This is a genomic window from Qipengyuania algicida, from assembly GCF_009828025.1.
GTDB classification, from domain to species: Bacteria; Pseudomonadota; Alphaproteobacteria; order Sphingomonadales; family Sphingomonadaceae; genus Qipengyuania; species Qipengyuania algicida.
This window is the reverse complement of sequence record NZ_WTYA01000005.1, coordinates 1-115,343: the sequence shown is the minus strand read 5'-3', so window position 1 is coordinate 115,343 and position 115,343 is coordinate 1. Positions and strand designations below refer to the sequence as shown.

Annotated in this window: 104 protein-coding genes, 1 other RNA gene and 1 pseudogene (1 of these 106 running past the window's edge); 56 read left to right on the top strand and 50 right to left on the bottom strand. The window is 60.5% G+C overall.

Translation table 11 applies throughout. From position 1 onward, the window contains the following. The 8 genes from GRI58_RS07830 to GRI58_RS07795 form a co-directional block, all read left to right on the top strand. Positions 1-774 carry the 3' end of an LPS-assembly protein LptD gene (locus tag GRI58_RS07830; protein WP_419957033.1) on the top strand. It extends 1,512 nt beyond the left edge of the window, so the window shows 774 of its 2,286 coding nt (coding positions 1,513-2,286); its start codon lies beyond the left edge, outside the window; its stop codon occupies positions 772-774. Positions 775-910: 136 nt separating this feature from the next. Beyond that, a complete protein-coding gene (locus tag GRI58_RS07825) occupies positions 911-2,284 on the top strand; it encodes a peptidylprolyl isomerase (RefSeq protein WP_337190920.1) in 1,374 nt (457 codons plus the stop codon). A gap of 2 nt (positions 2,285-2,286) precedes the next feature. Beyond that, positions 2,287-3,297, top strand: coding sequence for a 4-hydroxythreonine-4-phosphate dehydrogenase PdxA (pdxA, locus tag GRI58_RS07820; protein ID WP_160753021.1), 1,011 nt, complete (start codon positions 2,287-2,289; stop codon positions 3,295-3,297). Further along, complete coding sequence (rsmA, locus tag GRI58_RS07815; protein ID WP_160753020.1) at positions 3,290-4,105, top strand: 16S rRNA (adenine(1518)-N(6)/adenine(1519)-N(6))-dimethyltransferase RsmA; 816 nt, start codon at positions 3,290-3,292, stop codon at positions 4,103-4,105. Before pdxA ends, rsmA begins: the two co-directional genes overlap by 8 nt. A 50-nt stretch (positions 4,106-4,155) precedes the next feature. Further along, positions 4,156-5,355 (top strand): hydrolase, encoded by a 1,200-nt coding sequence (locus tag GRI58_RS07810; RefSeq protein ID WP_160753019.1) that lies wholly within the window; start codon positions 4,156-4,158, stop codon positions 5,353-5,355. Then, a complete protein-coding gene (locus GRI58_RS07805) occupies positions 5,352-6,368 on the top strand; it encodes an arginine N-succinyltransferase (protein WP_160753018.1) in 1,017 nt (338 codons plus the stop codon). The genes GRI58_RS07810 and GRI58_RS07805 overlap by 4 nt, the downstream gene beginning before the upstream one ends. After that, the gene (locus GRI58_RS07800) at positions 6,365-7,615 is read left to right on the top strand and encodes an N-succinylarginine dihydrolase (RefSeq protein ID WP_160753017.1); all 1,251 of its coding nucleotides are present in this window, start codon (positions 6,365-6,367) and stop codon (positions 7,613-7,615) included. The genes GRI58_RS07805 and GRI58_RS07800 overlap by 4 nt, the downstream gene beginning before the upstream one ends. Before the next feature lie 152 nt (positions 7,616-7,767). Continuing rightward, on the top strand, positions 7,768-8,034 hold the full coding sequence (locus GRI58_RS07795) for a hypothetical protein (protein ID WP_160753016.1): 267 nt from the start codon (positions 7,768-7,770) through the stop codon (positions 8,032-8,034). 12 nt (positions 8,035-8,046) lie between these two features. Here GRI58_RS07795 and GRI58_RS07790 read toward each other — a convergent pair whose 3' ends face one another. The 3 genes from GRI58_RS07790 to mscL form a co-directional block, all read right to left on the bottom strand. Then, positions 8,047-8,463 (bottom strand): hypothetical protein, encoded by a 417-nt coding sequence (locus tag GRI58_RS07790; protein WP_160753015.1) that lies wholly within the window; start codon positions 8,461-8,463, stop codon positions 8,047-8,049. A 195-nt stretch (positions 8,464-8,658) separates the two neighbouring features. Next, positions 8,659-9,005: a transfer-messenger RNA gene (ssrA, locus tag GRI58_RS07785) on the bottom strand. A 131-nt stretch (positions 9,006-9,136) separates the two neighbouring features. Continuing rightward, positions 9,137-9,577, bottom strand: coding sequence for a large conductance mechanosensitive channel protein MscL (mscL, locus tag GRI58_RS07780; protein ID WP_160753157.1), 441 nt, complete (start codon positions 9,575-9,577; stop codon positions 9,137-9,139). 142 nt (positions 9,578-9,719) lie between these two features. Here mscL and GRI58_RS07775 point away from each other — a divergent pair, with 142 nt between their 5' ends. From GRI58_RS07775 to GRI58_RS07750, 6 genes are read left to right on the top strand one after another with little or no spacing between them, the layout of a single operon-like run. Continuing rightward, positions 9,720-10,409, top strand: a complete 690-nt coding sequence (locus tag GRI58_RS07775) for a LemA family protein (RefSeq protein ID WP_202386873.1) — start codon at positions 9,720-9,722, stop codon at positions 10,407-10,409. Positions 10,410-10,418: 9 nt separating this feature from the next. Beyond that, positions 10,419-10,955, top strand: coding sequence for a TPM domain-containing protein (locus GRI58_RS07770; RefSeq protein ID WP_160753014.1), 537 nt, complete (start codon positions 10,419-10,421; stop codon positions 10,953-10,955). A gap of 47 nt (positions 10,956-11,002) precedes the next feature. Continuing rightward, the gene (locus tag GRI58_RS07765) at positions 11,003-11,788 is read left to right on the top strand and encodes a TPM domain-containing protein (RefSeq protein ID WP_337190919.1); all 786 of its coding nucleotides are present in this window, start codon (positions 11,003-11,005) and stop codon (positions 11,786-11,788) included. Beyond that, the gene (locus GRI58_RS07760) at positions 11,788-12,462 is read left to right on the top strand and encodes a TPM domain-containing protein (RefSeq protein ID WP_160753013.1); all 675 of its coding nucleotides are present in this window, start codon (positions 11,788-11,790) and stop codon (positions 12,460-12,462) included. The genes GRI58_RS07765 and GRI58_RS07760 overlap by 1 nt, the downstream gene beginning before the upstream one ends. Before the next feature lie 25 nt (positions 12,463-12,487). Next, the gene (locus GRI58_RS07755) at positions 12,488-13,030 is read left to right on the top strand and encodes an NUDIX hydrolase (RefSeq protein ID WP_160753012.1); all 543 of its coding nucleotides are present in this window, start codon (positions 12,488-12,490) and stop codon (positions 13,028-13,030) included. A 2-nt stretch (positions 13,031-13,032) separates the two neighbouring features. Next, entirely contained in the window at positions 13,033-13,815 is a 783-nt protein-coding gene (locus GRI58_RS07750; RefSeq protein ID WP_160753011.1) for an SDR family oxidoreductase, read from the top strand. Between the two features lie 62 nt (positions 13,816-13,877). On the opposite strand, the gene GRI58_RS07745 is transcribed toward GRI58_RS07750, so the two are convergent. Genes GRI58_RS07745 through GRI58_RS15425 form a run of 3 tightly spaced genes read right to left on the bottom strand, consistent with a single transcriptional unit; the run spans position 13,878 to position 14,351 of the window. Continuing rightward, positions 13,878-14,087, bottom strand: a complete 210-nt coding sequence (locus tag GRI58_RS07745; protein ID WP_160753010.1) for a PspC domain-containing protein — start codon at positions 14,085-14,087, stop codon at positions 13,878-13,880. After that, a complete protein-coding gene (locus GRI58_RS15430; protein ID WP_202386872.1) occupies positions 14,084-14,197 on the bottom strand; it encodes a recombination protein F in 114 nt (37 codons plus the stop codon). The genes GRI58_RS07745 and GRI58_RS15430 overlap by 4 nt, the downstream gene beginning before the upstream one ends. Before the next feature lie 40 nt (positions 14,198-14,237). Further along, positions 14,238-14,351, bottom strand: a complete 114-nt coding sequence (locus tag GRI58_RS15425; RefSeq protein ID WP_202386871.1) for a recombination protein F — start codon at positions 14,349-14,351, stop codon at positions 14,238-14,240. Between the two features lie 225 nt (positions 14,352-14,576). Between GRI58_RS15425 and recF the strand changes: the two genes are divergently transcribed. Next, the gene (gene recF, locus GRI58_RS07740; RefSeq protein ID WP_160753009.1) at positions 14,577-15,653 is read left to right on the top strand and encodes a DNA replication/repair protein RecF; all 1,077 of its coding nucleotides are present in this window, start codon (positions 14,577-14,579) and stop codon (positions 15,651-15,653) included. Positions 15,654-15,657: 4 nt separating this feature from the next. Here the strand turns inward: recF and GRI58_RS07735 are convergent, their stop codons facing one another. Then, positions 15,658-16,374: an arylesterase gene (locus GRI58_RS07735; protein WP_237452177.1), complete on the bottom strand. Its 717-nt coding sequence runs from the start codon at positions 16,372-16,374 to the stop codon at positions 15,658-15,660. 47 nt (positions 16,375-16,421) lie between these two features. On the opposite strand from GRI58_RS07735, the gene GRI58_RS07730 reads away from it, so the two are divergent. Continuing rightward, entirely contained in the window at positions 16,422-17,111 is a 690-nt protein-coding gene (locus GRI58_RS07730) for an ATP-binding cassette domain-containing protein (protein ID WP_160753008.1), read from the top strand. Beyond that, positions 17,104-19,629: an FtsX-like permease family protein gene (locus GRI58_RS07725; RefSeq protein WP_160753007.1), complete on the top strand. Its 2,526-nt coding sequence runs from the start codon at positions 17,104-17,106 to the stop codon at positions 19,627-19,629. The genes GRI58_RS07730 and GRI58_RS07725 overlap by 8 nt, the downstream gene beginning before the upstream one ends. Before the next feature lie 166 nt (positions 19,630-19,795). Here GRI58_RS07725 and GRI58_RS07720 read toward each other — a convergent pair whose 3' ends face one another. Continuing rightward, positions 19,796-22,534, bottom strand: a complete 2,739-nt coding sequence (locus GRI58_RS07720) for a TonB-dependent receptor (RefSeq protein ID WP_160753006.1) — start codon at positions 22,532-22,534, stop codon at positions 19,796-19,798. 258 nt (positions 22,535-22,792) lie between these two features. Between GRI58_RS07720 and typA the strand changes: the two genes are divergently transcribed. Then, positions 22,793-24,625 (top strand): translational GTPase TypA, encoded by a 1,833-nt coding sequence (typA, locus tag GRI58_RS07715; protein WP_160753005.1) that lies wholly within the window; start codon positions 22,793-22,795, stop codon positions 24,623-24,625. A gap of 7 nt (positions 24,626-24,632) precedes the next feature. Here typA and GRI58_RS07710 read toward each other — a convergent pair whose 3' ends face one another. The 3 genes from GRI58_RS07710 to otsB are packed head-to-tail and all read right to left on the bottom strand — an operon-like array spanning position 24,633 to position 28,551. Then, a complete protein-coding gene (locus GRI58_RS07710) occupies positions 24,633-26,021 on the bottom strand; it encodes an alpha,alpha-trehalose-phosphate synthase (UDP-forming) (RefSeq protein WP_160753004.1) in 1,389 nt (462 codons plus the stop codon). After that, entirely contained in the window at positions 26,018-27,811 is a 1,794-nt protein-coding gene (locus GRI58_RS07705) for a glycoside hydrolase family 15 protein (RefSeq protein ID WP_160753153.1), read from the bottom strand. The genes GRI58_RS07710 and GRI58_RS07705 overlap by 4 nt, the downstream gene beginning before the upstream one ends. A 2-nt stretch (positions 27,812-27,813) precedes the next feature. Continuing rightward, positions 27,814-28,551 (bottom strand): trehalose-phosphatase, encoded by a 738-nt coding sequence (otsB, locus tag GRI58_RS07700; protein WP_160753003.1) that lies wholly within the window; start codon positions 28,549-28,551, stop codon positions 27,814-27,816. A gap of 187 nt (positions 28,552-28,738) precedes the next feature. On the opposite strand from otsB, the gene putP reads away from it, so the two are divergent. After that, positions 28,739-30,217: a sodium/proline symporter PutP gene (putP, locus tag GRI58_RS07695; RefSeq protein WP_160753002.1), complete on the top strand. Its 1,479-nt coding sequence runs from the start codon at positions 28,739-28,741 to the stop codon at positions 30,215-30,217. On the opposite strand, the gene GRI58_RS07690 is transcribed toward putP, so the two are convergent. Together GRI58_RS07690 and GRI58_RS07685 are read right to left on the bottom strand one after the other, a co-directional pair. After that, the gene (locus tag GRI58_RS07690; protein ID WP_160753001.1) at positions 30,193-30,885 is read right to left on the bottom strand and encodes an SdpI family protein; all 693 of its coding nucleotides are present in this window, start codon (positions 30,883-30,885) and stop codon (positions 30,193-30,195) included. The genes putP and GRI58_RS07690 overlap by 25 nt on opposite strands. Continuing rightward, the gene (locus tag GRI58_RS07685) at positions 30,882-31,166 is read right to left on the bottom strand and encodes a metalloregulator ArsR/SmtB family transcription factor (protein ID WP_160753000.1); all 285 of its coding nucleotides are present in this window, start codon (positions 31,164-31,166) and stop codon (positions 30,882-30,884) included. Before GRI58_RS07685 ends, GRI58_RS07690 begins: the two co-directional genes overlap by 4 nt. A 74-nt stretch (positions 31,167-31,240) precedes the next feature. Here GRI58_RS07685 and GRI58_RS07680 point away from each other — a divergent pair, with 74 nt between their 5' ends. Continuing rightward, positions 31,241-31,909, top strand: coding sequence for an extensin family protein (locus tag GRI58_RS07680; RefSeq protein ID WP_160752999.1), 669 nt, complete (start codon positions 31,241-31,243; stop codon positions 31,907-31,909). A 24-nt stretch (positions 31,910-31,933) separates the two neighbouring features. Here GRI58_RS07680 and GRI58_RS07675 read toward each other — a convergent pair whose 3' ends face one another. The 8 genes from GRI58_RS07675 to GRI58_RS07640 form a co-directional block, all read right to left on the bottom strand. Continuing rightward, on the bottom strand, positions 31,934-32,656 hold the full coding sequence (locus GRI58_RS07675) for a response regulator transcription factor (RefSeq protein ID WP_160752998.1): 723 nt from the start codon (positions 32,654-32,656) through the stop codon (positions 31,934-31,936). Between the two features lie 193 nt (positions 32,657-32,849). Further along, positions 32,850-33,593, bottom strand: coding sequence for a proteasome-type protease (locus GRI58_RS07670; RefSeq protein WP_160752997.1), 744 nt, complete (start codon positions 33,591-33,593; stop codon positions 32,850-32,852). A gap of 9 nt (positions 33,594-33,602) precedes the next feature. Further along, positions 33,603-34,418: a transglutaminase family protein gene (locus tag GRI58_RS07665; RefSeq protein ID WP_160752996.1), complete on the bottom strand. Its 816-nt coding sequence runs from the start codon at positions 34,416-34,418 to the stop codon at positions 33,603-33,605. Then, entirely contained in the window at positions 34,418-35,362 is a 945-nt protein-coding gene (locus GRI58_RS07660; RefSeq protein WP_160752995.1) for an alpha-E domain-containing protein, read from the bottom strand. The genes GRI58_RS07665 and GRI58_RS07660 overlap by 1 nt, the downstream gene beginning before the upstream one ends. A gap of 16 nt (positions 35,363-35,378) precedes the next feature. Next, positions 35,379-36,806, bottom strand: coding sequence for a circularly permuted type 2 ATP-grasp protein (locus GRI58_RS07655; protein ID WP_160752994.1), 1,428 nt, complete (start codon positions 36,804-36,806; stop codon positions 35,379-35,381). A gap of 56 nt (positions 36,807-36,862) precedes the next feature. Continuing rightward, complete coding sequence (locus GRI58_RS07650; RefSeq protein WP_237452176.1) at positions 36,863-37,633, bottom strand: esterase/lipase family protein; 771 nt, start codon at positions 37,631-37,633, stop codon at positions 36,863-36,865. A 124-nt stretch (positions 37,634-37,757) separates the two neighbouring features. Beyond that, positions 37,758-38,180 carry a hypothetical protein gene (locus GRI58_RS07645; protein WP_160752993.1) on the bottom strand — a complete coding sequence of 141 codons (423 nt, stop codon included), beginning with the start codon at positions 38,178-38,180 and terminating at the stop codon, positions 37,758-37,760. Between the two features lie 128 nt (positions 38,181-38,308). Beyond that, positions 38,309-38,848: a DUF3617 domain-containing protein gene (locus tag GRI58_RS07640; RefSeq protein WP_160752992.1), complete on the bottom strand. Its 540-nt coding sequence runs from the start codon at positions 38,846-38,848 to the stop codon at positions 38,309-38,311. A gap of 97 nt (positions 38,849-38,945) precedes the next feature. Between GRI58_RS07640 and uvrB the strand changes: the two genes are divergently transcribed. From uvrB to GRI58_RS07620, 4 genes are all read left to right on the top strand, one after another. Continuing rightward, a complete protein-coding gene (gene uvrB / locus GRI58_RS07635; RefSeq protein WP_160752991.1) occupies positions 38,946-41,141 on the top strand; it encodes an excinuclease ABC subunit UvrB in 2,196 nt (731 codons plus the stop codon). Between the two features lie 128 nt (positions 41,142-41,269). Beyond that, the gene (locus GRI58_RS07630; protein WP_160752990.1) at positions 41,270-42,064 is read left to right on the top strand and encodes a class I SAM-dependent methyltransferase; all 795 of its coding nucleotides are present in this window, start codon (positions 41,270-41,272) and stop codon (positions 42,062-42,064) included. 112 nt (positions 42,065-42,176) lie between these two features. After that, a complete protein-coding gene (locus GRI58_RS07625; protein ID WP_419957037.1) occupies positions 42,177-43,667 on the top strand; it encodes a S10 family peptidase in 1,491 nt (496 codons plus the stop codon). 100 nt (positions 43,668-43,767) lie between these two features. Continuing rightward, on the top strand, positions 43,768-44,310 hold the full coding sequence (locus GRI58_RS07620; protein WP_160752988.1) for a hypothetical protein: 543 nt from the start codon (positions 43,768-43,770) through the stop codon (positions 44,308-44,310). Here GRI58_RS07620 and GRI58_RS07615 read toward each other — a convergent pair. Continuing rightward, positions 44,231-46,336 carry a protein-disulfide reductase DsbD family protein gene (locus GRI58_RS07615; RefSeq protein WP_337190917.1) on the bottom strand — a complete coding sequence of 702 codons (2,106 nt, stop codon included), beginning with the start codon at positions 46,334-46,336 and terminating at the stop codon, positions 44,231-44,233. The two genes, GRI58_RS07620 and GRI58_RS07615, sit on opposite strands and share 80 nt — an antisense overlap. A 46-nt stretch (positions 46,337-46,382) precedes the next feature. On the opposite strand from GRI58_RS07615, the gene GRI58_RS07610 reads away from it, so the two are divergent. After that, on the top strand, positions 46,383-47,597 hold the full coding sequence (locus GRI58_RS07610; RefSeq protein WP_160752987.1) for an FAD-dependent monooxygenase: 1,215 nt from the start codon (positions 46,383-46,385) through the stop codon (positions 47,595-47,597). A 6-nt stretch (positions 47,598-47,603) separates the two neighbouring features. Here GRI58_RS07610 and GRI58_RS07605 read toward each other — a convergent pair whose 3' ends face one another. From GRI58_RS07605 to hemC, 3 genes are all read right to left on the bottom strand, one after another. After that, a complete protein-coding gene (locus tag GRI58_RS07605; RefSeq protein WP_160752986.1) occupies positions 47,604-48,554 on the bottom strand; it encodes a hypothetical protein in 951 nt (316 codons plus the stop codon). A gap of 64 nt (positions 48,555-48,618) precedes the next feature. Beyond that, positions 48,619-49,281, bottom strand: a complete 663-nt coding sequence (locus tag GRI58_RS07600; protein ID WP_160752985.1) for a uroporphyrinogen-III synthase — start codon at positions 49,279-49,281, stop codon at positions 48,619-48,621. A 17-nt stretch (positions 49,282-49,298) separates the two neighbouring features. Further along, on the bottom strand, positions 49,299-50,240 hold the full coding sequence (hemC, locus tag GRI58_RS07595; protein ID WP_160752984.1) for a hydroxymethylbilane synthase: 942 nt from the start codon (positions 50,238-50,240) through the stop codon (positions 49,299-49,301). Positions 50,241-50,285: 45 nt separating this feature from the next. On the opposite strand from hemC, the gene tsaD reads away from it, so the two are divergent. The 8 genes from tsaD to GRI58_RS07555 all read left to right on the top strand — a co-directional run bounded on the left by tsaD (position 50,286) and on the right by GRI58_RS07555 (position 57,840). Next, complete coding sequence (tsaD, locus tag GRI58_RS07590; RefSeq protein ID WP_160752983.1) at positions 50,286-51,314, top strand: tRNA (adenosine(37)-N6)-threonylcarbamoyltransferase complex transferase subunit TsaD; 1,029 nt, start codon at positions 50,286-50,288, stop codon at positions 51,312-51,314. Continuing rightward, the gene (locus tag GRI58_RS07585) at positions 51,311-52,297 is read left to right on the top strand and encodes an NAD(P)H-dependent glycerol-3-phosphate dehydrogenase (RefSeq protein ID WP_160752982.1); all 987 of its coding nucleotides are present in this window, start codon (positions 51,311-51,313) and stop codon (positions 52,295-52,297) included. The genes tsaD and GRI58_RS07585 overlap by 4 nt, the downstream gene beginning before the upstream one ends. Positions 52,298-52,385: 88 nt before the next feature. Then, positions 52,386-52,952 (top strand): helix-hairpin-helix domain-containing protein, encoded by a 567-nt coding sequence (locus GRI58_RS07580; protein ID WP_160752981.1) that lies wholly within the window; start codon positions 52,386-52,388, stop codon positions 52,950-52,952. A 74-nt stretch (positions 52,953-53,026) separates the two neighbouring features. Then, positions 53,027-53,386, top strand: a complete 360-nt coding sequence (locus tag GRI58_RS07575; protein ID WP_202386869.1) for a response regulator — start codon at positions 53,027-53,029, stop codon at positions 53,384-53,386. A gap of 130 nt (positions 53,387-53,516) precedes the next feature. Further along, on the top strand, positions 53,517-54,692 hold the full coding sequence (locus GRI58_RS07570) for an acyl-CoA dehydrogenase (protein ID WP_160753149.1): 1,176 nt from the start codon (positions 53,517-53,519) through the stop codon (positions 54,690-54,692). Between the two features lie 211 nt (positions 54,693-54,903). After that, positions 54,904-55,563 carry a maleylacetoacetate isomerase gene (maiA, locus tag GRI58_RS07565; RefSeq protein ID WP_160752980.1) on the top strand — a complete coding sequence of 220 codons (660 nt, stop codon included), beginning with the start codon at positions 54,904-54,906 and terminating at the stop codon, positions 55,561-55,563. Next, the gene (locus GRI58_RS07560) at positions 55,560-56,570 is read left to right on the top strand and encodes a fumarylacetoacetate hydrolase family protein (protein ID WP_160752979.1); all 1,011 of its coding nucleotides are present in this window, start codon (positions 55,560-55,562) and stop codon (positions 56,568-56,570) included. Before maiA ends, GRI58_RS07560 begins: the two co-directional genes overlap by 4 nt. A gap of 40 nt (positions 56,571-56,610) precedes the next feature. Continuing rightward, on the top strand, positions 56,611-57,840 hold the full coding sequence (locus GRI58_RS07555) for a hypothetical protein (RefSeq protein WP_160752978.1): 1,230 nt from the start codon (positions 56,611-56,613) through the stop codon (positions 57,838-57,840). 19 nt (positions 57,841-57,859) lie between these two features. Here the strand turns inward: GRI58_RS07555 and GRI58_RS07550 are convergent, their stop codons facing one another. Both GRI58_RS07550 and GRI58_RS07545 read right to left on the bottom strand, forming a co-directional pair. Beyond that, positions 57,860-59,023: an acyl-CoA dehydrogenase family protein gene (locus GRI58_RS07550; protein ID WP_160752977.1), complete on the bottom strand. Its 1,164-nt coding sequence runs from the start codon at positions 59,021-59,023 to the stop codon at positions 57,860-57,862. Between the two features lie 53 nt (positions 59,024-59,076). Next, positions 59,077-59,838 (bottom strand): crotonase/enoyl-CoA hydratase family protein, encoded by a 762-nt coding sequence (locus GRI58_RS07545; protein ID WP_160752976.1) that lies wholly within the window; start codon positions 59,836-59,838, stop codon positions 59,077-59,079. A 113-nt stretch (positions 59,839-59,951) separates the two neighbouring features. On the opposite strand from GRI58_RS07545, the gene GRI58_RS07540 reads away from it, so the two are divergent. After that, positions 59,952-61,220 (top strand): acetyl-CoA C-acetyltransferase, encoded by a 1,269-nt coding sequence (locus tag GRI58_RS07540; protein WP_160752975.1) that lies wholly within the window; start codon positions 59,952-59,954, stop codon positions 61,218-61,220. 97 nt (positions 61,221-61,317) lie between these two features. On the opposite strand, the gene GRI58_RS07535 is transcribed toward GRI58_RS07540, so the two are convergent. Further along, positions 61,318-63,282, bottom strand: coding sequence for an acyltransferase family protein (locus GRI58_RS07535; protein WP_272916333.1), 1,965 nt, complete (start codon positions 63,280-63,282; stop codon positions 61,318-61,320). Positions 63,283-63,456: 174 nt separating this feature from the next. After that, complete coding sequence (locus GRI58_RS07530; protein WP_160752973.1) at positions 63,457-64,650, bottom strand: acyl-CoA dehydrogenase family protein; 1,194 nt, start codon at positions 64,648-64,650, stop codon at positions 63,457-63,459. Positions 64,651-64,760: 110 nt separating this feature from the next. On the opposite strand from GRI58_RS07530, the gene GRI58_RS07525 reads away from it, so the two are divergent. From GRI58_RS07525 to GRI58_RS07500, 6 genes are all read left to right on the top strand, one after another. Further along, positions 64,761-66,185: an aldehyde dehydrogenase family protein gene (locus tag GRI58_RS07525; protein ID WP_160752972.1), complete on the top strand. Its 1,425-nt coding sequence runs from the start codon at positions 64,761-64,763 to the stop codon at positions 66,183-66,185. Between the two features lie 186 nt (positions 66,186-66,371). Continuing rightward, positions 66,372-67,745: an O-antigen ligase family protein gene (locus GRI58_RS15860; RefSeq protein ID WP_160752971.1), complete on the top strand. Its 1,374-nt coding sequence runs from the start codon at positions 66,372-66,374 to the stop codon at positions 67,743-67,745. A gap of 60 nt (positions 67,746-67,805) precedes the next feature. After that, entirely contained in the window at positions 67,806-69,221 is a 1,416-nt protein-coding gene (locus GRI58_RS07515) for an oligosaccharide flippase family protein (protein ID WP_337190916.1), read from the top strand. A 77-nt stretch (positions 69,222-69,298) separates the two neighbouring features. Next, the gene (locus tag GRI58_RS07510; RefSeq protein ID WP_160752969.1) at positions 69,299-69,673 is read left to right on the top strand and encodes a spike base protein, RCAP_Rcc01079 family; all 375 of its coding nucleotides are present in this window, start codon (positions 69,299-69,301) and stop codon (positions 69,671-69,673) included. 38 nt (positions 69,674-69,711) lie between these two features. Further along, on the top strand, positions 69,712-71,487 hold the full coding sequence (locus GRI58_RS07505; protein ID WP_160752968.1) for a sialate O-acetylesterase: 1,776 nt from the start codon (positions 69,712-69,714) through the stop codon (positions 71,485-71,487). Between the two features lie 52 nt (positions 71,488-71,539). Further along, the gene (locus GRI58_RS07500) at positions 71,540-72,799 is read left to right on the top strand and encodes a DUF1996 domain-containing protein (protein WP_160752967.1); all 1,260 of its coding nucleotides are present in this window, start codon (positions 71,540-71,542) and stop codon (positions 72,797-72,799) included. A gap of 5 nt (positions 72,800-72,804) precedes the next feature. On the opposite strand, the gene GRI58_RS07495 is transcribed toward GRI58_RS07500, so the two are convergent. Together GRI58_RS07495 and GRI58_RS07490 are read right to left on the bottom strand one after the other, a co-directional pair. Further along, positions 72,805-73,578: a WecB/TagA/CpsF family glycosyltransferase gene (locus tag GRI58_RS07495; protein WP_160752966.1), complete on the bottom strand. Its 774-nt coding sequence runs from the start codon at positions 73,576-73,578 to the stop codon at positions 72,805-72,807. Further along, entirely contained in the window at positions 73,575-75,107 is a 1,533-nt protein-coding gene (locus GRI58_RS07490) for a tetratricopeptide repeat protein (protein WP_160752965.1), read from the bottom strand. The genes GRI58_RS07495 and GRI58_RS07490 overlap by 4 nt, the downstream gene beginning before the upstream one ends. Positions 75,108-75,290: 183 nt before the next feature. On the opposite strand from GRI58_RS07490, the gene GRI58_RS07485 reads away from it, so the two are divergent. The 4 genes from GRI58_RS07485 to GRI58_RS07470 all read left to right on the top strand — a co-directional run bounded on the left by GRI58_RS07485 (position 75,291) and on the right by GRI58_RS07470 (position 79,449). Continuing rightward, positions 75,291-75,881 carry a polysaccharide biosynthesis/export family protein gene (locus tag GRI58_RS07485; protein ID WP_160752964.1) on the top strand — a complete coding sequence of 197 codons (591 nt, stop codon included), beginning with the start codon at positions 75,291-75,293 and terminating at the stop codon, positions 75,879-75,881. 79 nt (positions 75,882-75,960) lie between these two features. Continuing rightward, entirely contained in the window at positions 75,961-77,178 is a 1,218-nt protein-coding gene (locus tag GRI58_RS07480) for a hypothetical protein (RefSeq protein ID WP_160752963.1), read from the top strand. Next, a complete protein-coding gene (locus tag GRI58_RS07475) occupies positions 77,175-78,665 on the top strand; it encodes a GumC family protein (RefSeq protein WP_160752962.1) in 1,491 nt (496 codons plus the stop codon). The genes GRI58_RS07480 and GRI58_RS07475 overlap by 4 nt, the downstream gene beginning before the upstream one ends. Continuing rightward, positions 78,646-79,449 (top strand): CpsD/CapB family tyrosine-protein kinase, encoded by an 804-nt coding sequence (locus GRI58_RS07470; protein WP_160752961.1) that lies wholly within the window; start codon positions 78,646-78,648, stop codon positions 79,447-79,449. Before GRI58_RS07475 ends, GRI58_RS07470 begins: the two co-directional genes overlap by 20 nt. 9 nt (positions 79,450-79,458) lie before the next feature. Here GRI58_RS07470 and GRI58_RS07465 read toward each other — a convergent pair whose 3' ends face one another. Beyond that, positions 79,459-80,610: a cell wall hydrolase gene (locus tag GRI58_RS07465; protein WP_337190915.1), complete on the bottom strand. Its 1,152-nt coding sequence runs from the start codon at positions 80,608-80,610 to the stop codon at positions 79,459-79,461. A 298-nt stretch (positions 80,611-80,908) separates the two neighbouring features. Here GRI58_RS07465 and GRI58_RS07460 point away from each other — a divergent pair, with 298 nt between their 5' ends. Beyond that, positions 80,909-82,117: a glycosyltransferase family 2 protein gene (locus GRI58_RS07460; protein WP_337190914.1), complete on the top strand. Its 1,209-nt coding sequence runs from the start codon at positions 80,909-80,911 to the stop codon at positions 82,115-82,117. Further along, positions 82,114-83,114 (top strand): annotated as a pseudogene (locus tag GRI58_RS15925) (acyltransferase family protein). The gene GRI58_RS07460 and the pseudogene GRI58_RS15925 overlap by 4 nt, the downstream one beginning before the upstream one ends. Positions 83,115-83,143: 29 nt before the next feature. On the opposite strand, the gene GRI58_RS07445 reads toward GRI58_RS15925, so the two are convergent. From GRI58_RS07445 to GRI58_RS07420, 6 genes are all read right to left on the bottom strand, one after another. Next, complete coding sequence (locus GRI58_RS07445; RefSeq protein ID WP_160752957.1) at positions 83,144-83,728, bottom strand: hypothetical protein; 585 nt, start codon at positions 83,726-83,728, stop codon at positions 83,144-83,146. 304 nt (positions 83,729-84,032) lie between these two features. Further along, positions 84,033-84,950: an EpsD family peptidyl-prolyl cis-trans isomerase gene (locus GRI58_RS07440; protein ID WP_160752956.1), complete on the bottom strand. Its 918-nt coding sequence runs from the start codon at positions 84,948-84,950 to the stop codon at positions 84,033-84,035. Positions 84,951-85,014: 64 nt separating this feature from the next. Continuing rightward, positions 85,015-85,722, bottom strand: coding sequence for an exosortase-associated protein EpsI, V-type (gene epsI / locus GRI58_RS07435; RefSeq protein WP_160752955.1), 708 nt, complete (start codon positions 85,720-85,722; stop codon positions 85,015-85,017). Beyond that, positions 85,715-86,671, bottom strand: coding sequence for an exosortase V (gene xrtV / locus GRI58_RS07430; protein ID WP_160752954.1), 957 nt, complete (start codon positions 86,669-86,671; stop codon positions 85,715-85,717). The genes epsI and xrtV overlap by 8 nt, the downstream gene beginning before the upstream one ends. 140 nt (positions 86,672-86,811) lie before the next feature. Next, positions 86,812-87,765: a UDP-glucuronic acid decarboxylase family protein gene (locus GRI58_RS07425; protein WP_160752953.1), complete on the bottom strand. Its 954-nt coding sequence runs from the start codon at positions 87,763-87,765 to the stop codon at positions 86,812-86,814. A 114-nt stretch (positions 87,766-87,879) separates the two neighbouring features. Further along, the gene (locus tag GRI58_RS07420) at positions 87,880-88,017 is read right to left on the bottom strand and encodes a hypothetical protein (protein WP_160752952.1); all 138 of its coding nucleotides are present in this window, start codon (positions 88,015-88,017) and stop codon (positions 87,880-87,882) included. A gap of 512 nt (positions 88,018-88,529) precedes the next feature. Here GRI58_RS07420 and GRI58_RS07415 point away from each other — a divergent pair. Continuing rightward, positions 88,530-89,549, top strand: a complete 1,020-nt coding sequence (locus tag GRI58_RS07415; RefSeq protein WP_160752951.1) for a DUF1996 domain-containing protein — start codon at positions 88,530-88,532, stop codon at positions 89,547-89,549. Positions 89,550-89,728: 179 nt separating this feature from the next. After that, entirely contained in the window at positions 89,729-89,968 is a 240-nt protein-coding gene (locus tag GRI58_RS07410) for an XrtV sorting system accessory protein (protein ID WP_160752950.1), read from the top strand. 231 nt (positions 89,969-90,199) lie between these two features. On the opposite strand, the gene GRI58_RS07405 is transcribed toward GRI58_RS07410, so the two are convergent. From GRI58_RS07405 to GRI58_RS07385, 5 genes are all read right to left on the bottom strand, one after another. Next, positions 90,200-91,594 carry an exopolysaccharide biosynthesis polyprenyl glycosylphosphotransferase gene (locus tag GRI58_RS07405; protein WP_160752949.1) on the bottom strand — a complete coding sequence of 465 codons (1,395 nt, stop codon included), beginning with the start codon at positions 91,592-91,594 and terminating at the stop codon, positions 90,200-90,202. Positions 91,595-92,191: 597 nt separating this feature from the next. Continuing rightward, positions 92,192-94,123, bottom strand: coding sequence for a CocE/NonD family hydrolase (locus GRI58_RS07400; protein ID WP_160752948.1), 1,932 nt, complete (start codon positions 94,121-94,123; stop codon positions 92,192-92,194). Positions 94,124-94,188: 65 nt separating this feature from the next. After that, complete coding sequence (locus tag GRI58_RS07395; protein ID WP_160752947.1) at positions 94,189-95,211, bottom strand: LacI family DNA-binding transcriptional regulator; 1,023 nt, start codon at positions 95,209-95,211, stop codon at positions 94,189-94,191. 161 nt (positions 95,212-95,372) lie between these two features. Beyond that, positions 95,373-97,376, bottom strand: coding sequence for a M1 family metallopeptidase (locus tag GRI58_RS07390; protein WP_237452174.1), 2,004 nt, complete (start codon positions 97,374-97,376; stop codon positions 95,373-95,375). Positions 97,377-97,504: 128 nt separating this feature from the next. Further along, the gene (locus GRI58_RS07385) at positions 97,505-98,821 is read right to left on the bottom strand and encodes an MFS transporter (RefSeq protein ID WP_160753146.1); all 1,317 of its coding nucleotides are present in this window, start codon (positions 98,819-98,821) and stop codon (positions 97,505-97,507) included. A 252-nt stretch (positions 98,822-99,073) separates the two neighbouring features. On the opposite strand from GRI58_RS07385, the gene cyoA reads away from it, so the two are divergent. Genes cyoA through glpK form a run of 8 tightly spaced genes read left to right on the top strand, consistent with a single transcriptional unit; the run spans position 99,074 to position 107,361 of the window. Continuing rightward, positions 99,074-100,165, top strand: a complete 1,092-nt coding sequence (gene cyoA, locus GRI58_RS07380) for a ubiquinol oxidase subunit II (RefSeq protein WP_160753145.1) — start codon at positions 99,074-99,076, stop codon at positions 100,163-100,165. Between the two features lie 16 nt (positions 100,166-100,181). Next, on the top strand, positions 100,182-102,185 hold the full coding sequence (cyoB, locus tag GRI58_RS07375; RefSeq protein ID WP_160752946.1) for a cytochrome o ubiquinol oxidase subunit I: 2,004 nt from the start codon (positions 100,182-100,184) through the stop codon (positions 102,183-102,185). Between the two features lie 35 nt (positions 102,186-102,220). Next, positions 102,221-102,847: a cytochrome o ubiquinol oxidase subunit III gene (cyoC, locus tag GRI58_RS07370; RefSeq protein ID WP_160753144.1), complete on the top strand. Its 627-nt coding sequence runs from the start codon at positions 102,221-102,223 to the stop codon at positions 102,845-102,847. Then, positions 102,844-103,248, top strand: coding sequence for a cytochrome o ubiquinol oxidase subunit IV (gene cyoD, locus GRI58_RS07365; RefSeq protein WP_160752945.1), 405 nt, complete (start codon positions 102,844-102,846; stop codon positions 103,246-103,248). Before cyoC ends, cyoD begins: the two co-directional genes overlap by 4 nt. A 4-nt stretch (positions 103,249-103,252) precedes the next feature. After that, positions 103,253-103,972 (top strand): SURF1 family protein, encoded by a 720-nt coding sequence (locus GRI58_RS07360; protein ID WP_160752944.1) that lies wholly within the window; start codon positions 103,253-103,255, stop codon positions 103,970-103,972. Continuing rightward, a complete protein-coding gene (locus GRI58_RS07355; RefSeq protein ID WP_237452172.1) occupies positions 103,933-105,297 on the top strand; it encodes an ATP-binding protein in 1,365 nt (454 codons plus the stop codon). Before GRI58_RS07360 ends, GRI58_RS07355 begins: the two co-directional genes overlap by 40 nt. Next, on the top strand, positions 105,294-105,839 hold the full coding sequence (locus tag GRI58_RS07350; RefSeq protein WP_337190913.1) for a response regulator transcription factor: 546 nt from the start codon (positions 105,294-105,296) through the stop codon (positions 105,837-105,839). The genes GRI58_RS07355 and GRI58_RS07350 overlap by 4 nt, the downstream gene beginning before the upstream one ends. 22 nt (positions 105,840-105,861) lie before the next feature. Further along, positions 105,862-107,361 carry a glycerol kinase GlpK gene (gene glpK, locus GRI58_RS07345; protein ID WP_160752943.1) on the top strand — a complete coding sequence of 500 codons (1,500 nt, stop codon included), beginning with the start codon at positions 105,862-105,864 and terminating at the stop codon, positions 107,359-107,361. Between the two features lie 7 nt (positions 107,362-107,368). Here glpK and GRI58_RS07340 read toward each other — a convergent pair whose 3' ends face one another. The 7 genes from GRI58_RS07340 to GRI58_RS07310 all read right to left on the bottom strand — a co-directional run. Further along, positions 107,369-107,878 (bottom strand): gluconokinase, encoded by a 510-nt coding sequence (locus GRI58_RS07340; protein ID WP_202386867.1) that lies wholly within the window; start codon positions 107,876-107,878, stop codon positions 107,369-107,371. Further along, complete coding sequence (locus GRI58_RS07335; RefSeq protein ID WP_237452171.1) at positions 107,875-108,708, bottom strand: Cof-type HAD-IIB family hydrolase; 834 nt, start codon at positions 108,706-108,708, stop codon at positions 107,875-107,877. The genes GRI58_RS07340 and GRI58_RS07335 overlap by 4 nt, the downstream gene beginning before the upstream one ends. Then, positions 108,690-110,162 carry a glucose-6-phosphate dehydrogenase gene (gene zwf, locus GRI58_RS07330; RefSeq protein ID WP_160752942.1) on the bottom strand — a complete coding sequence of 491 codons (1,473 nt, stop codon included), beginning with the start codon at positions 110,160-110,162 and terminating at the stop codon, positions 108,690-108,692. Before zwf ends, GRI58_RS07335 begins: the two co-directional genes overlap by 19 nt. Continuing rightward, the gene (gene gnd / locus GRI58_RS07325) at positions 110,162-111,142 is read right to left on the bottom strand and encodes a phosphogluconate dehydrogenase (NAD(+)-dependent, decarboxylating) (protein ID WP_160752941.1); all 981 of its coding nucleotides are present in this window, start codon (positions 111,140-111,142) and stop codon (positions 110,162-110,164) included. Before gnd ends, zwf begins: the two co-directional genes overlap by 1 nt. Before the next feature lie 4 nt (positions 111,143-111,146). Then, positions 111,147-112,304 (bottom strand): transaldolase, encoded by a 1,158-nt coding sequence (gene tal / locus GRI58_RS07320; RefSeq protein WP_160752940.1) that lies wholly within the window; start codon positions 112,302-112,304, stop codon positions 111,147-111,149. Next, entirely contained in the window at positions 112,301-114,358 is a 2,058-nt protein-coding gene (gene tkt, locus GRI58_RS07315; RefSeq protein WP_237452170.1) for a transketolase, read from the bottom strand. The genes tal and tkt overlap by 4 nt, the downstream gene beginning before the upstream one ends. A 292-nt stretch (positions 114,359-114,650) precedes the next feature. Continuing rightward, on the bottom strand, positions 114,651-115,343 hold a 693-nt coding region (locus tag GRI58_RS07310), incomplete at its 5' end, for an IS701 family transposase (RefSeq protein WP_160752939.1).

Below are 115,343 nucleotides of genomic sequence, written 5' to 3'. Positions count from 1 at the left end.
GGCAAGGCCTTCGGCGGCGAGCAGGTGCTTACCCCGCGGGTGCAGCTGGTTGCCACCCCGCCGATCCGCAACCTGCAGGTTCCCAATGAAGATTCCCGGGCGATCGATCTTGAGGATACCAATCTGTTCGCGATCAACCGCTACCCCGGCTACGATCGGTTCGAGGACGGAGTGCGCCTTACCTATGGCGTCGACTGGCAATTGCGGCGACCGGGCTGGAAGATCCAAGCGACGCTCGGCCAATCCTATCGCTTCACTGGCAGCACCGACATTCTGGTCGATGGGACCGGCTTCTATAATAAGCTGTCCGATTATGTTGGCCGGGTCGAAGTCCGCTACAAGGATTTTATCAAGCTGACCCATCGCTTCCGGCTCGACAAGGACAATTTCGCCGTACGCGACAACGAGATCGATGCGACGATCGGCTCGTCAAAGACCTATCTCGAAGTCGGCTATCTACGGCTCAACCGCAATATCACCCAGATCGAGGATTTGCAGGATCGCGAGGAATTGCGCGCTGCCACGCGCGTCGCTTTCGCGAAATACTGGTCGGTGTTCGGATCGGGCGTCTTCAACCTCACCAATTCGCAGGAAGACCCGACCTTCACCAGCAACGGCTTCCAGCCGATCCGTACGCGCCTCGGGCTTGCCTATCGCGACGATTGCCTTGAACTCGGGCTCACCTGGCAACGCGATTACGTAACGGCGGGCGATGCGCAGCGGGGCAACAGCTTCCAGGTCTATTTCAGCCTGCGCAATCTCGGCGTGCGCTAGGATCGGGGCCAAACGAGCGCATGGCGTTGGCATCGGCGCACAAAGCGGCTATCGCGCCGGACCATTATCAGCTTTGGTTAAGCCGGAAACCTGCAAACGACCGGCAATTCTTCCAGTGAATACGGATTGGATCATAGTGAAGCTCAAGACGCTTACCGCCCTGTTTCCCGCAACCGCCGCCGCCGCACTGGTGTTGTCCGGCGTCGCCGTTCACGCACAGGATACGGCATCGGATACGCAGGAATCCGCCGATAATTCGCAGGACAACGGATCGCTCAACCTTCCGTCCGACATCAAGATGCTGGGCGAGAACAACCCCAACGTCCGCACGGCTACTGCGGTGGTGAATGGCCACGTCATCACCGGGACCGATGTCGATCAGCGGGTCGCGCTTGTCGTCGCCGCCAACAAGGGCAAGGTATCGTCCGACGAGATGCAACGCTTGCGGGCACAGGTGCTGCGCAATCTGATCGACGAGACGCTCGAGATTCAGGAAGCCAAGGCGCAGAAGATCGACGTCACTCCGGAAGAGGTCGAACAGAGCTACCAGCGGGTTGCTGCGCAGAACTTCGGCCAGAATCCGGGCAAGATGGACGCCTATCTGAAAAGCGTCGGATCGTCCCCCGCATCGCTCAAACGCCAGATCGAGGGCGAGATTGCGTGGCAGAAGCTGCTTCGCCGCAATATCCAGCCGTTCGTCAATGTCTCCAACGGCGAAGTCAATGACGTGCTGAAGCAGATGGAAGCCTCCAAGGGCACGGAAGAATATCGCCTCGGCGAAATCTATCTCTCCGCGACGCCGGAGACCTCCGCTTCCGTGGAGCAAAACGCCGAAAAGATCGTCGACCAGCTCAAGAAGGGTGGCAGCTTCGCCGCCTACGCCCGTCAGTTTTCCGAAGCTTCCACAGCTGCGGTCGGCGGCGATCTGGGCTGGGTCCGCCTCGCCACCTTGCCGACCGAGATGGCCACCGTTGCACGCGAAATGCAGCCGGGCCAGTTGGTCGGACCGTTCCAGATTCCGGGCGGCTGGGAAATCATGCTGCTGATCGACAAGCGCCAGGTGCTCACTGCCGATCCGCGCGATGCGGTCCTGTCGCTCAAGCAGATCTCGATCGCCTTCAAGCCCGGCATCAGCGAGGACGCGGCGCGCGCGCAGGTCCAGAAATTTGCCGAGGGCGTGAAGCAGATCAAGGGTTGCGGCGATGTCGATCGCGAGGCGCAGGCGCTGGGCGCCAGCGTGGTCGAGAACAACCAGGTCCGCGCCCGCGCTCTGCCTGCCCAGCTGCAGGATGCGGTGCTCAATCTCAAGGTCGGCCAGACCACTCCGCCTTTCGGCTCGGTGCAGGATGGCGTGCGCGTGCTGATGTTGTGCGGACGCGACGATCCGGAGCAGGTCGACAAGCCCGATTTCGAATCGGTCATGAACAAGCTTGAGGACGAGCGGATCAACAAGCGCGCGCAGCGCTATCTGCGAGACCTGCGCAGCGACGCCTATATCGAATACAACTGAGCATGGCTGCGGCGCCTCTCGCCGTTTCGCTCGGTGATCCTGCGGGAATCGGACCGGAGCTGATCGCGGAAGCGTGGTCGCAGCGCGGCTCGCTCGACCTGCCGCCTTTCGCCGTGATCGGCGGGGCGGGTGTACTGGTCGAAGCAGCGCGCTCACGTGGGATCGAGCTACCCGTCGCGGCAATTTCGGAGCCTGCCGAGACAGCGGCAATGTTCGATAAGGCGCTGCCCGTGCTGGGCACGGTCAATGGCGTTTACACTCCCGGCGAGAAAAGCTCCGCCGGTGCGCAACTGGCGCTGGCATCGCTCGAAGCAGCCTGCGCCCTGACCGTCGAAGGCAAAGCGGGTGCGGTGATCACGATGCCCGTGGCAAAGTCGCAGCTCGCTGCGGTGGGCTTTACCCATCCGGGCCAGACCGAATTCGTGGCCGCCGCTTGCGGGGTTGCTGCAGCAGATGCGGTGATGATGCTTGCCGGCCCTTCGTTGCGCGCAGTGCCGCTGACCGTGCATTGTTCGCTCGCCGACGTGCCGCACCTGCTCACCACCGATTTGATCGTCCGCAAGGGACGGGTCGTGGCCCGCGCACTGGAACGCGATTTCGGCATCCAAACCCCGCGATTGGCGCTGTGCGGGCTCAATCCCCACGCGGGCGAGGACGGACGCATGGGCGACGAGGAGCAGCGGATCATCGCGCCTGCCATCGCCCGGCTGGTGGAGGAAGGCATCGCCGCGACGGGCCCGCATCCTGCCGATGCGCTGTTCGCCCATCGCGCGCGCGAAACCTATGATGTGGCGCTTGCCATGTATCACGATCAGGCGCTGATTCCGCTGAAGGCACTCGATTTCGACGAAGGCGTCAACGTCACGCTCGGTCTGCCAATCGTACGCACCAGCCCCGACCACGGCACCGCCTTCCCCATCGCAGGCAAGGGGCTGGCCGATCCGGGCGCAACGATCTCCGCCATCCGCATGGCAGCCGCCTGCGCCGCACGCCGACAGGCTGCGCGTGGCTGAGCTGCCACCCTTGCGCGAGGTCATCGCGCGCCACGGGCTGTCGGCAAGCAAGGCGCTGGGGCAGAATTTCCTGTTCGATGCGCAATTGCTCGACCGGATCGCGGCAATACCCGGCGATTTGCAGGATCGCGCGGTGCTGGAAGTCGGCCCCGGCCCCGGTGGATTGACCCGCGCCCTGCTGCGCGCAGGCGCCCGCGTCACCGCGATCGAGATGGATCGGCGCTGCCTCCCCGCCCTCGCCGAACTGGGCGACGCCTTTCCCGGTCAATTACGCGTGATCGACGGTGACGCAATGGCGATCGACCACGAGGATTTGATGGGGGAGCCCTTCGCGGTAGTCGCCAACCTGCCCTATAATGTCGGCACGGCCTTGTTCACCCGCTGGCTATCGAGCGCGCAATGGCCCCCGGCATGGGCAAGCCTGACGCTGATGTTCCAGCTTGAGGTCGCCCAGCGGATCATCGCTGCGCCGGGCAGCGGAGCCTATGGCCGCCTTGCCGTGCTCGCGCAGTGGCGCAGCCGTGCAAAGCTGGCGATGAAGGTCCACCGTAGCGCCTTTACCCCGCCACCCAAGGTGATGAGCGCCATCGTCCATATCGAACCTGACACGATGCCCGAAGGTGTGGCGGTGGACACGCTCGAACGCGTGACGCAGGCCGCTTTCGGGCAGCGCCGCAAGATGCTGCGCCAGAGCCTGAAATCACTGCCCGGAGCACTCGGCGCGCTGGAATCGCTCGGGATCGACCCGCAGCGCCGCGCCGAAACGCTCTGCGTCGACGATTTCGTCGCCATCGCGCGCCGGCTATAACCGCTTGGCGGGGTGGACTTGCCCACCCCTGCCCGGCTAGGCGGTTGCGCATGAAACCGGTCGTCCCCCAACTCGAAACCATCGATGGCGATGCGATGCTCGCCCAGACCCTGCAATGGGCAGAAATCAACAGCGGCACCGGCAATCTGGCCGGTCTGACCGAGGTGGCAGGCAAGCTCGCAGACGCTTTTGCGGCCCTGCCCGGCACGGTCGAACTGGTCGAACCTGCACCAGTCACGGCCATCGCCCCCGACGGCAAGGAATTCGCCAAGGACCATGGCCGCCACATGGTGCTGAGCGTCCGCCCCGAGGCGGAGCGGCGCATCCTGCTGACCGGCCATATGGACACCGTGTTTCCCTCCGATCACCCTTTCCAAAGCGTCACGCGGGTTGACGAGGAGACCGTTAACGGACCCGGCACCGCCGATATGAAGGGCGGCCTGTGCGTCATCCTTCACGCACTGATGGCGTTCGAACGCGGCGCGAATGCCAGCCGCATCGGCTACGACGTGATGATCAATTCGGACGAGGAAACCGGCAGTCTGGCGAGCCGCGCCCTGATCGAGCGGCTGGCGCAGGGCAAATATGCCGCGCTGACCTATGAACCCAGCGCGCTGCCCGACGGCACACTCGCCCATGCACGCGGCGGCACCGGCAATTATTCGATCACCCTGCACGGACGCAGCGCCCACGCCGGTCGCAATCCGCAGGACGGGCGCAACGCCATCGTCGCGGCGAGCGATCTGGTGCTCAGGATTACCGCGCTGCAGGGCGATGACATCACCGTCAACCCGGCCAAGATCGAAGGCGGCGGCGCGAACAACGTCGTGCCCGACCTTGCTGTGTTGCGGTTCAATATCCGCCCCAAGACGACCGAGGCGATGAACCGCTTCGATGGCCAGCTCGACGCGATTCTCAACGCGCTTGCGAAGGAGCACGACATCACGGTCTATCGCCACGGCGGCGTGACGCGCCCGCCCAAGCCGGTCGATGCGCGCGCGCAGAAACTGTTCGATCTGGTCCGCGATTGCGGCGCGGAACTGGGCCAGACCATCGGCTGGCAGCCCACCGGCGGCGTCTGCGATGGCAACAATGTTGCGGCCTGCGGCGTGCCGGTGGTCGACACCATGGGTGTGCGCGGCGGCAAGATCCATTCGCCGGATGAATTCATGATCGTACCCAGCCTCGTCGAGCGCGCAGCCCTGTCGGCGCTGGTGCTCGAACGGCTGGCTTCAGGAGAGACCTTGTGACCTTTCGCCTGCGCGCTGCGCGCCTGACCGATGTCGAACCTCTGTATGAAATGGCCAAGCTGACTGGCGGCGGGTTCACCAATTTGCCCGCCGACCGCGACGCGATCGAGGCCAAGCTGGGTCGCTCCGAAGCGGCGTTCTCGCGCACCAGCGACGATCTGGGCGACGACCAGTTCGTCCTCGCGCTCGAAAATGCCGAGACCAGGGCCGTGCGCGGGACCTGCCAGCTGATGACCCAGGTCGGCCAGCGCTGGCCGTTTTATTCCTATAGGCTCAATACGCTGACGCAGTATTCGAAGGAGCTCGACCGCACGGTGCGCGCTGAGCTGCTGAGCTTGACCACCGATCTCGAAGGTTCGAGCGAAGTCGGCGGGCTGTTCCTCCATCCGAACGAACGCGCGGGTGGGCTTGGCCTACTGCTCGCACGCAGCCGCTACCTGTTCATCGCCATGCATCGCCCGCGCTTTGCCGACCGCATCCTCGCCGAATTGCGCGGGGTGATTGACGACCGCGGCGGCTCCCCCTTCTGGGACGGCGTCGCAGGCCGTTTCTTCGGTATGAGTTTCCAGGACGCCGATTATTTCAACGCCATCCACGGCAACCAGTTCATCGCCGATCTGATGCCCAAGCACCCGGTCTATGTGTCCATGCTGGACGAAGAAGCGCGCAAGGTCATCGGCTTGCCCCACCCCACCGGCCGCGCCGCGATGCGGATGCTGGAGAAGGAAGGCTTCAGCCACGAAGGCTATGTCGATATCTTCGACGGCGGCCCGACCATGACCGCACGCACCGATCAGGTGAAAAGCGTGGCGGAGGCGGTTCCTGCCAAGCTTGAGGATGGCGACCTCGACATTGGCGAACGCGCGATCCTTGCAACGGGTACGCTCGACAGCTTCCGCAGTTGCTATGGCCTGCGCGAAATGCGCGGCGATGACGGCGTGGCAATCGATTCTCGCGCAGCCGAACTGCTCGGCGTAAGCGAGGGCGACGAGGTGTGGAGCGTGGCACGGTGACGCTAGTTGAGATCAATTTCGACGGGATCGTCGGCCCCAGCCACAATTATGCTGGACTCAGCCTCGGAAATATCGCCAGCGCCAGTCACAAGGGCGATGCGAGTTTCCCCCGCGCCGCGGCTTTGCAAGGTATCGCCAAGATGCGCGGCAATATGGCGCGCGGGCTGGCACAGGGTTTCCTGCTTCCCCTGCCCCGCCCCAATGGCCAGCTGTTGCGCGATCTGGCGGTCGATGACAGCACCCCGCGCCAGCTCACCGCCGCAGCATGGTCCGCATCGAGCATGTGGACCGCCAATGCCGCTACAGTCAGCCCAGCCCCCGATACCGCCGATGGACGCTGCCACCTGACGCCAGCCAATCTCGTCACCATGCTCCATCGCGGGCAGGAGTGGCCCGATACGAAGCGCCAGCTCGACATCGCATTCGGCGATGCGCAGCATTTCGCGGTGCACGAGGCGGTGCCGCCCAGCTTTGGTGACGAGGGCGCAGCCAATCATATGCGGCTGTGCGAAGGGCATGGCGCGTGCGGCGCCGAAGTGTTCGTCTATGGCAAGCAGGGCGGGCGCTTTCCCGCGCGCCAGCACGAACAGGCCAGCCGCGCGGTGGCGCGCCTCCACGGGCTCGACTCGGACGCTTGCGTCTTCATCGAACAGAACCCGGAAGCGATTGCGGCAGGCGCGTTCCACAACGACGTCGTCGCCGTGGCCAACGAGCGCGTGTTGCTAACCCATGCGCGCGCCTTTGCCGATCAGCAGGGCGCTTACGAGGCGATCCGCGCAGCCTTCCCGGCGCTCGAAGTGGTTGAGGTGCCCGAAGAAGCTGTGAGCCTCGAAGAAGCGATCCGCACCTATCTGTTCAACGCCCAGCTCCTCACCTTGCCGGACGGCACGATGGCGCTGGTGGTCCCCGAGGAATGCCGCGAAAGCGCCAGCGTGTGGGGCTGGGTCGAACAGATGCTGGCGGGCAATGGCCCGATCCGTCAGGTGATCCCGGTCGATGTGCGCCAGTCGATGGCCAATGGCGGCGGCCCCGCCTGCCTACGCCTGCGGGTAGTGGCCGATCCTGCAACGGTCGATAATCGCTTCCTGCTCGACGCGGCCAAGGCCGACAGGATCGAGGCGGTGATTGCCGAAACCTGGCCCGAACGGATCGAACCGAGCGAAATCGGCGATGCCGGACTGGCGGATCGTGTCGTGGCTGCGCGTAAGGCGCTGTTGCAAGAACTCGGACTGGGCGAGTTGCTCTAGTCGCCCTGCACCGGCACAATCATGGTTAATGCGCTGGACACGATATGTCGGCGCACCTTACACTTCGCACCTCATTAACCACCACAATTCCCGGAATTGCGGCGCTGGCACGATGTTTGCTGCGAGTGGTGTTAACGAAAGGATCGCAAATTGTGCTGAAAAAGATCGGTCGTCTGTTCGTCATCAAGACGCGCTGGGAGGCCTATCTGATCATCTACGCCCTGGCACTCGGCGCCACCGAGCGGGGCCATGTCTATATGCAGCAATACCCCGGCTTCGGCGGAAAACTGCTGTTCCTAGCCGCGACTGGTTCGGTGTTTCTTGCGGGCGCGAAGATCCTTGACTGTTTGAAGTTGGAAAAGGTGGCACGCGAGGCGTCCACGGAACCAAAATCCGTGCCTTCGGCAGATGCCGCATAGTCACTCACAATCTCAACCGTGTGGACCGACCTTGGTCGCATCCGAGCCCGGCGGCGCGACGGGCAGCGCCGACAAGTCGATTTCCCGCGCTCCTTCATATGTCCTGTTCGATTTGATGCACGCGGTCAGAAGGCTGGGCTCACAAGGCGGGCCATTCATGTCGGGCGCGCGCGCAGCCCCCTTGTCCCTTGTCGCATCAGCGTAGGCATTCGAAGAATTCGGGTCGCGCAAGCGATAGGCGTCGTTACGCTCACGATTGGCGCACACCACAATTTCACCGGATATCTCTGCCGCTTCCTGCCTGCGTTGGCAATCATCATCGGGTGACGGCGGACCGACTGATTGCGCAGCATCGTCTTGCGCCAATGCCGCGACTGGCGTCACCCCGAAGGAAAAAAGCAGCACGAAAAAGAGGTTCTTGCTGCTCATTTCCGACACCCTTTTGACCCATGAGGGGCGACTAATAGCTGACAGCAAAAGGCAGCGGAAGACAATGGGTCAGGCGAAAAACAACTATCCGGGCATTTAACCGCGATGCTCGCGGTGCAAGTAAATGCGGTGTCAGCGCTCAATCTGGTGTGAGGAGGTGGGGCGGTTCTGTTGCTAGGCCCGCCCCGGGCCCCCGGTTTCCGATTCTGTTACCCGGTTCGGTCCGAACCGTGCTCTAGGCTTTGTAAGATCAGGCCGTTAGGCCGTCAGATTACGCAGCGAGAGCGAGTGCTTCATTGTCATTGGCACTTGTGGGTTTTGAGCCTTGAACGGGTTACTCAGCCCGAGCAAAAACTACGTCTTTCAACACACGTCGATCCTAGTTCGGCCCCGTCATAAGCCCCGGAAAATCCGGGTTTTGTGGTGGAGCCGCCGGGTACTGCCCCCGGGTCCGTTGTGCCTATTGCACGCAGCAGTTTATCGCCATAGCCAGCCGAAGCCAGCACCCCATATATAGCGATCCTTCGCATAATGAAAAGTGGATGGATGTGTTTGCGCCAGCACGCCAGCACGCCAGCGGGCATGCGATATGCTCGCTGATGCGACACCTAACGGTCGCATTGCTGCGGTCAGCCTGGTGAGCGCTTGTGCGCTCGTGACACCGCTTCCGGTCTTAGTCCGCGCGCTTTTTGAGCTCGTCGCGGATCTCTTTCAGCAGGTCGAGCTCGGTCGGGCCAGCAGGCTTTTCTTCGGGAGGCTTCTTCTCGAACTCGGCCATCACCTTGTGGGTGTAGCGTACCAACAGGAAGATGATGAAAGCCAGGATCAGGAAATTGATGATCGCGGTGAGAAACGAACCATAACCGATCATCGCCGCGCCCGCCTTCTTGAGCGCGGCGTAATCCTGCATCGATCCGGTGTAATTCGCGGGTGCGTGGAGCAGGATAAAGTACTTCGAGAAATCCGCTCCACCGAAAATGAAGCCGACGATCGGCATGATCACGTCCTCGGTAAGCGAGGTGACGATCTTGCCGAAAGCCGCGCCGATAATGACAGCAACCGCCAGATCCATCACATTGCCCTTGGCGATGAATGCCTTGAATTCCTGCAACATACTTACGCTCCCAACCAGCGGCCACCATTCTGCCGCCCCTACTGCCATGCTCATCCCCGCTGCTCAAGCACCGACTTCGCTTGCAAGCCCTGCCAGCCGTGCTATCTCTATAAGACAGTTAGACCCCCGAGGAGCCATTTCCATGACTCGCCTATCCGCTATTCGCACTGCCATGATCGCCTGCTTCGCCCTTGCGCTATCGGCCTGCGGAATCAATTCGGTCCCAGAGAAGCAGGAAGCCGCCAAGGCCGCCTGGGCCAACGTCCAGAGCGCCTATCAGCGGCGCGCCGATTTGGTGCCCAATCTGGTCGCCTCGGTGAAGGCGGCGGCGCAGTCGGAAACGACCATCCTGACCAATGTCACCAACGCCCGCGCCCGCGCGACCAGCATCAATGTTACCACTGACGACCTGTCCAACCCGGCGGAATTCAAGAAATTCCAGGACGCGCAGAACCAGCTGACGCAGGCGCTCGGCCAGCTGCGCACGGTGGTCGAAAACTATCCCCAGTTGCAGAGCCAGGCTCGGTTTGCCGATCTGATGACCGCGCTCGAAGGCAGCGAGAACCGCATCGACACCGCGCGCGTGCGCTACAACGAAGCCGTGCAGGATTATAACACCACGATACGCACCTTCCCCGATGCAATCGGCGCCAAGCTGATCCATGGAGCCAAGCCGATGGTCCCGTTCGAAGCGAGCGCGGGAGCACAGAACGCGCCCAACGTGAACTTCGGCGACATGGGCGCCCAGCCCGCCCCGGCTCCGGCAATGCCCGGCGCAAACGACAACGCCACCGCAACGCCGAGCGCGACGGCGACCTCGGCAACCAACTGAGGTAGCGCGATGCGCCTAGTCCTGCTTTGTCTCGCAGCCGCGTTATTGACCGGCTGCGGGGCGCGGGGAAGCGCTGGGAACCGGGATACGCCCATTGGTCCTGTTGTCGACAGCGCTGATATTCTCTCGCCAACACAGGGGGCAAAGCTGGATCAGGAATTGCGCGAATATTTCAAACGCACAGGCAATGCTCTCGTCGTGACAAGCGTAACGACGCTCAACGGACGTCCTATCGAGGACGTCTCGAAGGAGACCGCTCGGCGTTGGGGGATTGGCGATTCCAAGACACAAAGAGGACTTTTAATCATGGTCGCTCCAAATGAGCGCCAGGTACGAATTGATGTCGCCTGCGGGCTGGAGAGTGTAATCACCGATCAACGCGCCAAGCAGATCATTGATCGTGACATGTTGCCACTCTACCGGCAGGGGAAAATGGGAATTGGCACGATTGCGGGCGCGGAAGCATTGATGCGTGCGACCGACACCTATGCCGCCGATCTAGGCAAGCCGGCCCACTCCCCCGGCTGTCTCAAGAAAGCAGCGTGATGTCCGTGCAAAAGCTATTTGGAATAATTGCGCTATTGCTGGCGCTCGTGTCCACCTCCGCCCGCGCCGAATATCCGGCGCGGCCGGATGGGCCGGTGGCCGATTACGCGCATGTCCTGAAACCGGCGGATGCCGCCAGCCTCGACAGCGAGCTGCGCGCCTATAACGCCAAGACAGGCCGCGCGATCATCGTCGCCACTGTCCCTTCGCTCGATGGGCAGGCGATCGAGGACTATGGGCTCGCGCTCGCTGAAAAATGGGGCATCGGCGGCAAGAAAAGCCAGGACGGCGTCCTGCTGCTGGTCGCGCCGAGCGAGCGCAAGCTGACCATCCGCACCGCACGCGGGGTCGACACGCGGCTGACCGATATCATGTCGGGCCGGATCATCCGCGACGTCATCGTGCCCGAGTTCAAAAAGGGCGATATGTCACAGGGCATCGTCGATGGCGTCAACGCGATCATCCAGCAGCTCGACATGGATCCGGCGCAGGCCAAGGCCATCGAAGAGGCCGAGGCGGCGCGCAAGGCATCGCAGAAGTCGAACGAAGGCGGATTTCCCATCGGCGCGTTGTTCTGGCTCGCCTTCCTGTTCTTTTTCTTCGTCCTGCCGATGTTCGGGCGTGGCCGCAGGCGGCGGCGCTATCGCAGCCCTTGGGGCAATGCCGCGCGCGACATCATGCTGTGGGAAGTGGGCAAGGGCATTGCGCGCAGCTTTACCGATCATGACGATTGGGGTGGAGGCGGCGGCTTCGGCGGAGGTGGCGGCGGCTTCGGCGGCTTTGGCGGCGGCGGTGGTGGTTTCACCGGCGGCGGCGCGAGCGGAGGCTGGTGATGGCACGTTTGACCGAAGCACAACAGCGGCTCGTCACCGAAGCCGTCACCAGGGCAGAGGAGAACACCTCGGGCGAGATCGTGACGGTCCTCACCGACCGTTCCGATGGCTATACCGAGGTCGCGCTGCTGTGGGCCGCCGCGGTGGCGTTCACCGCCATGGCCATCGTCTCGACCTTCCCTGCCTTCTACACCGGCCTGTTCGACCGGATCTTCGGCAATTGGGCGCATGATTGGACGGCAGGCGAATTGATGACGCTCGTCACTGGGATCGGCCTCGCCAAGTTCTTCGGAATGTGGCTCATCCAGGCGTGGCAGCCGCTCAAGTTCTTCCTCATTCCTGGCCCGGTCAAATCGGCGCGCGCAAACGAAGCCGCAGTGCGGCTGTTCAAGGTCGGCGCGGATCGCCGCACGGTGGGGCGCACTGGCGTGCTGCTGTACCTCTCGCTGCGTGAACGCCGCGCGGAGATCGTCGCCGACGAAGCGATAGCAGCCAAGGTCCCGGCCGAAGTCTGGGGCAATGCGATGGCGGCCATGCTGGTAGAGATCAAGGCGGGCCGGATTGCCGAGGGAATGGCATCGGGCGTCACCGAAGTCGGCAAGATACTGGCCGAGCAATTCCCGCGCGCGGACGACGATGTAAACGAGCTGCCCGACCGCCTGATCGAACTCTGACCTACATTCCGAGGGTTTTTTCGAAATGTCCGTTCCCGACCATGACGCGCCGGAAGACATCGTCTGGCAGGGCAAGTTCGTCACCGCCAAGAAACGGGGCCGCTGGGAATATGTCAGCCGCGCGCGTGGCATTCGCGCCGCGGTCATCCTGCCCCTGATCGACGGTGACGTGATCCTTGTTGAGCAATATCGCGTGCCACTGGGCCGCAACTGCCTTGAACTGCCCGCCGGTTTGATCGGCGATATCGAGGGCGAAGAGGACGAGCATGATCTCGCCGCCGCAGGGCGCGAGCTGGAAGAGGAAACCGGCTATCGCGCGAGCAAGCTGGAGGACATGGGCAATTTCTTCTCCTCCCCCGGAATGGTCAGCGAAAGCTTCACGCTGGTGCGCGCCAGCGGTCTCGAACAAATCGGCCCGGGCGGCGGAACCGAGGGCGAGAATATCACCGTCCACCGCGTCCCCATCTGTGACCTCAGGCAATTCATTGCCGCCAAACGCGAGCAAGGTTGCGGAATCGACGTGCGGATGCTCTTGCTGCTGGGAACACAGATAATAGCGGGAGAGTGAATATGGCTGGACGTGTGGCAGGCAAGCTCGCGTTGGTAACAGGGGCCGCGCAGGGGCTCGGTGCGGCGCAATCGAAGATGCTGGCTCGCGAAGGCGCGCGGGTCCTCGTTACCGACATCAACGCCAGCGGTGCGGATGCAACCGCCGAGGCGATCAACGCCGAGCACGGCGCAGGCACCGCCTATTCAATGAAGCTCGATGTGACTCAGGAAGCCGAATGGGAAGCCGCCATCGACGCTGCGCGCGAGCATCTGGGCGGTCTCAGCGTACTGGTCAACAATGCCGGTGTCGGTGTGCGCGGCAATATCGAGACCTGCACGCTGGACGAATGGCGGCGCGGTTTCGCGATCAACGTCGATAGCGTGTTCCTCGGCTGCCAGAAGGCGTTGCCGTTGATGAAGGATCACCAGCCCGGCTCGATCGTGAACATCTCGTCCATCGCCGGCCTCATCGCCAGCGACACCATGCCGGGCTACAACGCCAGTAAGGCGGCGGTATGGATGCTGTCGAAGTCGGTTGCGCTCTATTGCGCCAAGATGGGCTGGAACATTCGCTGTAACTCGGTCCACCCGACCTTCATCGACACGCCGATCCTTGACGGGATGGTCGCCAGCACGGGCAAGGAAAAGAGCGTCATCATGGACAAGCTCGCCCGGCAAATTCCCTTGAAGCGCGTCGGCGAACCGGACGACATCGCCAATGGGGTGCTGTATCTGGCAAGCGATGAGAGCAAGTTCATGACCGGGGCGGAGCTGAAGCTCGACGGCGGTATCTCGGCCATGTGACCCCGTTTGCGGGTTCGTTATCGTTGAAAATATGACGAGGGGGCCTCGTCCGCGAGTCCCCCTCAGTCGGCGATCAGTCCGATCGCGAGATAGATCAGCGCGGCAGTGCCGAAGCTGACGAAGGCACCGACCACGAAGGCGATCCGTACCAGTGTTGTGTTGAGCCCGGTCCAGTCGGCGATGGCTGAGGCGACGCCCATCAGCTTGCCGTTGCGGCGGTCGAGATGGAAGCCGGGGCGCCCGCCGGATTTGATTTCGCGAATATCGTTCATGCGAAAATTCCATTGGGCGAAGCGGGAACGATGGTGGTGGCGAGGATCAGACCCGTCATCACGAGCGAGAAAGCGGCGGCGAGCAGCTTGTCGGTGGAAAATTCGAACATTGGTAGGTCTCCTTGGATTGGGTTGCGTGGTGGGCCGGGTTCAGGCGAACAGGCCAGCAGGGCTTGCGGGAACGATGGCAGTGGCCATGCACAGCGCCGAGATGGCGAAAGCGGCGACGGCGGCGAGAGCGTTGTGGGCATTGAAGATCGACATAAAAACTTCCTTCCTGATGTTGCCCCAGACCATTCCAGGGACATGACAAAAGATTGCAACAGGCGTGCCAAACTCGAAAAACCCTGCATTTCCGCCATTTCCGTCTGAACGGAGCGACACAGCGTCATTCACCTTTGCGCAATGTTGGGAATTTTTCCCAATTGTTAGAAATGAAGGTTTTCGGGTGACGGGAGGCACGCTTCCGGGCTAGGTCGCCGGCTGTCCATGGCGCTCGATCGCATCTCTCTGCAGGACCTTCGCAACCACGTTTCGACCACGCTCGAGGCGACGGCCCAGCTCAACCTGCTGGTTGGTGCGAACGGCGCCGGGAAGACGAACGTACTCGAGGCACTGTCCCTACTCGCCCCCGGTCGCGGCCTGCGCCGCGCGAGCCTGTCGGAAATCGCCCGCGCCGATGGCGGCGGCGGTTTCGCGGTCGGGGCTTCGCTGAAGGGCGCGGATGAAACGCGGCTCGGAACCTATACCCAGCCCGACCAGCCCGGTCGCCGCCGGGTGCGGATCAATGGCGCAGATGCCAGCGCGGCAACGCTTGGCGAATGGCTCGCCATCGGGTGGCTGACGCCCGCCATGGACGGGCTGTTCGTCGCGCCGGCATCTGAACGGCGGCGCTATATGGACCGGCTGGCGCTCGCGCTCGATCCGACACACGCCAGTCATGTATCGCACTATGAGCGAGCGCTACGCGAGCGCAATCGACTGTTATCCGACGATCGAACTCCCGAACCCCAATGGCTCGACGCGATCGAGGCCCAGCTCGCACGCCATGGCGCGGCGGTCGCGGAGGGGCGCACGCGTCTCGTTGACGCATTGATGGGCGAAATCGTCCGACATGAGGAGAATCCCTTTCCCCGCCCGGCCCTGAACTACCTGGCGGGCGGCCCGGTCGGCTTCGACCAGCTGAGCCAGTCACTCCACGATAGTCGCAAGAGCGACCGCGCCGCCGCGCGAACGCTCGTCGGCCCTCATCGCGACGATCTGGAAGTACTCTACGCCGCAAAGGGCGTGGAGGCCGCGCAAAGCTCCACCGGCGAGCAAAAGGCGCTGCTGATCGCAATGACGCTTGCCCACGCAGCGCTCGCAGCACGTGGTCGCCCCTCGCTGTTGCTGCTCGACGAGGTCGCCGCCCACCTCGATCCGTCGCGCCGAGCGGCGCTTTACACGCGACTGAAGGATAGCGGCGCGCAGGTCTGGCTGACAGGCACCGAAATCGCGCCATTCTCCGAGATCGCCGACGAAGCGGCAATGTGGACGGTGAGTGGCGGCGCGGTATCGCCGTGCTAAAATGCTATTTGTCAGGAGGCGGTGGCAAGGCCTGCTCGACCGCCTGCTCCGTCGCCTTCACCAGAATACCAATCCCCTCCACCGTCGGGTGGAGATGGTCGGACTGGAACAGCTCAGGCCGCTGGTAGATGCTCTCAAGCCAGAATGGCACCAGCTTCGCCTTGTAGCGCTTGGCAAGATCGGGATAGATCGCGTCGAAGCTCTTTTCGTATTCCGCGCCGTAGTTGGGCGGCGCACGCATCCCCATGATGAGAACCGCAATCCCGCGTTTCTTCAACACGTCGAGCATGGCTCCCAGATTGGCGCGGGTCTGTTCCGGGGAAATCCCGCGCAACATATCGTTCGCGCCCAGCTCCAGCAGCACCAGGTCGGGCTTTTGCGGCTGCGCGTCGAGCGTGAACGCCAGCCGTTCGAGCCCGGCGGCAGTGGTGTCACCCGAAACCCCGGCATTGGCGATCACCGCATTGATGCCCCTGGCCCTCAACGCCACCTGCATCTGGGCCGGATAGCTGCGCTGCGGCCCCACCCCCTTGCCGGCGAACAGGCTGTCACCAAAGGCCAGGATATGGCGCTGCGGCCCTGCTACCGGGGATGGCTCTGCCGCTGACTGGCTGTTTACCGCCTGAGCAGAAGTGGACGCATCGGGAGCGCGATCACCCCCACTGCCGCAGGCGGCGAGTGCAAAGAGCAGCGGCAATATCGACCAACGGCTGACGGACAACGGCGAGACTCCTTGTTGCGACACCCTGCTTATGCCATCGCTCAAGTGTGACAAGCCCTTCTCCGGTTATTTCAGCCAAATCGCTCACCCTGACGCTCGGCAGTGCCGCTGCGCCCGTCCCCATTCTCAAAGGCATCGACCTTACCGTGATGCCCGGCGAAACGCTGGCCCTGCTCGGCCCTTCGGGTTCGGGCAAGAGCTCGCTGATGGCCGTCCTGACCGGGCTGGAACGGGCGAGCGGTGGGACGCTGTCCATTGCGGGTGAGGATTTTACCGCGCTGAGCGAGGATGCGCTGGCACGCGCCCGGCGTGGGCGGATCGGGATCGTGTTGCAGGCGTTCCACCTGCTGCCGACGATGACCGCGCTGGAAAACGTCGCCACCCCGCTTGAGCTGGCAGGCGCCACCGATGCGCGTGATCGGGCTAAGGTGGAACTGGACGCGGTCGGACTCGGCCACCGGCTCGACCATTATCCGCAGCAGCTATCGGGCGGCGAACAACAGCGCGTTGCCATTGCCCGCGCCATCGCACCGCGCCCGCCACTGCTCTTCGCTGACGAGCCGACGGGCAATCTCGACGCGGCAACCGGCCATTCCATCGTCGACATGCTGTTCGCCCGCCGTGCGCAGACGCAGGCAACATTGGTCGTCATCACCCACGATCCGGAACTGGCCGCACGCTGTGGCCGCGTCATCACACTGGCGGACGGCATCATCGCGAGCGACACGCGTGACTGACGTCGCCGCGTTCGGCTGGCGCGGGGCATGGCGTATCGCGCGCCGCGATCTGTCTGCGCGTTTCAAGGGGCTGCGCCTGCTGCTGGTCTGCCTGCTGCTGGGAACTGCCGCGCTGACCGCAATCGGCACGCTGACCGCCGGTATTCAGGGAGAGCTGGCGAGCCGTGGGCAGGTGATCCTGGGCGGCGATCTGCAGGTTTCGGTGTGGCAGCGCCCGCTGTCGCGGACCGAGTTGGTCGCGCTCGCCAAAGACGGCCGCGTATCGCAGGGCACGCGGCTGCAGGCGATGGCGCGGCACGGCGATCTGGCGGTGCCGGTCCAGTTGAAGGCGGTCGATCATGCTTACCCCCTCTATGGCGCGCTGACGCTCAAGGACGGGCGATCGGTACGTAATCCGCCGCCGGGTGAGGCGTGGCTGTCGCAGGACGCCGCCGACCGGCTCGCGCTCACATCGGGGCAAACCTTCGCCATTGGATCGCAGACGCTAAGCGTGGGCGGCATCATCGCCAATGAGCCTGACAAATTAGGCGAAGGATTCCAGTTCGGCCCGACAATCATCGTCGACGCGCGATTTCCCCAGGCTGCCGGGCTGATCGCGCCGGGATCGATGTATCGCACCAAGGTACGCCTCGCGATCGAAGACGGGCAATCGCCTGAAGCCATCGGCAACGCTTTCCAGCGTGAATTTCCCAATCAGGGGTTTGAGGTCCGTACGCGCGACAAGGCCTCGCCCGGAGCGGACCGCTTTATTGCGCGAATGGGCGATTTCCTTACCCTGGTCGGGCTCGCAGCGCTGGTAATCGCGGGAATCGGGATCGGTGGAGGCGTCACCTCCTATCTCGATGCGCGCCGACAGAATATCGCCACGCTCAAGATCCTTGGCGCGACGAGCGGCGATATCGCGCGGATTTACGCATTGGAGATTGCGCTGGCCGCGGTTGCAGGGAGCGTGGCGGGGATCGCCATCGGCCTTGCGATCACGCCACTGCTCGCCAAGGCCATTGCCGGGTTGCTGCCGGTTGAGAACGGGCTGGTGTTTTCGCTGCCCGCCGTTCTGCTGGCCTTTGCCTATGGCGTGCTGGTCGCGCTGATCTTTGCGGCGCCGCCGCTGCTGCGCGCGCGCCACGTTCCGGCGATGGCGTTGATGCGCGCGCGGATCGCACCGCTGGCGCGCGACCGGCTCGCGCTGGTGGTGGTCGGCGGAGGGCTGCTTGCGCTGTGCGGACTGGCCCTGGCGACATCGCGCAACTGGCAGTTGACCGGCGGATTCTTGCTGGGCGTTGCGGGAATGCTCGGCCTGCTCGCACTGGTGGGCTGGACGGTGAAGCGGATTGCGGCAGCCCTTCCCCGCCCGCGCAGCCCGGTTGCGCGCACTGCGCTCGCCAATCTCCACCGTCCCGGCTCGGCCACCGGCGCGCTGATTACCGCACTCGGCTTTGGCCTTGCTGCTTTCGTCCTGCTGACCGCCGTCCAGAGCGCGATCGAGGGGACCATCGCCAAGCGTGTGCCGCAGCAGGCACCCGATTACTTCGTGCTCGATGTGCCGCGCGGGCAGGCGCAGGGATTCGCCGATCTGGTGCGCACCATCGATCCCAAGGCCGATCTGCGCACCGTGCCGATGTTGCGTGGGGCGGTGCTGGCGTTCGGACCTCCCGGCCAAATGACCCGCGTTGCCGACATGACCAGCATTCCCGAAGGTGCCTGGGCTCTGCGCGGTGAGCGCGGGCTGACCTTCTCCGACACGGTGCCGCCGGGCAATGCGGTGAGCGCGGGCGCGTGGTGGAAGCCCGGCTATACCGGCCCGCCAGAGGTTTCGGTGGACGAGGATTTCGCGCGTGCAGTCGGCCTCAAGCTGGGCGACGATGTGACATTCGGCGTGCTGGGCGTCCAGAAGACCGCTCGCGTCACCAGCTTTCGCAGGATCGACTGGCAAAGCCTGGGCTTCAATTTCGTCTTCGTCCTCAGCCCCGACGTGCTGATGGACGCGCCCTATAATCTTGCCGCGACGATTTCGCTGCACGACGATGCCGCGCGCGGGCCGTTGCTGCGGGCGCTGGTCAAGCGGTTCCCGTCATCTTCGGTGATCGAGGTCGGCGATGTGCTGGTGCAGGCGCGCAATCTGCTGGGCCAAGTCGGCCTCGCGACGCTGGTTGCCGCCGGGGTCACGGTGCTGGCGGGGATCGCCGTGCTGCTCGGCGCGATTGCCGCAGCGCGCGCGCAGCGCAGCTACGACACGGTGATCCTGCGCGTGCTGGGCGCGAACCGCTGGCAGGTGCTGGCGATGGCGCTGGCCGAATATGCCGCGCTGGTGCTGGTGCTGGGCGCGGTCGCACTGGCGTTGGGCAGCCTTGGCGCCTGGCTGGTGGTGGTCAAGCTGTTCGAGCTCGACTGGCTGCCCGACTGGGGCGTGGTGCTGACAACGCTGGGCGGCGGATTGCTGGCGGTTTTAGCGTTTGCGGTGCTGGGTTCGCTACCGCTGCTGAGGGTGCGCCCTGCGCAGGCGTTGCGGGCGCTTTAGGGCTGGTCATGGAGTGAAGTTGAGCCTCGCTCATTTCGTCATGGTGAATTTGTTTCACGGCGACGCTCGACACAAATGTCTTTGGTAAGCCGGCTCGCTTCCATTCTTTGTCCAACAAAAAAGGGGGCCCGCAGGCCCCCTTCCCTTGTCACGATGATCGTTCGGATCAGAACTTGAACCGCGCCGACACGCCGTAGGTGCGTGGCTGGTTGATATAGCCGCTGATCGACTGGCTCTGCGCCACCGAATCGAAGACGTCGGTAATGTTGCGGTCGTCGAGCAAGTTGCGGCCCCACACCGTCAGGTCCAGACCCATCCCCAAGGAATAGGTCAGCGAGGCATTGAGGTTGGTCACCTCCTGCACGAACGGGCGCGCAGCGGCATAGGCTGGTGCGTAATTGCGGCTGCCGTCCGGATTGGTGGTGATGAACGCAAGCAAACCCGGCTCCACCTGCGTAGGCGAGGAATAGTCGAAGTCGCCGCGCAGGATCAGGTGATCGCCATTGCTGCCGATCGGCTGGTTCCACTCCGCCCCGAACACCGCCGAAAGACGCGGAATGCCGAAGACTTCTGTGCCCGACAAATCGCCAAAGGGCGAGTTGGGGAAGCTGTCGTATTTCGGGTCGAGATAGGTCATCGCCAGGCTGAGCGTCAGCGGCTCAGCCGGCTTCACCATCCCGTCGAACTCGATACCGAAAGTCGATTCCTTGTCCGCGTTGGCGAACACGAAGCCGGTGCCGGTGAAGGTGTTGGTCTGGAAGTTCTTGATCGACTGCTTGAAGAAGGTGAGGTTGGCAGAGGCGAGACCCCAGTTGGCCTTGATCCCCAGCTCGTACACTTCCGAATTTTCCGGCGCGGCAAAGCGCGATCCGGGAACGAGGTTGTTGACCGCCAAACCACGGCTGACCAGTGCGGTGTAATCCTCCAGCGAGGGACGGCTGTCGCGCGACAAGTTCCAGCTCGAAGCCTTAAAGCCCGTAGCATAGGAGACATAGGCGTTGATCTGGCGGTTGAACTTGTACGCCAGTCGCGCCGACCAGGTCCAGTCGCCATCCCGCGTCTTGCCGTTCTCGACCGCGTTAGGAAAGTTCTGCAAAGGTGGCAGGAATTGCAGCGGCCTGAGCGCCAGCAGCGGGTTGACCGAAGGATCGCTGGCGTTGGCGGCGGCATAGGCCTGCGCCCCGGACTGGATCTGTGCGAAAGCAGCCGGATTGGCCGACGCAAATGCGGCAACCTGTGCCTGATTGGACGCATCGACGCCAAAGCCCGCAAGGGTCTGCGACAGCGCACCAGCGTAGATCGCAGTCTGCCCGATTGAGGTCAGATCGAGCCCGCTGAACACATCCGTGCTGACCGAATTGGACGCCACATCCTTGGCGTCCTTGGTGTAGTTGGCACCCAGCGTCAGCGTCAGCGGCTCGGCCAGCTTGATGTCGACATTGCCGAACACCGACCAGCTCTCGTCCTTCTGGGTGAACTTGTCGAAGAAGCCCTGCCCCGATGCAAAGAACTGCCCGGCGTAATTCGTGCCGGTCAGCGCGCTGATCTGGCCTTCGAGTTGCTGGATCGCCAGATCGTTGGGCGGGCTGGTCACCGGACCCCCGACCAAGATGTTCGCGTAATTGCGGAAATCGTCACCATAGACGATCTGGTCGGCGGTCTTCAGCTTCTCGTTGAAGTAGTATCCGCCAAGCAGGAAGTTGATCGGCCCGTCGAAATCGCTCGCAAGGCGCAGTTCCTGGGTGAAGGTCTTGATCGTCGACTGGCCGACATTGGCGCCCGTCGCCAGCCTGGCGCTGGTGAAATCGACGTCCTGATCGGCGTTAAGACGCGTTTCGCGATAGGCGGTGATCGAGGTCAGCTTGAAGTGGCCGAAATTGTAATCGCCCTGCCCCGAAACGCCCCAGTTCTCGATCTTGCTGGTCGGAACCACGTCCGAATAGACGATGTCGGCGAACGGCGTGCGGTAATCGTTGACCATCCCGCCAACTGCCCGGACCGCGGCGGTTGCCGCCGAAGGACGCAGGTTGACGACGCCGCAGCATTTCTCGTCCAGCTTGTCGTAATCGCCGATCACGCGGAAGCTGAAATCGGGGGTCGGTTCGAACAGCAACTGGCCGCGCGCGAACCAGCGGTTGCGGTTGTTCATGTCATCGCCGTTGTAGGCGTTGGTGAGGTACCCGTCGCGACGGTTGTAACCCGCCGAGATCGAGGCTGCGATCGTGTCGGTGATCGGCCCGGTGAGGTAGCCCTTGACGACGGCGGCGTTGTAGTTGCCGTAGCTCGCTTCCAGGCTGCCGTGCGGGGTGAAGGATGGCTTCTTGGTGATGATCGAAATCACGCCCGCGCTGGCGTTTTTCCCGAACAGGGTCGATTGGGGACCGCGCAACACTTCGACGCGCTCGACGTCTGGAAGGTCGCTGATCTGCGAGATTGCGCGGCTGCGATAGACGCCGTCCACGAAAACCGCGACCGAGGGTTCGAGGCCGAGGTTGTTGCCATTCGTGCCGAAGCCGCGGATCGAATAGGTGGTGGCGAACTGGCTCTGATTCTGGCTCACCTTCAGGCTGGGCACGACGCTCGACAGATCGGTGATGTCGCGGATCTGCGCGCGCTCGATGGTGTCGGCGGTGGTGACGCTGACCGCGACCGGCACATCCTGCAGCGTCTGTGCGCGCTTGGTGGCCGTGACGATGATTTCATTACCGCTGCCGAGCGGGGCATCTTCATCGCCCGGAGCGGTCGAAGCGGTCGATTCCGATGATTCGGCGGCAGTCTGATCAGGCGACTGTTGCGCCTGACTTTGTGCAGCGGCGTCCTGCGCATTGGCGGCGGCTGAAATCGAAACAGCGGCGACGCCTGCGAACAACAGATGGCGGACGTGCAAATTGGCGCGGAAGCGCATGTATGAATTCCTCTCTTATCAGGTGCGACCCGGGGTCGAAGCTCTTGCTAACTTCGCCCGCCCGCCGAGTAGCTTGTCGGCAATATTGGCTCAATGTTTCAGTTCGGATTCGCAATGGAAATCTTCCGACGGGCACGATTTTTGTGCCTCTTGAGCAACAGATGGCCCCTCGCGACGCTTGCCGAAAGAGCCATGCTCCGCTAGGGGCGCGCGCGAACGGCGCTGTTGCTGCCGCCCATTCCTACCCCGAAAGCTCCCATGTCACGCTCCTTGCGCAATATCGCGATTATCGCCCACGTCGACCATGGCAAGACCACGCTCGTCGATCAGCTCTTCCGCCAGTCCGGCACCTTCCGCGAGAACCAGCGGGTCGAGGAGCGCGCGATGGATTCGGGCGATCTCGAAAAGGAGCGCGGAATCACCATCCTCGCCAAGTGCACCAGCGTCGAATGGGAGCGTGGCGGAGAAACCACGCGCATCAATATCGTCGATACTCCGGGCCACGCGGACTTCGGTGCCGAGGTCGAGCGCATCCTGTCGATGGTGGATGGCGTGATCCTGCTTGTCGATGCGGCCGAAGGCCCGATGCCGCAGACCAAATTCGTCACCGGCAAGGCGCTCGCACTGGGCTTGCGCCCGATCGTGGTCGTCAACAAGATCGACCGTTCCGATGCGCGTCCGCAGGAAGTGCTGGACGAAGTGTTCGACCTGTTCGCCTCGCTCGATGCGAATGACGATCAACTCGACTTCCCCTCGCTATGGGCGTCGGGCCGCGATGGCTATGCCAGCCCCGACGAAACCGCACGTTCGGGCAATCTCAACCCGCTGTTCGAACTGATCGTCGACCATGTGCCCTCGCCCGGTCTCGATTCAGATGCGCCCTTCTCTTTCCTTGCGACCCTGCTCGACCGAGACAATTTCATGGGCCGCGTGCTCACCGGTCGCGTCCAGTCGGGCAAGATCAAGGTCAATGACCCGATCCGCGCGCTCGATGCGAAGGGCAATGTGGTCGAGGCAGGACGCGCCACCAAGCTGCTGAGCTTCCGTGGGCTGGAGCGCGTGCCGGTCGACAGTGCCGAGGCGGGCGATATCATCGTGCTGGCAGGGCTTGAAAAGGCGACCGTCTCCAACACCATCGCCGACCCGTCAGTATCCGAGCCAATCGCCGCCCAGCCCATCGACCCACCGACGCTGGCGATGCGCTTTGCGGTCAACGACAGCCCGCTTGCCGGGCGCGAGGGCGACAAGGTGACGAGCCGCATGATCCGCGACCGCTTGCTGCGCGAGGCAGAAACCAATGTCGCGATCCGCGTCACCGAAAGCGCCGACAAGGACAGCTATGAGGTTGCCGGACGCGGCGAATTGCAGCTCGGCGTGTTGATCGAAACGATGCGCCGCGAAGGTTTCGAACTCGGTATCAGCCGCCCGCGCGTGCTGTTCCGCGAAGAAGGCGGCAAGCGCATGGAGCCGTTCGAGACCGTCGTTATCGACGTCGACGACGAATTCTCCGGCACGGTGGTCGAGAAGATGCAGCGCCGCAAGGCCGAACTGACCGAAATGCGTCCTTCCGGTCAGGGCAAGACGCGCATCACCTTTTCCGCTCCCAGCCGCGGGCTGATCGGCTATCACGGCGAATTCCTCTCCGACACACGCGGTACGGGCATCATGAATCGCCTGTTCGAGAAATACGACGCCCATAAGGGCGCGATCGAGGGCCGTATCAACGGCGTGCTGATTTCCAACGCCAGCGGCGAGGCTGTCGGCTATGCGCTCAACAGCCTTGAGGACCGTGGTGTGCTGTTCGTCAGCCCGCAGGAAAAGGTTTATGAGGGGATGGTGATCGGCGAGAACGCCAAGCCCGACGATCTCGAGGTCAATCCGCTCAAGTCCAAGCAGCTCACCAACTTCCGCTCTTCGGGCAAGGACGATGCGATCCGCCTGACGCCCCCGCGGATCATGACGCTCGAGCAGGCAATCGCTTATATCGACGATGACGAGATGGTCGAGGTAACGCCGAAATCGATCCGTCTGCGCAAGGCGATCCTCGATCCGCATGAGCGCAAGAAGGCGCGCCGCAAGTCGGAGGACTAAACCCGCGTCAGGCGCGGACTAGCTTGTCGAGGTCACCGGTAAAGTTCTCGGTCCAGCGCTGGATGTTTTCGTCGCGTACGCAATTGCGCATCGACTTCCAGCGCGCCTTGCGTTCTGCGAGGGGCATGTCGAGCGCCTGGCGGATTTTCTCGGCAATATCGTCCGGGCTGTGCGGGTTGACGAGCAACGCCTCCGACAATTGCTGTGCCGCCCCGGCGAAGCGCGATAGGATCAGCACACCGGGATCTTCCGCGTCCTGGCAGGCGATATACTCTTTCGCCACGAGGTTCATGCCGTCGCGTAACGGTGTGACGAGGCCGATCTTGCAGGCGCGATAGGCACCAACCAATTGGCCCTGGGTATGCCCCTGATTGACGTAGCGGATCGGAACGAGATCGATCCGGCTGCGCGCACCGTTGATCTGGCCCGCCTTCTGTTCAAGCTCGGCCCGGATGCGTTTGTAGCTTTCGACATCCTCGCGGCTAGGCGGGGCAATCTGGATGTAGACCAGATCCTGTACGCGTTCTGGAAAGCGGTCGAAGAAACGCCCGATCCCGTCCAGCCTTTCCGGCAGCCCCTTTGAATAATCGAGTCTGTCGACACCGATCATCGCGGTGCGGTGGCGGGTGCTGGACAGCACGCGCTGCGCGGTCTGGCGTGCCTCTCCTGTCTCTCCGAGTTCCTTGAAGTGCTGGTAGTCGATCCCGATCGGATAGGCCCTTGCGATCGTCGTCAGCCCATCGAGCTCAATCCGCCCGCTTTCCTCGTCGACATCAGCGCCGAGCTCGTACTCGCAATAATGCAGGAAGCTGGTGAGCCATTCGTCGCATTGGAAACCGAGCAGGTCGTAAGCCAGCATCGTCTTTACCAGCCGCTCATGATACGGCAGCGACACCAGCAGCCGCGTCGCCGGCCAGGGCGTATGGAGGAAAAACCCCATGCGATTGGTGAAACCCTTGCGGCGGAGATCTTCGCCCAGCGGGATCAGGTGATAATCATGCGCCCATACCACGTCATCGGGTTCGAGCAGCGGGGCAAGCGAGCTGGCGAAGCGTTCGTTGACCCGCTCATATCCACGGCCGGTCTCCCGCTCAAAGCGGGCGAGATCGATGCGATAGTGAAACAGCGGCCAAAGCGTCGAATTGGCATAGCCGTTGTAATATTCGTCCAGATCATGCGGCGAAAGATCGATCGTCGCCATCGTGACACCGTCATAGGTGCCGATATGCGGTTCCGACGAAGGATTTTCGGAAGTCTCGCCTGACCAGCCGAACCATAATCCACCGCTTTTCTTGAGCGCCGCGTTGAGCGCTCCCGCCAGTCCGCCTTGTGCACCTGCCGCTCCGCGCGCCTTGGGGACGGCGACGCGGTTGGAGATGATGACGAGACGACTCAACGGATCGTATTCCAGCTCGTGGACAAAAGGCTTGCACAATTGATCACACCAACCAGCGAATAGGTCTGCGGGAAGTTCCCCCACAATTCGCCACTGTCGATGGCCAGGTCTTCCGACAAAAGGCCCGAATCGGTCGTGTGTTCGAGCATGTCTGCAAACAGCGATCGCGCTTCCTCGTCGCGCCCGTCGAGGTGCAATGCCTCGATCAGCCAGAAAGTGCAGATGTTGAACGCTGTTTCCGGCATTCCGAAATCGTCTTCGGTGGCGTAGCGCAGCATGTAATCGCCGCGCCTCAGTCCGGTTTCGATCGCCGCGAGAGTCGAGCGGAAGCGTGGATTGTCCGGTTCGACGAACCGCACCTCGGCAAGCTGCAGCAGGCTCGCATCGAGGTAATCGTGACCAAAGGCGGCCGTGTAGTGACCGCCCTTTCCGTCATCGACCCAAGCCTTGGTTTCGATGCTTTCGCGAATCTTTTCAGCGCGCGCACGCCAGAAATCATAACGGTCGGTCTTGCCGAGCTTTTGCGCGATAACGGAAAGGCGATGACAGGCCGCCCAGCTCATCATCACCGAATAGGTATGAACCGCGCTACGCGTTCGGAACTCCCACAATCCGGCATCGGGCTGGTCGTGCTTCTGCCATGCCATCTCGCCAACTTGTTCGAGACTGGCAAAATCCCGCTCGTCTGCCATGCGCAACAGCCGACGGTCGAAGAAGCCATGGGCCGACGGCAGCACGATCTGGCCGTAACAGTCGAACTGGTCCTGGGTGTATGCTGCATTCCCGACCCGAACCGGCCCCATTCCGCGATAACCCGCCAGATCTTCGGCGATCCGCTCATTCAGATGATGGTCGCCCATCACTGAATAGAGTGGCTGGATCAGACCGTCGGCGCAATTGTCGACGATGTTCCTCAGGTAAGTCAGATATTTCTCAAGCACGTCGAGCGCGCCGAGCCGGTTCAGCGCCTGCACGGTGTAATAGGCGTCACGAATCCAACAATAACGATAGTCCCAATTGCGCTCCGTCCCCGGCGCCTCGGGAATCGAGGTGGTCAGCGCGGCGACGATCGCGCCCGTCTCCTCGTGCTGGCACAGCTTCAGCGCGATCGCACAACGGATCACCTCATCCTGCCATTCCATCGGCGTTGCGAGGCCGCGCACCCACAGGCGCCAGTATTTGCGCGTCAGCGATTCCATCCGCCGCACCTCGTCGCGGACATTGCCGTGGAAAGGCTCGTCCGGACCGAAGAAGAAGTGCTGGTCGCTTTCGACGCGATAGGCGCGCTGTTCGAGGACATAGCCCACCGGCGCGTCGGTCGAGAGCCTGATCGACTGGTCGCCGATCAGATAGCGAATGTGATTGGTGCCATGCGTGGTCTTCGCCAGCTCGGCGCCATAATTGCGCATGGGGGCCAGTGTTGTCTTGAGACGCGGGGTGCCAGCCACCGGGCGCACGATCCGGGCATAGGCAACCGGACGATACATCCGCCCGTCGCGCTCAAACCGGGGGCAGAAATCGGAAATCTCTACCGCACTGCCATCCTTCGCCTCCAGCCGGGTAATCAGGATCGGGGTGTTGCGCTCGTAATGCTGGGTGGCCGAAACCTGGTCCTCCAGCTCGAACCGCCAAACGCCCTGATCCTGCTTGTCGCCGTTGAGCAAAGAGCAGAACACCGGATCGCCATCAACGCGGGGGACGCAGCCCCACACCAATCCTGCGGAGTTGTCGATGAGGCCGGAAACCTGGCAATTGCCGATCGGCCAGAGGTCGAGACTTGCTTGGGGGATGCTCACAATCCCAACCAATGGTGCACTGCGGCAGGATCGGCAAGGGCATAGTCGGCATTTTCCGTACGGCGTGGACCGACTGCTATGGCGAGACCACCGAATTCATGCGCTGCACCAAAGCCGTCCTCGTCAGTCACGTCATCTCCGAGGAATATAGGCCGCGCGCCGCAAAAGGGCATATGGGCCATGAAGGCACGTATGGCAGTGCCCTTGTCTGCACCCGGGCGCACCAGTTCGGCAACGAACTTGCCACGCTTCAGCACGAGGCCGTTCGCGCCGGCAAGTTGCGCCATGAAATGCGCGGCGTCTTCCTCCTCTCCGGGTTGCGCGCGCGAATGGAGCGCCGCACCATGCGCCTTGGATTCGTAGTGCAAACCGACTTTGTCGGCATAATCGTCGATCTGCGCGACGACATGGTCGGGCAACGCCTCCGTCGCCTTGCCCAACACACTGCCATCTGCCAAGCGTTGGTCGGCCCCGTGGGATCCGGCGCGGGCGATGGCCAATTTCCCGAGATGATGATCAAGATTGTCGAGCGCGCGTCCACTGACAAGCGCAAGCCGTCCGTCGAGCTGCCGACAAAGGTGTTCGAGCCGCCCCCCCAATCCTGCTGGCACTGCAATCTCTTCCGGCGAGGCGGCGAGATCGACGAGAGTTCCGTCAAAATCGAGAAAAAGCGCGACTGGCAACTCTTCGCGCAGACGCGCGAGAGGCGGAGGGGCGGATAGAACATCGACCATTGACGCGCGCCTTAAGGTCGCAGCGGGTGAGGTCAAGACGAGGTTCCCCGATCAATCACTGCCAACCGGTCGCGCCGTCGTGCAAAAGCTTCGTTTGACACATTCACCTGCTGCGGAACGACACGCGTCAAGGGCGATTCCGGACCGACGGTGGCCAAAGCCGGTAACATTTGTTACCTGCGCCGCCATGAAGACAGGAACACTGATCACACTCGCTATCTATTTCATTGGAATGCTCGGCATCGGGCTGTTTGCCTGGAAGAAGTCGACCGAGACCTCCGAGGGCTATCTTCTGGCCGGACGCGGGCTCAGCCCCATGGTGGCTTCGCTGTCGGCAGGTGCGTCCGACATGTCGGGCTGGCTGCTGCTCGGGTTGCCGGGCGCGCTCTATCTGGCCGGACTCAGCCAGGCATGGATCGGCATCGGCTTGTTCGTGGGTGCCTTCGTCAACTGGGTCGTCGTCGCTCCACGACTGCGCGAACAGAGCGAAAGATACAACAACTCGCTGACGATCCCTGAATTTCTGGCCAATCGTTTCCCCGAAAGCGCGGTGATGCTTCGGGTTGTGTCGGCGCTGGTGATCGTTGTGTTCTTCACTGTCTATACCGCGTCAGGCATGGTTGGCGGCGGCAAGCTGTTCGAAACTGCCTTTGCCGGTCTGCTGCCGAATGCCGCGATGAGCGACTATCAGATGGGCATCTGGATCACTGCTCTGGTGGTGCTCACCTACACGATGATCGGTGGCTTTCTGGCCGTCAGCCTGACCGATTTCGTACAGGGCGTCATCATGATGCTGGCGCTGATCGTTATGCCGCTGGTGGTGATGTTCGGTCCGGGTGGCAGCGGCGGGGATTCGCTCGGCCAGGTTCCGGTCCCGGGATTCCTCAGTCTGACGCACGGGCTCACCATTCTGGGCTTCATAAGCGCGATCACATGGGGCTTGGGCTATTTCGGGCAGCCGCACATTATCGTGCGTTTCATGGCCTTGCGCAGCACCAAGGACGTACCCGCCGCGCGCCGCATCGGGATGAGCTGGATGTTCGTTTGCCTGCTCGGATCGATCGGTGTGGGTATCGCAGGGCGCGCCTATGCCCAGCGTAACGGGCTGGTGCTCGACGATCCTGAAACGATCTTCATCATGCTCGCCGACCTGCTGTTCAATCCGCTAATCACCGGCTTCCTCTACGCCGCGTTGCTGGCGGCGATCATGTCGACCATCAGTTCACAGCTGCTGGTTTCCTCCTCTTCCCTGACCGAGGATTTCTACCGCCTGTTCCTGCGCCGCAACGCCAGCGAGCGCGAAGCCGTCAACGTCGGTCGAGTCAGCGTGGCGCTGGTGGCGCTGGCAGGCATCCTGATCGCGCGCAATCCCAGCAGCGGCGTGCTCGACCTGGTGTCGCACGCCTGGGCTGGCTTCGGTGCGGCATTCGGACCACTGATCCTGCTGGCGCTGACATGGAAGCGGATGACCGGTGCTGGCGCAGTTGCCGGTCTGGTCACCGGGGCAGTGGTCGTCGCCGGATGGATCGCGCTGGGCTGGGATCAGCACCTTCCGGGCATGAGCGCTGGCCTTTACGAGATCGTACCGGGCTTCATCACCGCCTGGATCGCGATTGTGGTGGTGAGCGGGATGACCCGCTCTCAGCCACGTGTCGCCTTGTCCTGAGGCGAAAGCTCTCCGCGCGCCTTTTTCTGGTGCCACAGCCACCAGCTGTAAACCGTCGGGATCAGCGCTGCGATCCCGACGGACACCAGCACGACGATTGCCGTATTCTGCGGCTGGATGGGTAGCAGGCTGGCGATAACGATCGCCAGGCCAGCAAGCATCATCAGCTTGCCGCCAAGCCGGTGCGTAGCAATCCACACGTCTGTATCGGTCAGCGTCCAGGGCGTACGAATACCGACGAAGAAGCCGGGGCGGCTCTTGGGGAGCGCATTGCCCAGAACGATGAACATCACCCCGATTGCCAGTATGATCGCGTTGACCGGCAGGGTGACGCCCCAGCCGGGCAGGCCGATAGCCAGCTGCACCACGATCATAACGCCGAGGACACCCAGCCAGGCAGTCCTGAACAGTGCGGATGATTGTTCGAGACGGTCCTGCAAAGGCTCGATGCGGGGAATGATCGAGAAAAACACGCCAAGCCCCGCAGCGATTGCGGGCGGCATCAGCAATGCCTTGAGGGCGGGCGCGAAATTGTCCGGCTGACCGGCGGCATTCCAGTGCGTCGGCAGCATGGTTCCCGGAGGGAGGCGTTGCGCCGTCAGCACCGCGAACCCTGCCATCAATACAGCAACCACCAGCGACGCGATAAGCAGGCCCTTGGTTTTCATTGGTCGTCCTCCGGAATGGTGAGGTTCATGCCCATGCGCGACATAAAGCCGTGTAGCGCCTCTTCGAGCGTGGACAGGTTGAGCGTGTAGATGATGTGGCCGCCGCACTGCTCGCCCTGGATCAGCCCGGCTTCGCGCAGTTTGGCAAAGTGGGCTGACATGGTGGGCTTGGAAACGTCGAAATGATCGGCCAGAGCGCCCGCCGACATTCCGCCGCGCTTCAACAGTTCCAGCACATCACGACGGATCGGGTGCGAAAGAGCATCGAACACACTCGGCATAGGAATTTAGCTAAATAACTAAATGACAAACGTCAATCCTGTGTCTAGATTCAGCCTGTCATGTGGGTCATTCGATGTTATCTGTAAGACTTATATGCCTCGCCGCTGCGACGATGCTGGTGACGGCTTGCGGCAGCATCCCGCAAAGTCGCCAAGGTCGGCCCGCGCAGCAGACGGGGATTTCGGCAACCACCGCTCACCCCGGTGATGCTCAATGCCTGGCCCAGCTCGGCGCGACAGGTACGCAGTTCATACCCTTGCCAGATCGCTATTACGGTGGTGGGTGTTCGACCGTTAACACCGTGCGGCTGGAGGATCTTGCCGGGGATCGGGGCGATTTCTCGCTCACAAATCTTGGCCCGGTGACCTGCCCGCTGGCGGAAACTTTCGCCGGCTGGGCGCGCTATGGCGTCGATCGTGCGGCGCGCCAGATCCTCGGAAGTCCGCTCAAACGAATAGAGACGATGGGCAGCTATTCCTGCCGCACGATTGCCGGGTCGAACCGCATGTCCGCCCATTCACGGGCACAGGCTATCGATGTCTCCGCTTTCGATCTCGCCGACGGTCGCCGGATCAGCGTCAAGGCCGATTGGTCAGAAGGCACTCCGGCCGAACGCAAATTCCTTCAAGTGATCCACAAAAGCGCCTGCAAACGCTTCGGAACTGTGCTTGGCCCGGATTACAATTCGGCACACCAGAACCATTTCCACCTTGAGGCTACCGGCAAGGCCTATTGCCGGTAGCCTCGGGAGGAGACTTCCACCCGATCAGGCAAACAGGCGGTGCGGTTCCATGACGATCGTAGCGGAATCACCTGAAGCGTTTCCCACCTCAAGCATGGACGGTTCCGCATTGCGATGAGCGGTGAGCGACGTAGCGATACCGACGGCCATATTCGCTTCAAGGCAAAGGCGCACGGCTTCCGCAGAATGCGAAGCCCCGAGCTTGGACATCATATTGGCGCGGTGGATCTCGACGGTCCGCGGGCTGATATCCAGCTCGCGCGCGATTACCTTGTTGCTCGATCCCTGGGTCAGCCAGTCCAACACCTCGCGTTCGCGTGGCGTCAGGTTCTCGAGCCGCTTGCGCGCCTCGATGACACGGCGTCGTGCGTCGCAATATGGACCTGCTTCCTGCTCGATGACCTCAAGCGAGGACGCCAACCGGCTTTTGGTGAGCGGCAGTTCGATGTAGTCGAGCGCGCCTTCCTTTATCGCTTCCACGACGCGACGCGGAGCAGGTGCGGCACCGGTAACTATTATCGGCAACCATTGTCCGGCGCGCTCCAGCGCAGCCACGATGTCCACCAGGCTGCCCGGACCTTCGCAGTCTTCCAGAATGATCACGCCGCTGGTCGGGACATGCGCCTCCAGCTCGGTCGGATCATTGTAAATCTCCGCGTGATATCCAAGATCAAAACCGATGCGGGCCTGCGTCGCTCGCTCTGCGCTTGATCGTGCAATAATGTGGAGAGTCGTGTCTTTCGCCATGTTAAACCTCCTCCATGAGCATGCTCACGACTAGGAAGTAGAGTTGGCGTTTTAGGTAAATTCCGCTTCGGAGTGATTACCTAGGAATGACCGCATATAGTGGCCTTAACCCGGCGATTACCATAATCCGGATTGGATCAAATAATTCGCCAGAGGCGCTGCGATACGAAACAAGTCGCGCTCCAGCTACGATTCAATGGTTATAAAAACTATAATCCGGGAGCGAGTCGAATGCACTTTTGAGCGCGTTGGCCCAATTGCTCGATATCACCTGGAAATAGGGATCGTCATGGGCGATCCGGCGGACATGGCTGGGTTCATAGCTGTCCCGCTCGATGACCATCAGGTCCAAAGGCAAACCGACAGATAGATTCGCCTTCAGGGTCGAATCGAACGACACCATCAGCAGCTTGACCGCATCCTCCATGCTCATCGTCCGGTCATAGGCGCGCAGCAGGATCGGGCGGCCATATTTGGTCTCGCCGATCTGGAAAAACGGCGTGTCCGATCCCGCTTCGATGAAATTGCCCTCGGGATAGATCAGGAACAGTCGCGGCTCCATCCCGGCGATCTGGCCCGCGACGATGATGGAGGCGGTGAAGCGCCCTTCCCCCCGCTGGCCGTTGGCATCCTGCCGACTGGAAATGGTGGTACGTAACAATCGCCCGATCTCGGTCGCCACCTGGAACATGGTGGGAGCCTTGAGGATCACATTGTCCCGCTCGTCAGGTTCCTTGGTGCGTTCCTCCAGCTGGCTGACCACCGCTTGCGTGGTGGCCAAATTGCCTGCCGTCATCAGCGTTATGATTCGCTCCCCCGGCACTCGCCAGTGAAACATCTTCTTGAATACAGAGATATTATCGACGCCCGAATTGGTTCGCGTGTCGCTCATCAACACGAGGCCCTTGTCGAGCATTATTCCCACGCAATACGTCATGTAGGTCCCTTACTGATCGACCTGCTGATGCTCGACCGCGACGGCAACTTCAAGCGCCTGCGTGGTACCACCGATGCTGATTCCCGCAACAGGAGCGGCTTCGGTGTAATCGCGCCCAGTAGCGGCGCGGACATAGCGCGGATCGGGACTGATGCCGTTGGAAATGTCGAACCCGACCCAGCCCAGCCCTTCGACATGCGCCTCGGCCCAGGCATGGGTCGCTTCCTGATCCACCCGATCGTCCATCATCAAATAGCCACTGACGTATCGTGCCGGGATGTCGAGCGCACGGGCGAGCCCGATAAAGATGTGCGCGTGGTCCTGACAGACGCCTTTGCCCATGGCCAAGGACTCCTCAGCCGTCGTGCCAACATCGGTTGCACCCGTTGTCCAGGGCACACGATCGAGGATAGCCGCCGAGGCGCGATGGAGCAGTTCCAGCGGATCGTCCCGCTGTTCCTTCAACTCGCGCAGCAGCGCGCGCATCGTCGAGCCGGGGCGGGTCAATGCTGTCTGCCCGCAAAAGCTCCACAAAGGCAAATGCCCTGAATGTTGGCCGATCACTCCGGCAAAATCATGCGTGTCGACCGTTCCCTCACACGTGACAGAGAGGTCTTGCACTCCCGGTTGGACCGCGATCAACGTCACCGTATTATAGTGTTGATCTTCGTATTCGAGCTGCCAGTCCGCGTTCTCATAGCGCATCTTCCAGTCGATAATCTCCTGCCCCTGCGTCGCCTTGGGCGTAAGGCGCAGGCGCTGGAGCGCGTGGATTACCGGCTCGTCGAAGCGATAGCGGGTGGTATGGCGGATCGCGAGGCGCATCAGGCGTGAAACCTGTATTCTTCGGCAATCGCCAGACCGATCGCGGTGTTCATCTTGGTGAATTCGACCAGGAATTCATGGAGCCCACGGTCGAACACATCGTCGATCCCGATTTTCGAAAGGCGCGTGTCGGCTTCGCGCATCAACTCGTTGGCCTTGCACTCATTGCCATGAATGCGGGCGAGCGCTGCGAGGTGTTCGCGCAGGGCGCCATGGCTGAAGGCCAGGCTGCGCGGGAAACGCGTGTCGAGCACGAGGAACTCGACGATCCGCTTCGCATCGATCTGCCCCGCATTGAGCCAGCGATACGCGCGATCGCCCGATACCGAGCGCAGGATCGTATCCCATTGTCCTGTGTCCAGGCTGGAGCCGACGTAAGTGAGCGAGGGCAGTAAGAGGAAATATTTGATGTCGAGGATGCGCGCGACATTGTCGGCGCGCTCGATATAGGTGCCCGCGCGGGCAAAATAGAAACCTTCATTGCGCAGCATCGTCCCGACAATTGCACCATGCACCAGCGTCCCTGCCTGACGAATCATCGAGACCGCCTCACCCACGCGCTGCTCGGACACCGGGCGGGCAAGCAGCTTCTTGATCTGGATCCAGCTGTCGTTGACCGCCTCCCACAGTTCGCCCGTCACGGCGTTGCGCGACTGGCGGGCGTTTTCGCGCACCTGAGCGAACATGGCGAGCACGCTCGCCGGATTATCCTTGTCGCGCAGCATGAAGTTCCACGCCTGCAAACCGGTGCAGGTGGCATGACGGGCATCGTAGCTTTCGCGCAATCCCGCCGCCGCGATCACCGAGCGCCATTCCTCCTCCGACGCCACGACGTCACGGGTCAGCGCCATGCGCATACCGGCATCGATCATGCGCGCAGTATTCTCGATCCGCTCGAGATAGCGGAACATCCAGAACAGCGCGTTGGCTGTGCGCCCTAGCATGATGTGTGCGCCCCCATCAGTCTTTCAGCACCCAGGTGTCCTTGGTGCCGCCGCCCTGGCTGGAATTCACCACCAGCGATCCTTTTTTCATCGCAACACGGGTGAGACCACCCGGCGTGATGTCGATCGTGTCGGGCGACACCAGCACGAAGGGCCGCAAATCCACGTGCCGCGGCGCGAGGCCCTTCTCGGTGAAGATCGGGCAGGTCGACAACGACAGCGTCGGCTGGGCGATGTAATTTTCCGGATGCGCTTCGAGCTTCTTGCGAAACTCCGCGAGCTCCGCTTTCGTTGCCGCCGGGCCGATCAGCATTCCGTAACCGCCCGAGCCGTGGACCTCTTTCACCACCAGCTCGGCAAGATTGTCGAGCACGTAGCGGCAACTGTCTTCATCGGCGCAGCGCCAGGTTTCGACATTGGGCAGCAGCGGCTTCTCGCCGGTGTAGAACTCGACGATTTCCGGCATGAAGGAATAGATCGCCTTGTCGTCCGAAACGCCGGTGCCGGGCGCGTTGGCGATGGTGATGCCGCCGGCGCGATAGACGTCCATGATCCCCGGCACACCCAACACGCTGTCGGGATTGAAGCTCAACGGATCGAGGAATTCGTCGTCAACCCGGCGATAGATCACGTCGATCGGCTGATATCCGCGCGTGGTCCGCATGGCGACACGCCCGTTGATTACTCTCAGATCGCTTCCCTCGACCAGCTCCGCGCCCATCTGGTCGGCAAGGAAGGCATGTTCGAAATACGCCGAATTGTACATTCCGGGCGTGAGCACAGCCACCACCGGCTTGCCTTTCGTAGCGGGCGGAGCGCAGGCGGCGAGACTCTTGGCAAGGCGACGGGGGTAGTTGGAGACGGTTTCGACCGGCACATGCATGAACAGCTCTGGAAACATCGCCATCATCGTTTCGCGATTTTCCAGCATGTAAGAGACGCCCGAGGGCGTACGCGCATTGTCCTCCAGCACATAGAATTCGTCCGGCCCGGTACGCACGAGGTCGATCCCGACGATATGGGTATAAATGCCGCCCGGTGGGGTGAATCCCACCATGTTGCGCAGCCATGCGGGATTATCCCGCAGCAGCCTTTGCGGCACGCGCCCGGCGCGGATGATCTCCTGCCGGTGATACAAATCGTGGAGGAATGCATTGAGCGCGCGTACGCGCTGTTCGATCCCGCGGCTCAATCGCCGCCACTCGCCCGCATCGATGATACGCGGGACCATGTCGAACGGGATCAGCCGCTCTTCGGCTTCGCTTTCGCCATAGACGTTGAAGGTTATGCCAGTGCGGCGAAAGGACGTTTCAGCATCCCGGTGCTTTCGTTTGAGGAATGCGGCACTCTTTGAGGAATACCATTTATGGTAATCCCGATAAGCGTCGCGGATGCTGCCATCACCGACATGCATCTCGTCGAAAAATTCGTTCTGGCCGCTCATAACCCCCTTATTCGGATGGGTGGAAGGGCCTCTCCTGCAAGCAGGCTACACCACCTTCATATTGTTTCAAGTTCCCGTAGTACGGTTTCGATTGCTTCCCTGGAATAAACGAAGCCCATGTGGGTACAGCGCAGGGCGATAGCGCGGTCGCGCTCGCCCGCCCGGCCACAGGCGCTGCGCGGATTGACCACGCCGTCGCGCGGACTCCACAAGGCAACCGTTTCGACCGGCGGTTTCTCGCACAGCACGCAATCGATCGGCGGCTCGTCGACACGGTGACCGGCAACCAGCTGGTAAGCGCGCCAAGCGTTGTTGGAACGCGGATTGCCCGAGAACGGCGTGCCCATTGTAATGACGCGCGTAACCTTGTCGGGATGGCGCTTTGCGATCTCGCGCGCGTAAATGCCGCCGAGGCTCCACCCTACGAGCATGACTTTCTGGCCATAGCGTTCGTGGATTTCCAGCAAACGTTCTTCGATCCGGTCGAGGATGTCTGGGGTAGCACCCATGTTGAAGCCCTGCCCCCAGCGCTTGACCTTGTGCCCGGCCTTTTCGATTTGCCGCGCCATGTAGCGCAGCCGCGCCGGATGCGCGCCGAAACCGGGCAGCATCAGCACGATCTGCGGCTTGGCGCTGGGCGCGATGTCGAGTTCGCGCACGCTGCGGCGCAACGGCTCGATCAGCCACGCAAGTTCGCCCAGCAGCAACAGTGGTCGCGGAGCGCGAACATCTTCGGGCAAGGGCTCACGCGCAAGCGCCAGCCGCCGCCCGATATCCGAGGCCGAGCGATAGGCCTTGTTGGCCATGCCAGAGAGTTGGCGTCCCATGGAACGGCGCAATGTCGACGTTCCGCGCTTGCTTGGCAAGTCCGCAGCAGAAGACGGTCGCGTTGCGGGACGACTTCGGTCGAACGAAACATTGGCAATGTCGCGCACCACGGCGCGGGCCGCGTCAATCATGGTCGCGATGTCCGCGATGGCTACCGCGATGACTACCGCGATCGTGGTCCCCGTCATGGTCCGGATGGCGATAATGCGGCATTCTGTAACCGCGCTGCGGCTTTACCGATCCACGCCATTCGCGCCAGTGATGGCCATCCCCACGGTCGCGGCGGAAGTGAGCGTGGTCGCCGGCACGATAGGCGCGTTCATTGCGGCTGGTGCGGTAATAAAACGTGCCGTTCGTGCCCCAGTAGCCATCGTAGATCGGGCCGTAATAGCCATCGTAATAGGCGTTGTAGGGCGCGGCATAGCCATAGTCGTACCCGGAATTATAGCCGTAGCCGTAATTCCCATAACCATATTGGTCGCTAGCGCATCCCGCGAGGGTGCACAGAGACGTACCGGCAGCGATGATCATCAGTGCTTTTTGCATAATCTGCTCCAGAACCCCTGCCTTGCCGTTTGAAATGCCCGGCGAAGGCAATAGTTTCCGGAACGCTGGCGCTGGGCGACAATCGACCGATCACGACCGGCCCGCTGAAATCAATCTGGCGCCTACTTCTATGACGCAGGGCAAGGCCCGATCCGCTTGCTCTCAACCTTGGTATGGGTGTTCATCTTGCCCATCCCCGGCGCTTCCATCTGCATCTTCATATCCATGACGGAAGACGTCGACGTCCCGGTGCCGTTGAGCGCGATCTGCGCCTTCCCCCCTTGCGGGGCCGCGCAGTTCATCACCGCATCGATCTTCCCACCCGACACGTCAAACCGCTGGAAAGTGCAATTGCCGTGCTGGGCGCGCCGCGCCATTTCCTCGTAACCTTTCGCAGCCTCTTCGGGCGTCAGGCAATATTCGCTGGTCTGTCCGCTGCTCATCGACTTCTTGAGCATATCCGCGACGCCGTCAGGGGCGCCGGGTGCCTCCACCGAGATCACGGTGCTCGTGCTGCGGTAGAGGCCCGGCTCGGGGCGAACCATATCGGCCATGCGGTCAGCAACCTTGTCCGCGCTGACACTGCCGCCAGCATTGTCCGCGCCGCTGCTGCCGCAACCCGCCAGTCCGCCGAGCATCATGATCGCAATGGTTGTTCGAATAATCATTTCCGCCCTCCGATTTCGAAACCGAGCTTAACCCGCGCATTCGCGAAAGCCAAACGCACCGTTGCGCAAGGTCGTTCTGTCCACCATATGTTCGCGCATGGCAGAACTCGTAATTCGCCGCGGCCTCGACGAGCCGGACACCTCGGGTGAGTTTGTCCCGCACCGTCCGACGCGCCCTGACAAATCGATGCCGGGCAAGCGGTTCGAGCTGGTGTCGGACTATGACCCCAGCGGCGACCAGCCGACCGCGATCGCCGAGCTGGTCGGGTCCGCACAGGACGCCGAACAGACGCAGGTGCTGCTCGGCGTTACCGGCAGCGGCAAGACCTTCACCATGGCCAAGGTGATCGAACAATTGCAGCGCCCTGCCCTGATCCTGGCGCCCAACAAGATCCTCGCCGCGCAGCTTTACGGTGAATTCAAGAGCTTCTTTCCCAACAACGCGGTCGAATATTTCGTCAGCTACTACGACTACTACCAGCCAGAAGCCTATGTCCCGCGCTCGGACACCTATATCGAGAAGGAAAGCTCGGTGAACGAAGCGATCGACCGGATGCGGCATTCGGCCACCCGTGCACTGCTCGAACGCGATGACGTAATCATCGTCGCCTCGGTGTCGTGCCTCTATGGCATCGGCTCGGTCGAAACCTATTCGGCGATGATCTTCGACCTCAAGCAGGGCGAAACGCAGGACCAGCGCGAGATCATCCGCAAGCTGGTTGCGCTGCAATACAAACGCAACGATGCCGCCTTCACCCGTGGCACCTTCCGCGTGCGCGGCGACAATCTCGAGATTTTCCCCTCGCACTATGAAGACATGGCCTGGCGCATCAGCTTCTTTGGTGACGAGATCGAGGAAATCAGCGAGTTCGATCCGCTGACCGGCAAGAAGGGCGCGAGCCTTGAGAAAGTGCGGGTTTACGCCAATTCGCACTATGTCACGCCCGGCCCGACGATGAAGCAGGCGAGCGAGGCGATCCGCTTCGAACTCGCCGAAAGACTGAAAGAATTGAACGAGGAAGGCCGGTTGCTCGAAGCCCAGCGGCTCGAACAGCGGACCAATTTCGACCTCGAGATGATCGCTGCCACCGGATCATGCGCGGGGATCGAGAACTACAGCCGCTTCCTCACCGGCCGCCTGCCCGGCGAACCGCCGCCGACGCTGTTCGAATACCTGCCCGAGAACGCGCTGCTGTTCGTCGACGAGAGCCACCAGACCGTGCCACAGATCGGCGCGATGGCGCGCGGCGACCACCGCCGCAAGATCACGCTCGCCGAATACGGCTTCCGCCTGCCGAGCTGCATCGACAACCGCCCCTTGCGCTTCAACGAATGGGACGCGATGCGCCCGCAGACGTTCTGCGTGTCGGCAACGCCCGGCACATGGGAGATGGAGCAGACCGGCGGTGTGTTCGCAGAGCAGGTCATCCGCCCCACCGGCCTGATCGACCCGCCGGTCGAAATCCGCCCAGTCGAGGATCAGGTGCAGGACTGCATCCAGGAATGCCTCGCCACCGCGAAGAAAGGCTATCGCACGCTCGTCACCACGCTGACCAAGCGGATGGCCGAGGATCTGACCGAGTTCATGCACGAGGCGGGCGTGCGCGTGCGCTATATGCACTCGGACGTCGAAACGCTGGAGCGCATCGAACTGATCCGCGATCTGCGGCTTGGCGTTTACGATGTGCTGGTCGGCATCAATCTGCTGCGCGAAGGGCTCGACATTCCAGAATGCGGGCTGGTGTGCATTCTCGACGCCGATAAGGAAGGTTTCCTGCGTTCCGAAACCTCGTTGATCCAGACCATTGGCCGCGCCGCGCGCAATGTCGATGGGCGCGTAATCCTCTACGCCGACCGCATCACCGGCAGCATGGAACGCGCCATGGCAGAGACCGAGCGACGGCGCGAAAAGCAGCGCGCCTACAACGAGGAACACGGGATCACCCCGACCACGATCATCCGTGGTATTCAGGACATTGTCGCCCATACCGCCTCGCAGGACGGGGTAACGGTCGACACCGGCGATCCGGAACGCAACAACCTCGTCGGCCACAATCTGCGCAGCTATATCGAGGACTTGGAGAAACGGATGCGCGAAGCCGCCGCCGACCTCGAATTCGAAGAGGCAGGCCGGTTGCGCGACGAGATCCGCCGCCTCGAAAACGACGAATTGGGCCTGCCCGACGACGCCAAGGCCGCCCCACGCTTGGGCCGCAGCAACGAGGGCAAGCCGGGGACGCGCAAAACGCGCTATGGCAAGACACGGTACAAGCGGATGGGCGGCAAGCCCTGAGCCGGTCGTTCGCGGTGTCATGACGTTCGGCCAATCGCTTCGTTCGTTCGTCGATCCTTGGTATTTCGACCTTGCCAAACCGCGGCGGGAGGGCTTGGATCACGGTTCGCGATTTTGGGAGATCGTCCATGACCCGCCGTGCCTCACTAATCCTTGCTCCGTTCGCTCTGGGCTGCGCTGTCGCCCTCACCGCCGCCAGCCCGCCAGCGTCAAAGCCGCACGCCGCGAAAACCGCCTCGGTCTATGCAGCCGCCGTTGCCGCACCCGATCGCCCCGCCGACGCGCGTAAACTCGATGGTCAGCGCAAACCCGCGCAGGTTCTCGCCTGGCTTGGCCTCAAGCCGGCGATGAGCGCGGCGGATCTGATGACCGGCAGAGGCTACTGGGCTGAAATCATGGCGCATGTCGTGGGGCCGACGGGTTCGGTAACCGCCTTCGAGCCGCAGCAGTTCATGAAGAATGACAAGGTCCGGTTGACGCTGGAAGATATGCAGGCGCGCGTGCCGGTGGTCACCTTGACCAGCTATCCTTACCAGGGATTCACCCCGGCGCCCGATCAGTTCAATTTCGCGATCATGAACCTCAATTATCATGATCTCTATTGGAAATCCGACAAATATGACGTCCCGGTGTCCGATCCGCGCGCCTTCGTGCGCGCCTTGTACAAGGCGATGAAGCCCGGCGGTGTGGTGGGTATCATCGACCACGTTGGCCCCAAAGGTGACACGCGCGCGATCGTCGACAAATTGCACCGCATCGCGCCCTCGGTTGTGCGGGCCGATTTCGAAAGCGCCGGTTTTCGTTTCGTCGGGTCGAACGACATGCTCGCCAATCAGCAGGATGATCACACCAAGCCGGTCTTCGATCCCGCCATTCGCGGAAAAACGGATCGCTTCATCCTCAAGTTCATGAAGCCGAGCTGAGACTGGAAAACAGCGGGCCAATAGCCTTGCGGCGCACAGTTCGTGCGCTTACCGCAGATTGAATAAAGGCGCATCAGACGCCGTTGCACCAAAGGGAATATCCATGAGCCGAATGATCGCCGCCTGCCTCGCACTTGCGCTGGGCGCCAGCACCCCGATGATTGCCCTGCACGCGCAAGACAAGGACGCTGCCGCCAAAAGTGAAGGCGAAGGTTATGCCAAGGACTTCAAACCCTTCCCGGCAGCCAAATCGGTCCAGCAGTCGGCGGTGATCGGCGGAAAGCGCGTCAATTATACCGCCACGGTCGGCTCGATCCCGGTCAAGGATTCCAAGGGAAAAACGATCGGCGAGGTCGTTTACACCGCCTACACCGTGCCCGGTGCGGCGCGGAACCGCCCGGTTACCTTTGCCTTCAATGGCGGCCCGGGGGCATCCTCGGTCTATCTCAATCTCGGCGCGATCGGGCCCAAGCGGGTCCAGTTCGGCGCGGAAGGCGATACCCCGTCCGACAGCCCGGTGCTGACCGACAACGCCGGGTCGTGGCTCGACTTCACCGATCTGGTGTTCATCGACCCGATCGGAACCGGCTTTTCGCGCAGCCGCGTTGATCCCGACCAGACCAAGAAAGACTTCTACACCGCGGACAAGGACATCGATTACCTCAGCCGCGTGGTCTACAACTGGTTGCTCCAGAACAAGCGGATGGAGAGCCCGAAATACCTCGTGGGTGAAAGCTACGGGGGCTATCGTCTGCCGCGCCTGGCCTATCACCTGGAAACGCAGGTGGGCGTCGGCATTTCGGGCATGACAATGGTGTCGCCCTATCTCGACCCGCCCGCCATCGGGGAAGCGGATTCGCTTTCGCCGCTGCCGTGGATGATCAACCTGCCGGCCATGGCGGCCGGTCATTTCGAGCGTGAAGGCAAGCATCTCGACGCGGCGCTGATGAACCCGGTCGAAGAATATGTCCGCACCCAGTTCGTGACCGATTTCCTCGCCGGACCGAAGGACAAGGCGGCGACCGATCGCCTCTCGGCCAAAGTCGCAGAGCTGACCGGGCTAGATCCCGCCATGGTCCGCAGGATGAACGGGCGGATCGACATCGGCACCTATCTGCGCGACATCCGTCGCGATCAGGGCAAGATCGGATCGGTGTATGATTCCAACTACACAGTCTACGACCCCTTCCCGGCCAGCGCATATCCGGAATACAACGATCCGTTGCTCAACACGCTGATCGCGCCGACCACCTCGGCGATGGTCGATTTCGTGACCCGCGTGGTGGGCTGGGACGTCGATGCACCGTACAATGCGCTGTCCTACGAGGTGAACCAGAACTGGAAGCGCGACAACACCGACACTCCGGTGAAGGATCTGCGCAAGGCCATCGCCATCGATCCGAAGATGACGGTCAACATCGTGCATGGCTGGGACGATTTGTCCTGCCCCTATTTCGCATCGAAGCTGATCATCGCGCAAATGCCGACCTTCGGCGTCCAAAACCGGATCAAGCTGCACATGTATCCGGGCGGTCACATGTTCTACGCAAGGCCCGACAATCAGGAGCCACTACGCCGCGATATCATGGCAACGTACAAATAAGGCCGCTGAGGAATACCGCTTTTGTAACGATTTACCGGCGGGCGCTGCGATGGCATAGCGCCCGCCGATGCATATCAGGGTCCACTCCGCTAAACTACGAATGGCCGCTTTGCTGGCCTTACTGTCGCTGGCCGGATGCAAACCCCCGGCAGCCGACAATTATGTCGAGCGGGTGGGCATTTCGCAGCGTCAGGCCCCCTCGCCTCCTATCGCCTCGCCCGACAGCAAGGGGGCGATCTGGGTGCCCAGCCCCAAACGTGTCGAACGATTGCTTTACGGCAAACCCGGCCAGCCGCCGCTGATGGCGCTCGAATGCAGTGGCAAGGGAGCCTCCGCTGCCATTACCTACACCCGTTTTGCCGCTGCCGATCGCGATGCACAGGCCATCCTCGCGCTGATCGGCAATGGCCATGTCTCGCGGCTGACGATCGACGCGGTGCGCGATGGCGACGCATGGCTGTGGCGCGGCTCGGTCAATCCGCACGACGAGGCGCTCGAAGCCCTCACTGGATCGCACCGTGTCGAAGCCACCGTGCCGGGTGCTGGATCGGTGATCCTGAACGCTAGCCCGCTTCCGGGCGAGCTGATCCGCCTGTGCCGGGCGCAGTCCCCTGAGCCAGCGACTCCAGCAGCGACGGAGTAAGCACCTGCGGCAATTGTTGCGGCGCGCCACCGCCCGCAGGATACCACAGATACAGCGGCACGCCCGCTGCGCCATGCTGGGTCAGGAAGGCGGTGATTTCGGGATCGCGCCGCGTCCAGTCGCCTACCATCGGCACCACTCCGGCCTTGTCGAAAGCGACGCGGGTCGCCTCGCGCTCGATCGATGTACGCTCGTTGACCTTGCAGGTCAGGCACCAGTCCGCGGTGAACCATACGAAGACCGGCTTGCCCGAAGCGCGCGCCTTGGCCAGCGCCGCCTGCGAAAACGGCTGTGCGGCAATCACGTCGCTCTCGGCGGCGCCTGGCGGGTGAACCAGTTTCGGCATTCCGATTGCCAGAGCGAATACCGCGACTGCGATCGCCGCCACAGAGGCAGCGCTCCGTCGCCGTGTTTTCAGTGCAGGGTTCCAAAACAGGCTTAGACCGAAAACGATCAGGCCGGCCATCGCCAGCCCGGCCAGCGCGAATCCCACACCACCAAGTCGCCAGCATAGCCATGCAAGCGCCAGCGCGGTGAGCGCCATGGGTACGGCAAGTATTCGGCGGAACGTCACCATCCACTGACCCGGTCTCGGCAGCAAGCGGCGCAGCGGCGGCACGAAGCCGAGCAGCAGGAACGGGAACGCCAGCCCTAGCCCCAGCGCGCCGAACAGCACCAGCGCCTCGCCCCATGGCAGCAGCAATGCGGCCCCCAGCGCCGCCGCCATGAACGGTCCGGTGCACGGCGTGGCGACGAAGGCCGCCAACAGGCCGGTCGCGAAAGATCCGCTGCCGCTGCCCGCGGCACCCGAAATCGCGATCCCGGGAATCTCGAATGCGCCGAGGAAATTGGCGGTGATCGCCACCGCCAGTACGAGTAGCGCGACGACCACGGCAGGCTGTTGCAACTGGAACGCCCAGCCGATCTGCTCCCCACCGGCGCGCAGCGCGAGCATCAACGCGCCCAACGCGAGGCAGGCCAGCACCACGCCCGCCGTATAGGCCAGGGCATCTCGTCTTGCGCCGCTTTCCTCGCCCCCGGCGCGGGCCAGCGCAAGCGCCTTGAGACTCAGTATCGGGAACACGCAAGGCATGATGTTGAGGATCAAGCCGCCGAGGAATGCACCGACCAGCGCCCACCACACGGAAGGCAGGCCCGCCGCCGATGCGCCGACGACGGTCCCGCCACTTGGGACGACGCCCGGATCTGCAGCAAAGCGGACCCCCTGCCCATCGCTCAGCTTGAGGATACCCGTAACGGTCTGCGGCGCGTCGCCGGCTCCCAACGGAATATCGGCGAGGAGGAAATTGCCCTTGCGATGGAAGCTTTGCGGCGCGCTGTAGGACACCAGATCGCGGTTCTCGATAAACACATGCGGCGATGGAACGTCCGCAGACGCAGGCAGCGGAATTGCCAGACGCAATTGCTTGCCCTCAATCGCAAAGCTGGCCTTGCGATCGAGATCGGGTGCAATGTCCGCACGCCATTGGTCGAAGCGGGCATCGCTCTTGGCCTGCCCCGGATAAAGCGTCAGCTTCGCGCGCTCCGGCACGCATATCTTGTCGGTGCAGGCGAGATAATCGAGCCGCAGCGATATCGGCGGCGCATTGGCCACATCGGCACCTTCAGGCACCGCGATCGGCACAAGGACGGTATAAGGCCCTTCGAACACGTAATTCGCCAGCCCGGCGATATCGAGCAGTTGCGGAACCGGGTAGCGAGGATCGCCCGCATTCCAGCCCTTGGGCAAAGCCCATTGCAGGCGCATCGGCTCCCCGGCATCGCCGGGATTTGCCCAATAACCGTGCCAGGCCGCTGACTTCGGCGTAAAATGGAGCGCCAGCGTCCAGTGCTTGCCCGCCACCGGCGGCCCGTCAGCCAGCAATTGCACGGCGATATTGTTGCCCGCGCCATCGCCGGGCTCCGGCATCGATTGCGCATGGAGCAACCCCGCCCAACCCGCGACGAGCAGCATGATTGCGGCGATTGCGGCGCGCAGCGCGCGCGTTGTCCTTGCTTCGATCACGCCGCAGGCTCTAGGGCGGTTGCATGACTGGCGCAATGAGGTGGCAATGAGTGAAAAACGAGACCTGCTGATTCTTGGCGGTGGTCTGGTGGGCATGACGCTCGCGCTCGCCGCCGCGAAAAAGGGCCTGACGAGCCACGTCGTCGATCGCGCTGATCCGGCCGCTTTGACCGCCGAAGGGTTCGACGGACGCGCCAGTGCGATTTCGACCGCCAGCTGGAACCTGTTCGGCAATATCGGACTTGCCGACAGGCTGGAGGATCAGGCCTGCCCGATCGCAACCATTGCGGTCACCGACCAGATGAAGCCGGGGAGGATCGATTTTACTCCCGAACCCGGCGAAGGATCGCTCGGGCGCATGTTCGCCAACCGCAACCTGCGCCTCGCATTGTTCGAAGCCGCAGCGGCAGAACCGCTGATATCTTGGCATTCGAACGCCGATGTCGTGGAGCGCGAGCGCGCCGAGCACGGCGTAGCTGCCAAGCTAGCCCACGGCCAAAGGCTTGAAGCATCGCTCATGGTCGGGGCGGAAGGGCGGGGATCGCCGACGCGCGAACAGGCCGGCATCACTATCGCAAAATGGGACTATCGCCACCGCGCTATCATCGCTGGCATTACCCATGAGCGACCGCACGACAATGTTGCGTGGGAGATTTTCTACCCCGCTGGACCCTTCGCGCTGCTGCCGATGCTCGATCGGGATGACGGCGCTTATCGCAGCGCGTTGGTCTGGACCGTCGATGAAAGCGATGCGGCTGGCACGCTCAAGCTGCCCGAGCGAGCCTTTCTCGCAGAGGTGCAGCAGCGCATGGGCGATATTTTCGGTGAGGTACTGTCGGTCGGGCCGCGCTCCTCCTATCCGCTCGGCTTCCACCACACCGCGCGGATCACCGACAATCGGCTCGCGCTGGTCGGCGATGCCGCACATGGCATCCATCCGATCGCCGGGCAGGGGCTCAATCTCGGTCTGCGCGATGTCGGTGCGCTGGTAGAGGTGCTTGGCGATGGCGCACGCCTTGGCCTTGACCCCGGCGATGCACAATTGCTCGCGCGCTATGAGCGCTGGCGCGGGCTCGACAGCTTCATGGTGGCTTTGGCGACCGATGGCCTGACCCGGCTGTTCGGGCTCGGCGGCCCGCTCGCCTCGCGCGTGCGGCGGCTCGGCATGGCAGGTGTCCAGCGCAGCCCGATGCTCAAGCGGTTCTTCATGGATGAAGCGCGCGGGATGGCGGGCGATCTTCCCGAACTTCTGCGCGCCTAGGCCAGATTACGTCTCTGCCGGCTCCGGGGGTGCGGCGCTGCTGTCCGCCGGGCTTGCCTGCTCGATCTGCTTTCCATTGCCATCGCGCAGCTTGCGCGGCTCGAGCACGGCAGCAGTCTCGATCAGGTCCAGCGCCTTTTGCGCTGAATCGTAACGTTCGGCTGCGCTGATCCACGCCTTGGCCTTGTCCGCACCGGGCAACGCCTTGACCTCGGCAATCGCCGGTTCCACGCGCCCACTTTCAAGGAACAGCTTTGCCCGTTCGATCCGCTTTTCCGGCTCGGGCGACGGCGTAGTATTGCGTCGGATCACGAACAGCTGGGACAATTCCGAACGCATCCGCGCCCAGGAAAAAAGCTGGTCGGTTTCCTTGAGCGTCGGCGCCAGCCCGTCCAGTTGAGCAACAAGCTGGTCCATCGTCACCGGGTTTCGGCTGAAACTGATGATCGTGTTGACTGCATTGGGCATCGCATCGCCAAACCGCAGACGCAACTGGTCCGCCAGATAGCCGAGCTGCGCACCACGATCGAGCGCACGCCGGGCTGAAAAGGCGATCAACAGGCCTTCCGCCCGTGCTGCATTGCCCGCAGCTGCCTGGGCCTGGAGATCGAGCCGCGAGATGCGCTGTTCGGCGGCGGCAAGACGCTGGTCGAGCCCGCCCTGCTGTTCGGCCACCCGCGCTACCGCCTTGTCCGCCGCCTCACTGGCCTGTGCGCTGGGCGTGCTGGCCGGGGTGGTGGGAGACGTATCCGGCGTTGCGCCGCTGGCATTTGGCGCGGCACTCGGTTGGGGCACCGCAGCGGGCGGCGCTGCACGCTCGATCACCACTTCGGGTTTGGCGTAACGATACACGCCATAGCCCACCAACGCTCCGCCAAGGAGGAAGGACGCCAGGACTGTCATAATAATCGGGCGGGCAGACCCGCGCGTTTTCCGGCTGGTCAGATAGTCTTCCATCCGTATCCGTTCTCAAGACCCTGCAACACCGGCGCCGAAACGCCGCGCACCCCGTGCAACAGTGCTAGCCCTTGCACAAAAGCTTTCCTTTGGCCAGCAGCGCGGCGTCCTCTGGGCAATCTGCGATGTGGACAGAGCGCCACCCTTCACCCGCTGCGGCTGCGATTCGCTGTGACAGGGCGAGTATGACCAGAAGCTGACGCGCAACCCCCAACCTGTCGCATTCGCTCGCCCAATGGCGTGCCGCGCTTGCCGAATGCAGTGCGACGACTGCCGAACGTTCCTGGGCCTTCTGCGCCAGTTCGGGCGTAACCGGGCGCGCTTTCATACGGTAGGTAACGACTTCCGTCAGGGCGATCGAGTTTGGGGGATCAAGGGTCACATGATCCTCACCCATCAGCCGCAACAGGCTCATTTCCGTGTCAGCCAGTTCGCCGAGTAATTGCTGGAGATTGCCATTGCCCGTCCGGGCGACTTCAAATCCCTCCGCGAGCGCAGCATCAGCGGTGGCCTGACCAACCGCGTAGACCGGCACCCCACGCAAGGATGCAATTTTATCTCCGATTGAATCGAAAACCCGCGCGCTGCCGATCAGCAAACCATCGAACTTTGTACCAGGTAACGACCACACCAGTGACTCGGCCACGAACAAGGGTGCACCGATCACCGCGATACCGAGAGCGGCGGCACCCCCGGCGGTGCTGCTCCAGCCCGGCTCGGGCCGCAAAATACACAGGGGACGGTTCAAGCGGTACCGTCGAAAGTGGCGCGCAGTTCTGCCGACGCGCGCGCCAGCAGACTGCGGCCAAGTGCAAGGGGCGCGTCCTCGTCGCTGGAAGAAAATCGCGTTTCACCTTCGATCTTTTCAGACCCATCGGGGCTGAAGATCGCGGCACGCAGCACCAGAAGATTGCCGTCATGCCGCGTGAGACAGGCGACCGCACTGTGGCACGATCCACCGAGCGCAGCGAGCAATGCGCGCTCGGCCATGACCTCGTCATGGCTCGGCGCATGGTCGATTGCTGAGAGCCAGCCGCGAACCTCGTCCGCATCGCGGTGACATTCGATCCCGATGGCCGCCTGCGCAGGCGCCGGGAGCCATTCCTGCGGATCGAGCCTTGTGCCGATCCCGCTCTCCCCCAGCCGGTCCAGCCCTGCCGCAGCCAGAAAAGTTGCATCGACCTCACCCTCGGCCAGCTTGCGCTGGCGGGTTGCCACGTTGCCCCGGAACGTCACGACACGGCAGTCCGGCCGGTGGCTGAGCAATTGAGCAGCGCGGCGCGGCGCGCTGGTGCCCACGGTCGCGTTTTGCGGTAACTCAGCAATCGATGATGCACCAAGCAGCACATCGGCCTTGTCCGCGCGAGGCAATATGGCGGCGATAGTGAGGCTGTCGGGCCGCAATGTCTCGACATCCTTCATAGAGTGTACCGCTGCATCGATCCGACCTTCGGCGAGCCACTGGTCGAGTTCGCGCGTCCACAGCGCCTTGCCGCCGATATCGGCCAGCGCGCGGTCCTGTATTCGGTCGCCGCCCGCCAACACGGGGACCAATTCCACGTCGTCGACCGTCCACCCATGGGCAGCGCACAGCCGCGAACGTGTCTCGTTAGCCTGCGCCATCGCCAGCGGAGATTGGCGAGTGCCGAGACGGAGCCTGCGCGAAGAAGCAAGTGTTGAAGTCATGACGCGTCCTTGCCCTAGCCGCGCGGACCACTAGATGAAAGAGCGATGGAACTGGTGCTTGGAATCGAATCGAGCTGCGATGAAACCGCAGCCGCGCTGGTCACCGGCGACAGAAAGATCATTGCCCAGCGCATTGCCTCGCAGGACGAACACCATGCGCCCTATGGCGGGGTCGTGCCCGAAATCGCCGCGCGGGCTCATGCCGAAAGGCTGGCTCCGATGATCGAGGGGGTGCTGAAAGATGCCGCGGTCGGCCTGAGCGATTGCGATGCGATTGCCGCTACCGCGGGTCCGGGGTTGATCGGCGGCGTGATGGTCGGGCTGGTCAGCGCCAAGGCCCTCGCCATGGCGAGCGACAAGCCGCTGATTGCAATCAATCATCTCGAAGGCCACGCGCTGAGCCCACGGCTGGCCGATCCAACGCTCGATTTTCCCTATACGCTGCTGCTCGTGTCAGGCGGGCATTGCCAGATCCTGCTGGTCGAAGGGGTCGGGCGCTACCGTCGCCTTGCCACCACCATCGACGATGCGCTGGGCGAGGCATTCGACAAGACCGCCAAGATTCTCGGCCTCGGCTTTCCCGGCGGCCCTGCCGTTGAACGGCTCGCGCGCGAAGGCGATGGAAGTGCCGTGCCCCTGCCCCGCCCGCTTGCGGGGAGCAAGGAACCGCACTTCTCCTTCGCCGGACTGAAAAGCGCGGTGTTGCGGGCGTTCCAGAGCGGAAATTATGCACCGCAGGATATTGCCGCCAGCTTCCAGCAAGCCGCCATCGATTGCGTAACCGACCGGTTGCGTTTCGCCCTGATGCAGCATGGCACTACGCCGACGCTGGTGGTCGCCGGAGGCGTCGCCTCGAACGCAGCTATTCGCGCTGCACTGGAAGATCTCGCTGAAAGTTACGCCATGCGCTTTACCGCTCCGCCGCCGAAGCTGTGCACCGACAATGCCGCGATGATTGCCTGGGCGGGTTGCGAGCGGCTGGGACAGTCGGACCCGCTCGATTTCGTCGCCCGGCCGCGTTGGCCTCTCGATCCCGAGGCAGAACCGGCTCGCGGTGCGGGGGTCAAGGCATGAGCGGTGTGGGCGTTCTCGGCGCAGGCGCATGGGGCACTGCATTGGCGCAATCGCTCGCCAGCGACGGGCGCGACGTGCTGCTGTGGGCGCGCGAGGAGAGGCTGGTCAGGGATCTCAATGCAACGCAGCGCAACACGCTGTATCTGCCATCAGCAAAGCTTGCGACGACCATCGCCGCGACCAGCGATCTTGCCGCCATGGCCTATCTCGACGTGCTGCTGGTGGTGACGCCCGCACAGCACATGGCCGATGTGCTCCGCGCGATGCCCGCCCGCCCACGCGATCTGGTACTGTGTTCCAAGGGGATCGACGCGGCTTCGGGACAACTCCTCAATGATCTTGCCCGCAGCATCGCCCCGGCCAGCGAAATCGCGGTCCTTTCGGGCCCGACCTTCGCGCATGAAGTTGCCGCGGGACTGCCCACTGCCGTCACCCTCGCGTGTGGTGGCGGGGAATCGCAATGGGAGCGACTTGCACCGGTCATCGCGCGGCCCGCACTCCGGCCCTATTATTCGCACGATGTCGCCGGCGCAGAGATCGGCGGTGCGGTCAAGAATGTGCTCGCCATCGCATGCGGCGTGGTCGAGGGCTTGCAGCTGGGACAGAACGCGCGCGCGGCGCTGATCGCGCGTGGCTACGCCGAAATGCTGCGCTTCGGCGAGGCATTCGGTGCCGAGGCCGAAACGCTCGCCGGACTGTGCGGGCTTGGTGACCTCGTGCTCACCTGCACGTCCACCGCCAGCCGCAATTTCTCGCTCGGCAAAGCACTCGGCGAAGGTGGCGATCCCCAGGCGCTCATGGCCGATCGCCGGACCGTGGCCGAAGGTGCCTTTACCGCGCCGGTGCTCACCCGGCTGGCCGGGGAACGCGGCATCGACATGCCGATCGCAGAGGCGGTCCGGGCGATCCTCGATGGTGCCTCGGCGGCGGATATCGTGGCGCGCCTGCTCGCCCGCCCCTTGCGTTCGGAACAAGGGGCCTGACCGGCAACCTTTCGCGCTGCCATTACAGGCGCTAGAAGGCGCGTACGCCCGGTAAGGGAAAAAACAAGCAAGAGGGACTTAGCCACCAATGGACTTCATCGAGTCAAACTGGCTTTTGGTACTGATCGCACTGATCGTCGCGGTCGCCATCGCATGGTATGTGTTTCACGCCAGCCGCCGCACCCGCATCACCGCCGAGAGGCGCGACGTGCTCGACGAAGGCGCCGCACCCGCTGCGCGCAATCAGGCGCTGATCGACAGCACACCGGCGGTGCACAAGGAACCGGCCCCAGTTGTTCCGCCCGCCGCCCCGACAGGGTTGGCTGGCGCAGGTGTGGCGGTCGAAGCAGGCGCGCTGAACGAAAGCGCCATGGCAAATGACCATGCCTCCACCGACCGGAAGACCTCGGGCGCGGGCGACGATCTCACCCGAATCAAGGGTGTCGGCCCAAAGCTCGCCGAACTGCTGCATGGTCTGGGCATCAACAGCTTTGCCGAAATTGCCGAATGGGGCGAGGCCGATATCGCCCGGATCGACCCACAGCTCGGGCGTTTCCAAGGCCGTATCGAACGCGACAATTGGGTGGAGCAGGCACGCTATCTGGCCAAGGACGATGTCGCGGGTTTTGAATCCCGTTTTGGTAAGGTAAACTGACTCGGGAACGCAAATACGACTCGGAACGTATGAAATAATTGGGGCCGCAAAACCGATAGACGGGAGTATAGTCCATGGATCAGCTCAGGATACTCGTTGCGGAGGACGAACCTCTTGTCGCTTATGACATTTGCGAATCCGTAGAGAGTGCTGGCTATGCGGTATCCGGCCCGTTCAGCGACATATCCTCGGCCATGTTGTCTTTCCAGAAGGACAGGCCCGATTGCGCGATCCTCGATGTCACACTTTATGACGGAGCGGTCTATCCGCTGGCCGAGAAGCTGATCGCCGAGAATGTCCCGGTGATTTTCCATTCGGGCAATGTTTCGTCGGATGAGGTCAAACGGCGTTTTCCGCATTCCTGTGCGCTATCGAAGCCGTGTCCCCCAGCCAAGATCATCGACAGCGTTCAGAACGTCCTCGCCGAATCCTGACCGAAGCACGCACGCGCATATTCATCGCAGTTTTGAAAAATGCCAACCGACCTGCATGATCGCAGGTCTTGTCCCCTGCGCGCAACCCTGACATGAGCGAGCCGCCAGAGTAGGAGAAAACATGGCCGGCATGATCCCTTTCGCGTGGGACGATCCCTTTTCCCTCGATTCCCAGCTGACCGAAGACGAGCGCATGATCCGCGATGCGGCGCATGGCTTTGCCCAAAGCGAGCTGCAACCGCGCGTGATCGACGCCTTCCGTGAAGAAATGGACGCACCCGAACTGTTCCCGCTGATGGGCCGCGCCGGACTGCTCGGCGCGACAGTGCCGGAGGAATACGGCGGCGCAGGCGCGAGCTATGTCGCTTATGGTCTCATCGCACGAGAGATCGAGCGGGTCGATTCAGGCTATCGCTCAATGGCAAGCGTGCAGTCGAGCCTGGTGATGTATCCGATCCATGCCTACGGTTCGGAAGAACAGCGCAAGAAATATCTCCCCGGTCTCGCCAGCGGTGAACTGATCGGCTGTTTCGGCCTGACCGAGCCCGATGCCGGCTCCGATCCGGGAGGAATGAAGACCCACGCAAAGAAGGACGGCGATGGCTACGTCCTCAATGGGTCCAAAACATGGATTTCCAACTCCCCCTTCGCCGATGTCTTCGTAGTCTGGGCCAAGAGCGAAGCGCATGGTGGAGGTATCCGCGGCTTCGTGCTTGAAAAGGGCATGAAAGGGCTGTCCGCGCCCAAGATCGAAGGCAAGATCTCGCTGCGCGCCAGCACCACCGGCATGATCGTGATGGACGATGTAAAGGTCGGCGCAGACGCGCTGCTGCCCGAGGTTCAAGGGCTGAAAGGTCCCTTCGGCTGCCTCAATCGTGCACGGTACGGCATCAGCTGGGGCGCAATGGGCGCCGCGGAATTCTGCCTTGCCGCGGCGCGGCAATATGGCCTCGACCGGCACCAGTTCGGAGTGCCGCTGGCCAGCAAGCAGCTCTATCAATTGAAGCTCGCCGACATGATGAGCGAGATTGCGCTGGGCCTCCAATCCAGCTTGCGCGTCGGACGACTGATGGACGAAGGGGCATTCGCGCCCGAGATGATTTCCATCGTCAAGCGCAACAATGTCGGCAAGGCGCTCGATATCGCGCGCAAATCGCGCGACATGCACGGAGGCAACGGTATTTCGGAGGAATATCAGGTGATCCGGCACATGGTGAACCTAGAGACGGTCAACACCTATGAGGGTACGCATGATGTCCATGCGCTGATCCTGGGACGGGCAATCACGGGACTTGCCGCCTTCTGATGCGCGGCGAGCCTGATCGGCTGTCCTACTCGAAGACGAAGTGGCACGGAACGACTATGGTCCGTCCGTTCACCCGCTTGACCACCGTATCGCCTGTCATGCTCGCGCAGCGCAGTTTTTTGCTTCAGGACCGTGTTCCATGTGTTCCATATCGTTGGAACTTCTCCCGTAGCTCCAAGATTGGTCCAACATGGACGGCAAGGCATATTTGATGAAGCTTTATGGATATTTCAGGAGTTCGACGAGCTACCGCTTGCGCATCGCGCTGGAGCTCAAGGGGCTGCCATTCGATTATGTCCCGGTCAATCTCGTCAAGTCCGAGCAAAAGGACGCCACATACACCGCGCGCAATCCATTCGGTTCGGTGCCGCTACTGGAGGCGGATGGCCGCGACCGGGCGCAATCGATGGCACAGCTCGAATGGCTGGAGGAAGCCCATCCCCAGCCGCCGCTACTACCCGGCGACCTGGAGCAACGCTTCACCGCGCGCGAACTGGCCTATGCCATCGCTACCGAAACCCATGCGGTGAACAATCTGCCGGTGCTGAAATACCTCAAGGATCCGCTCGGCGCGTCGCAGGATCAGGTCGACGAATGGTATCGCCATTGGCTGGCCCGCACCTTCACTCCGATGGAGGAAAGGCTGGCGCAGCTGGGCACGGGCGAATTCCTGTTTGACACACCCAGCCTGTTCGAAGTCGTACTGATCCCGCAGCTCTATAACGCGCATCGGTTCGGACTCGATTTCACCCCCTACCCCCACATTTCCCGGATCGAGGCCGCCTGCCTCGCCCTGCCCGCATTCCAGCGCGCGCATCCGGACAATCAGATCGACAGCCCCGAATATTCGGGACAGGAGCAGACAATATGAAACTCGCCACACTCAAAGACGGAACGCGCGACGGCAAGCTGGTGGTGGTCTCGAAAGACCTCACCCGCTGCTGCGCCGCTGACAATATCGCGCCGACGATGCAGGCCGCGCTCGACGATTGGGACCGGCTCGCACCCAAACTGGAGGCGCTTTATCGCGACGTCGAGCACGAGGCGGTTCCGTGCGAGCGGTTCCATGAACGCGAGGCACTCTCCCCGCTCCCGCGCGCCTATCAATGGGCCGATGGCAGCGCCTACATCAACCACGTCGAATTGGTGCGCAAGGCGCGCGGTGCGGAAGTACCGGAAAGCTTCTATCACGATCCCCTGATGTATCAGGGTGGCTCTGACGGTTTCCTCGCCCCGCGTGACGATATTCCACTCAAGGACACCAGATGGGGCTGCGACATGGAAGGCGAAATCGCCGTCGTCACCGATGATGTGCCGATGGGCGTTTCCAGCGATGAAGCCGCCGACCACATCAAGCTGGTGATGCTGGTCAACGATGTGTCACTGCGCGGGCTGATTCCAGGCGAGCTGGCTAAGGGCTTCGGCTTCTTCCAGTCCAAGCCCGCCAGTGCGTTTTCGCCCGTCGCCGTCACCCCCGATGAACTGGGCGATGCCTGGAAGGGCAGCGTAATCCATCTCCCGCTGATGGTGGATTACAATGGCGAAGCCTTCGGGCGCGCCAACGCCGGGGTGGATGCGACATTTAGCCTTGCCGATCTGGTTGCCCATGCGGCCAAGACCCGTAACCTGTGCGCAGGCTCGATCGTTGGATCGGGCACGGTTTCCAATCAGGGGCCGGATGGCGATCCGGGCAAGCCGGTCAGCGAAGGCGGACTTGGATACAGCTGTATTGCCGAAATCCGCATGATCGAGACCATCGCCACTGGCGAAGCGAGCACCCGCTTCATGCAGCCGGGCGATACCGTGCGTGTCGAGATGCGGGATGCGGACGGCCATACGATCTTTGGCGCGATCGAGCAGGCTGTGGTTCAGGCCTGAACTTTTCATGGTCGCGAAACGCAGAACAGGACGCCGCTGGTTGACGGCGGTTGTCATCGTGCTGGGGCTGCTTGCGCTGCTGTTCCTGCTCACCACCAGTTCGCGGCCATGGGTTCCTGAACCGGGTGCAGCGACTGCGCAGCAGGTCAAGCTGACCAGAAATGCGTTCCAGGCGGCGCGCAAGAGCCGTGCCACCCGCGAGCCGGTTGCGCTGACGCTAGATCAGCCGCAGCTCGATGCCGTTTCGACCATGATCGGTCAGGGCTTTCCACCCAATCGCCTGTCCGCCCACATCGATGACGACCGGCTGACGGTCACGGCCAGCCGCCCGTTTCTCGGTCGATGGCTCAATGTCCGCGGGATAACCAGCGGCAAGAGCATCGGCTTTCCCGATTTGAGCGCGAGAGTTGGAGCCATTCCGGTTCCGGGCTGGCTGGCGAAATTCGGTCTCGGTATCGCCCGCCGCCTGCTGATCCTTCGCGGTGCGACGCTTCCCCCGCTCGACACTCTGGTTGCTGGGACCGATGTCGCCAACGGACGCATAACCGCACGGATCACGCTGCCACGCACCGGCCTGGTCGATCAGGCTTCAAGCGATGGCGCGCTGGCGATTGATGACGATGAAGTTGCGCGCATATATTGCAAGCTTGCCGACGAACAACGCGCCAACCCCGATCCGCTGTTTGCCCATCAGATGCGCAGGGCGATGGCGCTGAGCAGCGCCACCCGCCAAAGCGACGGCGCGGCACTAGTCGCGCTCGCCATGATGGCGGTTAACAAGGATGTCGGGCAACTCGCCGGGGATGCCGATACCAAAACCGCCAAATGCAAGGCACCTTCGGGCCAGCTGACCCTGCAAGGCCGCATGGACTCTCCCAAACACTGGTCGCTTTCGGCAGCACTGGAAGTAACCACCGGACGCAATTTCACCGTCGCGATGGGTGAATGGAAAGAGCTGTCGGACAGCCTCGCCAAGAACCCTTTCTTGGCCAAAGGCGATACAAGCGGCTTTTCCTTCGTCGACCTCGCGACCGACCGGGCGGGTTTCTTCTGGGCAAAGGCATTGACCGATCCCGCAACTATCGATCAGGCGCGCGAGAAAATGGCGCAGGCTACCGATGAGATGCTGCTGCCAAAACCGGCGGTCGAGCTCAACGATGGCATGCCCAATGCGCAGTTCGTTGCCGCCTATGGGGGCACGGATGATCCGCGGTTCAAGGCGAAGGTCAACAGCATCGATGCAATGCTGAAGGCGAACGGCGTGCCCTGACGCCGCTCGCCATCCGGCGTTACATCGAACGCGCGATCAGCATTTTCATGATCTCGTTCGAGCCGCCGAAAATGCGCGTGATGCGGCTGTCGCGGAACATCTTGGCGATGGGATATTCGTTGATATAGCCCCAGCCGCCGTGGAGCTGGAGGCACTTGTCGACTACTTCGCCCTGCAGCTCGGTCAGCCAGTATTTAGCTATGCTAGCAGTGGTGACGTCCAGTTCGCCGCGCAGCAGCTTGGCGATGCAATCGTTGAGGAATACCTTGGCCGCCGTGCCGCGGGCCTTGAGATCGGCGAGCGTGAACTGGGTATTCTGGAAGTCCCAGATGGTCTGCCCAAACGCCTTGCGCTGCTTGACGTATTCGACCGTGGTGTCGAGCGCCTTCTCAATCGTCGACATCGCGCCGACAGCGATGACCAATCGTTCCTGTGGCAGCTCGCCCATCAGCTGGTAGAAGCCCTTGCCTTCCTCTCCACCAAGCAGATTGTCGGCAGGCACGAACACATCGTCAAAGAACAGCTCGGACGTATCGGCTGCGTCCTGCCCGACCTTGTCGAGTTTCTTGCCGCGCTTGAAACCTTCGGCGCCATCGGTTTCCACGCACATCAGGCTGATGCCCTTGGCGCGCTGCGTCGGGTCGGTCTTGGCGACCACGACGACGAAATTGGCAAGCTGGCCGGAGGAGATGAACGTCTTCGCGCCGTTGAGGCGATAGCCATTGCCGTCGCGCACTGCGGTGGTGGAGATGCTCTGAAGGTCGGAACCCACGCCGGGCTCGGTCATGGCGATGGCGCTTATGTACTCGCCGCTCACCAACTTGGGTAGCCAGCGTTTCTTCTGCTCCTCGGTGCCGTGGCGCACGATGTACGGCAGGATGATGACATTGTGCAGCGAGGCGGCAAAGCCGTCGACGCCCTTGTCCGCCTGCTGGTCGAGCACGACCAGATCGTGCCTGAAATCTCCGCCATGGCCGCCATATTCAGTCGGCACGGTCATGCCCAAAAGGCCCGCCTGCCCCGCCTCTTCCCAGAACGCGCGTTCGACCATGCCGTCCTCACGCCATTTCTCGACGCGCTGTTCAGGGGCGTGCTGCTCGAAAAACTTGCCCACGGCATCGCGGAACACCGCGATCTCCTCGTCGGCCATGAACTCGGGATCGGGAACATCGATTACGGGCATTTATCAGGATCCTCTCATTTTCACGGGGTGCGTCAGGCACTCTCTCGCGAGTGTTACTTGCCTTTCCAGTTCGGGGCGCGCTTTTCGGCAAAGGCAGCCGCGCCTTCGCGCGCGTCTTCGCTCATGAACACCGGCCCGATCAGTTGAGCCTGGCGGTCATAGCGTTCGTCCATCGACCAGCCGCGTGATTCCTTGATAATCTGCTTCGACACACGCACCGCCAACGGACCGTTGGCAATGATCCTTGATGCCAGTTCCTTGGCACCCTGGAATGCAGAGCCATCGGTCACGCGGTTGATAAGCCCAAGCTCATACGCGCGCTCGGCGGAAATGAAATCGCCGGTCAGCGCCAGTTCCATCGCGATCCGCTCGGGGATCTGGTCGGGCAACATCATCACCCCGCCCGCCGCCGCGACCAACCCGCGCTTGGCTTCGGGAATACCGACTTTGGCGTCCTTGTTGGCCACGACCAGGTCGCAGGCGATCATCAGTTCCAGACCGCCCGCCAGCGCATAGCCTTCGACCGCTGCGATGAGCGGCTTAACCGGCGGCTTCTGCACGACGCCGCCAAAGCCACGACCTTCGATACTGGGCGATTCGCCGCGCAGGAAACCTTTGAGATCCATGCCTGAGCAGAACGTCCCGCCAGCGCCGGTCAGAATCCCAACCCGCAAGCTGTCATCCGCGTCCAGCCGGTCCATTGCTGCCGCAATCCCTTCGGCGGCCGCCTTGGTCATCGCGTTCTTGGCCTCGGGACGATTGATGGTGACGACGAGAATTCCGTCCTCGACGCTCGTCAGCACTTCTTCCGACATGCCTTTACTCCAATTGCTTATTGAAACTGTTCTTGCGCCCTTGCTGGCGGCGCTTTACGCATCCGTCAACCAGCAATTGTCCGCGCTACCGCGACACGAGAGGAGAGCCTACGATGCCCCAAGCCTATATCATCGACGCCGTCCGCACCCCGCGCGGGATCGGCAAACAGGGCAAGGGCGCGCTGGCCACCATGCATCCCCAGCACCTCGCGGCAACGGTCCTCAAGGCGATCAAGGAGCGAAACAATCTCGACACTTCGACAGTCGATGACGTGATCTGGTCGGTATCGACACAGGATGGGACGCAGGCGGGCGACATGGGCCGCATGGCCGCGCTCGATGCAGGATTCGACATCACAGCATCGGGCACCACGCTCGACCGCTTCTGCGGCGGCGGCATCACCTCGGTCGCGCTCGCGGCGGCACAGGTAATGAGCGGGATGGAGGATTGCGTCATCGCCGGGGGGACCGAGATGATGAGCCTCACCGCGCAGATGGCGCGCGACAAGATGGCCGCTGGTCTCAAGCCCCCGATGATGGGCAGCTATAACGAGCGGCTGCAAGCGTCGCATCCGCAAAGCCATCAAGGCGTGTGCGGCGATGCCATTGCCAGCATGGAGGGCTTTACCCGCGAAGAACTGGATGAGGTCGGCTATCGCAGCCAGCAGCGTGCCGCAAAAGCAATTGAGGGGCATCGTTTCGACAAGTCGTTGGTGCCGGTCACCGACGATGACGGCAGTGTCGTGCTCGACCGCGAGGAATTCCCCCGCCCGCAGACCACGCGCGAAGGGTTGGCGGAACTCCAACCCGCCTTCACCAAGATCGCCGATGTCCCGCTCGACCCGAGCGGGACGACCTTTCGGGGCCTCGTCAACCAGAAATATCCCGAACTGGACATCAAGCATTTCCATCACGCGGGCAACAGCTCCGGTGTGGTCGACGGCGCGGCTGCGGTGCTGGTAGCGAGCAAGAAGTACGCGCAGAAGCATGGCCTCAAGCCGCGCGCTCGGATCGTTGCGACCGCCAATATGGGCGATGATCCCACGCTGATGCTCAACGCCCCCGTACCGGCGGCGAAGAAAGTGCTGGAAAAGGCGGGGCTGACCAAGGACGACATAGATCTCTACGAGATCAACGAAGCCTTCGCTGTCGTTGCGGCGAAGTTCGTAAAGGACCTCGGACTCGACTGGGACAAAGTCAATGTCAACGGCGGCTCTATCGCCCTCGGCCACCCGATCGGCGCGACCGGCTCGATCCTGATAGGTACGATCGTCGACGAGTTGGAACGTCAGAACAAGCGCTACGGCCTCGTGACCATGTGCGCTGCAGGCGGTATGGCCCCAGCGATCATTGTCGAGCGTGTGGACGATTTCCTCGATTAGAATTGCTTGGTAATCGAGAGCAGGCGGGCTTCCCCGGCGATGGCACCACCAGATCGGCCATCCCCCTGCGCCGCAATGTTCGTACTGCCGGTTTGGGTTAAGGCGTTTTCTGGAAAACAGGCAAATAAATCGCTGTCGTCTTCAGCGAACCTCGCACCGAAAGGTGATCCTGATCGAAATAGTACAAGCCCTGCTTGTCTCCGAGTGCGCAGCTTTCGTTTGAGCATAATTTGCTTGCCGGCCACAGGAATGACACGTCGGGCAAGGTTTTGAAGAAAGCCAGAATGCGCCGATTTCGCTCAGTGTAATCCGATAGAGGAATTGTGCTGGGGGTGGCTACGAAACCGAACTGCGAAACGTAAAAACGCTGCGGAACATTGAACGGCGGTTCCGGGAGTGGCCCCACGATAAAGATTTTTTTCCCTGCCTTGTGCAAGCGATCGAGCAAGCGCCTAAACCCAGCTTCCCAGATCTTGGCATTGTCCTTCTCGCTCGGGGCGATCCCATTGGCATCTTCCAGGCGAATGTCGACGGGTGTCTCAACCGGATTGCCAGCTTCGCCGATTCTCCAGTTGGTCCAGCGAGCCGCGAAAACGACTGTCGTTATGCGCGGATCGTTAAGTGCAAGCGCGAGCATCCTGTCGTTATAGGTTTTGCAATAACGATAGGCCGTCGTGCGTGTCAGTCCGGGCTGGGTTGTATCGCTGATCGAGAATCCGATTCCCGAGGGACAATCGGCATCCGCCGCAAACAGGAACGAGGCGTTAAGTTGCTTTGCCTGTGCTTCAAGAGGAGTGGCCGCAACCATGGCGTGGGAATCGCCCCAGAGCAGGACGTGAGGTTGAGCCTGCTTGTCGCCGAGCAAACAGGCATCAGCGACCACAGACGTGTTGGTCATGCATTCGCTGTGGTGACGCATTTCATCACCGGCTGTAGCGACATACATTGCACTTCGCGCATCGAGCCGTTCAGGAGCGCCACCTGATCGAGCCAAGGCAAACCCCACCAGACCGAAGGCGACCACTGTAGCAAGCGGCACGATATAGGCAGCTCTTGCCTTGGACTTCCGAACAGGGTTCTCAATAAGGTAGAGTGTTGCAAAAGCCAGCAACAGCGACAGCGCGGAAAGCGCAAGCCCCACCGCAGGGCTGAAGTGGCCACCCACCAGATAGTCCGCGAAAGCGAAAATCGGAAAATGCCAGAGATAGTAGGAATAGGACGCTTGCCCGACACGAACGAACGGCGCGGAAGCGAGCACGCGATAGGTTGGCCCAGAACCGCTCCAGATCAGCATCGCTGCCCCAAGACAGGGCGGTATAGCGGCAAGTCCCGGAAACGGCGTTGCAGAGTCATAGAAGACTACGGAAAGGACAATAAGGGTCGCACCCATTGCGCCTATCGGGCCGGCAATTCGTTCACTACGCGGTACGACACCACATGCGAGCAATCCGCCCACGATTAATTCCCATGCCCGGGTTGGAAGAAGGTAAAAGACAGCACTCGGCGCATACGGAAGAAGCGCAATAGCGAGCACAAGCGACGCGGCGCCGATACCAAGCAGTACCCATGCCAATTTCACTCTGGTCTTGGCGAGGAAGTAGAGCAAAATCGGATAAAAGATGTAGAATTGCTCTTCGACTGCTAGCGACCACGTGTGCAGCAGGGGCTGAACCTCACTGGAGACCGCAAAATAGTCTACCGCTTTGCGAAACCAGAAATTCGACGCAAACAACGTCACGAACCCCATACTGTTGCCATAAGCTTCGAGGTTCGATGGCGGCAGGAAAATCCATGCAGCTACTGTCGTTAGCGCGAGGACGATAAGAAGCGCTGGCAATATCCGCCGAATACGGCGCTTGTAGAATTCGACGATACTGAACCTTTTTTGCTCAATGTCCTTGAGCAAGATCCCGGTGATCAGGAACCCGGAAATCACGAAGAAGACATCGACGCCTACGAAGCCGCCGGAAAAGCCGGCAATACCCGCATGGTAGAGTACGACAGGCACGACCGCCAATGTCCGTAGTCCGTCGATATCAGGCCGATAACGCAAGTTTGACATGGAATTGCTAAAGCACCTCGGACAAGTAACATTAAGGCGGCGTCAAACCGCGTCACACCACTCGGAATCTGGTGTTGATTACAACCGCATGCACAATAGCAATCCAGCGAGCAACCCGATCGTTTGCGGAAAAGATACCGGTATGAGCCGGCGTTTACAGGCTCAGTTCAGCAGCTAAGCGTGTTTCGGCTTCCCCAGCAGGCTGTCGGCAATGATCCGTTGCTGTATCTCGCTCGATCCTTCGAATATCTTCGTCAGGCGCGCGTCGCGCCAATGGCGTTCAACCGCGTAGAGCGTGGTGTAACCCGCCCCGCCGAGAATCTGGAGCGCTTCGCTGGTGACGCGTTCGGCCATTTCTGCGGCATAGTATTTGACCATGGCCGCCTCGCGCGCGCAGTTCTCGCCATTGTCGAGCTTGTGGCACACCTGCCAGAGCAATGCGCGCGCCGCCTCGACCTCGGTCGCCATGGTCGCGAGCTTGAAACGGATTGCCTGAAAGTCTGAAATTGGGTGGCCGAACTGCTCGCGCTCCTTGGCATAGTCCAGTGCATCTTCCAGTGCCCCGCGCGCCAACCCGATCGAACGGGCCGCCGTGTGGGCACGCGCGCCTTCCAGCCCCGAAACGATCGCCTTGAAGGCACCGCCGACCTCGCCGAAGCCATAGTCCGGCGTGCGCGCGCCATCGAAAGCCAGTTCGTAGGTTTTCCAGCCGTGATAACCGATCTTGGGTATCGGCTGACCGCTGACGCCTACGGGAAATTCGCCTCGCGACTTTTCGAACAGGATCGCGGTCAACCCGGCCCAGCGCGGCGCATCGGGATCGTGGGAGGTGCGGCAGATGACTTGCAGAAAGTCTGCCCGGTCGGCAAAGGTGCACCAGTATTTACTGCCTGTGACGATCCATTCATCACCGTCTCGTTCCGCCCTGCATGCGATGGAGGCCATGTCCGATCCGGCGCTGGGCTCGGACATCGAAAACGCGCCAAGATAACGCCCCTGCGCCATTGCCCGAATTTTCTCCGCGCGCTCGGCGTCATCCTTTGCCGGGATCGCGGTATAGAACATATTGCCGCGCGCGATGATCGACCCTACACTCATCCAGGCGCGCGAAAGCTCCTCGGCCACAAGGCAGTATTCGAAGAAGCCAAGCCCCAACCCGCCCAGCCGTTCTGGGATGAGGATGCCGAAGAAGCCCAGTTCACCCATGCGCGCGATGAGCTCGTCGGGCATCTCGCCCTTCTCGGGGTCCAGCCGATTGGCAACCGGCAGAACTTCCTGCATTGCGAATTCGCGGGCCATGTCGCGGATCATGATCCGCTCTTCGGTCATGTAGCCGGGGCTGGGCCGCGGCTCGGGTTTGTCCATCATCCTGCCGTCTTGCCCTGCCCATGGCTCGCCCGCAAGCACTCAGGATTGTCCGTGACTCATAGGTTCATTTGGCGCAGAAAGGTTGCAGATACGAACTGGGAGAGTCGATCATGGCCGAGAGCTACAACAACCTTATCGATGGCGAGATGATTTCCACGGCGAAGACATTTGCGGTGGTCAACCCGGCGACCGAGGAAGAGATCGCGCAGGTTCCCTCTTGCGGCAAAGACGAACTTGACCGTGCGGTCGCCGCCGCAAGAAAAGCTTTTCTGAGCTGGCGGAAGACCCCGATCGAAGAGCGGCGCAAGGCGGTTCAAGCTATTGCTGCAACCATCAAGGACAACGCCGATGAGTTGTTTCGTCTGCTGACGCTGGAACAGGGCAAGCCGCACAGCCAGGCGCAGATGGAAATCTATGGCGCTGCTGGCTTGGCGGCTGCACAATCAACGCTGAACCTCGACGATATCATCAACGAGGATTCCGACCAGCGCCTCAGCCGCACACGTCACGTGCCTGTCGGCGTGGTCGGCGGCATCGTGCCGTGGAACTTCCCGGTCATGATGGCGGTACAGAAGATCGTGCCTGCAATCCTGTCGGGATGTACGATCGTCCTCAAGCCATCTCCCTTCACCCCGCTCACCACCTTGCGGATCGCCGAGCTGATCAAGGGCGTGGTGCCAGCAGGCGTGGTCAATATCATTACCGGCCCTGACGAACTCGGGCCGCTGATCACCGAGCATCCCGATATCGACAAGATCACCTTCACCGGGTCCACCGCGACCGGCAAGAAGATCATGGAAGGCGCGTCAAAGGACCTCAAGCGCATGACGCTGGAACTGGGTGGCAACGACGCTTCGATCGTACTGCCCGATGCCGATGTCGAAAAGGTGGCGGAACAGCTGTTCTGGTCAAGCTTCAGCAACGCCGGGCAGATCTGCATCGCCGCCAAGCGGATTTATATCCACGAGGACATCTATGATGATCTGAGCAAGGCGATTGCCGAATACGCAAAGCAGGTGAAGGTCGGCGATGGATCGCATCAGGGGACTGGTGTCGGCCCGATACAGAACAAGAAGCAGTTCGACCGCGTGTGCGAGCTGATCCAGGATGCCAAGGATAACGGCTATCAATTCCTCCTCGGCGGAGACGTCGACCCGTCGGGCACCGGCTATTACGTGCCGATTACAATCCTCGACAACCCGCCGGAAGACGCACGGATCGTGGCGGAGGAACAGTTCGGACCTGTGATGCCGCTGATGAAATTTTCCTCGGTCGATGAGGTCATCGAACGCGCCAATAATTCGGATTACGGTCTGGCGGGCGCGGTGTGGACTAAAGACACCGATCAGGGCGTCGCAATTGCCGAGCAACTGGAAACCGGCACCGTATGGATCAACGAATTCCTCCACATCAATCCGCTCGCGACTTTCGGGGGCCACAAGCAATCAGGCTTCGGTGCTGAATACGGTATCGAAGGCTTGAAGGAGTTCACCTATTCACAAGTTATTACAGTAAAGCGCGACGCCGAAGTTTAGCGTATTTTGAGCCCAGGCCGCATGGACAAACCACATGCCGTCCAGGGCGCATTCCGGAAAAAGCCGGATCGCGCCGCGCTGCCCATATTGTTAATCAACCGGTGATATCCTGTAATTCCAAAGGATATGCTAGTGGGGATGGCATTGGCTTGCTAGGAGCCTGCTCTTTCACCGGCTCGCTTTCTGGTGCCCATCAAGGAATTACGCGTGCGCTTCGTTGGTCTAGCTATTCTGCTGCTGCTGATCCCGATCTGCATTACGTTCCTGAACCGCGACAAGCGCAACCGAGACTGGGCCGTTTTGGCGTTAGGCTTCCTCATGTTCATCACGGGGTCGCTGCATGTCGACGTCTCGCTCTACGGCTGGCCGACATGGCCGGGCATAGCCAGGGGAATTCTTTTTTCTCCCACGGACGTCATCTCCATCGCGTTGATCGTGACACGACGAAGCAAACGCCATGAACGGCCGCCCTTACTGCTCTATTGCTTGTTGCTCTTTCCGCAGATGCTGTCGATATTCTTTGCCGACCTTCCGATTGCTACCATATTCGTAGTCGTATCGACCCTGCGTTACATGCTGTTTTTCTACGCACTGGGTGGCGAGCTTTCCCGTCCCTCTGCGATCCGTGCACTTCTGGTTGGCCTCTCTTGCGGACTGGTGATCCAAGCGGGCTATGTCATCAACCAGAAACTGCACGGCGCGATCCAGGCGACGGGTTCAGCAGATCACCAGAACGAGATGGGAATGATGATCGAGTTGGCTATTTTGCCTCTCGTTGGCGCAGTGCTTGAAAATTTTGGACGACGCCGGATTCTCTATGTTGGTATTGCTGCATGCCTCATCGTTATCGCAGGAGGTGGATCGCGGGCAACATTGGGGTTCGTCGGTGCAGGAATTCCATTGCTGTTGCTGGTTAGTTATCTGCGCCGTCCCTCTCCGCATAAGATCAAGATAATTGGCGCTGCCGCATTGGCCATTGGATTGGCGATCCCGTTAGCTCTCGGGACGCTTAGCGAGCGTTTTGGCGACCGATCCGTCGTGACACAAGAAACGGTTCGAGACGCCTTCAAACGCGCAGCGCATGAAATGTCGCGAGATCATCCCTTCGGTGTAGGCGCCAATATGTTCGTCGTTATCGACAACACCAAAGGATATGCCGATCGGGCAGGACTGGGATGGTTCTCCGGCAACCGCAACGCACCTGTCCACAACGGTTACCTTCTTGCCCGTGCGGAGACAGGATGGATTGGCGAAATCTGCATGATATTACTGCTGGGAATCAGCGGTTTTTGGGCATTGCGTACCGCATTTCGAAGCCGCAAGGATCCGGTGTCTGGCGTGGCACTGGGCTGTGCAGCGGCTATCTTGGTAACTGCATTGCATAACAATTTCGAATTTGCCTGGTTCACCGAACCCATCCAGCGCATATTCGTTTTGAACCTTTCGCTGGTCTATGGCTGCGATCAATATTGGCGGCTATTGCGCAAACAGCAACGGCGCGAACTGAAGAAAAAAGCCAAGGATCAAATGGCCGAAGATTTGGCGCCGTCCCATATCTGACAACGTGCGTTCACATGGTCGCGATCGCGGCCTGACGTAACTCATTTTAAGAAGTGCACCATGCCATCGGATAGATCGATCCCTCCAATTGCGAACTGGTGGACTCTGCTCAAGTCTACCATCCTGGATCGCCCTATCAGCCGGCAAGTCGGGTGGGTGGTAGGACCGTTTGCAGCGATGCAATTTCTGCGGCTGATCTCAAACATCGTGCTTACTCATATACTTGCGCCGCAGCTCTTCGGGCTGATGCTGCTGGTCAATTCGTTGAGAACGGGCGCCGAATTGCTTTCGGATATCGGCATCGGGCAAAGTGTTGTGAGGTCTCGGAACGGCGAGGATCGGACGTTTCTCGATGTCGCTTGGACGATTCAGGTGTTTCGCGGGCTGCTGCTTACAGCGATCATGCTCGCCTTGGCTTGGCCAATTTCCGAGCTTTACGACAAGCCTGAGCTATTTCCTATCCTGCTCGTTGTATCGCCTATCTTCATACTGACCGGCCTTCAGTCGCCGGCCCTGTTTACAATCCAGAAGCGGATCGATCTACGCAAGCGCGCCGCTTACGATCTGTTCGGACTGGTCGCCAACATCGCGATGACGGTGACGCTTGCGATGGTCCTGCGCTCGATCTGGGCTCTGGTCTTCGGGCTGCTCTTCACAACGCTGTTTTCGACCATCCTCAGCCACTTCCTGTCCGAAAAATACATGCCGCGTTTTAGGTGGCAGCCTGACTTCGTTCTCGAAATCGTGCATTTCGGAAAATGGATCTTTCTGTCGACCGCCATCTTCTTTGCCGCAAGTACATTCGACCGGCTGTATTTCGTCGGATCGGTGCCCATCGCCCTTGCTGGCGTCTATGCCGTCGCAAGGACGTTTTCCGATATGCTCAGCCAGCTTGCACAACGAGCCGGCTCATTTCTGGTGTTTCCTAAAGTCGCTGCGATGCAGGATCGAAGGGACGAAATCGGCGACCGGCTACGCTCGATGCGCATGCTTACCTTGTCGCTCGTCGCATGCGCTGCTGGTGTGGCCGTCGCCTGTTCCGACAAGTTCATTCTACTTGCTTACGATCCACGTTATCATGCCGCCGCATTCATGATCCCGATCCTGCTCAGCAGTGTTTGGTTCGGCATATTGTCCTCTTTCGCGGATTCGATGTTGATGGGCTGCGGTCGACCGGCGCCTGGCGCCTGGGCTAACGGCGGCAAATTTGTGGCGTTACTCATAGGTTTGCCTCTTGCCGTCATGCACGGGGACTTCCTCGTTGCCATGCTGGTTCTAATGCTTTCTGAAATGGTCCGGTGGGTGATGCTGATACCTCCCTCACGCAGGGAAAAGCTCACGTCTTTTAAAGACGATATGATGCTGACCGGGCTCATGTTCGGCACGGCTATCATTATCAAAAGCGCGCTCGGATCTTTCGGCATCGTGCCCACCATCGCGCAATGGTGGTCGATGCATGGGCTGTTACACACCTAACAATCGCGAAGGTCGGATTGCCCAACCTCTCAATTCATCGGTAGGAACAGGCAAAGCACCGGCCTTAACTATCGTCATTGGCGCAGAAAAATAACCATTATGGTTATTTTTACTCTTTCCTACAGAATATTTTCGGTTCTAACAGCTTTGCCCTTCTTAAATCAAAGAAGCATAAGCATATGCCTGACACGTTTGATCGGTTCGGTCATCTGGCCGACACCCTCATCAGTCCCACCCGCATCGCCTTTACCATCGCCCCTAATGACACCAACAAATTGGATGAGATTCCGAAAGCTTTTGCGGTCGGAAGCGCGGGAACAATTGTCGTTCGTGCAATCGATTCATCAGAAGACGTGTTGTTGACAGTAGTAGCCGGACAAATCGTTCCGCTGCGCATATCGCATGTTCGGGATAGCGGTACGTCTGTCACTGGAATCGTGGGTTGCGCATGATGCTGGGCTTCGGTTTCAGTTCGACGTCTGCGCTGAGCATGCTTGACACCAGTGGGGTGATTTCTCCCGATAAGTTGTTGGTCGCCATTCTTGACGGGCAATCCAACCAGGTCGGCTACTACGCGACGCGGGATAATGCGGTCGATACGGATTACGCCGGGATTTACCAGTATGGCGATGGGACTTCGCTGCAAGCGACGCCTTCGATCAGCAGCAGCATCGTTCCGCTCTACCATAACGATACGCAAATGCAGTTGGGACAGCCGGGCAACACCGGCTCGACCAGCTGGCTCTCGCCCGGCGAATACATGGCGCGCGAAGCAATCGAGAGCGGCTATGCGGACAAGGTGCTGCTGGTGCCGACAGCGCGCGGCTCGACACACATGGTCAGCCAGACTGCGCCCAGCTGGTATCCGGCGGCAAGTGGCGGCGGCAGCCTGTTCGAGGAGATGATCTCGCAGGCCAACGCCGCAATCGCTGCGGCGGCGGTCCATCCGGACTTTGCCGGGATGGATATTGAAGTCGTGTTCTCGTGGGTGCACGGTGAGCAGGACGCAAACGATGGCGTCTCGCAGGCGACATACGCCTCCGTGATGGCGACACAGATTGCGCAGAGCCGTACGCGCGTGACGGGTGCAAGCGGAGCGAAATACGTGATCGGCTCGATGCTCCCCAATTACTGGCTGGCGAGCGGCACGAACTACGACCCGGCTATGGACCTCATCAACCGCGCCCATGTCCAGGCGTCCCTGGAGAACGCCAACACTTTCTACGCAATGGGTGCCGATGGGAATGTCACTGGCAACAACGGGCGGCACTACGGCACTGCGGCGAATGTCCGCGAGCAAGGTCGGCGCATGACGCGTATCTTCGCCGAGCCTGCCGCCGCTGGCCCGACGATCACCAGCGCGGACACCGTGGACGCGACCAATGGTTCGCCGTTCTCGCTGGCGCTGACGCATGATGGCATCCATGCCACTTTCGCTATCGTCGGCGGTGCGGACGCGGCGCTGTTTGATATCTCGGACCCCTATTATCAACCCAAGCTGCGCTGGGTCGGCGATGGAAACGGTCCTGCCAGCGATGGCGATTACGTGGTTCAGGTTGCTGCATACGATGGTGGCCATGTGCAGGGACCAGTGCAGACGATCACGACCACGGTAACGACTGCCGCTGCTCCTACCTCCGTCAGCTATGTGCCTGCGGCGAGTTTGCCCTTTAGCGGGACCGCCGCATCTGGTGTCGCGAACAGCATCAGCTTCACCGCCGAGATAGCCGCAGGCGTAAACTTGCTCGCGATCGTGGTCGACAATCGCCGCGTGACCGGCGTTACGGTCGGCGGGAACGCTGCAACGCTGGTGGTCGAGGATATCAGCAACACGCAATACGGCACGCATCTCTACATCTACATTTCCGCTTCGGCAGGAAGCCAGACTGTCGTTATCACGGTCAACAGCAGCGGTGCCGATATCGCCTGCCATATCCGCCAACTGGTCGGTGCGAATGCGGCGGCGAGTTCAACCGCCAAGAAAACCATCGGTTCGGTAAGCGATCCAGTCACGACGACTTCGGCGCTCACGGTCCCGGCAAATGGCCTTGGGGTGGCGATTGCGCGCGCCTTCGGGACCAGCGCGATCAGCTGGAACAACGGCACTTTCATTGACGACATTGCCGCCCCGGTCACGCAGCGGACTACGGGAACCATTCAGGTGTCGATTGCCGATTTCGCGCCGGGAAGCATCGCTCCGTCCGTCAACCGCGCCCCTGATAGCCAGGAGGTTATTGCGGCAGCTGCATTTTCGCTCTGTGAATGATCCTTGCGCATACTCAGTGACTATTCATGGAAAACGCTGGTAAGCTCTGCAAATGGATTTGAAACTGAGTCAATTTGGAAGGGTCCATGCGTTATGGCAATTGCTCGCCGTATTGCTGGCTGCCATTACGCTGGCTTGTGTAGCGCTTGCCCTGACAGTTCCCACACGGGCTGACGCGTCCAAGCGATCAGACAAGTGCGATACATCGTCCAGCGGCCCCGGCCACACCGGCGTGCTGAAACTCGATTGTCCGAATGCTCCATCCAACGGGCTCGCGGCATCCCAAGATGCCGAGCCCTCGGCCGCTGGAGATTCATTCAAGGAGCTGGAACCGATCGCGCCCAATTATCATCGCGATCGAATGCTCGTCCGCGCACATGGAACAGGGAAGATTCCACACAGTGCTGCCCCCGACGTCCTTGGTGCATTTCGCCTCACTTGCGCGCCTTCGCATCTGTCCTACGACGACCCCGTCGTTTACCCTGACCAGCCGGGTAAAAGCCATCTCCACCTGTTTTTCGGCAACAGCTTGGCCAATGCAAGCAGCACGTATCAGAGTCTGCGAAAAACCGGTTCCAGCACCTGCGGTGAACTCAATCGCTCGGCATATTGGATGCCGGCATTGATGAACGGTCAGAAGGTCATTCTACCGGATTATGCCACGGTATATTACAAGCGACGTCCGACCTCCGACCCATTGTGTCATACCGCGACTATCGAATGCATCGGCCTGCCCCGTGGGCTGCGGTATGTGTTCGGGCGAGCAATGACCGGCGGGAAAACGGCTTCCGATACGAAAGACCCGGTCAATTTCGTCTGCACGAAGCCGGCGATATCGTCGCGCGACATGAACGAAGTGCTCAGCAAGTGCCAGAACGGGGCCAAATTCCTCGCCCAGATCGCCGCCAACAATTGCTGGAACGGTACGCAGCTCGACAGCCCGGACCATCGCAGCCACATGGCACAAATGTACTGGAACAACAGGGGACAACAGGTTTGCCCACGTGGTCACAAGTTCCAGACGCCCGATTTTCATTTTATCGTTACATGGACAATGCGGGATCAGATGCGCTCTGCGAAATTCTCGTCAGACATCATGGCCGACACTGCCGCTGGAGAAACGCTACACGCTGATTGGTTTGGTGCGTGGGACGACCAGACGCTGGCTACATGGTTGAAGAATTGCATCAACGGTTTCAAAAATGCGAGCGGCGGGGACCTTTGCGACGGAACGCAAATCAAAGGCGCTTCGGTGCCCAGTTATGGCTGGAGAAACCCCAAACCCATCGTCGACGCTCCTAAGCGAGGATAAACGACCTACCGTCGACGGCTCGTTTGCCTGTCTGCCCACCAGATAGCGAAAATCCTTGGTCCTTTGACCAGATAACGTTGCCATAGCCGCGTAGGCTCGCTCGCAAGGCGGAACAGCCACTCCAACCCGATCTTCTGCATGATCAGCGGAGCGCGCCGCTTCGCACCGCTAAGAAACTCCACCGAAGCCCCGATACACAACGCCACACCGCGAGCCTTACCGCGCTGGGCGATTTCTCTCGCGACGATTTCGCTCTGCGGGGCGCCGATGGCGAAGAGCACGATATCCGCCCGTGCAGCCTCGACAAAGTGTGTGATTTCTTCTCGTGCAAGCGCGCTGTCACGCACCCCCATCGGTGGATCGAGATGCTTTATCGCGCAATTCGGCAGGTTATGTCGCAACCAATCGGCCTCACGTACCTGACCACCAACGAGCGCCAGAGACCTGTTCTTCCCTCCTAACCTGCCGATCAATTGCTTAACCAAATCGCTGCCGGGCGCAATCCTGAGACTTTCGCCCGAAAGCTTCGCCAGTTTAGCGAGGATACGGCTATCATTGAGGCGCAGATCGCTCTCAACGACAGCCTGCCGATAGGCAGTTCGCCACGGCTCGTCACCTTTGCCGTGATACATCACCACATGATCGACGTTCGGCGTGACAACATAGGTGAAGCTGTCCTCATGCGCGTGGCGTTCGACCCACTCCACTGCCTGGTCCAGAGTGAGCTGCGAAAACGCGATATTGAGAAAAGTCAGCGGTTCAGCAGCACCTTCACTCACTGCCATGTCCTGCCGACCAGCGGGTTGGCTCGGCGAATACCTGGCAAGGGATCGAGCGCATAAGCGGTCTTGGACTGTAGCAAACCCTGCCTGGCATCGGCCGTACACGCTGAGTCTTTCGCTTTCTGGCATATTTCGAGATAGATATCCCAACTCGATTCGCGCGATGGGGCAACATTGGAGAGGCGACGGACTGCGGATTCCGCAGCATCGATGTTACCGCGAGATACGAGCCAGTCGGCAAAGGATTTGGTCAGGTTAGGATCCTGGGGGTGCGCTTCGATGCCTTCGCGATAAACCCGTTCGACGCCTGCGGGACGATTGGCTTTCTGATAGGCTTTTGCAAGCAGGACATAACCGTCGATCCGATCGAGGCAGTCGGTCGCAACGACCTGCGCCTGCGTGATCGCATCGTTCGGCTTGCCGTGCATCAGGTCCCATTCCGCAAGGCCGGTGAGCGCTTCGCAATTGGTTGTGTCCTGCTCAATGATCTTGCGTGCAGCAGCAGCAGCCTGGGGATTACCTTGCTCGATCCCGATCCGCGCCAGCAGCCCAGACGCACGCGGATCGCTCGAACCGGCGACCAGCTTCGCCGCCACATCGGACTTGGCATGATCGATATAGAAACGCGCCACAGCCAATCTGGCATCCATGCCATCCTTGCTCGCGACAGCGGCGATATCCTGATCTGTCAGCGGTGTGACGTCATACTCGTCCCACATATCGACCAACCGCCCCATCGCCTGGCTATCGTTACCAAACCGCTCCAGCATCGAAAGCCCCACCGCTCTCGCGCCGGTCACGTCTCCAGACTTGTACCGTACATTTATCTCGTCGAGCGCGAGGTCGACGCTCTGCGGGTTTTGCCCACTAAGGAACGCAAACTGCTCGAGCATAAGTGGAACATCCCCTTGGGCGCGGGCAACTTCGAGCAATGCCGATGAAACCAACCCGTTGTTCCCGTATTTGGACGCCGCATCGCTCAGCATGGTTAAAGCCTCAGCCCGCTTGCCTTGCAGAAACAGTCCACGTGCCTTGAGCACTGTGCCACGTGGATCCTGCGGATTTCGGGCAAGAATTTTTTCGCCAGTCGCGATGGCACCGTCATAATCCTTGTCGGATAGTTCAAGCACGCCCTTTGACAGCAACACTTCCGGGATATCGGGATTGATCGCCAACGCCCGCTTGATCGCGTCCTCGGCCGTGTTCTTGTCACCGACCGCCACGCCGAGTTCCGAGATAGCCGAGAGCGCCTCCATATTGTTGGGGTCCATCGCCAAAACTACGCGATAGGCATCGAACGCAGGGCGAAAATCCTGCAAACGGTATTTGATCCGCGCGTCCAGCAGGAGAATATCTTCCTGATCATCGCGATAGGACAGGGCACGTGCAATTGCCCTGCTGGCGCCTTGCACGTCACCCTGATTAAGCAATTGCTGGGCGATTGCCGCTTCCTTTTCCGCCTTTTGCTGGGAACTGGCACACCCTCCCAGCGTAAAGAGCAGCGTTAAGGATATGATAGCCACCATGTGTCTAAACGGGATGGGGCGAGAGACAATGTGTTGGCCATGTGGCATGGCCGTGTTAATACCCCGGCAAAGTAAAAAATCCAGCGCCAAGGCAGGAATCCTCTATTGTTCAGAAACATCTCACTTGCTCGCAAGCAGATAGTCACGATGGTCATTTCAGCAATCGCGCTTCTCGCGTTGCCAATGGCCAATATGGCCCACGCACAGGCACCGGCGCAAGCGGCTAGTCGCTCGACCACGACTGCCGGGCAACCGACCCCGTCGATTTCGACCTATCGGATCAATCCGGGAGATGACCTCAACATCTACGTTTGGGGTGAAGAGCGGCTCCAGCGCCAGCTCAAGGTGCTCCCCGATGGCACGATCGCTTTTCCGTTGGTCGGCCAGCTCAAGGTCTCGGGCCTTCGTCCGCAGGATGTGGAAAAGCTCGTCAGCGAACGACTGCGCGACCAGTATCGCGGCGATGTGCCGTTCGTGACGGTAACGGTGACCGATACTGCGGGTATGTCCTTCTCGATCATGGGTAAAGTTCGCTCACCGGGCGTTTTCAATACCAACCGCTACGTCAATGTATTGCAGGCGATCAGTCTGGCCGGCGGCCCTGCCGAGTTTGCCAATATGGATAATGTCACGCTTATTCGGGGGGCCGGGGATCAGATGAAGGTGTATCACGTTCATCTCGGCCAGCTGTTCAAATCGGGTGTGAACACGGGGGATGTGCAGAGGGCAGGCATCGTTACCGTAGAACCCGGTGACGTCATCATCGTGCCCTGAGGACGGGACAGTGAAAAATATCCGTACGCTTTCAAGGGCATTATTGCTCTCATGCACGACGCTGACCTTACCCGCCATCGTGCATGCACAAGAGGTGCGCAAGGGAATCATCGTCAAAGTTGATGCTGAGGCTGATTCAAACCCGTTCCTGGGATATTCCGATACCGGCTCTACCGACAGTTCTTCCGACTGGGTCGGTGCCGGCAGTGTCGAGGTGCGGCCATGGCTGACCAGCAAGGGGCCCACGTCCAGCTTCAACCTGAGCGCGTTTGCGCGCGGACGTGCCTACACAAGCAAATACGGTTTCGATGATAGCTATGGCGGCAATCTAAGCGTCACGAAGCGCACGAGCGAGCGCACGACTCTGTCGGCAAACGCCAGCGTTACATCATCCTCTCCGCGCGGTCGGTATGACTATATCGGCCGACTGCCGGCATCGTTGACTCCCGGAGGAACAGGCTCCGACGTCGGTACGCCCGTTACCGACCCAAGCTTGCTGGTGCCGGGAGAAGACATCACCCTGCTCGGCCTCAGCGGTCGCACGACCAATATCAATGTTGGTGCGCAGGGAACGACCCAGCTCAGCGAGCGATCTTCATTCAACGCCAATGTCGGCTATCAGAAACTGATCGTCACCGGCAATTCTGGCAGCTCATTCGGCAACACGGATTACGACAGCGTTTCCGCAGGGCTTGGTTATACCCATCAGCTTTCCCAGCGGACACAGGTTGGCCTGACCGGCAACGGTCGCTATACCCATTACCAGGCGATTTACCCCAGTGCGACCACCTTCGGCCTGTTCGCCACGATGGATACGCAGCTCGGTGAATTCTGGCATCTGTCGGCATCGGCGGGCGTTTCTGCAACCCATTCGGAAGCTAATAGCCAATTTCCGAGCTATTCCAATGTAACGGCGGCCGGCTCTGTTTCGATCTGCAACCAGAACAGTCGGCGCAGCTTCTGCCTTTCCTATGACCGCGCGCAGCAACCCAGCGCGCTTGGTCGCATTCGCAATACCGACTCGGTGTCGGCACAATATACCCAGACAGTGTCGGATCGCGATCGCCTCAGCGCGACTGCCGGTTACACCAGCAGCAAGTCCAACGATCCGAATACAACAAGTTTCCGCGATATCGAGCTGCTCAGCTTCCGCTCGACCTTCACCCACACCTTTAGCGATCGCCTGGACGGCTATGTGTTCGGTTCGGTCGATCGTTCCTATGGTGGGTTCGTTAACGATAAACCGCGTATAGCAATCGGCATCGGCTTGACCGTGCGCATTGGAGATCACCCTTGACCGCTTATGAAATGGACGACGATGATGCGCCCGCGCCAACCGGCATGGGTGCGATCCTCGCCCAGTTGCCCATAATCCTGTGGCAACGACGGTGGTTCATCATTGTCCCGGCGTTGGTGATATTTACCCTCGCGGTTGCAGCCGCCCTTCTGCTTCCGAAGAAATACGATTCGTCGGCCGTGCTGCTGGTTCAGTCACCCAGCCTGCCGAAAGAAATCATCGGGATGCAGCAGGATGATGCTGTGGCGCAGAGGATCGCGGCCATCCGGCAGCAGATTATCAATCGCCCGGCCTTGATCGGTCTGATCCAGAGGAACGGCCTTTACCAGGATAAGCGCCAGAGCACACCGCTCTCGAAAATTGTCGAGGACATGCGCGACGCGATCACGCTGGTTCCGGAGTCGATAGATCTGGCTGGCAGCAACAAGAACCAGACAGTGTCTGTCCGCCTGTCCTATACCTACAATAATCCGGTCAAGGCGCAGGCCGTCGCTCAACAGTTGATGGAGAAGGTGGTCGAGGTCGATTCCACCACCAATACCGAGCAGTTGACCGAAACCGTTCAGTTCCTGACCGACCAGCAACAGGATCTTCAGCGCAAGATCGATGCTGCGCAAGGCGATGTCTCAGCCTTCAATCAGCGTTACGGCAGCATCCTTGCGGCGGGTTCAGCCGCCGTTATCGGTGGCTCGGGCGGCAGTTACGATGTGCAGATCGCAGGTCTCGAGCGCGAGATCTCCCAGCTTGAGGCGCAACGCGCGTCGCTTGCCTCTGCAGACACCCGCGATCCTGCGGTGGTCGCGGCAGAGGCCCAGCTGGCGGCCGCCAAAGCAATCTATACCGATCAAAACCCGGATGTGATCATCGCCAAGCAGCGACTTGAAGAGGCGAAGAAATTCGCCAAGCAGAACGTCGCCAAGGCACCGGTTGAACAGCTCAACCGACAGCTCGAATTCGACCGCACCCAGCTCGCGCAGTTGCGTGCGGCAAAGTCCAACGAGCAGGCGCAAACCTCCGCAGTGCTCGCCAAACGTGCCGAAGCTCCTGCAATCCAGGAACAGCAAGGGCAGCTGCAACAGCGCCTCCAGACATTGTACAAGCAGCTGGACGCCGTTTCCGGCCAGCTTCTGTCTGCACGTGCCAGTGCTCGCGCGGGTCAGGAGCAGATGGGCGAACGACTGATAGTCGTCGACCCCCCGGTCGTACCGGATCGCCCCACTTCGCCCAATCGCCCGCTTATCGTCGGCCTTGGCGCAGCGGCGGGTCTGGGTCTCGGCTTGCTCTTGGCACTGGCGGTTGAGATCGTTCTCCACCCGATCCGCGATCCGGCGGTTCTCGCCAGCATTACAGGATCTCGACCGCTGGCGATGATCCCTGTCGTAGGCGCTGGCGAACCACCCCTTCGCCGTGGCCAGAGGGGGCAACGCATGGGCTGGCTGAAACGCATATTTGGAAGACGTCGTAAGCATGAACTACGCAATGCCTGAGCCACTCGAAAGCGTGACATTCACCCTTCCCTCCGCCTTTGAGCGGGCCGGGGTTATCTCCTTGGGCGAGGATGTCCTCGACCGGCAGAAGATTGTCGGTTTCGACAGTCACGAGGAGCGCGCAAGGCCGTTTAACCTGCTGCGGTCGCAGATCACACGTTCGCTGGAAAGCAGCGGACAGCAGATCATCGCTATGACCAGTGCGACCCCGGCTGCGGGCAAGACATTTGTGTCGGTCAATCTTGCTGCTGCGCTTTCTCGTATTACCGGTCGTACAATGCTGCTGTGCGATTTCGATCTCCGGCGCGGATCGGTCCTCGCTAGCCTGGAGGCAGACGTTCCGTCCGATCTCTCCGCCTATCTGCGCGGTGAGTTGGACGATTGGACACAAGCTCTTTACCGGGTCGCTGACACGGACCTGTTCGTCCTGCCCTGCATAGGTGCCTTGCGCCGCAGCGGCGAATTGCTGACTTCGAAGCGCTTCGAGGAATTGATCGCAGCACTGAGGGCGTTGCCGGAAGAAATCCTTGTGATGGCTGATCTCCCACCGGTCTTTGCCAGCGACGATGCTCTACTGACTATGGAACATCTCGACAGCTACATGTTGGTAGTCGAGCATGGCCGCAACACCGCAACGCAGGTTCGCGAGACCATCGCCTTGCTGGAACCTTCGCCCTGCCTCGGCACGATCCTCAATCGCTATCGCGGCGGTTTCTTTGATGCCTATGGTTATGGCTACGGCGATCCCTATGGGATCAAGAATTATGGCAAGGAAAAGCGCTAGACCGGCGCACTAATGCGGCTGCTTTGATTTGTTGCCGCCCGTCGCAGCATCAGGCTGCGGCTGGCCGTCAACAATCAATCGCGATGACCCGCTTCCAGACTTGATCTCGCCGCTCTGCTCATCCGCACGCAAGCGTGAGGGGGTTGCCGACGGCGTAGGAGAAGCTTGCGGCGTGGAGTGCACCAACCGGCCCGGATTGGCATCCGCCGCCAGAGCCGGTGCGAGTGGTGCCACCAGCAGGCGGCTTTCCGGCGTCTGCGTCGGAACATCCGTCGGTTGTTCGGCAAGTTGGGTACCAGAACCGACGAGAGCGCTTGGCAGGATCTCATAGGCGAGATCGTAGTGCTGGTTGAATGCACCCGGCGCACCGAGCGGTCCACGCATCAGATAGAAGATATGCGCACCGATCGTCTTCACCTTGTCGAGCGACGAGGCCCAATAGGGAATAACGAAATTGGCATGATAGTGGGTCGCATTGCCGACCGCCGGATCCACCCTGCCCGATAATGCCTGAACCGCTATCTTGCGCGCGCGCTCGAAAACTGCCTGAGGCGGCACCCTCGCCAGGCTTCCGTCGCAAGTGAAGGTGAACTGGCAACCGGTCACGCGCTCGGCTCCTTGGTAAACAACCCCGCACACCGTGTCGGGAAAGGCCAGGCTATGGACACGATTGAGTACGACCTGTGCCACGGCCCTTTCGCCGGCATCGCCCTCGCTCGCAGCTTCATAATAAACCGCCTGCGCGAGGCATTGAACGGCGGCTTCGTAATGAGGATCGGCCTTGTTCGCCGGATCGATAGCCAATGCCCGTGCTGCTGGAACCTTGAGCAAGTCGTTGGGCCTTGCGGCATTCATGGCGAGCGCATCAGCAGGGGCGATGGCCTTGACTTCCGTATCGTAGATAATCTCGAGATCGCTTGCCGAGACGTTTCCTTTGGCCGCCTGCAACACTGATTTTGGAACACCCTCGCCATGGTGCGGGGTTTGCTCCGGCTGGCTAAGGACATACCAGACGCCGACCAGCATAACTGCGGCTGCTGCAATCAGCAGCGTCATCGCCACGCCTCGCCAGGGCCGCTGACGACCGGTTCGGACTTCGGGAAGCAGGATATCGTCCGCATCGATATCCACTGGGGGCATTATTTCAGTTTCGCTCGACACACTCTGGGTCCCCTCCGGGCAAACTTGGTCCAACTAAAAATCCGCAATTCCCAATCAGTGCCAACGCGTGCTTTGCGCAGCCTTCATGCTTTATCATCACTTTGGCCTTTGGCCTAAACTCTCGGTGCGCTCATGCTAAAAAGAGACACCGCACATATTTTCTTGGTTTTTTGCAGGTAGATGGGGGTGAAGCTGAAAATGAGATTGGCAAGGCCTTGGAACCACAAAGTTTATCCCGCTATGGCACGGAGATGATGGCAGCCATTTTTAACGTTCCAGCCGCGGGATCGACCCACTCGTGATTGTCGTAATTTCAATCATAGCATGGGCAATTTTGTTCCTTGCCGGATTGCCGCTGACAATTTTGTGCCTGGAACTGCTCGCAGGCCTCTGGAGTGGGTCAGGTGGCACCCTCGGCGGGACGCCCAAGTCGATTTCGGTGCTCATTCCGGCGCATGACGAAGCGACTGGAATTGCGGCAACTGTCGAGGCGCTGAAATCGGTTGCTCCACGCAACACGCAAATTCTGGTGGTGGCGGACAATTGTTCGGACGACACAGCAGAACGCGCAAGAACGGCCGGCGCCCAGGTGATCGAACGTCACGATACGGTTGCGCGGGGCAAGGGATATGCGCTCGCTTTCGGTCGCGATTATCTGGCGGAACAGGCTGGGGGCCCGCCGGATGTGGTGATCGTCCTGGATGCGGATTGCCGTCTTGGCGAAGGAAGCCTTGAAGCCTTGAGCGCTATCGCTTTGCAGCGCGGAACTCCAACCCAGGCGATCAACCTGATTTCGCCGGATCTCGGCGCGCCTCCCATGGTTCAGATCTCCAGCTTCGCGATGCTCGTCAAAAACCTGTTCCGTTCTCGCGGGATGCAACGGCTTGGGGGTGCCGCCTTGTTGACAGGGACAGGCATGGCCCTTCCTTGGCAACGGATTGCGAATGCGAAACTGGCGACGGGCTCCATCGTGGAGGATCTCGCGCTGGGAATCGAACTTACCCGTGAAGGTTATCCGCCATATCTGGTGGAGCATGCCCATGTCCGAAGTGCCCCGGCCGACATGCGAGACGCCCTGCAGCAGCGCAAGCGGTGGGAGCATGGCTTCCTCGATTGCCTGAAAAATCTTGCCCTCCCCGTCTTTTCCAAGGGGCTGAAAAGGTGGTCGCGGGCGGAGATTCTTTTGGGACTTCATCTCATGGTGCCGCCCCTTGCCCTCACGATGGCGGTTGCCTCAATGTCGTTTGTGGTGGTTTGCCTACTTGGCTGGCTGGGTGCGCAAATTGCCCCGGCTGTGATTCTCGGCATCCTGCTGGCAGTGGCAGTGGCCCTCGTGCTATTGGCGTGGTTGATCGAAGGACAGGCATTTCTCAGCGCCAAGACATTGCTGCGGATACCACTCTATGTCCTTTGGAAAATTCCAATTTACGCGAGCTTCCTGCGCAAGCCACAGGCGAACTGGAACCGTACACCCCGCCGGAACGATCAGGGAAGTGAAGACAAATGAAGCGCGACCTGATCAAACCCCTGCACGGCCTGCGCGGAATTGCCGCGCTCACCGTGGTTTTCGGCCACTACGGCATTGTCACGTCGACACCGAGCCTTGGTGTAGTCCTGTTTTTCATCCTCAGCGGATTTCTGATCGGCAAGCTCTATGTGGAGCGACCCTTCAATACGAAGGAAGTCTCAAGCTACGTCGTTGCGCGTTTTGCACGCATTTACCCGTTGTTTGCGCTGGTCGTGGTGGGCACCGGAGTGCTGAACATGGCATTCCCCAGTGCTGAGGTTTTCTATCTGGAGCCCGACCAGATCGTACCGCACCTTCTGCTGTTCGGATCGAATATGACAATCTGGACGATTTGCGCGGAATTCCAGTTCTATCTGTTTTCATCGCGATCTGGTGGATGCAGACCAAGTCGCGAAACGTATGGTGGATCATCCTGCCAATTCTCTTTGTGTCCTTCGCCTACGGTGCATCATTGGGAGCTGGGGCGGGTCGAACGGATATCTTCAGTTATCTGCACGTGTTCTCGCTCGGCCTGATCATTTCCATCTTGACGCGCGAGAGCCATCCGAAATTCGACCGAATGGCTGCGATCGGGTTGCCGATCTTCGTTATCGCCTACGCGACGGTCTATTTTGTCTATCCGAGGCTGGGTTTCACCGAACACGCTATATACGTCCATCCGTTCGTATTGCTGATCTGTGCGGGCCTGCTGCTTACTTCCCTCGCAGCCGGTGAGAACTGGGTAAATCGACTGCTGAGCCTGCCGCCGGCCATTTGGTTGGGAGAAGTGTCGTTCGGGATTTATCTGCTACACAGGCCGGTCGGCTGGGCGTTGGATGTCGAGCTTCCCCATCACCCCTTCAACAAACTTGGCGCCGTTGCCGTTACAATGATCCTGGCGCAGGTCGCGCATATGGCAATTGAAAAGCCGTCTCGCGATGCTCTCAGAAAATGGGGAGCCAATCTCATTGATCAGCGACGAATATCCAATCCCTGATATCGAACTTTAACCGCGACAAAGTTGAGTCAATCGTTCGGTGACCCGAACTTCAGATTTCTTCGGCTCATTCCGCGGCGTCCAAACAACCTGTTGCGAACGCGGCGTGCCAGAGACACGAACGTCCTGACGACAGGAATCCGGTCAATCGCCTTGCCACCCGAGACATCGCTGCGCGAGGCACGTTGTACCGATACGCGTTCGAAAACAGTCAAGAGGTCGGGATAGGCCCTGCGCATCCATACCATAGCACCATCGATGGGAGGACGGATGGTAGGGTCGTACTCAGGGTCGGCGGCCGCGATCGCATCAGGCTCGAAATCCGGCTCAAGATATCGCGTCAGATAGTCCGCTCCGATTTTGGCGGCCTTTGCCGAAAAGGCCATGAAATGCGATCCGATCAGATCGTTGTCCTTCGGCTCTGCATCGCCCACCATTTCAAAACCGCCATAGAAAATATCCCAGTTCCCCGACAAACTGGCATCGCAGATTTCGGGAACCAGAAAGTTGCAATCGTCTTCGAGGATCAAAATCGAGGCATTGCGCTCTGCCGCTTCGCGAAACAACGCGATCCTCGCGAGGAAGTTGCCATGCGAACCAACGCGCCGAAACATCCCAGGTCCCTCTGACCTAATGGCAGGAAAATAGGCAATCCGTGGATCGTTCTGCAAACCGATCGCATTGAACTGAGCATCCATTTCTCGCCGGCGATCCGTGCGCTCAACCAGATTGACCACCCTGATAAGATCGAACTGCTCAAAGATTGGCGGCTTCGAGGGCAATGAATGATCCTTTTGTTTCGGTAATACGGCCAGGCACTATTGTAAGGGCGCGTCGGAAGAACCTCTTCCTCCGGCGCGCGTGCAAGTTTCAGCCATGCCCGACAATCGCAAAATCAGGTTGCGACTTGCGGAACGACTATTTCGTTGCAGCTTTCGTTGGCAGGCCTGCGATGCCGCTCTTTTTCGCTGTTACACCTGGGACATCGCTCGAGGGTGTTTCCGGGGCACCGAAACCGGACTGATATTCGATCTTAGCGTCCTTTTTCGCCTGATCGAGCCGTTCCTTCATCTCCTTGGCTACCGTTTGTTTGACAAACATCTGGTTGGCAATCGCCTTGGCATTGTCGCCAGTGACAGGCGCCGGCTTGGTCGCCTTGATCATGACCACGGCGACTGTCGGACCGGTCGGCACGATCAGAGGTTCACTGGTGCCAACCTGCTTCATCTGACTGAACATTTGCGGCGGCAACTGGGCGCTGTTGATCTGGTTGTTGCCGCGCTGAAATTTGATCCCGAACCGATTGAGCGTCGCGACGACGTCATCCATGTTCTTGGCCGGTTGCAGTGCAGTCATTACATCCTTGCGATCAGGAGTCGGAAACACGATCTGGTCGACCAAGAAAACTGTCCGGTCAGCGAATGCCTGAGGGTTCGAATTGATGACATTCTGGATGTCTTGAGCAGACGGCTGCTTCAGATCGCGGGCAAGTTTCTCACCGAGCATCTGGACCAGCAACCCCTCATCCATCTTCTTCTTGCGCAGGACATATTCGGGTGAGGATTCGATGCCATCCTTCTTTGCCACATCGGCCAGCAACTGCCGGTCGACAACGCGATCCAGCGCCATATTCTGAATCTTTTTGCCTTCGTCGCCTTCGAGCTTGGGCGCGTTCTGCAGTTCGCCGTTGACTTCTTGGGTGGTGATCTCCTGACCGTTCACCACGGCGACAACCTGGCCTTCCGGCTTGCTATCGCATCCAGTCAGCGCCGCCAATGCAGCCAAGCTGCAGACCAAAACTGAAGTGCGCTTCCAGCTCGTGATTCTGTCGAACATTTGAGTTGACGTCATTGTGACTACCTTTCGCATCGCTCGCGAGCGATCATGAGTTGCGCCGTGATCAGGTTTTTAGCGGCGTGTTGAACAGGATATTGCGTAAGTTGGGGGGCGATTCCAGAAAGAGCTGGCGTACGAAATCCTCGAGCGGCTTTTCCACATGGCCAAGATCACCCGACAGCATCGATACCCTCACCAGCACACCGTCGGGAATAATCCCGCGCAGGTTGGCCCTCGCCACCGCCAAGCGCTGTTCAATCCAGCGTCGGGGGAAATCGTCCTCGACACGGGTCCAGTAGAGCACCACCTCGTTTCGGGTGTCGCTTCTGGCGGTAAATATCTGGCTGGGAAGCTGCTCACCATCGGGCAACGCGACATCGATGGGATCGATCGGTGATAGTGCATAACCGCCCGCCGGATAGCAAATTTCCGGACGATGCATCTGCAACACGCCATCCTGCCGGTTGTTGTAGGCAATGAGCAGCATCACCACACTGCCGTTCGGCGCCTGATAGGTACGAGTGATCAGATTGTCGTAGAGACGATCGGACAGCGCATCGGACGGTGGCAAAACCAACCCGCTCGATGTTTCGAATTCATACTGGCCGACCTTTTTCGGGATCCAGCTCTTAAACTCTTCGGTCTTGATACGCGGACGGTTGGGTGCCGGCTGGCGCGCCAGTGCGAAACCGGAGGCTGCCGCCAAGCCGAGGCCGAGCACGACCTTGCGACGATCCAAGTTGAGCATCGGCTTGTCTGGCGCATCATCCATGGAGGCGATCCTTATCGTTGCGACCGGCCTTGCGGGCGAACATTCTGGTCAGTCCCATGTCGAGCAGGAAAATAAAAAGCAGGGCCAGTATGAACATCGTCATGCCTGCCAATTCGTGAAGAAAGCCCTGCGCCACCGCTTCACCGGCAAAATAGGTCAAAAGGATCAGGATCAACACCCGGAAGAAATTCGCTGCAATCGCCACGGGAAGGACAAACAGCAGTAGAATAAACTGATGACGGCGCTCGTTCTTGTGCATCAGATAGATGTAGAACAAAGTCAACGCGGACAAAGAAACGATCGAATTGAGACCAGAGCAGGCTGCCGCCACGAGCAATTGATACTGCCCGATCTGGATGGTCACGCCTGTACCGCCGATTGGCATTCCGAACAGTTGCAAAAACGCGATCGCGGTTTTGGTGATCGCCATTTTGAGCGGCAAGGTGAGCGTGTAGATCACCGTATCGGGAGGAGGAAAAACAAACGCGAGATAGAGAAGCGGAAAGAACATCGCTCTCATAAACCGCCCGCCGACCAGACCATAAACTGCCGACAGCAGCACGCAGTACATAGCGTAGCCTTCAATTTCGACGATTTGGGTGATCCGCGCAAGCAAGTAAATCGGGATGAATATCGCCAGTAATATAGCGACGTGCCACGCCGGCGGGGCCTTGATCAGGTGACGGACACCTTGCCACTCGTGCCATAGTAACCATAGACCCGTAGCCAGGATGATCGGACCATAAGCGCCCTCCTCGGTCGACCAGGTGCTTGTGGCCACGAAAAGGAAGGTCGGCAGGGCAATAGCCAGCACGCCTGCAATGAAAACGTAATCGGCCCACGGCAAACCCGAGAACAATGTTCCAGAATCCGTAGAGGCAACGCTACCGGCAGTCGTTGCCGTGTCGTCAGGATCTACTGCCTGGCTCGCAAGATCAATCTTGTTCAATATCCATCCAAGCTGACGGCGCGCGAAATGCGCATTTCGTCTTTCCCCACCACTGCAATATCCGATGCAATAACTTGGTGGTCAAGCCCAACTCGCGCACACTGTTCCGAAACCGAACAGCATGACAAGTCATAGTTATCTTAGGAGATCTCTTTAAAATAGGCGATCGTCTTGTCCAAACCCTGTTCTAGAGCAAAATTGGGCTCCCAGCCAAACCACTCCTTGGCCAGCGAGATGTCGGGCTTGCGCTGGAGGGGATCATCCTGCGGTAGCGGGCGCTCGACGATCGTCGAACTTGATCCAGTCATGGCGATGACCTTTTCGGCCAGTTGGCGGATGGTGAATTCGCGCGGATTGCCGATATTGACCGGCCCGGGACGATCGTCTTCGGTCGCCATCAGCGCCAGAAAACCGTCAATCAAATCATCGACATAGCAGAAGCTACGCGTTTGCTTGCCTTCGCCATAGAGGGTAATCGGCTCATTCCTCAGCGCCTGCATGATGAAGTTCGAAACCACGCGACCATCGGACGGATGCATCCGAGGGCCATAGGTGTTGAAGATACGCGCGACCTTAATCTCTACGCCATGCTGGCGATGGTAATCGAAGAATAGCGTCTCGGCGCAGCGTTTGCCTTCGTCGTAGCAACTGCGAATTCCGATCGGGTTGACGTTGCCCCAATACTGCTCTTGCTGCGGATGGACATGCGGGTCGCCATAGACCTCGCTGGTAGAAGCTTGGAATATGCGCACCCCCAATCGCTTGGCGAGACCCAGCATATTGATCGCACCGTGCACCGATGTCTTGGTCGTCTGCACCGGATCGTGCTGGTAATGCACCGGACTGGCCGGGCAGGCGAGGTTCCAGATTTCGTCTACCTCGACGAACAGCGGAAAACATACGTCATGGCGCATGAATTCGAAGCGCGGATGGCCCACCAGATGATCGAGGTTGCGTTTGTCACCGGTAAATAGATTGTCGACGCATAACACCTCGTCCCCGCGCTCGATCAATCGATCGATCAGATGTGAGCCAAGAAAGCCCGCCCCACCAGTTACAAGAGTTCGCTTCCGTCCATATGCGTTACGCGCCATTTATTCCTCCGGCAGAAGCCGCTCCGAACACGAGTGCTTCATTTTTGTCAATTATCGCGAAAGCCCTGTGAAAGCGTAAAATTTCGGCAGCCTTCCATTCCAGCTAAATATCCTTCAGGCGGCGAGCGTAACGGCCATCTTATCGACATGTTCCAGCTTGTCGGCATCATAGTCTTCGCATTTTTCATTCGAACGCTGGTAGAGGTTGGCCCATGCATCTGCCTCCAAACCGATATTTTCAGCCGGAATCATGGTTAACTATTATTTAATATTTAGTTGATCTTAATACCTAGTAGCCAAAATATATGCACAAAAACGCGATCCTCTGAGAGTTTCAGACCTTATCTTCTTTCTCAGTTTTTGGCTGAATAACGTCAAATCCAAATTGTATCCTCAGCACGCCGCAATTCTGCCTTAATTGATCCCGTTTTTGTCCAAATCACATCTAGTTAACCGAGTTGTGCAGGTTAGCTTTAGGTAGTTTTTGCCATTTCAGCTTCACGGAGTTTCTCAGCGTGGAGTTAAGTGTGCGGACATCGAAAGGCTCGTTTGCGATCAGTCTGGCAGCCCTGTTGCTAAGTGGCTGTGGCGCGGAATCTGTGGGGATCCCCACCGCCTCTGCTGGGCCCGATCTTGGTGTTGCTAGCCCGACGCCTAGTCCGACCTCGACTTCGAGTCCGACCCCAACCCCGACGAGTACAACAACGACTGCCAGCTCCAGCACGTCTATCGTCGGCACGGACACATCGGAAGGCTATCCGCAAATGGATAAGGTTGCACCCAATTACGATCGCGCCTCCATGCTCCAGGCTTCATGGGGAACAGGAGTTATTCCAGGGAGTATGGGTGGCGATCCGGTCGGTGCTTTCCGTTTGATCTGTGCTCCAAGCCACCTTTCGTATGACGATCCAATTGTTTATCCGGGCCAAGCAGGCAAGAGCCACCTTCACCTGTTCTTCGGTAATGATGAAACCGATGCCAATTCGACGTACAAGAGCCTGCGTTCGAGCGGTAAAAGCACCTGCGGCCTGTTAAACCGGTCGGGTTACTGGATGCCCGCACTTCTCGACGGCCATGGTAATGTTGTGGTGCCCGACTGGGCTTCGGTCTATTACAAGCGTCTTCCGGACAGCGATCCACACTGCGCTCCCGGTGCGATGTCGGAAAAGGGATGCATCGCGCTCCCGCGCGGCCTTCGCTACGTGTTTGGGCGCACCATGCAAGGTGGCGTCTATGCCGACAATCGTCGGGACGGCGTCAACTTCGTGTGCGAATCGGCCGGTCTGAGCAGTAGCGACTTCAGTGTGGTCGCCAAGGGTTGCCCTGCGGGTGCGCGGCTCGGCGTTCAAATGATCGCTCCGAATTGTTGGGACGGCAAAAATCTCGACACGCCCGATCACCGCGCGCAGACTCACGATACGACCTATGGGAATACCGGTGTGGAGAGATGTCCGACAGGATATCCCTACATTCTGCCGACTTTCACCTTCTCGGTTTTCTTTACGGTTCCGGCTGGTGGCTTGGCCGATGCGGAGTTCTCTTCGGACAAGATGATGGGGCTGCCCGCGGGAAGCACCGTCCATGCAGACTGGCTTGGCGCATGGGATGATGACACGCTTAAAGCTTGGACCGACGGCTGCATAAACGGACACTACAGTGGGACTGGCGGAGACTTGTGCAACGGCCAGCAGATGGTTGGCGCACAACAGCCCACTTATGGTTGGACTAATCCCAACGCCGTCATCCCAGTCCCTGCAGTCGGCCAGACCATTCCGCTGACCTGAAAAGCGACCACGGTGACATCAGCATCCGGTACCCTCCTGTGAGGCCGGACGCAGTTTTTGAGCACAAGACTGTGCCGCGCAAGTGGTTCAAAGTTGAACAAGACTGCCAGCCGGGTTTGCAGTCGCTGCTGCACTACTCTAATGCGGCAGCAACAAATGCACATTAAAGGATGCCGCTTGTGGAAACGGTATATGACTGGATTACGGTATTGGGGTTTGCCGGACTGGTGACGCTGTTCCTGCAGCGCTCGTCCCTGGAAAATCCGCCGGATACCATTTGGCACTATCTGCCGCCAGCAATTGGCGCTGCGCTCACCAACTACTTCGGCAACGAAGGTAACCACATTGTCGCTATAGCCGTGGGCATAGCGTCGATCGCCTATGTGATCCTAGTCCTCAAGCCACGCATCAAGGCCTGATTCCTAGCTTTCGGTACATAATAGCGATGGAGTGCTTGGCTCTGTGATGACCGGCGACCGGTATCCGACTGGGCATTAATTCAGTGATACCCGACCAAACGGAATGTGGTAACATCCGAACAGCGATTGCCAATCAGGCTTTTGAAAACGCTGGGACGATGAAGGCAGGGACCGGTCAAAAGACACAATATCTGTGACAGCAAATATCATCAGAAATCCATATGCCCCACTTCAATAGGCGTTGGGATGGACCAGTACCCGCAAGGTCGCAAACATGATCTCCACATCGCGCCAAAGACGCCAGCCTGAGAGATATTCCAGATCAGACTGAAGCCGATTCGTGAGGTCGCTCGTCTTCTCGGTCGCGCCACGAAATCCGCGAATCTGCGCCAACCCGGTGATCCCCGGTTTCAGCGCGTGGCGCTCCCAATATCGCTGGGTGATTTCCCAGAACAGGCGATCATCGGCGGTAGATCCGAGCGCATGGGGACGCGGCCCGACGATACTCATTTCACCCTTTATGACATTGAAGAGCTGCGGAATCTCATCAATGCTCGTGCGCCTAATGAAGCGCCCGAACCGCGAAATCCGATCATCATCGCGCCGCGTCGATTGGTTACCCTGCGCATCGCTGGCGTCCTGCCGCATCGATCGAAACTTGTAGATCATGAACGGCACATTGTTGCGCCCGACCCGCGGTTGCCTGAAGAAAACCGGCCCACGACTGTCCAGTTTGATGCCAATCGCGACCAAAATCAGCAGGGGACCGAGCAGGATTACCGCTGGCAAGGCGATCGCAATATCGAACATCCGTTTCTTGATGCGATCCGCCAGACTGAGAGATCCGCGTGACACGATCAGCGTACCCAGCCCCGAAAAATTATCGATCCCGATTACGCCAACTTCATTGCGTTGCTCGACGAGCAACTCGCCCGTCGCGTTGATCGATTTGAGCAAGGTCGCCCATTGGGCCTGACGCTCCACGCTACATGCCACCACCACACGATCATAGAAATCGGTGGCCCTGGCAAACCGTTCAAGCATGGCCGGATCGCTCAGATCGGGCTCCAGTCCGTTCTGTCTGGCATCAACAACAAAGCGTGCCTGTATCTTGGGCATGGGCACGGAATCGACGATCACCAATTCGTCGAACAACACGCCTTGCAAAGCGTTTTTGACCCAGCGATGCGCAAGATATCGACCGAGCAGTGCAACCAGCAAGGTGGTCGAAAACACCACGGCGACGCCGACACGCGATATATCCGCAGCGGTCTGAGTGATAAAAAAGACCGCGAATACGATCATGAACGTCTGGACTATCGCATAGACGATCCGCCTTGCGCTCTCGGCAAAGTCAGACAGCACCTCGAGCGTGTACGCGCCCATGTTGCCCGCCACGATCACCAGAAGAGGCAGGATGACGAAGATCAGGCTGATGCCGTTGGGCGCAAGCCACGCTTCGTCGCGAAACTGGTTCGCCACCCCGAAGGCAATGATCACCGCCAACGCATCGGACAAGATCAGCCTTGCATAGAGCGAAAGCCTGGCCGTCTGACGTGAATGCATATCCCGCGCGACAATGGCGGCATCCTGCTCGTCGATTTCGAGGCTTCCGGGATCTTTCATTGATAATCCAAAGCTTGCAAGTTCATTTAAATCTATCGACAGATGCCGGCTAACCGGTCTGAACCGTTGCATCTCCAGTGCCGCATATCGATACATTCACTGTCAACAACGTGAACAATTTTCATAGAAGACATACACCACCGCGCCATTACAGTATTGTAGAATTTCGACTTCATAGATTCCGTGTTACACCACCGACGCTTGAGCGAAGATGCGAGCGCAATTTTCGAATTATCCCTCTGTTTCAACCTTGTTCGGGTGATTTCCGACATTCGTCCGTATCGTGAAATTGCTCATACACCTACTCCGCCGTTCGATCGCTGAGTAGCCAGACAAGGTTAAGATCACATTAGTGGCGTTGGCATGATCAAAGCATGGCAATGGGAGTCGTTTCCACACCGTCCCGATCCGGAACTCGCCACCTGCCGGGTGAAGCGAGATTGCCCGCTCGAAATCCGCGCCTCTCGAACTTGGCAATCGCGATCGTCAGACTCGCTGAAGCGTTACTGCATCGCCCCACTCGCGCTTCAGGCCCAGCTGCGTCGACCGGTCCAGCAAGCGGACTGCCGGTCGGAACGCAGCGACAGAAGTATGCGGTCAGTCTCCCGCCCCGCTTTTGTCGACCACCGGCAACAACACCGCACTCGCCGCTGCCCCGCCATGCTCGATACTCACTGTCGCCTTGCGATAGTCGTCCGGCTTGGCGAAGAAGATGTTCTGCACATAGGTCTGCGGATTGCGATCGTAGACAGGGAACAGGCTCGACTGAATCTGCACCATGATCCGGTGACCGGGCTTGAAGGTATAGTTCACCGTCGGCAGGCGGAACTTGTACTGCTGCACCTTGCCCGCCGGGATCGGAGAGGGATCGGAATAGCTCTTGCGGTAACGCCCACGAAAGATGTCGAGCGAAACCGGCAACTGATAGCCGCCCATCTTGGGATCTTCAGGATAGGTTTGCGGATACACGTCGATCAGTTTGACGACGAAATCGCCGTCGGTCCCGGTGGTCCTGGCAAAGATATTGGCAATCGGCGCTCCTTCGATGGTCACCGATTTGGTCAACACCGGCGTTTGATAGCTGAGCACGTCGGCCCGATTGGCCACGAAACGCTGATCCTGCACCAGCCAGGTACGCCAGCGGCTTTCATTGTCGGCCGGGATTGGCCGCGCGAGATAGGGGATGGGGCGGGCCGGGTCGGACACATAACTGTCCGATCCTGCTGCAGCCTGACCGAAACCAAGCCCCATGTCCGCCTGAAGATAGATCGGGGTCAGCGTCTGGTTGCCAGCAATTTTCCAATCGGCAAACTGGTCCCATTTGTCCGCTTGCGGATCGTAGAGCATCGCCTGCGGCAGCGGTTTTGCCGGTGCGCCATCGATCAGATACTGGTCGAAGAACGGGATAATCCAGTTCTTGCGGAATTTCCGCGCGGTATCGCCGCTCCACTTGAGTGGCCCGAGGTTCCAGCCCTCGCGATTGATCTGGCTATGCCACCATGGGCCGATCACTAGATGGTTGTTGCTGGCGTAGCCGGCTTTCTTCAGCGCCTCCCAGGCGTGTACTGCACCATAGATGTCCTCCTGATCCCACATGCCCTGGAGCCACATGGTCGGCACATTTGACGGCTTGGCTGCGACCATTTTGTCGACTGCCTGCAATTGCCAGAAAGCATCATAGGCCGGGTGCGCGACCACGCGATTGTACCATGGCAATTGCTCCAGCCCATTGGCCTGCGCCATCGCGCCAGCCGATCCCGCTTCCAGGAAATTCTCGTAATCGTCGTAGCCTTCACGCGGGATGCCTTCGCCCCCGCCCTTCACGCTCGATTGGCTGACGAAGAAATCGAGATTGCCGAGGCGAAATGCGCCATTGTGAAACCAGTCGTCACCCATCCAGCCATCGACCATCGGGCTTTCGGGCGCGGTAACTTTCAGCGCCGGATGCGGGTCGAGCAGCGCCATGGTAACCGTCCACCCGTCATAGCTCGACCCGATCATGCCGACCCGGCCGTTGGACTGCTTTACATTCTTAACCAGCCAGTCGATCGTGTCCCACGCGTCGGTGGTGTCGTCGGTCTTGCTGGGGTTGAGCGGCCCGCGCGGCGGGCGGGTCATCACATAATCGCCTTCCGAGCCGTATTTCCCCCGCACATCCTGCCACACAAGGATATAGCGACCATCGGCCCAATCGGTGTCGCCCGACCACACCGCATCCTTCATGTGCGGGCTGTTGTTGGGCGCAAAACCGCTGGCGTTATAGGGCGTGCGTTCGAGCAGCATCGGCAGATTATGCGCACCCTTGGGGATCATGATGACCGTGTGCAGCTTCACCCCGTCGCGCATCGGGATCATCACGTCCTTCTTGACGTAATCGAATGCCTCCTGAGGTTGCTGCCAATCCTTGGGTATGTCGGAGCCCGTCTGGACCATATCCGGCGTCACCTTACCCGGAGTATAGCCCGGCTGGCCTGCAGCGATCAGCGGCAAGGCGGTTACGGCGATGATGGCGGCAAGACGTGGCGACATGGTGGTTTGCTCCCTGTTTTCGCGCGCGACCGGACACCATCCGTCGCGCCGCGTAAAGGGCAAATTTACACCTTCGGCCCGAGGGCGCTTTCGCGTTCGACCAAACTCACCGGGACCCGTCGGCTCATCGGAGAATCAGCGAGCGCCATCTCGACCAGAGCCTCCCCCGCCGCGTCGAAATCCGCCCGGACGGTGGTGAGTGTGGGAAATGAGTGATTGCCTGCCGCGATGCCATCGAAACCGACCACGCCGATCTGTTCGGGACATCGCACACCGCGACGACGAAGCTGTTCGATCGCGCCGAGAGCGCTCGCATCGCAGGCGGCAAAAATGGAATCGCAGTCGATCCCGTCATCGAGGAGGAGGTCGACAGCCCGGCGACCCTGCTCTTCGCGCATCAGATCGTCGGGCGTATCGATAGTCTGCGCGGTAAGACCGGCTGCCTGCATGGCAGCGTTGAACCCCTCCAGCCTCTCGCGGAATTGCTGCTGGTACCTATCGCTCGCACCGATGAACACGGGTTTGCGGTAACCTTTACTCAGCAGATATTCGGTCAGCTGGCGCGCGCCGCCATGATTGTCGGGTCGGACAAAGGCGAGATCGTTCGACGCGCCACCCCAATAAGCGACCTTGCGCACGCCATCGTCGAGGGCGCGAAAATAATCCCACGCGGCCGCATTGGCGGTGGTCCCGATGACGATCATTCCGTCGGCCAGCCCACGATCGGGAAAATCGCCCGCAAATTCTGCTTCGCTCGCTTGATAAGACACCAGCGCCTGCAAATTGCGCCTTCCTGCCGACCTCAGCACCGCGGCGAGCACGGCGTGGGCTACCGGATTGACTGCGTCGATTGCGCCATCGAGCCGTGCGATCAGAACCACCGCAAGGCTACGGGTGCGGCCCTGCCGCAAGCTCGCCGCGCGTTCGTCGACATGGTAGTTTAATTCGCGCGCGGCTTGGAGCACCTTATCGCGCGTCGCTTCGGAGATGATCGTCGAGCCAGCAAGCGCGCGCGAAACGGTCGCCTGGCTGACGCCCGCCTTCTCGGCGACGTCGAACGAGGTGACGCGCGTGCTTTCGGTCTTCATCGCCGAATTTCCAGCATGGTGGCCGTAGTCACCGGATTGTACCCCCCGTCCAATCATGTTTTCTTGCCCAAAGGCCGCGAATTACCGAGGCTCTGTGTCACACACCGCAGGCTTTGAACAGCGCGGATCTCCGTTTCGCCACAGGCAAAGACAAGGCGACTTCAGCTAGCCGTTGCGACCAGCAGGTTGTTGGAACGATCGCGGTCGGGCAATTTATGGTCGGGGTCGACTTCGGCAGACAGAACCGTGCTGCCTGCCGGCACGAATACTTTGGTGTCGCGATTGCGGATCCAGCTTTCCACCGGCAGGCTCATATCCTCGTGCGTACCATCTGCGAAGTTGACCCGCAGCGTTGCCGGCATAACCAGCTTGTCATAGCTGCCAACAGTGATGGCCGTGCCCTTGGCCCGATGGCCATCGACCGGGGTGATGGCGTCGACGCCGAGATCGAGCGTCCAGTTGTTCGCATACCATCCGCGCCACCACCAGCTCAGATCCTCGCCCGCGCCACTGTCCATCGCGCGGAAGAAATCGGCGGGCTGTGGATGCTTGAACGCCCATGCAGCGATGAACCGACGGAATGCGGGATCGAAGCGGTCGGGGCCAAGAATTTCCTCGCGCAGCAGCCGGAGGCCCAGTGCGGATTTGAAATAGGTCACCGGATGGCGATATTTTTCGATAATCGAATCCGCTCGCGTCAGGAGAACTGGCGCGTTCGGATCCTCGATCACCGGCAGGATCTCGTCCACCGGGTTGCCGCCGCCGGGCGCGTATTCGCTATCGCGCTTTGGCCCATATTCACCGTGGTTGAAATCATCCGATTCATAGGTGTCGATGAAGGTGTTGAAGCCCTCGTCCATCCACGCATTGCGGCGCTCGTCGAAGCCGACGATCATCGGGAACCAGCTGTGCCCGATCTCGTGTGCTGTGATCCAGAAGAGCGCCTTGCCCCTGTCGTTTATCCCGTCGAACACGATGCCTGGATATTCCATGCCCGACGCGATCCCAGCGACGTTGATCGCGTTGGGCCAGGGATAGGTGAACCAGCGGCGGGAGAAATTCTCGACCGAATCCTTGAGATATTGCGTCGAGCGGCCCCAAGCTGCATCGCCAGCGCTTTCCGCCGGATAGACCGATTGGGCTAGCGCGCTCTTGCCGTCCGGCAGGTTGATGCGCGCCGCGTCCCACGCAAACGTCTTGGACGCGGCAAAGGCGACATCGCGCGTATCGTTCATATGGAAATGCCAGGTCAGCGTGCCGCCCTGCTTGGGCCGAGACGAGGCTTTGCCGATTTCCGACCGCTTGATGATGAACACCGTTGCATTGCTGTCATGCGCCTCGGCCAGCCTCTTGCGCTGGGTTGCCGTCAGCACGTCCTGCGGGTTCATCAGCGCACCCGATCCGGCGATGATCATGTCGCTCGGCGCGGTGACGTAATAGTCGAAATTGCCGTATTCGAGGTAGAATTCCTGCGCCAGATAGGGAAGCGTGTCCCAGCCGCGAATGTCGTCGTAGACGGCCATGCGCGGATACCATTGCGCCAGATTATAGACCGGGCCGTCCTTGGCCATGCCCCACGCCATACGCCCGCCCCATGCACCCGGAATGTCGAAATGCCAGGAAATACGTAGCTTGATCTGGCCACCCTTCGCAGCGAGCAGGCTTGGGAGCGTGACCCTCAGCCGCGTATCGCTCACCAGCGTCTTGGCCGGGACGAATGAGCCACCCTGCTCGATCTCGACTGAATCCAGCACGTACCCATCAGTCGTGCCGCCCTGAGGCTTCCCTGCAGCATACGCGCCCCTGCTGCCCGCGCGATAGCGGTTCTGGTCGAGCTGCAACCACAGCTCGGCAAGCTTGTCCGGGCTTTTGTTTGTGTAGGTGATGACCTCCGAACCTTTGAGCGAGGGCACCTTCGCATCCGCGTTCAAGCTCGCATGAATCTGGTAGTCGGCGCGGTTCTGCCAATATTCCGGTCCCGGGAGCCCGTTCGAAGACCGATAGACGTTGACCGCCTGATGCATGTCGAACGGGGCGAATGCGGCGACCGGATCGAATTTGTGCGCATCGGCCTGCGCGTTCGACTGCGCCATTGCCGGCAGCGAAGTCAGCAACAGTGCCGCAATCCCAATCAAATTACGCGCGGCGGTCGAGGGAAAGGCCATGGCAGTCTCGTTCTTTGCTGTTCGAAGCGGGGAGGATTTACGACACCGATGGCAGGCGTGGCCTGCGCAGCGGTCTATTTCCCGCTTCGAGCGCGCTTGTAAAGACGTGCCGAACCTCAAGCGCGAGATCAGTTGCGGCTGACCAGTTCCCGATTGATCTGGAGCGCCAGCAGGGTGAGCACAGCGCCTGATAGCAGGTAACCACCCGCCGCCAGCAGTCCAACCTTGCTCGCCAGGAGCAGCGCTGCGAGCGGAGCAAACCCGGCACCGAACAGCCACGCAAGGTCGGAAGTGAGCGCCGAGGCGGTATAACGCGACAGACCGCCGAAGTTGGCCGCCACCGCGCCTGAGCTCTGCCCGAAGGACAGGCCAAGCAGGATGAAACCGACGATCATGTACACCAGTTCACCGGTCTGCCCCGCATCGAGCAGTTGCGGGGCAAAACCGCTGAACACCGCGATCGCTGCCGCACCGACGCCGAGCAGCGTCCGCCGTCCATAACGGTCGGCCAGCCAGCCCGAAGCGATGATCGCCCCGATACCAAAGAAACCGGCGATACATTCGATGATAAGGAAGTTCGATGGCACTTCGCGGGTGAACAGGAAGATCCATGACAGCGGGAACACGGTTACCATGTGGAACAGCGCAAAGCTCGCCAGCGGCGCGAAGGCACCGATGATGATGCTGCGCCATTGCTCTTTGACAGTGGTCAGCACCGGCGCGGGCTTGAGATCGCGATTGTTGAACAGCCGCGCGTATTCAGGCGTCGTCACGATCCGCAGGCGCGCGAAGAGCGCCACCACGTTGATCGCGAAGGCCACAAAGAACGGATAACGCCAGCCCCAGCTCAGGAAATCGGCCGCCGAAAGCGTAGCGACGAAATAGGCGAACAGCCCGCTCGCCACGATCAAGCCGATCGGTGCGCCGAGCTGCGGAATCATCGCATACCAGCCACGCCGGTTTTCCGGCACGTTCAGCGCGAGCAGAGAGGCGAGACCGTCCCACGCTCCGCCCAATGCCAAGCCTTGCCCCACACGCAGGACAGAGAGTAGGATGGCCGCTCCGATACCCAATGTCGCGTATCCGGGCAGAAAAGCCATGGCGGCCGTCGAGCCGCCCAGCAGGAACAGCGCCACCGTGAGCTTGGTTGCACGCCCGTAGTTGCGATCTACCGCCATGAAGATGAGGCTGCCGAACGGTCGAGCGATAAAGGCAAGCGCGAAAATACCGAAAGACCACAAAGTCCCGGTCAATCGGTCGGTGAAGGGAAACAGCAGATGCGGAAAAACCAGGACCGAAGCGATGGCGAACACGAAGAAGTCGAAAAATTCCGAAGTCCGACCGACGATCACGCCAATCGCGATCTCGCCGGGCGCAACCCGACCGTGTGCGTCAACCGGCCCGGATCCTTCGTCGGCATCGTTCCCGACGAGATTCGCATCCATCGCCTGCCCTGCACTCATCACAAAATTCTCCAGAAATTCACTGCAGCAGCGCCATCTGCCCGCGATTGGACAAGGTCAGGCACTTTATCACCTTCGCGGCTAAATAGGTACTGGATTGCGGAAGGGGGATTGGACAAAATGTCCAATGTTGCGCTGCACCATCGATCCCTAGATCGCACGCCGATGACACGTCCAACTTTCTTCAATTCCCTGCCCAATCTCCGCAACTGGCCGCGCGTGCGGGCCACGGGTATGGCCGCAATGCTTGCGCCATTGCTTTCCGGCTGCAACGCGATCGTGCTTTCGCCGCACGGTGACGTTGCATCGCAGCAAGCCGATCTGGTGATCATCTCGACCTTCCTCATGCTCCTGATCATCGTCCCGGTGATGGTGCTCACCGTCATTTTCGCGCGCAAATATCGCGCGTCGAATGAGGAGGCCGATTACCAGCCCGAGTGGGAGCATTCGACCCAGCTTGAGCTGATCATCTGGGCGGCACCGCTCTTGATCATCATCGCGCTCGGTGCCGTCACCTGGACCGGCACTCACAAGCTCGATCCCTACCGTCCGATCGAACGAATAGCGGCGAACAAGCCGCTACCAGCAGGCGTGAAGCCGCTCGATGTCGAAGTCGTCGCGATGGACTGGAAATGGCTGTTCGTCATCCCCGAATACGGAATTGCCACGGTCAACGATCTGGCGGCCCCGATTGACCGCCCAATCCGTTTCCATATCACTTCGTCCAGCGTGATGAACTCATTCTACATTCCCGCGCTCGCCGGGCAGATCTACGCCATGCCAAGCATGGAGACCCAGCTCAACGCCGTGATTAACAAGCCCGGCACCTACGAAGGCTTCAGCGCCAATTATTCGGGCGAAGGCTTCAACCACATGCGTTTCGCTTTCCACGGTATGACCGAAGCCGGGTTCCAGCAATGGGTTGCCGAGGCGCGCCAGTCAGGGCTCAAGCTTGACCGCGCATCCTATCTCAAGCTGGCCCAGCCCACCATCGATGCGCCAGTCATGCGCTACGGATCGATCCTTCCCCAGATTTACCAGCTCGCGCTCAACAACTGTGTTGTGCCGGGCACGCCGTGCATCGCCGACCAGATGCGCCGGGACCAGGAGACGGCAGCCGGACAGACGCCAGATAGCGCCCATATGGGCGAAATGGCGATGTCCCCTCATTCCACGATGCCGGTCGGGGCAAGCCAGGATGAGGAAGCCGAAAAGCTTGCCCAGACTCCGCTCCGTGGAGCCGGGTTAACCCCACCCAGCATGCTGCCTCCGCGCCCGGTACTCGCCGAGACCCGCAGCCCCGCAAGCACCACCGACAGCCTGTGAACGAGAGTTTCGCGCAATGATTCCCGATCCCTTCCCCTATACCGGCTGGCTGTTCGGCCGCCTTTCCTGGGCAGCCATCCCAATCCACGAGCCGATCCTGATCGTTACCTTCATCATGGTATCGATCGGGGCGATCGCGGTCTTAGGCGCGATCACCTATTTCAAGGCCTGGGGAATGCTCTGGCGCGACTGGTTCACTTCGGTCGACCACAAGAAGATCGGCGTGATGTATATCGTCCTGGCGCTGATCATGCTGCTGCGCGGCTTTGCCGACGCGCTGATGATGCGTTCTCAACAGGCGATCTCTTTCGGAAGCAACCACGGCTATCTGCCCCCTCATCACTACGATCAGATCTTCACCGCCCACGGCGTGATCATGATCTTCTTCGTCGCCATGCCGCTGGTCGTCGGGCTGATGAACTATGTCGTCCCGCTGCAAATCGGCGCGCGCGACGTGTCCTTTCCGTGGCTTAACAACTTCAGCTTCTGGCTGACAGTTTCGGGCGCGATCATCACAATGATTTCGCTGTTCGTCGGCACTTATTCGACCGCCGGTTGGCTCGCGATGGCACCTTACTCTGGCAAAATGGCTAGTCCTGGCGTCGGTGTCGACTATTACATATGGGGATTGCAGATAGCTGGCCTCGGCACCTTGCTGTCGGGGGTCAACCTGGTCGCTACCATCCTCAGGATGCGTGCGCCGGGCATGAGCTTGATGAAGATGCCGGTGTTCACCTGGACTGCGCTGTGCACCAACATCCTGATCGTTGCGGCTTTCCCGATCCTGACAGTCGTGCTCGCCCTGCTCAGCCTCGACCGTTATCTCGGGTTCGAATTCTTCACCAACGTCAACGGTGGCAACCCGATGATGTATGTGAACCTGATCTGGATCTGGGGCCACCCGGAAGTCTACATCCTGATCTTGCCCTGCTTCGGCGTGTTTTCGGAAGTCGCGGCGACGTTTTCGGGCAAGCGCCTGTTCGGCTATACTTCGATGGTCTACGCGACCATCGTCATCACCATCCTGGCCTATCTGGTGTGGTTGCACCACTTTTTTACCATGGGTTCGGGCGCAGACGTCAACTCGTTCTTCGGCATCACCACGATGATCATCTCGATCCCCACTGGGGCCAAGATTTTCAACTGGCTGTTTACCCTCTATCGCGGACGCATTCGCTTCGACCTGCCGATGATGTGGACACTGGCCTTCATGCTGACCTTCGTGATCGGCGGGATGACCGGCGTGCTGCTGGCGGTGCCGCCGGCCGACTTCGTGCTGCACAACTCGCTGTTCCTGATCGCGCACTTCCATAACGTCATCATCGGCGGCGTGCTGTTCGGCGGCTTTGCCGGGATCAACTACTGGTTCCCCAAGGTCACCGGCTTCCGGCTCGACGAGAAGTGGGGCAAGCGTTCCTTCTGGCTGTGGGTAATCGGCTTCTATTTCGCCTTCATGCCACTCTATGTGCTTGGCCTGATGGGCGTCACCCGTCGGATGTCGCACTTCGACAATCCTGCCCTGCAGATCTGGTTCGAGATTGCGGCATTCGGTGCTCTGCTGATCGCTGGCGGGATCGCCTGCATGATCATGCAGTTCATCGTGACCTTCAAGAACCGCAAGCAACTTCTGGATACCTCGGGTGATCTGTGGGAAGGCCGCACGCTGGAATGGGCAACGTCCTCGCCTCCGCCCGAGTACAATTTCGCCTTCACCCCGGTGGTCCACGACCGCGATGCGTGGTGGGATATGAAGCGCCACAACTACCAGCGCCCCACATCCGGCTTCGAGAAGATTCACATGCCCCGCAACTCAGGTGCAGGTGTCATCATTGCCGGAATCAGCGTGGCTTTCGGATTTGCGATGGTGTGGCAAATCTGGTGGCTCGCCGCGATCACCTTCGCCGCGATGGCGGTGGTCGGCATCGGTCATACCTTCAACTACAACCGCGACTTCTACATTCCGGTCGAGCGCGTGCGTGAGGTCGAAGAGGCCCGCACCCGCGAGTTGGAGACGGCATGATGGCGACGCAATCCCACTCCCACGGGTCCGATACGATGAACACACAGGCCTATTTCGACGGCGATCGTCCGCTGTTCCACCTGCCCAAGGAACCGCATCATCCCGACGGCCACAGCACCATGCTGGGCTTCTGGATCTATCTGATGAGCGACTGCCTGCTGTTCGCAGGCCTGTTTGCGACGTTTGCGGTGCTCGAGCATTCCTATGCCGGCGGCCCCGGCCCCAAGGAATTGTTCGAGTTGCCACTGGTCGCGCTCAACACCGCGATGCTGCTGTTCTCCTCGATCACCTATGGCTTTTCGATGCTGGTGATGGAGCGCGGCAAGAAGAATGCGACGCTGATGTGGCTCGGCATCACGGGGCTGTTCGGCCTCGCCTTCCTCAGCATCGAGATGCACGAATTCGCCGGATTGATCGCCGAGGGCGCAACCCCGCAGTCGAGCGCGTTCCTGTCGGCCTTCTTCACCCTTGTCGGCACCCACGGCCTGCACGTCACACTGGGTACGATCTGGCTGGTCACGCTGATGGTGCAGGTGGCGCAAAAGGGCCTGATCCCCGCCAACCGCCGCCGCCTGATGTGCCTGTCGATGTTCTGGCACTTCCTCGACATCGTCTGGATCGGCGTATTCACCTTCGTCTACCTCATGGGAGTTGCGCAATGAGCGACACCGCTACCAACCATCACGGCGCAGGCGAAGACCACCTCGACCATCCGCCGCACGGCTCTTTCAAGGGCTATATGATCGGCTTCGTCCTGTCGGTGATCCTGACCGCGATCCCCTTCGCGCTGGTGATGACTGGCGTGCTCGACAAATCCGTCACCGTTCCGCTGATCCTGTTGATGGCGCTGGTGCAGATCGTGGTCCACATGGTCTACTTCCTGCACATGAACATGTCGGTCGAGGATGGATGGTCGATGCTGGCGCTGATTTTCACAGTGGTGTTCGTGATCATCACCCTCGCCGGGTCGATGTGGGTGCTCTACAATATGAACGCCAATATGATGCCGATGAGTATGCCTGTCTCCCCTGCAACGCAGGCGGCGACAGCCGTCGGCGGATAGCGCAATGGCGCAGGCGATCGGCCAACGGCGCGGCCTTTCGCTTGCGCTCGTCATGCTGGTCTTCATGGCCGGGTTTGTCAGCCTGGGGGTCTGGCAGGTCCATCGCCTCGCCTGGAAAGAAGCGCTGATCGCGCGGGTCGATGCGCGCGTTCATGCTGCGCCTGTGCCCGCACCGGGCCCGCAGGCCTGGCCTTCGATCTCTGCCAAAAACAGCGAATATCGCCGTATCAGCCTGACTGGACAGTTCGAGAACGTCCCGGCAACGCTGGTGAAAGCCGTTACCGACAAGGGCAGCGGTTTCTGGGTTATGGCCCCCTTTGCCGATCAGCGCGGCTTTACCGTACTGGTCAATCGCGGTTTCGTGCAGGACCGGAAGGCCGGTGAAAAGCCTGCTCCTACCCAAAAGCAACGCATCACCGGATTGCTGCGGATCACCGAGCCGGGTGGCGGTTTCCTCCAGTCGAACCAGCCTGCCACCAATCGCTGGTTTTCACGCGATGTATCCGCCATCGCCCGTGCACGGCACCTGACCGGTTTCGCACCCTATTTCATCGACCAGTCGGCGGGCGAAGTCGCGGCTGACGGCCCCATCGGTGGACTGACCGTCATCCGGTTTCCCAACAATCATCTCTCCTATGCCATAACCTGGTTCGTGCTCGCCGCGATGAGCCTGTTCGCGGCGGGATGGTTGATCAGGGAGCGCTTTCGTCCGACAAGCGGGTGATGGCGAGCACCACACTCACACCGAACATTGAGGACATTGTGCCTGCTGTTACCGATGCGCCCGGTGGCGAAGCGAATATGCGCCAGCTCATCGCCCTGCGCTGGCTGGCGGTCGGCGGTCAGTTCGGCACAATCATGGTGGTCTATTTCGGTATGGGCGTGGAGCTGCCGCTCGCGCCCATGCTTGCGACCATCGCCGGTCTTGTCGTGCTCAATCTGGTCAGCATCGCCAGCCTGAGACGTGGCGCCAAGGTGGGAAATCGCGAAATTTTCCTCGCGCTGATTCTTGATAACGCCGCACTTACCGCATTGCTTTATCTCAGCGGAGGCGCAACCAATCCGTTCATCTGGCTATTCCTGCTTCAAGTCGTCCTCGGCGCAGTGCTGCTCGATCGCTGGTCGGTCTGGGTAGTAACCGCGCTCAGCGCAGCCTGTTTCGTCGTACTGCTGCTCACGCACTATCCGCTCGTGTTGCCCCCAAAGTTCGCTGTAGGGCTGTTCGACCTCTATATCTTCGGGGCTCTGACCAGCTTCTTGCTGATAGCCGTTCTACTGGTCTTCTTCGTAACCCGGATCAACGACAACGTCCGCGCCAGCGACGCTAGCCTCGCGCAATTGCGCCAGCAGGCTGCCGAAGAGGATCACATTGTCCGCATGGGCCTGCTGGCCACCGGCGCGGCGCATGAGCTCGGCACTCCCCTCGCATCCCTGTCGGTTATCGCCAACGATTGGAGCCACCGGCCGGAACTCGCGGCATTCCCCGATCTGGCCGAGGAGATCGAGGACGTGCGCATCGCAGTCGAACGCTGCAAGGCTATCGTGACGGGTATCCTCACTTCGGCAGGCGAGGTGCGTGGTGAGAAACCAGAAGTGACTCGGCTCACGGCATTTCTGGACGAGATTGCGCAGGAATGGCGTCAACGATCGGGCGAACAATCTCTGCACTGCGACATCAATATCGGTGAAGATATCGCGATCGTATCCGACATTGCATTGCAACAGGTTATCTGGAACGTGCTCGACAATGCATTCGAAGCGTCCGGCAAGCCAGTCGAACTCACGGCGCGGCGGATCGATGGCGAACTGCTGCTGAGCGTGACCGACAATGGTCCAGGTTTCGATGAGGGTATCCTTCGCAACATCGGCAAACCCTATCGGTCCACTAAGCAACGTCAGGGGGCCGGGCTCGGCCTGTTCCTGGTCATCAATGTAATGCGAAAAATGGGTGGATCATTGGTCGCTGCCAATCGCCCCGCAGGCGGTGCCGAGGTGGTGCTCGCGCTGCCGATCGAGGCGATAGCCTGGAATGGGAGGGCGCAAGCGTGAGTGGCAAATCGTTGATGATCGTCGAGGACGATGCCGATCTCGCTCGAACGCTCAAGCGCTCCTTCGAACGACGCGGTTACTCGGTTACCCATGTGACCTCGCCCGCCGAACTCGATACCGCGATTACCGCCTTTGCGCCTGGTGAAGCGCCCGACTATGCACTGGTGGACCTGAAGCTGGGCACCGAATCCGGACTGGGCTGTGTGAGATCCCTGACCGGACACTCCTCAAACACGGTCATCGTCGTGTTAACGGGCTATGCAAGCATCGCTACCGCAGTCGAGGCGATCAAGCTGGGTGCCTCGAATTATCTGCCAAAGCCGGCCAACAGCGACGAAATCGAGGCCGCTTTCGGCAAGACCGAAGCCGATGCAAACGTATCGCTGGCGGCGCAACCAACGCGATCGGTCAAGACGCTCGAATGGGAGCATATACACGAGACGCTGGCGGCGACCGGATTCAACATTTCCGAAACGGCGCGGCGTCTGGGAATGCACCGGCGCACACTCGCACGAAAGCTTGAAAAGCGACGGATCAAATAGGCTACGTTTTTCGGGGAGGATCATGGGCAGATACATCGGTGCAATCGACCAGGGGACGACAAGCTCGCGCTTCATCATCTTCGACAAGGGCGGCCGCGTCGTCAGCGTCGCGCAGAAAGAGCACGAACAAATCTTCCCAAAAGCCGGCTGGGTCGAACACGATCCGCAGGAGATTTGGCAGAAGGTCCGCGCGGTCATCGGCGAAGCGATGGCGGCGAAAGATCTCAAGCCCTCAGACCTTGCCGCAGTCGGCATTACCAACCAGCGCGAAACCACGCTGGTGTGGAACCGCAAAACCGGCGAGCCGGTCTATAATGCCATCGTGTGGCAAGACACGCGCATTGCACCAATGGTGGCGGAATTTGCCGCACAGGGCGGACAGGATCGATACCGTGCGATAACCGGGCTGCCGCTGACGACCTATTTCAGCGGACTTAAGTTGCGCTGGATCCTCCAAAATGTCGAAGGCGCGCGCGCCGCTGCCGAAGCGGGCGAACTGGTGTTCGGCACCATCGACAGCTTCCTAATCTGGCACCTGACGGGCGGCGTCGACGGTGGACATAATGTAATCGACGTCACTAACGCCAGCCGCACCCAGCTGATGGATCTGGAGAAGCTGGCGTGGGATGGCGATATTCTGGCTGATTTCGACATTCCCGCATCGATGCTGCCCGAAATCGTGCCGTCATCGGCGGTTTACGGCGAAGCAACGCCGAATGCGATCCGCGGGGTGCCAGTTGCTGGCGATCTCGGCGATCAGCAGGCGGCGCTGTTCGGGCAGGCATGTTTCGAACCGGGTGACGCCAAGAATACCTATGGCACAGGCAGCTTCATGCTGCTCAACACCGGCACTGAACCGGTCTCATCCAAGAGCGGACTTCTCACCACGCTCGGCTACAAGATCGGCGATGCGCCTGCGGTATATGCACTCGAAGGTTCGATCGCGATCACTGGCGCGCTGGTCCAATGGTTGCGCGACAACCTCGGTCTATTTCAGTCGAGTGAGGATATCGAGCCGCTTGCCCGCTCGGTAGAGGACAATGGCGGGACTTATTTCGTACCCGCTTTTTCCGGCCTTTACGCCCCTTACTGGCGCGACAATGCTCGCGGGGTGATCGCCGGACTGACCCGCTTCGTGAACAAGGGCCATATTGCCCGCGCCGCACTCGAAGCGACAGCCTTTCAGGTCCGCGAAGTGGTCGAAGCGATGGAAGCGGACTCCGGCATCGCGCTGGCTGACCTCCGGGTCGATGGCGGAATGGTGGTGAACGAGCTGCTGATGCAGTTCCAGGCCGATATCCTCGGCAAGCCGGTGGTGCGCCCGGTGGTGCGGGAAACGACCGCACTGGGCGCCGCTTACGCGGCAGGTCTCGCTGTCGGGTTTTTTGCCAGCACAGATGTGCTGGTCGCCAACTGGGCCGAGGACAGGCGCTGGAGCCCGGAGATGGAAGAGGACCGCCGTAGCGAGCTTTACCGCATGTGGAAACGCGCCGTCACACGCACATTCGACTGGATCGACTAGGCAAAGATTACCGCGCGAGCCATTCGCAAATTTCATCAACGTCTTCATCGATCGGCGCTGTGCCGGACAGGCGCAGCGCGCGCTCGTCTGGAGCGGGACGTTCCAGTGCGTCCAGCTGACTGTCTAGTAGTGATGGCGGCATGAAATGATGCTTGCGCCGTTCCAGACGTTTGCGCAGCGTCTCCCGATCCGGATCGGGGAAAACGAACGCGAGTATCGGATCGGCTTGCCTCAGACGATCGCGATAGCGGCGCTTGAGGGAAGAGCAGCTGACCACGCCTCCCTCGCCGGACCGGTATTGCCGCCCTATCCAGTCCGCCACCCGGTCGAGCCAGGGCGCACGGTCAGCATCGTCGAGCGGATGACCCGAACGCATCTTAGCAATATTGGCTTGCGGATGGAGGTCATCGCCTTCCTCAAACGGATAGTCCAGCCGCTCCGCCAGCGCCTTGCCGATAGTGGATTTGCCTGAGGCAGAGACGCCCATTGCGACCACGACCGGGAGAGCTTTTCTCATACGTCCATTTTCGCCAGCAAATTCTCGATAACGACGGCGACGCCATCTTCCTCGTTGGAGACGGTAGTATGCTTCGCTTTCGCCCGGACTTCGGGATCGGCGTTGCCCATCGCAACGCTGTTACCAGCACGTTCGAACATCGCGACGTCATTGTGACCGTCACCGATCACCAGCACGTCTTCTATATGAACACCAAATGCGCGGGCGATCTCTGTGACCCCCTCGCCCTTGTTGGCCTGCGGCGCGGTGAAATCGAGGTAATAGGGTTGGGAGCGCTTGATCGTCGCGGCGCGACCGAACCGGTCGCAAGCTTCGCGCTCCAACCGCGCGAGGAGCGCTCGATCGTCGCTAACACCGACAATTTTGTCCGTTGGCATCGAAAGATCGGCAAAGTCGTCGCACAAGGTCGGTTCGACATTCGCGGATTTTCGCTCATGCGAAGCGTGCAAAGTCTCGCCACGCCGCGCCATCCACTTTTCTTCGGCGAATACCCAAGGCTCGACATACGCGGCTTCGAGCATCGCAAGGATCTGATCGGTTACGTCCTTATCGAGGCGCTCAGCGTGGGTGATAGCACCGTCCGCCATGAACAGAGTGCCGCCGTTAAACGCGCCCATAGGACCTTCGATACCGAGCCGCTCGGCGATCCAGTAAATCCCGCTCGGCGGACGCGCGCTGATCAAGGAAACTGCAATTCCGGCATTGCGCAACCGTTTGATTGCCTGTTCCGTCCGTGCGGACAGGGATTTATCGTCGCGTACGAGAGTGCCGTCGACGTCGCTAATCAAGACCTTGGGGATGGAGGCGATCATCACCCCAGCGCGTGCCATTGCCGGGCATCGCGTTCCAGCAATTCATCGGCAGCCTTCGGCCCCGCGCTTCCAGCGCGATAGGGCTCTGGCTTTCCAGATTTCCACGCCTTGCTGATCGGATCGACAATCCGCCATGCCGCCTCGACCGCATCCGCCCTCTGAAACAGCGTCTGATCGCCTGTCAGTATGTCGTAAATCAGCGTTTCATAGCCCGTGCTGCCGCCAAGCTCGAAATAATCGGCGTAGCTGAATTGCATCTCGACCGGCGTTGGCTTGATATCTGCGCCCGGCTTCTTGGCCAGGAAATCGAGCGAGATTCCCTCTTTAGGCTGCAACTGCAGGACCAGCCGGTTGGCGGGCATCGTGCTTACCTTGGCATCACGGAAATCGGCGTAGGGCACGGGCTTGAAAGTCAGCACGACTTCGCTGTCCTTGTGCGACAGCGCCTTGCCGGTGCGCAGATAGAACGGGACACCCGCCCAGCGCCAATTGTCGATCTCCAGCTTTAGTGCCGCATAGGTTTCGGTGCGGCTGTCGGACGCCACGCCATCGGCATTTTCATAGGCGCCGACCTTGTTCCCACCCACATGTCCGGCGGTGTAGGCTCCGCGCACCGTGTCGCGCTTCACGTCTTTTGCGTTGGGGATACGGATGGCATCCAGAAGTTGTGATTTGGCCTCGCGAACCGACGCAGCGTCGAACCGATTGGGCGGCTCCATCGCAGTCATCGCGAGGATCTGGAACAGATGGTTGGGGACCATATCGCGCAAAGTCCCCGTAGCATCGAAAAACTCGCCGCGCGTTCCGACATCCAACCTTTCCGCGACGGTGATCTGCACATTGTCGATATATTGCCGGTTCCACACCGCCTCGATCATCGCATTGGCGAAACGTGCAACCATGATGTTCTGGACCGTCTCCTTGCCAAGGAAATGGTCGATGCGATAGATATCCTCTTCATCGACCCAGCGCAGGATTCTCGCGTTCAGCGCCTTGGCCGATCGCGCATCATGACCGAACGGTTTTTCGACCGCGAGCCGCCGAAATGCGCCCTTTACCTCGAACAGCCCTGCCTCGCCCAATCCGTCGATTATCGGCTCGAACAATGACGGTGAAATCGCCAGATAGAAGACGGCGTTTCCAGCTCCATCCTTATCCATCCTCTCCCTGAGCTGCGAATAGAAACCGGCATCGGTAACGTCGCCGGCCATATATTGGACTTTGCCGCGCAGCTTTTGCCAAGCCTTCGCGTAACCGTCTTCGACTTCGCCGACGTCGAAATCCTCCAGGCTCTGGCGAAATTCGGCATCGCTCATTTCGCTGCGACTGACACCGAGCACCGAGAATTGATCGTCGATCATGCCCGCCGCCATCATATGGACCAGCGACGGCACCAAAAGCCTGCGGGTCAGATCGCCGCCTGCCCCGAAAATCACCAGTGTGGCGGGCGGCGCAGTCTTGTGGCCAGCCATTATTGCGGAATCTCGACGTGTCCGCCAAAGCCATAGCGCATGGCCGACAGCAGCTTCTCCCCGAAGGTGTGTTCGACACGCGAACGAAACCGCGCATAGAGTGCCGAGGACAGCACCTCTGCTGGCACCGCTTCCTCGATGGCCGCTTCGATCGTCCAGCGCCCTTCCCCGCTATCAGCCACGTCGCCGGTGAACTTGGAAAGATCGGCATCGCGAGCAAGCGCCGAGGCGCTAAGGTCGAGCAGCCATGAGCTTATGACACTGCCCCGCCGCCAGACTTCCGCGACATCGCCAACGTCGATGGTGAAGCGTTGGTCCTCGGGCAATTCCTCGGATGCCTTGCCCTTCAATATGTCGAAACCTTCGGCATAAGCCTGCATCAATCCGTATTCGATGCCGTTGTGAACCATCTTCACGAAGTGGCCGGAGCCTGCCGGGCCGGTATGGACATAGCCATGCTCAGCGCGATCATCGTCGGATTGGCGGCCCTCGGTGCGCGGGATATCACCGAGCCCCGGCGCCAGCGTCTTGAAGATCGGATCGAGCCGCCGCACGACATCGGCCTCGCCGCCGATCATCATGCAATAACCCCGCTCAAGCCCCCACACGCCGCCGGACGTACCGACATCAAGGTAGTGAATGCCCTTCTCGCGCAGCGTTTTCGCCCGACGGATATCGTCCTTGTAGAAACTGTTGCCGCCATCGATGATCGTCTCACCCTTCCGACCGGTTTCCGCTACCTTCGCGATCACGCTCTCGGTAATCTCGCCCGCAGGCAACATCACCCAGAAAATCGCGTCCTCGCCCAGCTTTTCACGTACATCGGCGATGCTCTGGGCGGCGGTCGCCAACCCATCGCCTTCCATCTGCTTGCCGATCTTCGGGTCCTGATCATAGACCACCAACTCGTGCCCGCCTTGGGCCAGACGAGTGGCCATGTTCCGGCCCATGCGGCCAAGCCCCAGCATACCGATTTTCATGATCTTATCCTGCTTGCGATTGTTCGTTGACCCGGTTGCCATCGGCGAAACGCTTTCGTTTCTCGTCGACCGCCTCCAACAGCGCATCAAATGCGTCGGAGAATTTTTTAACGCCATTGGTCACCAGATCATCGGTGATCGCCTCGAGATCGATACCGAGACCGGCCAGCTCTTTCAATTCGGCCGCAACCTCATCCTGCCCGGTCGCCAGTGTCTGTGCCACCGTCCCGTGGTCGCGAAACGCGTCCATCGTGTCAGGCGGCAATGTGTTGACCGTGTCGGGACCAATCAAAGTTTCGACATAGAGTACGTCGCTGTAATCGGGGTTCTTGGTGCTGGTCGAAGCCCATAGCAATCGCTGCGGCATCGCGCCCTTGTCCGCCAGTTTCCGCCAGCGTTCGCCAGCTATCATCTCGCAATACCACGCATAGGCGCGCTTGGCGCTGGCTATCGCAATCGTGCCCTTGAGCATTTTTGCGCGACCCGCATTGTCGCCTCCAGCCTCGACAACGGAGTCGAGTTGCTCGTCCACCTGCGTGTCGATGCGACTGAGGAAGAAGCTCGCGACACTGGCGATGCGGCCGATCGGTTCGTCTTTGGCAACGCGCGCTTCCAGCCCTTCGATAAAAGCTCTTGCGACAGCCTGATACGCTTCGACCGCGAACAGCAAGGTCACGTTGACGTTGATTCCATCCTCGATCAGCGTGCGGATCGCCGGTACGCCAGCCTTGGTCCCCGGCACCTTGATCATGAGGTTGGGCCGATCGACCATCGCCCACAGGCGGCGGGCCTCGGCGATCGTCTCGTCCGTCTTGTTGGCGAGATAGGGCGATACTTCGAGGCTCACGTAACCGTCCCGCGCGTCCAATCGGTCGTATACCGGTCGCAGCGTATCGGCAGCTTTGCGGATGTCCTCCACCGCCAGAGTTTCGTAAAGGTCGGTTGCGGCCTTGCTGCCGCTTGCCACAGCGCTCTTGATGCTGTCGTTATAGCGATCCGAATGCCCCATCGCCTTTTCGAAGATCGAGGGATTGGAGGTAACACCGGTAAGTCCATCCTGATCGACCAGCTTCTTCAGACCGCCGTCCTCGAGAAAACCACGATTGACGAAATCCAGCCAGACGCCCTGTCCGGCCTCGTTCAGCTGTTGCAAGCGGCTCATGCGTCCTCCGTCTGTTTCATAAGATCCTTCGCCTTGCGGCAAATGTTCTCGACTGTGAAACCGAATTTCTTCTGCAACTCACCGGCGGGTGCCGAAGCACCGAAACCATGCATCGCGATGATCCCTCCGTCCGGTCCAACATAGCGATCCCAACCCATGGGCGCGGCCTGTTCGACCGCAATTCGCGCAGACACCGCACGCGGAAGCACCTTCTCGCGGTAGGCGTCGTCCTGCTTCTCGAACAGGAACCAACTCGGCATCGATACCACGCGGGAACGCACGCCATCACTGGCCAGCGCTTCATGGGCCTCGAGGCACAAGGACACTTCGCTTCCGCTCGCCATCAGGATCAGCTCCGGCAGGCCCTCGCAGTCAGCAAGGATATATGCGCCTTTTTCGACACCATCGGCAGCGCAATAGCGCTTGCGATCGATCGTCGGGAGATTCTGCCGTGAAAAGATCAGGCTGGTGGGCGTGCGCGTCAGCTTCATCGCAATCGACCACGCCTCGAGCGTCTCATTGGCATCGGCGGGGCGGATTACATTCATGTTCGGGATAGCGCGAAGGCCCGCAAGCTGTTCGATCGGCTGGTGCGTCGGACCATCCTCGCCCACGCCGATAGAGTCATGCGTGAAGACAAAGATCACCGGCAGCTCCATTAGCGCGGCCAGCCGCATCGGCGGGCGCATATAGTCGGAGAACACCAGGAAGGTCGCGGTGTAGGGGCGCAGGTGGCACAGTGCCATGCCATTGGCGATTGCGCCCATCGCGTGTTCGCGCACACCGAAATGCATGTTGCGGCCACCCGGTTTGTCCGGCGCCAGTGTCCCAGCATCGTCGGACTTGAGCAATGTCTTCGTCGACGGCGCAAGATCGGCAGATCCGCCAATCAGCAGAGGTACCTGCGGTGCAATGGCGTTCAGGACATCGCCGCTCGCCGCTCGCGAAGCCATGCCTTTCGCATCCGCCTCGAAAACGGGCAAATCGTCCTGCCAGCCGTCCGGCAGCTTGCCGGAAACCAAGCTGTCGAGTTCGGCGGCGAGGGATGCGTCAGTTCTGCTCAGCGCGGCAGCGGATCGGTCCCATTGCTCGACCAACGCCTCCGCCCGCTTTTTCATCGCCCCACGGAAATGATCGGCAACACCATCGGGCACGAGGAATTTAGCATCCTCGGGCCAGCCGAGGGTGCGCTTGGTTTCGGCCACTGCATCTGCCCCCATTGCGTCACTATGCGCATCGGATGTCCCTGCGAGCGGCGATCCGAAGCCGATAATTGTATCGAGCACGATCAGTGTCGGCGCATCCCGCGTTTTGCGAAAACGTTCGAACGAATCGGCGATTGCAGTGCAGTCATTGCCATCGGTGACGTGCTGGACATTCCAGCCATAGGCCCGGAAGCGCGCCGCCACGTCTTCGCTGAAGGCAAGCGGAGTGTGCCCCTCGATAGTCACTGTATTGTTGTCATAGACCCAGCACAGATTTGCCAGCTTGAGGTGCCCGGCCAGCGACGCCGCCTCGCTCGCCACGCCTTCCATCATGTCCCCATCGCTGCAGAAATTATAGACGTCGTAGTCGAACAGGGACGTTTCGGCATCGGAGAACCGGGAGTCAAGCCAGCGTCCGGCAATGGCCATGCCGACACTGTTGCCGCAGCCCTGTCCCAGCGGACCGGTTGTCGTCTCGACACCCGTGGTGTGGCGATATTCTGGGTGCCCGGGGGTCTTCGAGTCGAGCTGACGGAACTGCTTGATGTCCTCGAGCGACACTGCGGGTTCTCCGGTCAGTTGTCCATCTGGACCGATTTCGCGAACGCCAGCCAAATGCAGCACGGAATAAAGCAGCATCGACGCATGGCCACAGGACAGGACGAAGCGATCGCGACCGGGCCAGTCCGGCCTGTCGGGATCGTAGCGCATGAATTGCGTCCACAGCGTACAGGCCGCTGGCGCAAGGCCCATGGGCGCACCGGGGTGCCCGGAATTGGCTTTCTCTACAGCGTCCAGCGTCAGCGTGCGGATAGTATCGATGGTCGATTGGGCAAGGTTTCCAGCCAAGGCTCTCTCCAGGGGAGGTATGAAACGTGCCGGGGCATCTGGATTGGTGCCGGGGTCAATAGGCGAACCGATACGGATGGGTGTTTGTTCCGTTGCCTTCTACGTCAGTTCGGTTGCTCCATGCGCACCAGTGCGGCGCTCAACCCGCTCCACTCCGGCGATATAGAGCGCATCTATCTCCGCCAGGAACAGACCATGTTCCATCACGCCGGGAATTGCGCTGGCAGGTTTTTTGAGGTTGCATCCGCAGTGAGGGCAATGCCTCGGTGGTGATCGGGATCGGGATAGGTGGTCAAGGATGGCTTGGCGCACTGCTGGCAGGCTGGGTTGGGGAGGCGGGCCGAGGACTCTGTTTTTTCCGCCCCGCCTGAGCGAGCCTTCGGGATTGCAAGAACGCGTAGGCCATCATCGACATCAAGGCATGGCGGTGAAGCCCGACCCAGGATCGCCCCTCGAAATGGTCCAGTCCCAGTTCTTCCTTGAGTTGCTGATGCGCTTGTTCGCAGATCCAGCGCGCCTTGATCGCGCCGGCGAGAGCCTTGACCGGGGTGTCAGCGGGTAGGTTCGAGAGGTAGTATTTGCGCTCGCCATTGGAGCGATGCTCACCCACCAGCCAAGCTTCCGCACCCGGCATATGCTGGGCACCGGCAGAGCCGATACGTTGGGGCGCGCCATCGGCAATGCGCACGCGCACGGCAGCAAAACGAGCCGTGAGGCGCCCTTTCGTTCCCTTGCGCCAACTGACCTGTTGCCACTTCGCGGCTTCGAGCATCGCGTGCGCGGGCCTGGATCTGACGTCCGGCACATGACGCACCCGTGGTCGACCGCGACCTGCGTCCGGGAAGATAAGTTGCACAGCTGCCGGATAGACCTTCTGGTGCCGGGGGATACCCACTGCCCAGCAAAGCCCGCGTGCGCTCAGCGCCTGCCGGAACGGAGCGGACAGCCCATAGCCGGCATCGGCCAACACGCAGCCGAAGCGCAC

Coding starts and splice junctions, on each gene's coding strand:
- GRI58_RS07445 (WP_160752957.1), bottom strand. CDS start 83,728: ATGTTTCGGCGCGTTGGTTCGCATGGCAACTTCCTCGCGAGGATCGCG.
- cyoD (WP_160752945.1), top strand. CDS start 102,844: ATGAGCGACACCGCTACCAACCATCACGGCGCAGGCGAAGACCACCTC.
- GRI58_RS07525 (WP_160752972.1), top strand. CDS start 64,761: ATGGCCGAGAGCTACAACAACCTTATCGATGGCGAGATGATTTCCACG.
- typA (WP_160753005.1), top strand. CDS start 22,793: ATGTCACGCTCCTTGCGCAATATCGCGATTATCGCCCACGTCGACCAT.
- GRI58_RS07490 (WP_160752965.1), bottom strand. CDS start 75,107: ATGGTGGCTATCATATCCTTAACGCTGCTCTTTACGCTGGGAGGGTGT.
- GRI58_RS07720 (WP_160753006.1), bottom strand. CDS start 22,534: ATGCGCTTCCGCGCCAATTTGCACGTCCGCCATCTGTTGTTCGCAGGC.
- GRI58_RS07790 (WP_160753015.1), bottom strand. CDS start 8,463: ATGAGCAGCAAGAACCTCTTTTTCGTGCTGCTTTTTTCCTTCGGGGTG.
- GRI58_RS07760 (WP_160753013.1), top strand. CDS start 11,788: ATGGCACGTTTGACCGAAGCACAACAGCGGCTCGTCACCGAAGCCGTC.
- GRI58_RS07675 (WP_160752998.1), bottom strand. CDS start 32,656: ATGGCGAAAGACACGACTCTCCACATTATTGCACGATCAAGCGCAGAG.
- GRI58_RS07540 (WP_160752975.1), top strand. CDS start 59,952: ATGCCCCAAGCCTATATCATCGACGCCGTCCGCACCCCGCGCGGGATC.
- GRI58_RS07640 (WP_160752992.1), bottom strand. CDS start 38,848: ATGATTATTCGAACAACCATTGCGATCATGATGCTCGGCGGACTGGCG.
- GRI58_RS07605 (WP_160752986.1), bottom strand. CDS start 48,554: ATGGAAGACTATCTGACCAGCCGGAAAACGCGCGGGTCTGCCCGCCCG.
- GRI58_RS07470 (WP_160752961.1), top strand. CDS start 78,646: ATGAACTACGCAATGCCTGAGCCACTCGAAAGCGTGACATTCACCCTT.
- GRI58_RS07340 (WP_202386867.1), bottom strand. CDS start 107,878: ATGAGAAAAGCTCTCCCGGTCGTGGTCGCAATGGGCGTCTCTGCCTCA.
- GRI58_RS07425 (WP_160752953.1), bottom strand. CDS start 87,765: ATGGCGCGTAACGCATATGGACGGAAGCGAACTCTTGTAACTGGTGGG.
- GRI58_RS07500 (WP_160752967.1), top strand. CDS start 71,540: ATGGATTTGAAACTGAGTCAATTTGGAAGGGTCCATGCGTTATGGCAA.
- GRI58_RS07515 (WP_337190916.1), top strand. CDS start 67,806: ATGCCATCGGATAGATCGATCCCTCCAATTGCGAACTGGTGGACTCTG.
- GRI58_RS07485 (WP_160752964.1), top strand. CDS start 75,291: ATGGCCAATATGGCCCACGCACAGGCACCGGCGCAAGCGGCTAGTCGC.
- otsB (WP_160753003.1), bottom strand. CDS start 28,551: ATGGTCGATGTTCTATCCGCCCCTCCGCCTCTCGCGCGTCTGCGCGAA.
- epsI (WP_160752955.1), bottom strand. CDS start 85,722: ATGGATGATGCGCCAGACAAGCCGATGCTCAACTTGGATCGTCGCAAG.
- GRI58_RS07400 (WP_160752948.1), bottom strand. CDS start 94,123: ATGTCGCCACGTCTTGCCGCCATCATCGCCGTAACCGCCTTGCCGCTG.
- hemC (WP_160752984.1), bottom strand. CDS start 50,240: ATGACTTCAACACTTGCTTCTTCGCGCAGGCTCCGTCTCGGCACTCGC.
- mscL (WP_160753157.1), bottom strand. CDS start 9,577: ATGTTGCAGGAATTCAAGGCATTCATCGCCAAGGGCAATGTGATGGAT.
- GRI58_RS07585 (WP_160752982.1), top strand. CDS start 51,311: ATGAGCGGTGTGGGCGTTCTCGGCGCAGGCGCATGGGGCACTGCATTG.
- GRI58_RS07625 (WP_419957037.1), top strand. CDS start 42,177: ATGATCGCCGCCTGCCTCGCACTTGCGCTGGGCGCCAGCACCCCGATG.
- uvrB (WP_160752991.1), top strand. CDS start 38,946: ATGGCAGAACTCGTAATTCGCCGCGGCCTCGACGAGCCGGACACCTCG.
- GRI58_RS07560 (WP_160752979.1), top strand. CDS start 55,560: ATGAAACTCGCCACACTCAAAGACGGAACGCGCGACGGCAAGCTGGTG.
- GRI58_RS07670 (WP_160752997.1), bottom strand. CDS start 33,593: ATGACGTATTGCGTGGGAATAATGCTCGACAAGGGCCTCGTGTTGATG.
- GRI58_RS07545 (WP_160752976.1), bottom strand. CDS start 59,838: ATGTCGGAAGAAGTGCTGACGAGCGTCGAGGACGGAATTCTCGTCGTC.
- GRI58_RS07775 (WP_202386873.1), top strand. CDS start 9,720: ATGACTCGCCTATCCGCTATTCGCACTGCCATGATCGCCTGCTTCGCC.
- GRI58_RS07630 (WP_160752990.1), top strand. CDS start 41,270: ATGACCCGCCGTGCCTCACTAATCCTTGCTCCGTTCGCTCTGGGCTGC.
- GRI58_RS07810 (WP_160753019.1), top strand. CDS start 4,156: ATGAAACCGGTCGTCCCCCAACTCGAAACCATCGATGGCGATGCGATG.
- GRI58_RS07535 (WP_272916333.1), bottom strand. CDS start 63,282: ATGTCAAACTTGCGTTATCGGCCTGATATCGACGGACTACGGACATTG.
- tal (WP_160752940.1), bottom strand. CDS start 112,304: ATGAGCCGCTTGCAACAGCTGAACGAGGCCGGACAGGGCGTCTGGCTG.
- gnd (WP_160752941.1), bottom strand. CDS start 111,142: ATGAAAATCGGTATGCTGGGGCTTGGCCGCATGGGCCGGAACATGGCC.
- GRI58_RS07440 (WP_160752956.1), bottom strand. CDS start 84,950: ATGTTCGACAGAATCACGAGCTGGAAGCGCACTTCAGTTTTGGTCTGC.
- GRI58_RS07405 (WP_160752949.1), bottom strand. CDS start 91,594: ATGAAAGATCCCGGAAGCCTCGAAATCGACGAGCAGGATGCCGCCATT.
- cyoC (WP_160753144.1), top strand. CDS start 102,221: ATGAACACACAGGCCTATTTCGACGGCGATCGTCCGCTGTTCCACCTG.
- GRI58_RS07690 (WP_160753001.1), bottom strand. CDS start 30,885: ATGAAAACCAAGGGCCTGCTTATCGCGTCGCTGGTGGTTGCTGTATTG.
- GRI58_RS07395 (WP_160752947.1), bottom strand. CDS start 95,211: ATGAAGACCGAAAGCACGCGCGTCACCTCGTTCGACGTCGCCGAGAAG.
- cyoA (WP_160753145.1), top strand. CDS start 99,074: ATGGCCGCAATGCTTGCGCCATTGCTTTCCGGCTGCAACGCGATCGTG.
- GRI58_RS07335 (WP_237452171.1), bottom strand. CDS start 108,708: ATGGCACGCGCTGGGGTGATGATCGCCTCCATCCCCAAGGTCTTGATT.
- GRI58_RS07360 (WP_160752944.1), top strand. CDS start 103,253: ATGGCGCAGGCGATCGGCCAACGGCGCGGCCTTTCGCTTGCGCTCGTC.
- GRI58_RS07620 (WP_160752988.1), top strand. CDS start 43,768: ATGGCCGCTTTGCTGGCCTTACTGTCGCTGGCCGGATGCAAACCCCCG.
- GRI58_RS07660 (WP_160752995.1), bottom strand. CDS start 35,362: ATGCTAGGGCGCACAGCCAACGCGCTGTTCTGGATGTTCCGCTATCTC.
- GRI58_RS07550 (WP_160752977.1), bottom strand. CDS start 59,023: ATGCCCGTAATCGATGTTCCCGATCCCGAGTTCATGGCCGACGAGGAG.
- GRI58_RS15430 (WP_202386872.1), bottom strand. CDS start 14,197: ATGTTCGAATTTTCCACCGACAAGCTGCTCGCCGCCGCTTTCTCGCTC.
- GRI58_RS07680 (WP_160752999.1), top strand. CDS start 31,241: ATGTTATCTGTAAGACTTATATGCCTCGCCGCTGCGACGATGCTGGTG.
- GRI58_RS07355 (WP_237452172.1), top strand. CDS start 103,933: ATGGTTGATCAGGGAGCGCTTTCGTCCGACAAGCGGGTGATGGCGAGC.
- glpK (WP_160752943.1), top strand. CDS start 105,862: ATGGGCAGATACATCGGTGCAATCGACCAGGGGACGACAAGCTCGCGC.
- GRI58_RS07420 (WP_160752952.1), bottom strand. CDS start 88,017: ATGATTCCGGCTGAAAATATCGGTTTGGAGGCAGATGCATGGGCCAAC.
- GRI58_RS07390 (WP_237452174.1), bottom strand. CDS start 97,376: ATGGCCTTTCCCTCGACCGCCGCGCGTAATTTGATTGGGATTGCGGCA.
- GRI58_RS07610 (WP_160752987.1), top strand. CDS start 46,383: ATGAGTGAAAAACGAGACCTGCTGATTCTTGGCGGTGGTCTGGTGGGC.
- zwf (WP_160752942.1), bottom strand. CDS start 110,162: ATGGCTGGCCACAAGACTGCGCCGCCCGCCACACTGGTGATTTTCGGG.
- GRI58_RS07415 (WP_160752951.1), top strand. CDS start 88,530: ATGGATAAGGTTGCACCCAATTACGATCGCGCCTCCATGCTCCAGGCT.
- GRI58_RS07505 (WP_160752968.1), top strand. CDS start 69,712: ATGCTTGACACCAGTGGGGTGATTTCTCCCGATAAGTTGTTGGTCGCC.
- GRI58_RS07750 (WP_160753011.1), top strand. CDS start 13,033: ATGGCTGGACGTGTGGCAGGCAAGCTCGCGTTGGTAACAGGGGCCGCG.
- GRI58_RS07385 (WP_160753146.1), bottom strand. CDS start 98,821: ATGGATGCGAATCTCGTCGGGAACGATGCCGACGAAGGATCCGGGCCG.
- GRI58_RS07665 (WP_160752996.1), bottom strand. CDS start 34,418: ATGCGCCTCGCGATCCGCCATACCACCCGCTATCGCTTCGACGAGCCG.
- cyoB (WP_160752946.1), top strand. CDS start 100,182: ATGATTCCCGATCCCTTCCCCTATACCGGCTGGCTGTTCGGCCGCCTT.
- maiA (WP_160752980.1), top strand. CDS start 54,904: ATGAAGCTTTATGGATATTTCAGGAGTTCGACGAGCTACCGCTTGCGC.
- pdxA (WP_160753021.1), top strand. CDS start 2,287: ATGGCTGCGGCGCCTCTCGCCGTTTCGCTCGGTGATCCTGCGGGAATC.
- GRI58_RS07685 (WP_160753000.1), bottom strand. CDS start 31,166: ATGCCGAGTGTGTTCGATGCTCTTTCGCACCCGATCCGTCGTGATGTG.
- GRI58_RS07745 (WP_160753010.1), bottom strand. CDS start 14,087: ATGAACGATATTCGCGAAATCAAATCCGGCGGGCGCCCCGGCTTCCAT.
- GRI58_RS07655 (WP_160752994.1), bottom strand. CDS start 36,806: ATGAGCGGCCAGAACGAATTTTTCGACGAGATGCATGTCGGTGATGGC.
- GRI58_RS07645 (WP_160752993.1), bottom strand. CDS start 38,180: ATGCAAAAAGCACTGATGATCATCGCTGCCGGTACGTCTCTGTGCACC.
- recF (WP_160753009.1), top strand. CDS start 14,577: ATGGCGCTCGATCGCATCTCTCTGCAGGACCTTCGCAACCACGTTTCG.
- tsaD (WP_160752983.1), top strand. CDS start 50,286: ATGGAACTGGTGCTTGGAATCGAATCGAGCTGCGATGAAACCGCAGCC.
- GRI58_RS07770 (WP_160753014.1), top strand. CDS start 10,419: ATGCGCCTAGTCCTGCTTTGTCTCGCAGCCGCGTTATTGACCGGCTGC.
- GRI58_RS15425 (WP_202386871.1), bottom strand. CDS start 14,351: ATGTCGATCTTCAATGCCCACAACGCTCTCGCCGCCGTCGCCGCTTTC.
- GRI58_RS07755 (WP_160753012.1), top strand. CDS start 12,488: ATGTCCGTTCCCGACCATGACGCGCCGGAAGACATCGTCTGGCAGGGC.
- putP (WP_160753002.1), top strand. CDS start 28,739: ATGAAGACAGGAACACTGATCACACTCGCTATCTATTTCATTGGAATG.
- GRI58_RS07650 (WP_237452176.1), bottom strand. CDS start 37,633: ATGGGACGCCAACTCTCTGGCATGGCCAACAAGGCCTATCGCTCGGCC.
- GRI58_RS07580 (WP_160752981.1), top strand. CDS start 52,386: ATGGACTTCATCGAGTCAAACTGGCTTTTGGTACTGATCGCACTGATC.
- GRI58_RS07530 (WP_160752973.1), bottom strand. CDS start 64,650: ATGATGGACAAACCCGAGCCGCGGCCCAGCCCCGGCTACATGACCGAA.
- GRI58_RS07570 (WP_160753149.1), top strand. CDS start 53,517: ATGATCCCTTTCGCGTGGGACGATCCCTTTTCCCTCGATTCCCAGCTG.
- GRI58_RS07575 (WP_202386869.1), top strand. CDS start 53,027: ATGGATCAGCTCAGGATACTCGTTGCGGAGGACGAACCTCTTGTCGCT.